This is a genomic window from Thermomonas sp. S9, assembly GCF_024704365.1.
Taxonomy (GTDB): domain Bacteria; phylum Pseudomonadota; class Gammaproteobacteria; order Xanthomonadales; family Xanthomonadaceae; genus Thermomonas.
Window position 1 is genome coordinate 1,799,275 of sequence record NZ_JAJDFY010000001.1, and the last position, 113,694, is coordinate 1,912,968.

Consider the following 113,694-nt stretch of genomic DNA (forward strand, 5'->3'; position numbering starts at 1 on the left):
ATCGCGCGCGAGAAGATCAAACAGCTCGCCCCCGACGTGCTCACCCTGGACGTCGAGATGCCGCGCATGGACGGGTTGACCTTCCTGCAGAACCTGATGCGGCTGCGGCCGATGCCGGTGGTGATGGTGTCCTCGCTGACCGAGGCCGGCGCGCAGGTGACCCTGGATGCGCTGGCGCTGGGCGCGGTGGATTTCGTCACCAAGCCCAAGCTCGACATCCAGCGCGGCCTGACCGGCTACGGCCAGGACCTGCGCGAGAAAGTCAAGCAGGGCCGCGCGCGCGCGGGTGAAAGCGCTGCAACCCAGCGTGACGCCTGCGCCTGCGGGCGTCATCCAGTACCGCACCACCGACCGCCTGATCGCGATCGGCGCCTCCACCGGCGGCACCGAGGCGATCCGCATGCTGCTGGAGACCATGCCCGCCGACGCCCCGGCGATCGTGATCGCCCAGCACATCCCGGCCGCGTTCAGCAAGCCGTTCGCGGAGCGCCTGGACCGCCACAGCAAGATGACCGTGGTGCACGCCGAGGACGACATGCCGCTGCTGGCCGGCCACGCCTACGTGGCGCCGGGCGGGCTGCACCTGCGGGTGCAGCGCAGCGGCGCCCGCTGGCGCTGCCGGCTGGGCGACGACGACCCCATCCGCCGCCACCGCCCCAGCGTGGACGCACTGTTCGAATCGGTGGCCAGCGCCGCCGGCGCCAACGCCAGCGCGGCCCTGCTCACCGGGATGGGCGACGACGGCGCGCGCGGGCTGCTGGCCCTGCGCAAGGCGGGTGCCGCCACCATCGTGCAGGACGAGGCCAGCAGCGTGGTGTGGGGCATGCCCGGCGCCGCCTACACCCTGGGCGCCGCGCAGCAGGTATTGCCGCTGGAGCAGATCACCGCCGCCCTGCTGGCCAGCACCACCCAGGGCCCGGGCTGACCCGGCATCTGGCGGGCGCGCCACATTAAAGACCCGGCCGGCCGCGGCCGTTATCCCTACCGAGACCCAGACGAGATCGACGATGGAACCCCGTGCCCTGCTCCGGATCGCCGCCCCCTGCTGCTGATGGTGCTGCTGCTGGTGGCCGAAGGCCTGGCCTGGCCGTTGCCGCTGCGGATGGCGCTGGTGGTGACCTCCGCGCTGGCCTGGGGCGTGGTGATCTGGCGCAGCCTGCCCAGCAAGGCCGAGGCCAAGATGCTGCGCGATCATGCCCGGTTGCTGGAAGAACTGCGCGGCTTCGTCAGCAACGAGATCAACGGCTCGCACTCCGAGATCGACCGCACCCGCACCCTGATCCGCGACTCGGTGGCCAAGCTCGGTGGCAGCTTCGAGGCGGTCAACCGCAAGTCGCGCGAGCAGAGCAGCGTGGTGGCGCGCCTGGTGGAGCGCACCGGCGACGACAGCGGCTCGATCGACATCACCCGCTTTGCCCAGCAGGCGGCGCAGCAGGTGGAGCAGCTGGTGCAGGCGCTGGAGGAGGCCAGCAGCCAGAGCGGCGTCACCGTGGCCCACATCGACACCATGGCCGGGCACCTGGACGGCATCTTCTCGCTGCTGGAGGACGTGAAGTCGATCGCCGACCAGACCAACCTGCTGGCGCTGAACGCGGCCATCGAAGCCGCCCGCGCCGGCGAGGCCGGGCGCGGCTTCGCGGTGGTGGCCGACGAGGTGCGCAACCTGTCCGAACGCAGCACCGCGTTCAACGAGCAGATCCGGAAGCTGGCGCACAGCTCCAAGGACGCGATCGCCAAGGTGCGCGACACCGTTTCGCAGACCGCCTCGCGCGATCTCGACCGGGTGCGCGCCGCGCGCGCCGAATCGGCGGCCATGCTGGAGCGGGTGGACGGCATCCACCGCAGCCTGGGCAACAGCATCCGCGACATCGCCGACTGCGGCCGCGCGATCGACGCCTCGGTGGCGGAGGCGGTGCGCTCATTGCAGTTCGAGGACATCGCGACCCAAGCCCTGGGTGCGGCCGGCCTGCACCTGCAGCGGTTGGCGCAGATCAACAACGAAGCGATCACCCTGCACGACCTGCTGCAGAGCAGCCACGGCTTCCAGGACGCGGAGATGCAGAAGGCGCTGGCGCGGATCGGCAACCGCATCAACCAGATGCGTGGCGAATGGGAACGCCCGCCGCACAAGCCAGTGCTGCAGGAAAACATGAACGCCGGCAGCGTGGAGCTGTTCTGAACCTGGTTTCCCTCTCACTCCCCCAGGGTGATGCGACGCGATCCCGGCTGCGGCCGGGATTTTTTCGCGGCCGTTTGCAAGGTGGTGCAAGGTTGCGCGCGTGGCGCGGGATTTCCGCACCAACCGGGGGCGGCGATCAAGACTTGCCGATGTTTTCCGCACGCGCCTGCGCGCGCGCCGCGCGCAGGGCGTCGAGCTTCTCCTTGAGCTTGCCTTCGATGCCGCGGCCGGTCGGGTCGTAGTACACCCGTTCGCCCAGCGCGTCCGGGAACCCGGTCTGGTCGAGCGCGATTCCGCCCTCCACGTCGTGGTCGTACTGATAGCCGCGGCCGTGACCCAGCGCCCGCATCAGGCCGGTCGGGGCGTTGCGAAGATGCAGCGGCACCGGCTGGCTTGCCGTGCGCCTGCACGTCGGCGCGGGCCGCCTTCCAGGCCGTGTAGGCGGCGTTCGACTTGGCGGTGCTGGCCAGGTACAGGGTGAGCTGCGCCAGCGCCAGTTCACCTTCCGGCGCGCCCAGGCGGTCGTAGGCCTCCCAGGCGTCGATCGCCATCTGCAGCGCGCGCGGATCGGCCAGGCCGATGTCCTCCACCGCCATCCGGGTCAACCGCCGCGCCAGATAGGCCGGGTCCGCGCCGCCGTCCAGCATGCGCGCCAGCCAGTACAGCGCGGCGTCGGGGTTGGAGCTGCGCACGCATTTGTGCAGCGCCGAGATCTGGTCGTAGAACGCATCGCCCCTTTTGTCGAAGCGGCGGGTGCGGTCGGCCAGCACCTGCTGCAGGGTGGCGGTGTCGATCCGGCCACCCTCGCCCACGGCGATGTCGGCGGCGATCTCCAGCAGGGTCAGCGCACGCCGCACGTCGCCATCGGCGGCCAGCGCGATCTGCGCCAGGGCGTCCGCCGCCACCGCCAGACCCAGCCCGCCCAGCCCGCGCTCGTCGTCGGCCAGCGCGCGCTCCAGCGCGGCGCGGATGTCCTCGGCGGCGACCGCCTCCAGCACGTGCACCCGGCAGCGCGAGAGCAGCGCCGAGTTCAGCTCGAACGAGGGGTTCTCGGTGGTGGCGCCGACGAACACGATGGTGCCGCGCTCGATATGCGGCAGGAAGGCATCCTGCTGCGCCTTGTTGAAGCGGTGCACCTCGTCCACGAACAGCAGCGTGCGCTCACCCGCGTCGAACCGCGCCTGCGCCCGCGCCAGCACCTCGCGCACCTGCGGCAGGCCGGCGAGCACCGCCGAGATCGCCTCGAAATGCGCCTGCGCGTGGCGCGCCAGCAGCAGGGCCAGGGTGGTCTTGCCGCAGCCGGGCGGGCCCCACAGGATCATCGAATGCACGCGCCCGGCGGTGAGCGCGCGCCGCAGCGCGGAACCGTCCGCCAGCAGCCGGCGCTGGCCCACCATCTCGTCCAGCGTGCGCGGGCGCATGCGCTCGGCCAGCGGCCGCAGGGCGTCTCCGCCGTGGCCAGGCAGATCCGGGGACGATGACGGTGGGCGCGCGGCGGGCATGGGATCGATTCTACCCGCCGCGCAGGCAGGCTCAGCCGCCGATCACGTCCACGCCCTTGGGCGGCACGAAGGTGAACGTATCGGCGGCGAACGCCGGGTTGCGCGTCCAGCCGGAGAACGCGATCACGGTGCGCTGGTCGAGCGCATCGGTGTAGTCCAGCCGCACCAGCTGGCCCTGGGCGAAGCCCAGCCGTGCCGACTTGAACGCGGCATCGGCCTGGCGCGGGCGGATCTCCAGCCAGTCCACGCCGTCGCTGCTGCCGGCCTCGCGCACCACGAAGTCGCGCTCCAGCCGCGCCGGGGTCAGCAGCAGCGCCAGCGGGCTGTTGGCTTCCTCCACGCCCTGCGCGCGCTTGCTGACCTGGTTGAGGTCGGGTTCGTACACCCAGACGGTCTTGCCGTCGGCCAGCACCAGCTGCGCGTATGGCCTGGTGTATTCCCAGCGCAGGCGGTCCGGAGTCGCCAGCGCCACCCGCCCGCTGTTGGCCTCCTTCTGGCGCCCACGGGGGTCGAACACCTGCTGGGTGAACTGCCCGTCCAGCCCCTTCAGGCCGCGGGTGAAGGTCTCCAGCGCGTCGCGCGCGCCGGCATGGGCCAGGCTGGCGGCGGCCAGCAGGCCGGTGGCGAGGATGGCTGCGATTGGTTTCATGCGGTCTCTCCTGCGGCGTTGCCGGCAGTGTGTCGGCGCCATCCTGAATGGCGGATGCCGGGCACGCCCCGCGCGTGCCGGGCGGCGTTCAGGGCCGCGGCGGCGGCGGCGCCAGCACGCTGCGGTCGCCGTTGTGCTCGGGGGTGCTGACGATGCCGGCCGCCTCCATCGCCTCGATCAGGCGCGCGGCGCGGTTGTAGCCGATCTTCAGCCGCCGCTGCACGCCCGAGATCGAGGCGCGGCGGGTTTCGGTGACGATCTGCACCGCCTGGTCGTACAGCGGGTCGGCCTCGGGGTCGTCGCTGGCGGCGGCCTCCGGCAGGCCGTTGGCGCCGACGCTGCTGCCGTCGTACAGGGTCTGGGTGTCCTCCAGCACACCGGCGACGTAGTCGGGGCCGCCGGCCTGCTTGAGGAACTCCACCACCCGGTGCACTTCCTCGTCCGAGACGAACGCCCCATGCACGCGCTCGGGCATCGCGGTGCCGGGCGGCAGGTAGAGCATGTCGCCGTGGCCGAGCAGGGTCTCCGCCCCGCTCTGGTCGAGGATGGTGCGCGAGTCGATCTTGCTGCTGACCTGGAACGCGATGCGGGTGGGGATGTTGGCCTTGATCAGGCCGGTGATCACGTCCACCGACGGCCGCTGGGTGGCCAGGATCAGGTGGATGCCGGCGGCGCGCGCCTTCTGCGCCAGGCGCGCGATCAGCTCCTCGACCTTCTTGCCGACGATCATCATCATGTCGGCGAATTCGTCGATGAAGACCACGATGAACGGCAGCGGCTCCAGCGTCGGTGGCGCCTCGGCGGTGTCCGGCGCCGGCTGGAACAGCGGGTCCACCATCGGTTGCCCGGCGTCGATCGCGTCCTTCACTTTCTTGTTGAAGCCGGCCAGGTTGCGCACACCGACCGCGCTCATCAGCTTGTAGCGGCGCTCCATCTCGGCCACGCACCAGCGCAGGCCGTTGGCGGCCTCCTTCATGTCGGTGACCACCGGCGCCAGCAGGTGCGGGATGCCCTGGTAGACCGACAGCTCCAGCATCTTGGGGTCGATCATCAGCATCCGCACGTCCTTGGCGGAGGCCTTGTACAGCAGCGACAGCACCATCGCGTTGACCGCCACCGACTTGCCGGAACCCGTCGTGCCGGCCACCAGCAGGTGCGGCATGCGCGCCAGGTCCGCGACGACCGGCTTGCCGGCGATGTCCTTGCCCAGCGCCAGGGTCAGAGCGCTGCCGGCCTTGTCGTATTCCTTCGAGCGCAGCAGCTCGCTGAGATAGATCATCTCGCGGTGGGTGTTCGGGGTTTCAAGACCAATGACCGACTTGCCCGGAATCACGTCCACCACGCGCACCGACTTCACCGACAGGCCGCGCGCGATGTCCTTGTCCAGCGAGGAAATCTGGCTGACCTTCACGCCCGGCGCCGGCTGCACCTCGAAGCGGGTGATCACCGGGCCCGGATAGGCGCCGACCACCTCGGCCTCGATGCGGAAGTCCTTGAGCTTGAACTCGATCTGGCGCGACAGCGTCTCCAGCGTCTGCGCGTCATAGCCTTTGGGCTGCGGCTTGGGATCGTCCAGCAGCGCCAGCGGCGGATGCCGCCGGCATCGCCGGCTCCGAACAGCGGGATCTGCTGCTCGCGCCGCGCGCGCTCGCTCTTCTCCACCGTCGGCGCCGCCGGCGGCTCGATCTTGACCTTGTCGCGGCGCAGGCGGATCTCGCTGTCGGCCTTGCGCGCGACCTCCCGCTCCTCGCGCAGGGCGCGCGCCTCGCTCCACTCGGCCGCCTGCTGCACGCCCTTGCGCGCACCGCGGTCGAGCAGGCCCGGCAGGGCCAGCACGAACGCACCGATGCGATCCATCACCGCCAGCCACGACAGCCCGGTGGCCAGCGTCACCGACACCAGCAGCAGGCTGACCAGGAACAGATTGGCGCCGACCGGCCCGAACAGCATGTGCAGCGAGTTGCCGGTCAGGCGGCCGAGCACGCCGCCGCTGCCAGCGGCAAGGTCGTTGCCGCCGCCGATCCGCAGCGCCAGCAGGCCGCAGGCCGCGATCAGGAAGCCGACGATACCCAGCAGCCGCAACGCCGGTCCGAGGTCGGCCTGGCCGTCGCCGTCCTCGTCCATCCCGAACAGCGCGATCCAGGCGATGGCGCCGAGCACGAACGGCAGCAGGAAGGCGACGTAGCCGCACAGGAACAGCAGGAAGCTGGCGATCCAGGCCCCGGCCAGCCCGCCCCAGTTGTGCAGCGGCGCCAGTACGCTGGGATCGCGGTCGAAGCCGGGATCCTGCGGCGACCAGCTGACCAGACAGGCCAGCAGATACAGCAGCGCCGGGGCGATGGTGATCAGCGCGAAATCGCGCCACAGCCGGTGCCGGCGCGGGCTGGCGCCCGCGTCGGCCTTGGCCGCGCGCATCGGTTTCCGGCTGGACTTGCCCGCCTCGGACGGAGCGTTCGCCACCTGCGATCAGACCTCAGGAAGTTCCCCCAGGTCCTTGATAGTACGTCAAACCTGCATATCGCGCAGCGCCGGATGCACGAGCTTGCCGGCCTCCACGTTGATGCCCTTGACCAGCGCCGGGTTGTTGCGCCACTCGCTGCCGGAGGCGAGCTTGTTCACCCACGGCAGGATCGCCGCGCAGATCGCCTGCGAGCTGGTCTGCGGCACCGCGCCCGGCATGTTGGTGACGCAGAAGTGGGTGACGCCCTCCTCCACGTAGGTCGGCTCTTTCCAGGTGGTCGGGCGCGAGGTCTCGAAGCAGCCGCCCTGGTCGATGGCGATGTCCACCACCACGCTGCCCGGCTCCATCGCCTGCAGCATGTCGCGGGTCAGCACGTGCGGGGCCTTGGCGCCGGTGATCAGCACCGCGCCGATCACGAGGTCGGCCGCGGCCACCTCGCGCGCCACCACGTCGTGGTAGGGGTACAGCGCGGTGACGTTGTGGCCCAGGCGCATCATCTCGTCCATGCGGTCCTGGCGCATCTCGAACACGGTGACGCTGGCGCCCGAAGCCGCGGCCAGCGCCGCCGACGCGCCGCCGGCCTTGCCAGCGCCGAACACCACCACCTTGCCGCGCTCGGTGGACGGCAGCCCGCCCAGCAGCTTGCCCTTGCCGCCCATCGGCTGGTGCAGCAGGTGGGTGCCCACCTGCACGCCGATCTTGCCGGCGATCACCGACATCGGCGCCAGCAGCGGCAGCTCGCCGTTGGGGAGTTCCACCGTCTCGAACGCCACGCCGGTCAGGCCGATGTCCAGCAGCCTGCGGGTCAGTGCCGGCTCGGCGGCCAGGTGCAGGTAGCAGAACAGCAGGTGGTCGCGGCGCAGGTGCTGCAGGTCGCCTTCGATCGGCTCCTTCACCTTCACGATCAGCTCGCCCTTCTCGTACAGGGCGGCGGCATCCGGGGCGATCTTCACGCCGAGCCGGGTGTACTGCTCGTCGGAAAAGCCCGACTTCAGGCCCGCGCCCTGCTCCAGCCAGACCTCGTGGCCACGCTTGACCAGGTCGCCAGCCGCGGCGGGGACGAGCGCGACGCGCCCTTCGAGGGTCTTGGTTTCCTTGGGTACACCGATACGCATGCGCAACTCGCTCCTGAGCGATGTGGGGGAATACACGACAGCGTTGCAGCCATCGCGCCTTGTGCCGAAGCCGCGCCGCCCTCAAGCTATGGGCCGAGCGCGGATCCGGGTGATCCGCGAATTATAGAGCTTCGACTCGACTGCGATGAATCCGACCCGACACATCCGCCTGCTGATCCTCGGTTCCGGCCCCGCCGGCTGGACCGCCGCCGTCTACGCCGCCCGCGCCAACCTCAAGCCGGTGGTCATCACCGGGCTGCAGATGGGCGGCCAGCTGATGACCACGACCGAAGTGGACAACTGGCCGGGCGATGCCCACGGCCTGCTGGGCCCGGACCTGATGGCGCGCCTGCAGGCGCACGCCGAGCGTTTCGAGACCGAGGTGGTGTTCGACCACATCCACACCGCCGACCTGTCCAGGCGGCCGTTCCGGCTGGTCGGTGACTCCGGCGAATACACCTGCGATGCGCTGATCATCGCCACCGGCGCCACCGCCAAGTACCTGGGGCTGCCTTCGGAGGAGGCCTACAAGGGCCGCGGCGTCTCCGCCTGCGCCACCTGCGACGGCTTCTTCTACAAGGACCAGGACGTGGCGGTGATCGGCGGCGGCAACACCGCCGTGGAAGAGGCGCTGTACCTGTCCAACATCGCGCGCAAGGTCTACCTGGTGCACCGCCGCGACAGCCTGCGCGCCGAGAAGATCATGCAGGACAAGCTGTTCGCCAAGATCGAGGCCGGCAAGATCGAACCCGTCTGGCACCACGTGGTGGACGAGGTCCTCGGCAACGACGCCGGCGTCACCGGCATGCGCCTGAAGTCGGTGCAGGACGGCAGCACCCGCGAGGTCGCCGTGCAGGGCTTCTTCGTCGCCATCGGCCACCACCCCAACACCTCGCTGTTCGAGGGCCAGCTGGAGATGAAGAACGGCTACCTGAAGATCCGCAGCGGGCTGGACGGCATGGCCACCATGACCAGCGTCCCCGGTGTGTTCGCCGCCGGCGACGTGGCCGACCAGGTCTATCGCCAGGCGATCACCTCCGCCGGCTTCGGCTGCATGGCCGCGCTGGACGCGGAGAAGTACCTCGACGAAGGGCTCTGATGGCGGCAGCGCGCCTGCACCGCGCGCTGTCCGAGATCCCCGCCGCGGCCTGGGACGGGCTGCACGACGGGCGCCATCCGTTCATTACGCATGCCTTCCTGCACGGGCTGGAAGCCACCGGCTGCCTGCGCCCCGACTGGGGCTGGACACCCCTGCCATCTGGGGCTGTGGGACGGCGACGCGCTGGTCGCGGCGGCGCCCGGCTACCTGAAGGACAACAGCCACGGCGAGTTCGTGTTCGACCACGCCTGGGCGCAGGCCTATGCCCGCCACGGCCTGCCCTACTACCCGAAATGGCTGTGCGCGGTGCCGTATTCACCGGTCACCGGTCCGCGCCTGCTGGCGCGCGACGCTGCGGCGCGCAGTGCGCTGCTGGAGGCCATGCAGGCGCTGGTGGCGCAGTCCGGCCTGTCTTCGGCCCACGTCAACTTCCATCTCCAGGACGAAGAGCCGGCGTTTGGCGCGGACTGGCTGCTGCGCGAGGACATCCAGTTCCACTGGTGCAACCGCGGCCACTGGCAGGGATTCGAGGACTTCCTCGCCGCGCTCGACCACAAGCACCGCAAGAACATCCGCCAGGAGCGCCGCAAGGTAGCCGAGGCGGGCATCAGCTTCCGCATCGTGCACGGCGACGACGCCGACGAGGACGACCTGGCGGCGATGCACGGCTTCTATCTGCAGACCTTCGCCGACTACGGCAATGCCCCGGCGCTGACGCTGGCGTTCCTGCACCATCTCGCACGGGCGATGCCGCGCCGGCTGGTGCTGGTGCTGGCCGAGCGCGCAGGCCGCACCATCGCCGGCGCGCTGTGCCTGCGCGGTGGCGACACCCTGTACGGCCGCTACTGGGGCGCAACCGAACTGCACCCGGGGCTGCACTTCGAGACCTGCTACTACCAGGGCATCGCCTACTGCCTGCGCGAAGGCCTGACCCGGTTCGAACCTGGCGCTCAGGGCCGGCACAAGCTGGCCCGTGGTTTCCTGCCGACCTCCGTGCGCAGCCGCCATTGGATCGCCGAGCCACGCTTCGCCCGAGCCCTGCGCGACTGGTGCGCGCAGGAGACCGCCAGCGTGCGCCAACACCGGCAGGCACTGCGGGCGCACAGTCCGTTCCGCGCGGAGGAAGGCGCATGAGACTGCCGGTGCCGTGGCTGGCGGCCGATCCCGAAGCCCCGTTCCCGCCGCCGGAACAGGCGCTGGCCGAGCCGGACGGCCTGCTCGCGGCCGGCGGTGACTTGTCGCCGGCGCGCTTTCTCAACGCCTATCGCAGCGGCATCTTCCCGTGGTTTTCCGAAGGCGAGCCGATCCTGTGGTGGAGCCCCGCGCGGCGCGCGGTGCTGCGCACCGACGGCGTGCACCTGTCCGCCCGCCTGCGCCGGCGCCTGCGCAACAGCGGCTGGAGCGTGCGCGCGGACACCGTCTTCGCGGCGGTGGTGGACGGCTGCGCGGCCCCGCGCGACGGCCAGTCCGGCACCTGGATCACGGCCGGGATGCGCACTGCGTATCTGGAACTGCACCGGCTCGGGCACGCCCACAGCATCGAGGTGTTCGATGCCGGCGACCGGCTGATCGGCGGCGTGTTGGGGCTGGCATTCGGGCACGTGTTCTGCGGCGACAGCATGTATTCCGCGGAGTCCGGCGCCTCGTCCCTGGCGTTGGCAATACTGGCGCGGCGGCTGCATGGCTGGGGCTGGCCGCTGATCGATGCCCAGGTGCCCAACCCGCATACCCGCCGGCTGGGGGTGGACGTCTGGCCGCGCGCCGACTACCTCGCCGCACTGGCCCAGCTGCGCGACCTGCCGCTGGCCCCCGGCGACTGGCGCGAACGCTTCGGCATCTGGCCTGCTGCGGCGCTGGGCGAGGCGGCGCGCGATGGCCTGCGCGATTAACGGGATTTTTGCAAGGCCCGGCCCGACGTGGCACAATGCCGGACTTTCGAGCCCCGCTTCCGGGTGCTCGCCCAGCACAGGACACGCCCCGGCAGACACATGGCGAAAGACGACGTCATCGAATTCGAAGGCACGATCTCCGAAACCCTCCCGAACACCATGTTCCGGGTGAAGCTGGAGAACGGCCACGAGATCATCGCCCACATCTCCGGACGCATGCGCAAGAACTACATCCGCATCCTCACCGGCGATCGGGTCAAGGTGGAAATGACGCCCTACGACCTCACCAAGGGCCGCATCACCTATCGCCATCGTTGACGCCGGCCATCGTTGACGCCGGCCACCGCTGATGCCCCGCGTCCGGCCGCACCCCACGCAAACGCCCCGCAAGGGGCGTTTCGCGTTCCGGCGGCATGCGGTACGCCTGCCGCTTGTGCGGCCTCACGCCGTCAAGTAAGAAAGCACAGGCGCCTGCGGACCGGCAGCGCCACCGCCAGGGACACTCCGTGCCACCCATCCGCCCACGCGCCTCGCTGCTCCGCAGGCTGTCCCTGTCGATCTGGGGCATGTTCCTGGCCCTGCTGCTGTCGCTGCTGGCGCTGGGCTACCTGGGGATGCGCCTGGGCGCGGACCGGCTGGTGCCGATCGTGGCGCAGCGCTCGGCGATGCTGCGCGCGGCCAGCGGCGAAGGGCTGTTCCTGCAGGCCGAGCAGAGCGTGGCGCGCCTGCACCGGGAGCTGCTGGAGCGGCTGCGGCATGCCGACCACGACGCCACCCTGGCCCGCTTCCACGCGCTGTTCGAGCGCAGCCAGGACGGGCTGTGGCGGCTGCGGCCGGACCTGGTGGACCCCGAACGCGCGCCCACCCTGTATCTGCACCAGCCAGCCCAGGGGCTGGGCGAATCGGCGCGCATCCGCGCGGTGGTGGCCTTTGATCTGCTGCGCGAGCAGGGCCCGGCGCTGTCGCCGCCGTTCTATTCGGTGTACATGGACTTCGTCGAGGACGGCCTGCTGGTGTACTCGCGCGGGCGCGATCTCGCGGCCGGGGCGGATGCCACCTACACCAATACCGGCTACCCGACCATGCAGGGCTCCGAGCCGCGGCGCAACCCGCAGCGCCGGCTGTTCTGGACCCCGGTGTACCTGGATCGCCAGGCCAATACCTGGATGGTTTCGGTGATCCAGCCGCTGGACTGGCAGGGCCAATGGGTGGGCACCGTCGGCCACGACATTGCCATCCAGAGCCTGCTGGACCACAACGCCGTGCAGAACCAGGGCGGCGCGCTGGAGCTGGTGATGAGCGCCGACGGCGCGCTGATCGCGCATCCGCAGCTGCGCCAGCGGATCGCCGCCGCGCACGGGCAGCTGAGCATCGCCAGCCTCGGCGACCCGCAGCTGGCCCAGGTGCACGCCACCCTCGCCGCCGCCGGGACCGCGCAGGGCGCGCGGCGCTCGCCGGACGGCCGCCTGTGGGTGGGCTGGGCCACCATCCACGGCCCCGGCTGGTACCAGGTGTACGTGCTGCCGCAGGCGGTGATCGACCGCATCCTGGCCTGGGGGCTGCTGGCCCTGTTCGCGTTCGGGGTGCTGGGCCTGCTGCCGGGCATGTGGCTGCTGCGGCGGCGGATCCACCGCCTGGTCGCGCTGCCGCTGCAGCGCCTGACGCGCGCGGTGGACGAACTGGGCCAGGGCCAGCAGCCCAACCCGATCGCCATGCCGGGCGACGACGAGCTGGGCCGGCTGGCCGGCGCGTTCGATGACATGGTGGAGGAAGTGGCGCAGCAGCGGGCTCTGCAGCACGCGCACGCGCAGGCCCTGCAGACCGAGGTGGACGAGCGTCGCGAGTTCATGCAGCGCCTGCAGGAGGAGCGCACCCGCCTGCATACCCTGCTCGGCGCGATGCGCCAGGGCATCGTGTTCGTCAACAGCGAACAGGTGGTGGTGTACTGCAATGCCGCCTTCCTGACGATGTGGGCTTCGCCGGCGAAGCCAGCATCATCGGCCGCTCGACCCGCGAAGGAATCGCCGACATTCTGCCGCTGGTGCGCGATCCGGAGGCGCTGCTGGAGCGCCTGCGCGCCTCGATCGCGGCCCCGCTGGAGCCGGCGCATTTCGAGATCCCGCTGGTGGATGGCCGCACCATCGTGCACGACGCCTACCCGCTGCAGGACGCGCAGGGCCGCCACATCGGCCGGCTGTGGGTACAGGAGGACGTCACCCGCGAGCGCGAGGTCGCGGCGCAGCTGGTGCAGCTGGCCGAGCACGACGTGCTGACCGGGCTCAACAACCGGCATCGCTTCGAGCAGGACCTCGAGGCCTTCTTCCACGCCGCCGAGCGCACGCCCAGCCAGCTGGCGCTGCTGGTGTTCGACCTCGACGAGTTCAAGTACGTCAACGACACCTACGGCCACCGCGCCGGCGATGCCGTGCTGAACCGGATCGCGGTGGAAATACGCATGCTGATCCGCGGCGAGGACACCCTGTACCGCCTGGGCGGCGACGAATTCGTGGTGCTGATGGCGCATGCCAGCGAGCACGAGGCCGCCCAGCTGGCCGAGCGCATCGTCCGCCGCATCGCCCAGGCTCCGCAGGATCTGGGCGAGCAGACCCTGCGCCTGACCTGCAGCCTGGGCATCGCCCATTTCCCCACCCACGCCGGCAACGCCCAGGACCTGGTGGCACACGCCGACATGGCGATGTACCAGGCCAAGCACACCGGCAAGAACCGCTGGAGCGTGTATCGCCCCGACCACGACGCCTCGCGCGCGATGGCGGTGCACCTGGGCTGGAACGACCGCATCGCGCATGCGGCTCGAGCATGACCTGCTGCGCCTGCATTTCCAGGGCATCTACCGCGCCCGCGACGGCCACCTGGAGCACCTCGAGGCGTTGCTGCGGATGGAGGACGCCGCCCAGCCCGGCACCCTGATCCTGCCGGCGGAGTTCATCGGCCATGCGGAGAAGAGCGGCAAGATCCTCGAGATCGACCGCTGGGTGATCCGCCGCTGCATCGGCCTGCTGGCCGCGCATCCGCACCTGCCGGCGCTGGCGGTGAACATCTCCGGGCGCTCGTTCGACGATCCCGACCTGCCCGCCTTCATCGCCGAGGAGCTGCGCCAGCGCCACGTCTCGCCGCGGCGCCTGCTGGTGGAGCTGACCGAGACCGCGGCGGTGTCCGACATGGGCGATGCCGCGCGCTTCATCGCGGCGCTGCGCCGCACCGGCTGCCTGGTCTGCCTGGACGACTTCGGCGCCGGCTTCGCCTCGTTCGCCTACCTCAAGCACCTCAACGCCGACATCCTCAAGATCGACGGCATGTTCATCCGCGACCTGCCGCAGGACGCCGACAACCAGGTGTTCGTGCGCACCATCATCGACGTGGCGCGCGGCATGGGCAAGCAGACCGTGGCCGAGTTCGTGGAGGACGGGCGCACGTTGCTGATGCTGCGCGAGATGGGCGTGGACATGGTCCAGGGCTACCACCTGGACCGCCCCAAGGCCGAGCACCCGGCCCTGCAGCCGCCGCCGTTCGGCGCGCGCCGCTGAGCGCGCCGCGGCGGGCCGGCCGGCGCCTCAGCCGGCGCCGATCCGCGCGCGCAGGTGCGCCAGCGATTCCTCCACCTGGTCGACCAGCACCAGGCACAGCTCGCCCGGCTGCAGCAGCTCCAGCGCGCGATCGATCGCGGCGAACTCGCCGTGGATCTCCTCCACCACCCGCGTGCGCGGCGCGCCCTGCAGGCCTTCGCGCAGCAACCCCAGCACCTCGCCGTCGGTGCGCCCGCGCTGGCAGGCGTCCTGGTACAGGATCACGGTGTCGAAGGCGGCACCGAGGATGCGGGTCTGCTGGCGGATGTCCTCGTCGCGGCGGTCGCCGGCGCCGCTGATCACCACCGTGCGCCGCAGCGCCGGCAGGTTCTCCACCGCCGCCACCAGCGCCGCCATCGCGTCCGGGTTGTGGCCGTAGTCGGCGATCACGGTGGCGCCCTTGAACGGCATCACGTTGAACCGCCCTGGCGCATTCCCGCTATCGGCGTTGAAGCTGGCCAAGCCCTGGCGGATCACGCCCCAGTCCAGCCCCAGCGCCCAGCCGGCGGCGAGCGCGGCCATCGCGTTGTCCACCTGGAAGCCGATCCGGCCGCCGTGGGTCACCGGCACCCCGGCCAGCGGCAGCCGGGTCTCGAACCCGCCTTCCATCGCCACCAGGTCGCCGTCCTGCACGAACACCACCCGCCCGCCCTGGGCGCGGTGCGCGGCCAGCACCGGCTGGTCGCCGTCGGCGGCGAAGAAGATCACCCTGCCCGGGCAGTGCGCGGCCATCGCCGCGACCACCGGGTCGGCCGCGTTGAGCACCGCGAAGCCGGATCGGGCGACGTTGCGCACCACCACCCGCTTCAGCACCGCCAGGTCGTCCACGGTGGTGATGAAGTTCAGGCCCAGGTGGTCGCCCATGCCGATGTTGGTCACCACCGCCACGTCGGCGTGGTCGAACGCCAGCCCCTCGCGCAGCAGCCCGCCGCGCGCGGTCTCGAACACCGCCGCGTCCACCAGCGGGTTCAACAGCACGTTGCGCGCGCTGCGCGGGCCGGAGCAGTCGCCGGAATCGATCTGCACGCCGTTGACGTAGATGCCGTCGGTATTGGTCATGCCCACGCCCAGCCCGCGGGTGCGCAGCAGGTGCGCGATCAGGCGCACGGTGGTGGTCTTGCCGTTGGTGCCGGTGACCGCCACCACCGGGATGCGTCCGTTCTCGCCGGGCGGGAACATGGCGTCGATGATCGCCTTGCCCACGTCGCGCGGCTTGCCGTACGACGGCGCCAGGTGCATGCGCAGGCCCGGCGCGGCGTTGACCTCGACGATCCCGCCGCCCTGTTCCTCCAGCGGGCGCAGCACGGTCTCGCACACCACGTCCACCCCGCAGATGTCCAGCCCGACCATGCGCGCGGCCTCCACCGCGCGCGCCGCCACCTCCGGGTGCACGTCGCCGGTGACATCGGTGGCGGTGCCGCCGGTGGACAGGTTAGCGTTGTTGCGCAGCACCACCCGGCGCCCCTTCTCGGGCACCGAGTCGGCATCCAGCCCCTGCTTTTCCAGCGTGCGCAGGGCGATCTCGTCGAAGCGGATGCGGGTCAGCGAAGTGGCATGGCCCTCGCCACGGCGCGGGTCGGCATTTACCTGCTCGACCAGCGCGCGCACGCTGGACACGCCATCGCCGATCACGTTCGGCGGCTCGCGCCGGGCCGCCGCCACCAGGCGGTCGCCGACCACCAGCAGGCGGTAGTCGCCGCCGGGCAGGTAGCGCTCCACCATCACCTCGTCGCGGAATTCGCGCGCCACATCAAAGGCGCGACGGATGTCGGCCTCGGCGTGCAGGTTCACGGTGACGCCCTTGCCCTGGTTGCCGTCCAGCGGCTTCACCACCACCGGCAGGCCGATCTCCTGCGCGGCCGCCCAGGCCTCGTCGGCGCTGGCCACCGGCCGACCTTCCGGCACCGGCACCCCGGCCGCTCGCAGCAATTTCTTGGTCAGCGCCTTGTCCTGGGCGATGGCTTCCGCGATCGCGCTGGTGCTGTCCATCTCCGCGGCCTGGATGCGCCGCTGGCGACTGCCCCAGCCCAGCTGCACCAGGCTGCCGGCGGTCAGTCGCCGGTACGGGATGCCGCGGTTCACCGCGGCTTCTACGATGGCGCCGGTGCTCGGCCCCAGGCGCGCGTCCTCGTCCAGCGCGCGCAGTTCCGCCAGCGCCCCTTCGAGGTCGAACGGTGCGTCCTCGCGCGCGGCCTGGCACAGCTGCTCGGCCAGCTGCAGCGCGCGCCGGCCCACCGCTTCCTCGCTGTACTCCACCACGATCTGGAACACGCCCGGGTCCACCGTGCGCGCGGTGCGGCTGAAGGTCACCGGGCAGCCGGCCTGCGCCTGCAGGCACAGCGCGGTGAACTCCAGCGCGTGCGCCAGGGTGAGGGTCTCGGACTGGCGGGTGGTGCGCAGGAAGCCGAGCTCCGGGAAGCGCTGGCGCAGGCGTTCCTCGAAGCCGGGGATGCTGTCCAGCGGGCGCTCGCCCTGCGACAGGGTGACGATGGCCTCGATCGCGGTGCGCCGGGTCCACAGGTTGGGGCCGCGCAGGGCCCGGATGCGGGAAATATCCATCACGCGCCCATGGCGTCGGTGGCGCGGGCGGCGGCCGCCCGCTCCTGTTCGAAATGTTCGATGCCGGCCGGGATCAGATCCACCGGCACGTCCAGCGCCCAGGCGGCAGCGACCGCGGCCAGCACCGCCTCCAGCTGGGCCGGCGTGGCCGCCGCCCCGGTCAGCGCGAAGCGCGAGGCGCGCGCCAGCGGCTCCTCGTTGCCGGCGGCCGCCAGCACGATCGCGCCGTTGCGCACGAACACCGCGCGCCCGCCCTGCTCCAGGTGCGGTTCCAGCGGCGCGGCATCGGCATCGCGCGCGAACAGGATCACTTCGCCGTCGCACAGCCCGGCCATCGCGGCCACCGCCGGCTCGCAGGCGTTGAGCACCGCCGCGCCCTGCGCCAGCACCACGTCCACCTGGGTGCGCAGCACCGCGTGCAGGCGTTCGGGCGAATCGATGTAGAACTCCGCCAGCGCAGGATCCGGATCGGCATCGGTGAGCACGCCGACCTGGCAGCGGTCGTACGGCAGGCCCTCGGCCAGGATCGCGCGCGCGCTGGTTTCGATCACCGCGGCCTCGATCTCGCGGTTGATCAGCAGCCGCTGGCCGCCGTCGAAATGCTGGCAGGGGCGCGCCGCCAGCTGGCGCTGGTCGAGGAACAGGCCCTCGCCGCAGGCCAGCCCCACGCTGCGCCCGGACAGCCGCAGCAGATGCCCGACCAGGCGCGCCAGCAACGCCGGCTCACGGCGGCCGAGCACGCCGACGATCGGGATGCGGCCGTCGTCGCCGGCGGCGAACAGATGGTCCACGATCGCCTGCCCGGCCGGGCGCGGCTTGCCGACCGCCGGCTTGAGGTGCATCAGCAGGCTGGGGCCGGCGTTGACCTCGACGATCGCGCCGCGGGTCTCGGACAGCGGCCGCGAGACATCGCGCGTCACCAGGTCGATCCCGGCGATGTCCAGGCCGACCACCCGCGCGGCCTGGATGGCGGCGGCGGCGACTTCAGGATGCACCTCGTCAGTGACGTCGAAGGCCATGTTGCCGTGGCGCAGGATGAGCACCTCCTGCCCGGCCGGCGGCACCGACTCCGGCGCATAGCCCTGACGCTGCAACTCGTGGATGGCGATCGGCTCGCGCTCCAGCAGCAGGGTTTCCAGCGGGAAGCCCTCCTCCTCGCCGCGGCGCGGATCGCTGTTGATCTGCAGATCGATCAGCTCGCGGATGCTCGAACGGCCATCGCCCACCACCCGCGCGGTATCGCCGCGGTTGGCCGCCACCAGCTTGCCGCCGACCACCAGCAGGCGGTGTTCGTCGCCCTCGATGAAGCGCTCCACCATCACCCCGCTGCCCTCGGCCAGCGCACCGGCATACGCGGTTTCCACGTCCTGCCGGGTCTTGAGGTCGGCGAACACGCCGCGCCCGTGGTTGGCATCCAGCGGCTTCACCACCACCGGCAGGCCGATCTCCTGCGCCGCCTCCCAGGCGTCCGCGGCGTCCTCCACCAGCCGCCCTTCCGGCACCGGCACGCCGCAGCTGGCCAGCAGGGTCTTGGTGAGGTCCTTGTCGCGCGAGATGCTTCGGCGATCGCGCTGGTGCGCTCGGTCTCGGCGGTCCAGATCCGGCGCTGGCGGCGGCCGTAGCCCAGCTGCACCAGGTTGCCGTCGGTCAGCCCCAGGTGCGGGATGCCGCGCTCGCCGGCGGCCTCCACGATGGCCGCGGTGCTGGGCCCGAGCAGGCGGCGGTCGGCCAGCTCGCGCAGCGGGGGCAGCCGCGCCGGCAGGTCGAATCCGGTGTCGTTGATCGCGGCCATCAGCAGGTCGCGCGCCAGCAGCAGGCAGGCGCGGCTGACCTGCTCGTCGCGCGAGCGCACGGCTACCTTGTAGAGGCCGCGCGGCCCGGCCTCGCGCGCCTTGCCGAAACCGGTCTGCATGCCGACCTGGGTCTGTAGTTCGAGGGTGATGTGCTCGGAGGATGTGCGCCGGCCAGGTGCCCTCGCGCAGGCGCTGCACGAAGCCGCCCGGCGCGCCCACGCTGCAACGGTGCTCCTGCAGCCCCGGCAGCCAGGCCAGCAGGCGCTCGGTGAGCCCGTCGATGCGGTTGGAGGGATAGTCCTCGAGACCGCCGATGTCCACCCAGGCTTCCAGCACCGGGCGGTAGGTCCAGAGGTTGGGGCCGCGCAGATAGGCGACCCGCAGGATGGTGATGTCGTCGTGCTTCATGTCGGCGCTGCGGGTCGGCAGATGCGTCGCCTCGGGCGCCCTGCCGCTCGCTATACTTTGCTCCCTCTGGATGCCATCCAGAGTAGCGGAGCCGGGCTCTGGCGTCATATTACGGATTCTTTAAAAAACAGCCGCCCCATGCCCGCGCCCGCCGCTCCCGCGCCCATCGCCACGCCCGCTGCCTGCCACGGCCTGCCAGCCCACTGGCAGGAACCCCTGCAGCAGCGACTGCAGCCCGGCGAAACCGCGCTGGCCGCGCTCGCGATCGATCTCGACGACGCCCTGCACTACGGCGACGGCGTGCTGGTGCTGACCGACCGCCGCCTGCTGGCGCGCCTGCCGCATGCCGCACACTGGCAGGACTGGACACTGACGAGCGATCTGCGGCTGCATCACGGCGACCACGCCGGCGTCGGCCAGCTGGAGCTGGTGGATGCCCGCCGCCGCCTGTTCCACTGCCGCTTCACCCTCGACCAGAATCTGGCCGCGCTGCGCCTGCTGTCGCAATTCGAACGCCTGCAGAAACGCACCGGGGATGCCCGTGCGACGCACGAAGACGAAGACTCGCTGTGCCCGATCTGCAAGGCCCCACTGCCGCCGGACGAGGACGACTGCCCGGCCTGCGTACGCGAGCTGCACACCCCGCCCTCCACCTGGACCCTGCTGCGCTTGTGGCGGTTCGCGCGGCCCTACCGCGGCGCGCTGCTGGCCGGCTTCCTGCTCACCCTGGCCTCGACCGGCGCCACCCTGGTGCCGCCGTACCTGACCATGCCGCTGATGGACAAGGTGCTGATCCCGTTCCAGAACGGGCAGCCGATCGACCAGCGCCTGGTGCTGATGCTGCTCGGCGGCATCCTCGGCTCGGCGCTGCTGGCCTGGTTCCTGGGCTGGGCGCGCACCTACATCCTGGCGCTGGTGTCCGAGCGCATCGGCTGCGACCTGCGCACGGTGACCTACGAGCACCTGCTCACGCTGTCGCTGGAGTACTTCGGCGCCAAGCGCACCGGCGACCTGCTGACCCGGATCGGCTCGGAATCCGACCGCATCTGCCTGTACCTGTCGCTGCACCTGCTGGATTTCGCCACCGACGTGCTGATGCTGGCGATGATCGCGGCCATCCTGTTCTCGATCAATCCGATGCTGGCGCTGGTGACACTGCTGCCGCTGCCGCTGATCGCATGGTTGATCCAGCTGGTACGCAACCGCCTGCGCACCGGCTTCGAGAAGATCGACCGCGCCTGGTCGGAGCTGAGCAGCGTGCTGGCCGACACCATCCCCGGCATCCGCGTGGTCAAGGCGTTCGCCCAGGAAGGCCGTGAGACCCGCCGCTTCCGCGAGGCCAACCGCCATTACCTCGCGATCAACGACCGCCTGAACAAGGTGTGGTCGCTGTTCACCCCGACCGTCACTCTGCTCACCGAGCTGGGGCTGATCGTGGTGTGGGCGTTCGGCATCTGGCAGGTGTCGCGGCACCAGATCACGGTGGGCGTGCTGACCGCGTTCCTGGCCTACATCGGCCGCTTCTACACCCGCCTGGACTCGATGAGCCGGATCGTGTCGGTGACCCAGAAGGCGGCGGCCGGCGCCAAGCGCATCTTCGACATCCTCGACCATGTCTCCAGCGTGCCGGAACCGGCGCGCCCGGTGCCGCTGCCGGCCGCGCGCGGCGCGCTCACGCTGCGCGACGTCGGCTTCCGCTACGGCAACCGCGGGGTGATCCGCGGCCTCGACCTGGAGATCCGCCCGGGCGAGATGATCGGCCTGGTCGGCCACAGCGGCTCCGGCAAGACCACCCTGGTCAACCTGATCTGCCGCTTCTACGACGTCACCCAGGGCGCGATCCTGGTGGATGGCATCGACATCCGCTCGGTCGCGCTGGCCGACTACCGCCGCCACATCGGCCTGGTGCTGCAGGAGCCCTTCCTGTTCTTCGGCACCATCGCCGAGAACATCGCCTACGGCCGCCCCGACGCCAGCCGCGAGGAGATCGTGGCCGCGGCCCGCGCCGCGCACGCGCACGAGTTCATCCTGCGCCTGCCGCACGGCTACGACTCGCTGGTGGGCGAGCGCGGACAGGGCCTGTCGGGCGGCGAACGCCAGCGCATCTCGATCGCGCGCGCTGCTGATCGACCCGCGCTTTTTGATCCTGGACGAGGCCACCTCGTCGGTGGACACCGAGACCGAGAAGGAAATCCAGCGCGCGCTGGACAACCTGGTGCAGGGCCGCACCACCCTCGCCATCGCCCATCGCCTGTCCACCCTGCGCAAGGCCGACCGGCTGGTGGTGATGGAGCGCGGGCGGATCGTGGAAGTGGGCCCGCACGACGAGCTGATGGCGCGCCAGGGCGCGTACTGGCGGCTGTACCAGGCGCAGCTGCGCAACGTGGACCAGGAAGAGGCGCTGGCCGAACTGCCGCTGGAAGGAGTGCCGCATGAGCGCTGAGTACCGGCTCGAACGCAATGCCTTCGGGCGGCTGGTGCTGACCGCCGCCGATGGCCGCGTGCACGAGGGCGTGGTGGCGGTGCGCGCCTTCCCGCTGAGCGCGCCCGACACCGGGATCGCGCTGGTCGGCGGCGACGGCCACGAGCTGGCCTGGATCCCGCACCTGGACGCGCTGGACCCGGCGCGGCGCGCGCTGGTGGAGGCCGAACTCGGCCAACGCGAATTCGTGCCGGTGATCCGGCGCCTGCGCGAGGTGTCCACCTTCGCCACCCCCAGCCAGTGGACGGTCACCACCGACCGCGGCGATACCCGCTTCATCCTCAAGAGCGAGGACGACATCCGCCGACTGGGCGCGCACGCCCTGCTGGTGGCCGACAGCCACGGCGTGCACTACCTGATCCCGGACCTGCTGGCGCTAGACCGCCACAGCCGCCGCCTGCTCGACCGCTTCCTGTAGCGCACCGCCGCTTCCTTTCTGCTTCTTGCGCTAAACCTCCAGCCCCAGCGCCGCGACGACCTGGTCGGCCAGCGCCACCGGGTCCATGCCGCTGGTGCGCAGGTGCAGTTCCGGATGCTCCGGAGGTTCGTAGGGCGAATCGATGCCGGTGAAGTTGCGCAGTTCGCCGCGCCGGGCCTTCGCGTACAGGCCCTTCACGTCGCGCCGTTCGGCTTCTTCCAGCGGCGTATCCACGAATACTTCGAGAAACTCGCCCGGCTCGAACAGCCGGCGCGCCAGCTCGCGTTCGGCGCGGAACGGGCTGATGAAGCTGACCAGCACGATCAGCCCGGCGTCGGTCATCAGCCGGGCCACTTCGGCCACCCGGCGGATGTTCTCCACCCGGTCCTCCGGGGTGAAGCCGAGGTCCTTGTTCAGGCCATGGCGAACGTTGTCGCCATCCAGCACGTAGGCATGCCGACCCAGCGCCAGCAGCCTGCGGTCCACCAGGTTGGCGATGGTGGACTTGCCGGCGCCGGACAGGCCGGTGAACCACACGCAGCGCGGCGGCTGGTGCTTGATCCGGGCGCGCGCGGCCCTGTCCACGTCCAGATGCTGCCAGTGGATGTTGGCGGCGCGGCGCAGGGCGAAGTCGAGGGTGCCGGCGGCCACCGTGGCATTGCTGTGACGGTCGATCAGGATGAAGCCACCGAGGGTACGGTCCTCGGCATACGGCGCGAACGCCACCGGCTGGTCGAGGTGCAGGTTGCACACCGCGACCTCGTTCAGCTCCAGGTGCTTGGCCGCCAGCGCGTCCTGGGTGTTCACGTCGATCTTGTGCTTGATCTCGGTGACCGAGGCGCCGACCGTGCGTGTGCCGAGCTTGAGCAGGTAGGGCCGGCCCGGCAGCAGCGGCGCATCGCCCATCCACAGCAGGTGCGCCGCGAACTGGTCGGCCACCTCGGCCGGTGCGGCGGCGGCAGCGATCACGTCGCCACGGCTGGCATCGACTTCATCCGCCAGCGTCAGCGTCACCGACTGCCCGGCCACCGCCTGCGCCAGATCGCCATCGGCGGTGACGATCCGCGCCACCCGCGAACGCCGCCCGGACGGCAGCACCACCACCTCGTCGCCCGGTGCCACCCGCCCGCAAGCCACGGTGCCGGCAAAGCCGCGGAAATCCTGATTCGGGCGGCACACCCACTGCACCGGCATGCGCAGCGGCGCATCGCGGCGTTCGCGCACGATCGGCGCCGTCTCCAGCAGCTCCAGCAGCGGCATGCCCGCGTACCACGGCATCGCCGGCGAGCGCGCGGTCATGTTGTCACCGCGCAGGGCCGACAACGGCACGGCGTCCACCCGCGCGATGCCCAGCTGCGCGGCCAGCGCGCGGTAGGCCTCCTCGATTTGCGCAAATACCGCCGGGCCATAGCCGACCAGGTCCATCTTGTTGACCGCCAGCACCACGTGGCGGATTCCGGAGCAGCGACACGATGTAGCTGTGGCGGCGGGTCTGGGTGAGCAGGCCCTTGCGCGCATCCACCAGTACCACCGCGAGATCCGCGGTGGAGGCGCCGGTGGCCATGTTGCGGGTGTACTGTTCATGCCCCGGGCAGTCGGCGACGATGAACTTGCGGCACGCGGTGTCGAAGAAGCGGTAGGCCACGTCGATGGTGATGCCCTGCTCGCGCTCGGCGGCCAGCCCGTCCACCAGCAGGGCGAAGTCGATCTCGCCGTTCTGGGTGCCGTGGCGGCGGCTGTCGGCCTCCAGCGCGTGCAGCTGGTCGTCCAACAGGCGGCGGGTATCGTGCAGCAGGCGGCCGATCAGGGTGCTCTTGCCATCGTCCACGCTGCCGCAGGTGATGAAGCGCAGCAGCTGCTTGTGCTCGTGCTGGCGCAGGTAGTCGGCCACCTGCGCCTCGGCGTCCTGCATGTGCATCAGAAGTAGCCCTCCTGCTTCTTCTTCTCCATCGAATCGGCCGGGTCGTGGTCGATCACCCGGCCCTGGCGCTCGGAGGTGCGTGCGGCCAGCACCTCGGCCACCACCTGCGCGGGGGTCTCGGCCTCGGACTCCACCCCGCCGGTCAGCGGATAGCAGCCCAGGGTGCGGAAGCGCACCTTCTTCTGCTGCGGGGTTTCTCCCGGATGCAGCGGCAGGCGTTCATCATCGACCATGATCAGCACACCGTCGCGCTCGACCACCGGGCGCACCCGCGCGAAGTACAGCGGCGGCAGCGCGATCCCCTCGCGCAGGATGTAGAGCCACACGTCCAGCTCGGTCCAGTTCGAGAGCGGGAACGCGCGCACCGACTCGCCCCTGTGGATGCGGGTGTTGTACAGGCTCCACAGCTCCGGGCGCTGGTTTTTCGGCTCCCAGCGGTGCTGGGCGGTGCGGAAGCTGAAGATGCGCTCCTTGGCGCGCGACTTCTCCTCGTCGCGGCGGGCGCCGCCGATCGCGCAGTCGTAGCCGCCCTGCTCCAGCGCCTGGCGCAGCGCGCGCGTGCGCATGATTTCGGTATACACGCTGGCGCCGTGCGTGAACGGGTTGATGCCCTGGCGCACGCCTTCTTCGTTGATGTGAACGCGCAGCTCCACGTCGCCGTGGGCGGCCACCTGCGCGCGGAAGGCATAGGTCTCGCGGAACTCGAAGGTGCTGTCGATGTGCAGCAGCGGGATCGGCGGGCGCGCCGGGTAAAACGCCTTGCGCAGCAGATGCAGCAGCACGGTGCTGTCCTTGCCGATCGAATACAGCAGCACCGGGGTGCGGAACTCGGCGGCGACCTCGCGCAGGATGTGGATGCTCTCGGCTTCGAGCCGGTCGAGGTGGGAAAGGTGGGTATCCAAGGCCAAAGAACCAGGACGTATCGGCAGGCCGGCAAGCGTATCAGGTCGCCTTGCTCTCCCGCAGGCGCAGGACATGGGGCGGCGGGCTGAAGGCATCGCTGCGCGCGTACGGCCAGAAATCGCGGAACACCGCATGCCCCGGCACCCGCCCGCCCAGCAGCTCGCCTGGCGCAAGAAAACGGTACAGCGCCGCCAGCGAACGCACCTCGATCGGCGACACCCGGCGCAGGATGTGCTCGGGGCCGAGCTGGGACGGATGCGACAGGCCCGCCGCGCCCAGCAGGTCGCGCAGCGCCGAGACGGTGTTGCGGTGGAACTCGTACACCCGGGTCGCCTTGTCCGGCACGTCCAGGTGCTTCCAGCGCGCCGGGTCCTGGGTGGCGATCCCGGTCGGGCAGCGGTTGGTATGGCAGCTCAACGACTGGATGCAGCCCAGCGCGAACATGAAGCCGCGCGCCGCGTTGCACCAGTCGGCGCCCATCGCCAGGGTGCGCGCGATGTCGAACGCACTGACGATCTTGCCGGCGGCGCCGATGCGGATGCGCTCGCGCAGGTTGAGCCCGACCAGGGTGTTGTGCACCAGCATCAGGCCCTCGTGCATCGGCACCCCGACGTGATCGATGAACTCGGCCGGGGCCGCGCCGGTGCCGCCCTCGGCCCCATCCACCACGATGAAATCCGGCAGCAGGCCGGGCCGGGATTCGGCCTGTTCGGCCATCGCCTTGGCGATCGCAAACCATTCCCACGGATGCCCGATTGCGAGCTTGAAGCCGGTCGGCTTGCCGCCCGAAAGCTCGCGCAGGCGGGCCACGAACTGCAGCAGCTCCAGCGGGGTGGAGAACGCCGAATGGCGCGCCGGCGAAACGCAGTCGCGGCCCATCGGCACCCCGCGGGTGGCGGCGATCTCGGCGGTCAGCTTGGCCGCCGGCAGCACCCCGCCGTGGCCGGGCTTGGCACCCTGCGAGAGCTTGATCTCGACCATCTTCACCTGCGGATCGCGCGCCTGCGTGGCGAAGCGTTCCTCGCTGAAGCTGCCGTCCTCGTTGCGGCAGCCGAAGTAGCCGGAACCCAGCTCCCACACCAGATCACCGCCGCCTTCGCGGTGGTAGGGCGAGATCGAGCCCTCGCCGGTGTCGTGGTAGAAGCCGCCGCGCGCGGCGCCGGCGTTGAGCGCGCGGATCGCCGCTGCCGACAGCGCGCCGAAGCTCATCGCCGAGATGTTGAACACACTGGCCGAATACGGCTGCGCGCAGCCAGCGCCGATCAGCACGCGGAAGTCGGGATCCATCACCTCCACCGGCGCCAGCGAGTGGTTGATCCATTCGTAGTCGATCCCGTACACGTCCTGCAGGCTGCCGAACGGGCGCACGTCGCTGACATGCTTGGCGCGCTGGTACACCAGCGCGCGCTGCTCGCGCGAGAACGGCGCCTGCTCGGTATCCGACTGGATGAAGTACTGGCGCATCTCCGGGCCGATGGTCTCGAGGCCATAGCGCAGATGCGCCAGCAGCGGATAGTTGCGGCGCAGGGTGCTCTTGCGCTGCAGCAGGTCCCAGGTACCCAGTGCGGACGGCAGGCCGAAGACGGCCACGCCCCACCAGGCGTGCGGATGCCAGGCCGACAGCACGAGAAAGAGTGCGGCCAGCAGCAGGCTGGCGACGTACACGGCATAGCGGACCACGGCGGCTCCCTGCGAAGTGGTGCCCGGAGTCGGGATCGAACCGACATGGCCTTGCGGCCGAGGGATTTTAAGTCCCTTGCGTCTACCAGTTTCGCCATCCGGGCGGCGGGGGAAGCTTAGCGCGAAGGTGGCGATGACCGTAATGCACGGAGCGACTGCGGCGGGTCGCCGAACTGGTGACAATCGACGGCACGGATGCCGCCGATTAGCCTACATGGACGTACTTGCGGCGTGTCCCCGGCTCGGCGGCCCGCCGCGGTCGCATGCGCTCGACTTCCTCGAACAAAAAAGCCCCGCTTCCGCGGGGCTTTCGATTGGAGGCCGGGGTCGGAATTGAACCGGCGTACGCGGATTTGCAGTCCGCTGCATAACCACTCTGCCACCCGGCCGGATGACGGTCGCATCTTACCGAAACGACGAAGCCCCGCGAACGGGGCTTCGTCGAGATTTGGAGCGGGAAACGAGACTCGAACTCGCGACCCCGACCTTGGCAAGGTCGTGCTCTACCAACTGAGCTATTCCCGCGTTGAGCCCGCCATTCTACGGGCTTTTTTCAGGGCGTCAACAGGGTCTCACGGATTTTTTCCATCTTCGGTCCGCGGCTCGTCCGCCAGCAGGGTCGGCCAGGCCGCGCGCAGGTATTCGAAGCCAGACCACAGGGTCAGCAGCGCCGCCGCCGCCAGCAGCCACTCGCCGATCAGGAACACCGGGATCCCGAACACCGGCGCACGGTACAGCAGGAACGCCAGCGCCACCATCTGCACGATGGTCTTGATCTTGCCCACCAGCGCCACCGCCACCTTGGCGCGCTGGCCCAGTTCGGCCATCCATTCGCGCAGGGCCGACACCGCGATCTCGCGACCGATGATGACGCTGGCCCACAGCGCCATCCACACCGTGTGGTGGTGCTGCACGGTGATCACCAGCGCGGTGGACACCATCAGCTTGTCCGCCACCGGGTCGAGAAATGCGCCGAAGCGCGAGAACATCCGGTAGCGGCGCGCGATCCAGCCGTCCAGCCAGTCGGTGAGCGAGGCCGCGACGAACACCGCGGTGGCGGCCAGGTTCGACCAGCGGACATCGAGGTAGTACACCACCACCAGTACCGGGATCAGGGCGATGCGGGCCAGGGTCAGCTCAGGTCGGGACGGTCAGCGTCATCCGCGCATTCTACTGGTCGCCCTCGCCCGGCGCCGCCTGCGCCAGCCCGTGCAGGGCATCCCACAGCCGCTGCGCCAGCGCGCGGTTGACGCCTTCGACCCTGGCGATCTCGTCCACCGGCGCGGCCTTGAGCCCCTGCAGCCCGCCGAAATGCTTGAGCAGCGCGGCGCGCCGGCGCGGCCCGATCCCGGGAATGTCCTCCAGCCGGCTGCTGCTGCGCGCCTTCTGGCGCTTGCCGCGATGGCCGGTGATCGCGAACCGGTGCGCCTCGTCGCGCACCTGCTGGATCAACTGCAGCGCCGGAGAGGCTGCACCCGGCTGCACTTCGCGGCCATCGGGCAGCAGCAGGGTCTCGGCCCCCGGCCTGCGCTCCGGGCCCTTGGCCACGCCGACCAGCACGACCCCGGTGATGCCGGCATCGGTCAGCACCTCGCGCGCCTGCGCCACCTGCCCCGCGCCGCCGTCGATCAGCAGCACCTCCGGCAGTACGGCGTCGGGCGCACCCTCGGCGGCCGGCCGGAAACGCCGCTGCAGCGCCTGGTGCATGGCCGCGTAGTCGTCGCCCGGCGCGATCCCGGTGATGTTGTAGCGCCGGTACTGCGTGCGCACCGGGCCCTGCGCGTCGAACACCACGCAGGAGGCCACGGTGGCCTCGCCCAGGGTGTGACTGATGTCGAAGCATTCGATCCGCGCCGGCGCCTCGGCCATCCCCAGCAGTTCGCGCAAGGCCTGAAGCCGCGCCTGCTGCGCGCCGCTGCTGGCCAGCTCGGCGGCCAGGGTCAGCTGGGCATTGCGGCGCACCAGCTCCAGATGCGCCGCGCGTTCGCCGCGCACGCCGGTGCGCAGCGCGACCTTGCGCCCGGCGTGTTCGGAAAGCGCCTGCTCGATCAGCGCGTGCTCGGGGATGTCGCCGTCCAGCACGATCTCCGCCGGCGGCGGCTGTTCGGCGTAGTACTGCGAGACGAACGCGCCCAGCACCTCGCCCGCGCTGTCCTCGCCATTGGTCCTGGGGAAGAACGCGCGGGTGCCGAGGTTGCGGCCGCCGCGGAACGCCAGCAACAGCACGCAGGCCGCCCCGCCCTGCATGGCAACGCCCAGCACGTCGAGGTCGGCGCTGCGGCCGTCCATGGTGTGGCGGGCCTGCAGCTTGCGGATGGTCGCGATCAAATCGCGCAGGCGCGCAGCCTGCTCGAACTCCAGGGCGTCGCTGGCCGCCTGCATCGCCGCCGCCAGCTCCGCATCCAGCTGCTGGCTCTTGCCTTCCAGGAACAGCCCGGCGCGGCGCACCGCATCGGCGTACTCGGCCTCCTCCACCCGCCCCACGCAGGGCGCGCTGCAGCGGCCGATCTGGTACTGCAGACAGGGCCGGCTGCGGTTGCGGAACACGCTGTCCTCGCAACTGCGCAGGCGGAACAGCTTGTGCATCAGGTCCAGCGTCTCGCGCACCGCAGCCGCGCTCGGGTACGGCCCGAAGTAGCGCCCGGGGACCGCGCGTGGGCCGCGGTGGAAGGCCAGTCGCGGCCACTCCTCGCGGGTCAGCAGCACGAACGGGTAGCTCTTGTCGTCGCGCAGCATCACGTTGTAGCGCGGCTGCAGCGACTTGATCAGCTGGTTTTCCAGCAGCAGGGCATCGGCTTCGCTGTGGGTGACGGTGGTCTCGATGCGCGCCACCTGGGCCAGCATCGCCATGATCCGCGCCGGCTTCGGCGCGGCGTTGAAATAGCTGCCGACGCGGTTGCGCAGCGCGCGGGCCTTGCCGACATACAGCACGTTCCCGGCGGCATCCAGCATGCGATAGACGCCGGGCGCCAGCGGCAGCGACGCCGCGAATGCGCGGCCGTCGAACTCCGGGGCGGGTGGCGTGCGCCGGGCCATCGGCTCAAAACCGCCCCTGGCGCACCCGCTCCACGATGCCCTGCGCCGCCGCCTCGATCAGTCGAAAGGCGTGCTCGAAATCGCGCGCAGTGCCGTAGTACGGGTCGGGAACGTCTTTGTTCCCCAATCCGGCCCACTCCAACAGCAGCTCCACCTGCGCATGCGAGGTGCGCGGCTTGCGGATGCGCGCCTCGTGCAGGATGGTGCGGTCGGCGCACAGGATCAGATCGAAGGCATCGAAATCCTCCAGCGCCAGGCGCCGCGCGCGCAGCATCGAAATGTCGACCCCATGCCCGGCCGCGCAGGCGATCGCGCGCGGGTCCGGCGCCTGGCCCAGGTGCGAATCGCCGGTGCCGGCGGAATCCACATGCACCCGTCCATCCAGCCCCGCGGCCTGCAGGCGCGCGCGCAGCACGCCCTCGGCGGTCGGCGAGCGGCAGATGTTGCCCAGGCACAGCATCAGGATCGAAAACGGTCTAGCCATGCGTGCTCCCTGCGCATTGCTCCATGTAGATGCGTTCCGCGCGCGCCAGATCCTCTGGCGTATCCACGCCCGGCGGGAACGGCGACGGCGCCAGCTCCACCGCGATCCGCCAGCCGGCCTCCAGCGCGCGCAGCTGCTCCAGCACCTCCACCTGCTCCAGCCGCCCCGGCGGCAACGCCGCGAACGCGCGCAGCGCAGACACCCGGTAGCCGTAAATGCCGATGTGGCGCAGCCATTGGCCTTCCGGCATCGCGCTGCGGTCGCGCGCGAACGCAGCGCGCGGCCACGGCACCGGGGCGCGGCTGAAGTACAGCGCATCGCCGCTGGCGGCGCGCACCACCTTGACCGCGTTGGGATCGAGCAGGGTCTCGACCGCGTCGATCGGCGTCGCCAATGTGGCGATCCCGGCGCCGCTGCCGACCACCGCGCGCGCCACGCAGGCGATGCCATCGGCCGGGGCGAAGGGCTCGTCGCCCTGCAGGTTGACCACGATCGCGTCCGCATCCCAGCCGGCGATGGCCGCGCATTCGGCCAGACGGTCGGTGCCGGAGGTGTGCGCGGGCGAGGTCATCGCCACCTGCACGCCACTGCCTTCCAGCGCCGCGGCGACGCGGGCATCGTCGGTGGCCACCCACACCGCACGTGCGCCAGCGGCCAGCGCGCGGCGGGCCACGTGCAGCACCATCGGGATGCCACCGATCGTGCGCAGCGGCTTGCCCGGCAAGCGCGAGGCGGCATGGCGGGCGGGAATGGCGACGATGAAATCCGGCGTGCTCATGGGGTCATTATCGCCGCTCGCCTGCGCAGCGGACGACCGCTCCGCCAGGATGCCGGCACTCATGCCCCGCGCGCCGGCAACCGCGCCAGCAGCGCCTGCCAGAAGGCCTCCGGCAACTGCGCGCGCACCGGCACCGCGTACCAGTCCGGGCGCGCGAAGGCGGCGCACTTCACCGCGTCCTTCTCGGTCATCAGCACCGGCAACGGGCTGCCGAACGTGAAATCCTCCGGCGCATAGGCGTGATGATCGGGGAATGCGTGCGGCACCACCGCGATCCCGGCCGCGCGCAGCATGGCGAAGAAGCGCTCCGGGTCGGCGATCCCGGCGACCGCGTGCACCCGTTGCCCGGCCAGCGCGCTCAGCGGCAGGCGGCGCCCCCGGCCAACGGCCGCAGCTCGCCCGGCGCCAGCCGCATCGGCCACTCGCCGCCGCCCGCCGTGTCCGCCTCCGCCCCTGCCGGCGCGCCGAGGTTGAGCACGCGCAGATCGCAATCGGCGGCGCGTTCCAGCGGCTCGCGCAGCGGCCCGGCGGGCAGCAGGCGGCCGTTGCCATAGCGGCGGCGCGCGTCCTGCACCTCGATTTCCACGTCGCGCGCCAGCCGGTAGTGCTGCAACCCGTCGTCGCACACCACGATGTCGCACCCCGCTGCCGCCAGCGCGCGCGCGGCGGCCACGCGGTCGCGATCCACCCGCACCGGTACGCCGGTGGCCTGCGCGATCAGCAGCGGCTCGTCACCGCACTCTGCCGGCGACATATCCGGGGTGACCCAGCGCGGCGTGCGCGCGTGCTGGCGGCCATATCCGCGGCTGGCGACCCCGGGCGTCCAGCCCGCAGCGCGCAGGTACTCCACCAGCGCCAGCACCAGCGGGGTCTTGCCGCTGCCGCCGGCGACCAGATTGCCCACCACGATCACCGGTACACCCGGATGCCGGCGCCCCAGCTCAGCCGCGCCGATAACCCAGGCGCCGCAATGCCACCACCGCGGCATACGCCACCGCCAGCAGGCGCGCCCAGACTGGTGGCGGGCTGCCGTCGAACCACCAAGCGGGCGTGCGCGGCATGCGCCGCGGGCTCAAGCGCCGGTCTCCCGGAACTGCATGGCGTGCAGGTGCGCATACACGCCGCCGCGCGCCAGCAGCTCGGCATGGGTGCCCTGCTCCACCAGCCGGCCTTCATCCAGCACCAGGATCTGGTCGGCGTGCTCGACGGTGGACAGCCGGTGCGCGATCACCAGGGTGGTGCGGTCCGGGATCAGATGCGCCAGCGCTTCCTGCACCAGCCGCTCGGAGGCGTTGTCGAGCGCCGCGGTGGCCTCGTCCAGGATCAGGATCGGCGCATCCTTGAGCAGCGCGCGCGATCGCCAGACGCTGGCGCTGGCCGCCGGAGAGCTTGCCCCCTTGACGCCGATGTGGGTATCCGCCCCCTCGGACATCTGCGCCACGAATTCCAGCGCGTTGGCGCCGCGCAGCACCCGCTCCACGTCCCCCGGCGAGGCCTGCTGCAGTTCGCCATAGGCCACGTTCTCGGCCACGCTGCCGTCGAACAGCATGACCTGCTGGCCGACCATCGCCAGCTGCCGGCGCAGGTCGGCCAGGCGGTATTCGGACAGCGGATGCCCATCCAGCAGGATCTGGCCGCCGCCGGGTTCATAGAAGCGCGGGATCAGCTTGACCAGGCTGGACTTGCCGCTGCCGGAGCGGCCGACGATGGCGGTGACCGTGCCGGGGCGCGCCACGAAGCTGATGCCCTGCAGCGCCGAGTGCGGCTGGCCGGGATACTGCAGGGTCACGTCGCGGAACTCGATCAGGCCCCGCGCGCGCTGCAGCGGACGGGTGCCGGTGTCCGTCTCGTCCTCGGCATCCAGCACGTGGAACAGGCGCTCGGCCGAGGCCACCCCGCGCTGGAGCATGCCCTGCACGTTGGTGAGCTGCTTCAGGGCCGGAATGATCGCCAGCATCGAGATCATCAGCTGCACGAAACCGCCTGCGGTCAGGCGCCCGGCCAGCGCCTCGTGGCCGGCGAAGAACAGCAGCAGGGCCAGCCCCACCGCACCGGTCAGCTGCACCACCGCCGAGGAGATGCTGCGGGTGGCCTCCACCTTCAGGCTCAGGCGCAGGTTGTCGTCGGCCAGCCGCGAATAGCGCGCCATTTCCATTTCACGCGCGCCGTACACCTTCACGTCCTGCTGGTTGGACAGCGCCTGGTCGGCGGCCAGCATCATCTGCGCCGAGGTTTCCTGCACCTTGTGCCCGTAGCGGCGGTAGCGGCGGCCCACTTTGTCCATCATCCACGCGATCAGCGGCCCCAGCAGCAACACCGCCAACGTCACCCGCCAGCTGGCGTACAGCATCACCGCCAGCATCGCCACCACCTGCAGCGACTGCTGCAGCATGACCTTGCCGGAATCCACCACCGCCTGCGCCACCTGGTCGCTGTCGGAGCCCAGCCGCACCAGCATCGACGGCACCGGCTCGCCGTCGAAGCGTAGCCCCGGCAGGCGCAGGTACTTGTCCATCGCGCGCACGCGCATGTCGCGCGCCACCCCGCGCGCCGCCTTGGCCATGTACAGGTCGGTGAGGTAGCCGGCCATGCCGCGCACCACGAAGATGCCGACGATCGCCAGCGGCAGCAGGATGCCGAACTCGCGGTTGCGGGCGACGAAGGTCTCGTCGACCATCGGCTTGGTCAGCATGCCGAATGCCCCGGCCGCGGCCCCCTCCACCAGCAGCCCCAGCAGCGCCAGCAGCAGCACCCCGCGGTAGGGCCCGACCAGTCCCAGCAGCCGTCGGTAGATCGCCCAGGCCGAAGGCGGCAGGCTCATCGGGCGCTCCCGCGCGCAGCGCCGGTCTCCGGCGCGGTGGCATTGGCGACCGTACGGAACCCGAGCTGGCCCAGCGCCTCGTAGGCGGTCACCACGGCCTGCCAGGGCGTACGCGCATCGGCGCGAAGCAGCACCACCCGCGCGCGGTCCTCGCCGGCCACCTCGCGCAGCGCCTGCTTGAGGGATTCCACGTCGGTACGGAGCACCTCGCGATCCCCCCACGAAATAGCGGCCCTGCGCGTTGATCAGGATGCTCAGGGGCTGCATGCGGGTGTCCGCCGGCTGGCCATCGGCGCGCGGCAGCTGCAGCTTGAGCACCGAACGCGCGTCGAAGGTGGTGGTCACCACGAAGAAAATCAGCAGGCACAGCATCACGTCGATCAGCGGGATCAGGTTGATCTCGGGGATGTCGTCGCTGCGGTGGTCGGCGATCCGCATTCCCGCCTCAACCCTTTTTCCTGCCGGCGGAGCCAGCTGCGGCGGTGTCCAGCACGTCCGAAAGCTGCATCGCCTCGTGCTCCATGTCCACGATATAGCCGGCGATACGGCCGCGGAAATAGCGGTGGAAAGCCAGTGCCGGGACGGCCACCACCATGCCGGTGGCGGTGCATATCAGCGCCTTGCCGATGCCGCCGGCCAGCTGGTTGGCGTCGCCGATGCCGTGGTCGAGGATGCCGAGGAACATCTGGATCATGCCCACCACCGTACCGAACAGGCCCAGCAGCGGCCCGGCGGCGGCGATCGTGCCGAGTGCGTTCAGGTAGCGCTCCATCCGGTGCACCAGATGGCGGCCCACGTCCTCGACCCGCTCGCGCATCACCTCGCGCCCGCGCCCGCGCACGTCCAGCTGCGCCGCCAGCAGCGCACCCAGTGGCGAGGTCGCGCGCAGCGACTCCACATGCGCCGGCTCCAGCGGCTTGCCGCGGCCCACCCATTCGCGCACTTCCTCGCCCAGCCCCGGCGGCAGCACGCGCTCGCGGCGCAGGCTCCAGAAGCGCTCGAGGATGATGGCCAGCGCGGCCACGGCCAGCAGCAGCAGCGGGATCATCGGCCAGCCACCGGCCTTGATCAGTTCCAGCACAGGTCGATCCTTTCGGCCCTCATGGCCGCGAAAACTCCGGCGCGTAGCATAGCCCGCTTCACCTGCCCGCGCCGGCGCACCGCATCCCACGGCCGCTGCTGTGCGCTGCGCTGTTCGCGCAGCTGCAGACCCGTCGCCGTCAGCCAGACCCGGATCGCGCCCGAGCGCGCGCTGTCCAGCACCTCGGCGCCCGCCCCGCACCAGCGCCGCACCACCGCCGCACGCGGATGGCCGAAGCGGTTGTCGGCCCCGGAGGACACCAGCGCCAGGCGCGCGCCGGTGGCCGCCACGAACTCCGGCGCGGAGGAGCCGGCGCTGCCGTGGTGCGCCACCACCACCACATCGCTGCGCAGGGCGGCGGGCTGTTCGGCCAGCAACTTGCGCTCGACGTAATGGCCCACATCGCCCGCCAGCAGCGCGCTGCCGTGGGTGCTTTCGATCCGCAGCACACAGGCCGCCTCATTGCCCAGGTATGGGAACCCCGGCCCCGGATGCAGCACGCGGAAGCGCACACCGTCCCACTGCCATTGCTGGCCCTCCAGACAGGGCGCATCGCCGCGCACCGGGCTGCCCTCGGGCGCCAGCACCCGCGGCAGCGGAAACGCCGCCGCCACCGCCTCGCGCCCGCCGGCATGGTCGTTGTCGCCGTGGCTGATGATCGCCAGGTCGAGGCGGCGCACGCCCAGCGCGTGCAGGGCCGGCACCACCGCGCGCTCGCCGGCATCGAACCCGTCCGCCTGCGCCGGTCCCATGTCGTACAGCAGCGCGTGCCCGGCGGTGCGCACCAGCACCGACAGGCCCTGGCCGACGTCGATCACGGTCAGCTCCACTTCGCCCGGCCGCGGCAGCTCGCGCGGTGGGTACAGCAGCGGCGCTCACAGCAGCAGCCCTGCTCAGCGCCCGGGCAACCCGCGCGGCAGCAGCGCCACAGCGCGCCGAGCAGGGCCAGCGGCAAGGCATACCAGCGCGCCTGCGGCAACCAGACCAGCGCCAGCGGGCTATCCGCGATCGCCGTCAGCAGCGGCCAGGCCAGGTCGAAGCAGGCGGCCGCCGCCTGCCAGCACCAGGCGCCCCCGCCCGCATGCAGGGTCTCGGCCAGCACCCCCAGCAGGCTCAGCGGCACCACCACCAGGCTCCACCACGGCACCGCCACCAGGTTGGCCAGCGGTCCCGCCAGGGATGCCTGCCCGAACAGCACCACGCACAGTGGCAGCAGCCCCAGGCTGGCCACCCCCTGCGCTTTGAGGAAGCCGCCGAGCAGGCCGCGCCAGCCGCGGCCATCGCCTTCCGGCAGACACCACAGCAGCTCAGGCCACGCCGGCGAAACTGAGCCAGAAGCCGGCCCCGAGCACCGCCAGCGGATCCAGCGCCAGCAGCACCCAGATCCCCAGCGCCAGGGTATCGGCCATGCCCAGCCGGCGCCGCTTCAGCGCGCCAGCACCAGCGCCGCGATCATCACCGCGGTGCGCAGGGTGGGCACCGCCATCCCGGTCAGCGCGGCGTAGCCGAACGCCCCGGCGATGGCGCCCGTACCTGCGGCGAACGGGCGCGGCCAGCGCCGGCACAGGCCCGGGAACAGTTCCACCATAGCCCCGCGACCGCGAGCGCGCCGGCCCCCGCCACCAGCCCGACATGGAAGCCGGAAATCGCGATCAGATGGGTCAGCCCGGCCGCGCGCAGGCGCGCCCAGTCGCGGGGATCGAGCGCGCGGGTATCGCCCAGCGCCAGCGCCTGCACGTAGCGCGAGGAAGCCCGCGGCACCGCCGCGGCGATACGCCCGCTCATGTCCTCGCGCCAGGCCTCGATCCCGGCCGGGACCGCCAGTTGCCGCGCCGTCGCCGGCTTCTGCAGGGTGCCGTTGGCGGCGATGCGGGCGGCCAGCGCGTACCTCTCGGCATCGCTGCCGCCGGGATTGCGCAGCCCGCGCGGGGCGCGCAGCCGCGCCTGCAGCTGCCAGCGACTGCCGGCCCGCAGCTGCCGTCGAGCCTGCGGGTCTTCCTCATACCAGGCCAGGCGCAGCAGTGCGCCGCGCACCGGCGCGGGCATGTGCCTGTCATCGTCCACCCGGAACAGAAAGCGCGTCCGCCGCGGCTCGTGTACCGGCAGCTCCAGCACCTGCCCCTGCAGGCGGAACACCTGCCCCTGCAGCGAAGCCGGCAGCTGCGCCGCCAGGACCGCGCCAGCCTGTAGCCCCGCATAGGCCAGGCCGAGCAGGAAGCTGCCGGCCAGGCGCGCGATGCCGCCGCGCAGGAACACGCCAAGCCCCACGAGGCCGGCCGCGGCCAGCAGCGGCCAGGGCGGCAGCACAGGCAGCAGCAGGCAGGCCGCGACCCCGGCCAGCAGCGCCGCCGCGCTGGCCGGCCCGAACGGGGCCACCACCGGCACCGCCGCGACCGCCGGCCGCAGGCGGCGCAGAAATGCGCGCAAGGGGGAAGCGGCCGAAACCGCGATCGGGATCGCCATCGCGGCAGTCTCGGCCGCGGCCATCGGCGTGTCGCTCGGCGGATGACGCGCGCCGGGGTCGGGGTTTCACCCGGCGCGCCCGCAGGCGGCGCTCATACCGCGGCGTTCACACCGCAGCGCTCACACCTCGGAATGCGCCAGCGGGCGCAGGCCCCCGGCGTGCAGCTCCAGCACCCGGTCCAGCCGCCGCGCCAGGCCACGGTCGTGGGTCACCAGCACCAGGCTGGTGCATTGCGCACGGTTGAGTTCCAGCATCTGCGCGAACACCTGCGCGGCAGTCTTCTCGTCGAGGTTGCCGGTGGGCTCGTCGCCAAGCACGCAGGCCGGCTGGTTGACCAGCGCACGCGCGACCGCGGTGCGCTGGCGCTCGCCGCCGGACAGCTCGCCCGGCTTGTGCTGCAAGCGGTGGCCGAGGCCGACCGCCTCCAGCATCGCGCAGGCACGCTGGCGCGCCGCCTCCGGCAGTTCTCCCGCCAGCAGCACCGGCATCATCACGTTCTCCAGCGCCGTGAACTCCGGCAGCAGGTGGTGGAACTGGTAGACGAAGCCCAGCGCACGGTTGCGCAGGCGGCCGCGCGCGGCATCCGACAGCGCGCTCATCTTCTGCCCGGTCACGTACACCTCGCCGGCCGTGGGCACGTCCAGCCCGCCCAGCAGGTGCAGCAGGGTGCTCTTGCCGGCCCCGGACGCGCCGAGGATGGCCACCGTCTCGCCGGCATGCACGCAAAAATCGAGACCGTCGAACACTGGGGTATAGAGCCTGCCTTCGGCGTAGGTCTTGCCGAGGTTTTCGGCGCGGATCACCGCCTGCATCGCTTCACTCATAGCGCAGCGCCTCCGCCGGGGCCGTGCGCGCCGCGCGCCAGGCCGGGTACAGGGTGGCGATGAAGGCCATCGCCAGCGCCACCAGCACGATGATGGTCACATCCTGGGTCTGCATATCGGTCGGCAACCCGGTGATGTAGTACACGTCCTCCGGCAGCAGCTGCACGCCGAACAGCGCCTCGATCGCCTGCAGGATGCGGTTGAGGTTGAAGGTGAGCAGGATGCCGCCGATCACGCCGGCCACGGTGCCGATGATCCCGATCAGGCTGCCCTGCACCATGAACACCCGCATCACCTGCCCCGGGGTCAGGCCGAGGGTGCGCAGGATGGCGATGTCGGCCTGCTTGTCGGTCACCAGCATCACCTGCGAGGACACCAGGTTGAACGCGCCCATCGCCACGATCAGCGACAGCAGGATGCCCATCACCGTCTTTTCCATCTTCAGCGCGCGGAACAGGTTGGCGTTGTCCTGGGTCCAGTCGCTGACCCGGTACGGCCCTTTCAGCTTCAGCGCCAGCGCGCGCGCGACGTCGAAAGCCTGGTCCATGTCGTGCAGCTTCAGGCGCACCCCGGTGACGCCCTCACCCATCCGCAGCACGCGCTGCAGATCATTCAGGTTGACCACCGCCAGGCCCTTGTCGAACTCGTTGTAGCCGGCTTCGAAGATGCCGCTGACCCGGAACCGCTTCATGGTCTGCACCCCGCCCACCGGGGTACTGCGGAAATCGGCCAGGGTGACGATCACGTCGTCGCCCACCGACACCCCAGCCACAGCGCCAGCTCCTTGCCCAGCACGATATTGAAGCTGCCGGGCGTGAGCTGCGCCAGCGAGCCTTGCACCATCTTAGCCGGCAGCACCGAGACCGCGCCTTCGCGCGCCGGGTCCACCCCGCGCAGCATCGCCGGCTGGTTGCTGGCGCCGGAGATCAGCGCTTCTTTCTCGATATACGGCGCGGCCCCGGCCACCCGCGGATCGGCCAGCGCCACCTGCACCGCATGCCGCCAGCCCTGCAGCGGCTGGCCGTAGCCGCTGACGGTGGCGTGCGCGGCCATGCCCAGCATGCGGTCGCGGATCTCCTTCTGGAAGCCGCTCATCACTGCCAGCGTGGTGATCAGCGCGGTGACGCCCAGCGCGATGCCGAGGATCGAGGCCAGCGAGATGAACGAGATGAAGCCGTTGCGGCGCTTGGCGCGCAGATAGCGCAGGCCGATGGCGACGGGAAGGGGTTTGAACATCACGGTCCCTGGCAGAAAGGCGCCTATCCTGCCACCGATCCCGCATTCGCGGCAGGCGCCAGCCGCCGGATCGCCAGCTGCAGTTCACGCCGCCGCGCGGCGTCGAGCCGATCCGGCCAGAACAGCCGCCATGTCCAGCGCCCATCCATCCGCTGCCAGCCGACGAAGGCCAGCGGCCCGCGAACCCGTAATCGCAGCGCGCGCAGCGGCTGGCCGTCGCAGCGCATGCGGTCGGACTCGGGCACGACCTCCACCACACAGGCCGGCATCTCCCGGTAGCGGCGCAACTGCGCGCGGGCCGCCACGCCCAGCAGGAGTGCACCGGGCCAGGCCAGCGCGGCGGGCAGGTCGCAGGCCAGCACGCAGAACACGCCCAAGACCGCCAGGCCGAGCAATGCGGCCTGACCCAGGCGGGAGGGCCGCCACTCAAACCGGCAACTGGCGGATGTGCTGGATGAGCGCGGCGAGGTCGGCATCCGGAGGCGTCTCATGGCCGAGGAACCAGCGCCAGAGTGTGTCGTCCTCGCTGTCCAGCAGCCGCAGGAACACCGCGCGCGTGTGGGTCGGACTTTTGCCGCCACTGGCGCTCCAGCCAGCGTTCCAGCAGCTGATCCAGCTCGCGCATCCCGCGCCGGCAGCGCCAGCGCAGTTTGTGCAGCTCGGCCTCGTCATCCGCGGCCTGGCTCATCGCGCCCGTCATTTTCACTCCTCGCTACAGGCACCTCAGGCCTGCACCTCACCCCGCCGGATGCGATGGTGGATCAGCAGCGCCAGCGAGGTGCTGATCGCCCCGGACAGCAGATAGGCGCCGAGGAAGGCCAGCCCGAAGCTGGCGCACAGCTCACAGCGCCACCAGCGGCGCGAACGCGGCGCCGATCAGCCACGCGAAATCCGTGCTGAACGCGGCCCCCGTGTAGCGGTAGCGCGCGCCGAAGTTGCGGGTCACCGCGCCGGAAGACTGGCCGTAGGACAGCCCCAGCAGCAAAAAGCCGATCAGGATGAACGCATCCTGCGCCAGTTCGCCGCCGCCCAGCAGGGTCGGCGCAAAGCCGCTGAACATCGCGATCGCCAGCGCCAGCCCGCCCAGGGTGGGAATCCGCCCGAAGCGGTCGGCGATCACGCCCGAGGCCAGCACCCCGCCGATGGCGATGAAACCGCCCAGCACCTGCACCCACAGCAGATCGACGATCGACTGCCGGGAGAACAGCAGCACCCACGACAGCGGGAAGATGGTGACGATGTGGAACAGCGCATAGCTGGCCAGCGGGGCGAAGGCGCCGATCACCACGTGGCGGCCCTTGACCTCGATCAGCTCGCGCAGCGGCACCGGCTCGAGGTCGCTCTGGTCCATCTCCTGCTCGTATTCGCGCGTCACCACCAGGCGCAGGCGTGCGAACAGCGCCACCACGTTGATGGCGAAGGCGGCATAGAACGGATAGCGCCAGCCCCAGTCATAGAAATCGGCAGGCGCGAGGCTGGCGATCAGGTAGGCGAACAGCGCGCCGGCCACGATGAACCCCACCGGCGCTCCCAGTTGACCCAGCATGGCGTACCAGCCGCGCCTGTGCTTGGGCGCATTGATCGCCAGCAGCGAGGGCAGCCCGTCCCAGGAGCCGCCCATCGCCATGCCCTGCAGCATCCGCAGCAGCGCCAGCAGGACGATGGCCGTACTGCCCAGGGTGGCATACCCCGGCAGGAAGGCGATCCCGGCGGTGGCCACGCCCAGCATGAACAGCGCCACCGTCAGCTTGGTGCCACGATCCCAGCGGCGCTGGATTTGCATCGACAGCAGCGTGCCCAGCGGGCGCACCACGAACGCCAGCGCGAAGATGGCGAAGGAGTACAGCGCACCGGTCAGGGGATCGACGAACGGGAAGAACACCTTCGGGAACACCAGCGCCGAGGCGATGCCGTAGACGAAGAAATCGAAGTTCTCGGAGGCGCGGCCGATCACCACCCCGACCGCGATCTCGCCCGGCGCCACGTCGTGGCCGGCCTGGCGGCCATGATCGTGGTGGGTGGCAGCGGGGAACTGGACGGACATGCAGCAATCCTGAATGCGGGCGTGCGCCGGGCACGGAACGAGGCTATCAAACCATAGTCGAAGCATTTTGTCGTTGCGATAGGACAAAACGTCCAATCGTTTTCGCTCGCGGGCGGGGTTAAAGTACGCGCCGACTCCCCCAAGTCGATTCACGAACCATGCCCAAGCTCCTACGTGCCGCGTGGCTGCTACCCGCGCTGCTGGCTGTTTCTGGCTGCGCACGCACCGTCGTGCTCGACCCCTCTGGCGACATCGCCCGCCAGCAAGGCAATCTGATCCTGACCGCTACCGCGCTGATGCTGATCGTGATCGTGCCGGTGATCGCGCTCACCCTGTTCTTCGCCTGGCGCTACCGCGCCTCCAACGGCAAAGCCAAATACACCCCGGACTGGGACCACTCCACCCAGCTGGAACTGGTGATCTGGGGCGGCCCGCTGCTGATCATCCTGGCGCTGGGCGCGATCACCTGGATCACCACCCACACCCTCGACCCCTACCGCCCGCTGGACCGCATCGCGCCCGGCAAGCCGGTGCCCGCGCACGTCACGCCGCTCGAGGTGCAGGTGGTGTCGCTGGACTGGAAGTGGCTGTTCATCTATCCCGAACAGGGCGTGGCCGCGGTCAATGAGCTGGCCCTGCCGGTGGACCGCCCGGTGCGCTTCAAGCTGACCTCGTCGAACGTGATGAACGCGTTCTACATCCCCGAGCTGGCCGGCATGATCTACACCATGCCCAGCATGCAGACCGAGCTGAATGCGGTCGCCAACAAGCCCGGCAAGTTCGTCGGCTTCTCGTCCAACTACAGCGGCGCCGGGTTCTCGTGGATGCGTTTTGCGGTGCACGCCACCGACCCGGCGGGTTTCGACGCCTGGGTGGCCAAGGCCCGCGCCAGCGGCAGCGGACTGGATCGCGCCACCTATCTGCAGCTGGAAAAGCCGAGCGAGCGCGAGCCCGTTCGCCTGTTCGCCAACGTCGATCCCGGCCTGTACGACGCCATTTTGAACCGCTGCGTGGACCCGAACCGGATGTGCATGCACGAGATGATGGCGATCGACGCCGCCGGTGGCCGGCGCGCCGCCGACAGCGGCGTGGCCGTCCTGCGCGAGCGCAGCCGCGGCGACCTGCGCGGCCGCCCCTACGTACCGGGCGCCACCTGCACCACGGGCACGGTCAAGCCCGCCGCGTGGACGCTGGCCCTGCGCGCCCCCTGATCCATCGTATCCAGAAAGACCATCATGATCCCCACCCCCTCCCCCGACCCGTACGCCAGCGCCTCCCCCTGGCTGGGCAAGCTCAGCCTGGCGGCGATTCCGTATCACGAGCCGATCCTGATCGCGACCTTCATCGGCGCCGCGCTGGCCGGCCTGACCGTGCTCGGCCTGGTCACCAAATACCGCCTGTGGGGCACCTTCTGGCGTGACTGGGCCACCAGCATCGACCACAAGAAGATCGGCATCATGTACATGGTGCTGGGCCTGGTGATGCTGCTGCGCGGCTTCGCCGACGCGCTGATGATGCGCGCCCAGCAGGCGATCGCCTTCGGCGACACCCTCGGCTACCTGCCGCCGCACCACTACGACCAGATCTTCACCGCGCACGGCGTGATCATGATCTTCTTCGTGGCCATGCCGTTCATCACCGGACTGATGAACTACGTGGTGCCGCTGCAGATTGGCGCGCGCGACGTGGCGTTCCCGTTTCTCAACAACTTCAGCTTCTGGATGACCACCGCGGGCGCGATGCTGGTGATGATCTCGCTGTTCGTCGGCGAGTTCTCCAAGGCCGGCTGGCTGGCGATGGCGCCGCTGTCGGGGATCGACTACAGCCCAGACGTCGGGGTGGACTACTACATCTGGGCGCTGCAGATCGCCGGCGTGGGCACCACGCTGTCGGGCATCAACCTGATCGTGACCATCATCAAGATGCGCGCGCCAGGCATGGGCATGATGAAGATGCCAGTGTTCACCTGGACCGCGCTGTGCTCGAACATCCTGATCGTGGCCAGCTTCCCGGTGCTGACCGCGGTGCTGGCGATGCTCACGCTGGACCGCTACCTGGGCACCAACTTCTTCACCAACGACCTCGGCGGCAACCCGATGTTGTACGTGAACCTGATCTGGATCTGGGGCCACCCGGAGGTGTACATCCTGATCCTGCCGCTGTTCGGCGTGTTCTCGGAGGTGGTGTCCACCTTCACCGGCAAGCGCCTGTTCGGCTACAGCTCGATGGTGTACGCCACGGTGTGCATCACCATCCTGTCCTACCTGGTGTGGCTGCACCACTTCTTCACCATGGGCTCGGGCGCCAGCGTGAACTCGTTCTTCGGGATCACCACCATGATCATCTCGATCCCGACCGGCGCGAAGATGTTCAACTGGCTGTTCACCATGTACCGCGGCCGCATCCGCTTCGAGGTGCCGATGCTGTGGACGATCGGCTTCATGGTGACCTTCACCGTGGGCGGCATGACCGGCGTGCTGCTGGCGGTACCGCCGGCCGACTTCGTGCTGCACAACTCGCTGTTCCTGGTCGCGCACTTCCACAACGTGATCATCGGCGGCGTGGTGTTCGGCGTATTCGCCGGCATGACCTACTGGTTCCCGAAGGCGTTTGGCTACACGCTCGATCCGTTCTGGGGCAAGGTCTCGTTCTGGTTCTGGCTGGCCGGCTACTGGTTCGCATTCACTCCGCTGTACGTGCTGGGCCTGATGGGCGTCACCCGCCGCATGAGCCACTTCGACGACCCCAGCCTGCAGCCGTGGTTCATCGTGGCCGCGTTCGGCGCGCTGCTGATCGCGGTCGGGATCGGCGCGTTCCTGGTCAACCTGTTCGTCAGCTTCCGCAAGCGCGAGCAGCTGCGTGACGTCAGCGGCGACCCGTGGAACGGCCGCACCCTGGAATGGTCCACCTCCTCGCCGCCGCCGGCCTACAACTTCGCTTTCACCCCGGTGGTGCGCGACAACGACGCCTGGGCCGACATGAAGCAGCACGGCTACAAGCGCCCGGAAGCCGGCTTCCTGCCGATCCACATGCCCAAGAACACCGCCGCCGGCGTGGTGCTGGCCGCCATCAGCCTGGTGCTGGGTTTCGCCCTGGTCTGGCACATCTGGTGGCTGGCGATCGCCTCGTTCGTGGCCCTGGTCGGCGCCGCCATCGTGCATACCTTCAACTACCAGCGCGACTTCCACATCCCGGCCGCCGAAGTGGCCGCGGCCGAGGCTGCGCGCACCCAGCAACTGGCCAATGTCCATGTCTGACGCGATCACTTTACCCGCCAGTGGCCGTCCGGCCGACCCCACCGCGGCCTTTCTCGACCTGAAGGGCCAGCACCATCCGGAGAACGGCTCGCTGCTGGGCTTCTGGATCTACCTGATGAGCGATCTGCTCATCTTCGCCTGCCTGTTCGCCACCTACGGCGTGCTCGGCCGCAGCTATGCCGCCGGCCCGTCCGGCGCCGAGCTGTTCGACCTCAAACTGGTGGCGGTCAACACCGCGCTGCTGCTGCTCTCCTCGATCACCTACGGCTTCGCGATGATCGCGATGCAGGCCGGCAGCAAGCGCGGCGTGCTCGGCTGGCTGGCGGTCACCGGCCTGCTCGGCGCGGCCTTCGTGAGCCTGGAGCTCTACGAGTTCCTGCACCTGATCCACGAAGGCGCGGGCCCGCAGCGCAGCGCGTTCCTGACCTCGTTCTTCGCGCTGGTCGGCACCCATGGCCTGCACGTCAGCTTCGGCATCGTCTGGCTGCTGACCATGCTGGTGCAGGTGGGTCGCTTCGGCCTGACCACCGCCAACCGCCGGCGCCTGTTCTGCCTGTCGATGTTCTGGCACTTCCTGGACCTGGTCTGGATCGGCGTGTTCACCTTCGTTTACCTGATGGGCGTGCTGCAATGAGCCAACATCCGCATTCCTCCCACACGCACGAGCACCACGACGGGCACGGGCACGACGGCGGCCACGACGACCACGGCGCCCCGCACGTGCACGTCAGCCTGCGCGGCTATGTCACTGGCTTTCTGCTGTCGGTGATTCTGACTGCGATCCCGTTCTGGCTGGTGATGAGCAAGGTCATTCCCAGCGCGACCCTCACCAGCATCGTGCTGGTGGCGTTCGCGGTCGTGCAGATCCTGGTACACATGGTGTATTTCCTGCACCTGGATGCCCGTTCCGAAGGCGGCTGGAACCTGCTGTCGGTGATCTTCACCGTGATCCTGCTGGTGATCCTGCTGGCCGGCACCCTGTGGGTGATGCACCACATGAACGCCAACATGATGCCGATGAGCGCGCACGACGCGCAGATGGTGGACTGAGCCGGGGCCGCCGATGCAGGCCAGCCGCCGCGGTCGCCTCGCCCTGCTGGTGCTGCTGGCCTGCTGCTGCGCCGGCTTCATCGCGCTCGGGATCTGGCAGGTGCAGCGGCTGCACTGGAAACGCGCCCTGATCGCGCGGGTGGAGGCCCGCGTGCACGCCGCGCCGGAGCCACCGCCGGCGCGCAGCGACTGGCCGCGCATCGGCGTCGAGCGCGACGAGTACCGCCGCCTGGAGCTGCGCGGCACCTACCTGCGCGGGCGGGAGACCCAGACCCAGGCGCTGACCGAGCTCGGCGCCGGCCACTGGGTACTGAGCCCGCTGCAGCTGACGGACGGCAGCATCGTGCTGGTCAACCGCGGTTTCGTACTGGACGGCGCGCGCCCCGCGCTGCCGCCGCCTGGCGAGGTGCGCGTGCGCGGCCTGCTGCGCATGAGCGAACCCGGCGGCGGCTTCCTGCGCGACAACCGCCCCGGCCAGGACCGCTGGTACTCGCGCGACGTGGCCGCGATCGCGCAGGCGCGCGGCCTGCGCGACGTGGCGCCCTACTTCGTCGATGCCGAGGCCGACGCCGGTGCCGGCAGCGGCTGGCCGCGCGCCGGCATGACGGTGATCCATTTCCGCAACCAGCACCTGCAGTACGCGCTGACCTGGTTCGTGCTGGCGGCGATGGCCCTGTGGGGCGTGCTGCGCCTGCTGTCGGAGCAGCGGCGGATGCGGCACCATGGCGACGATGCCGATGGCGACGACGCCCACCGCTGAGCCCCGCACCGCCCGCGCCGGCACCCGCCGGGCGGACTGGCGCAGCACTGCGCGTGGCAAGAACATGCAGCAGCTGCAGCAGCTGCGCTGGATCGCGATCGGCGGCCAGCTGCTGGCGATCGTGGTGGTGCACTTCGGCATGGGCATCCACCTGCCGCTGGCGCCGATGCTGCTGGTGCTGGCCGGGCTGTGCCTGTTCAACCTCGCCGGGCCGCTGTACTGGCAGCGCCTGCACCACGTGCGCCAGCGCCACCTGCTGCTGGCGTTGCTGGTGGACGTGGCGGCGCTGACCGCGCTGCTGCACCTGGCCGGCGGGATCGCCAATCCATTCGTATTCCTCTACCTCCTGCAGGTGGTGCTGGCGGCCGTCCTACTGCGCCCGCGCGCGCGCTGGCTGCTGGTGGCGGTGACCAGCGGCTGCCTGCTGTGGCTGGCGCTGGCCCCCAGCCCGGTGCGGCTGCCGGCAAATCCCGATGCCGGGCTAGGCGACCGCTATGTGCAGGGCCTGCTGCTGTGCTTCGTGCTGGTGGCCGCACTGCTGGTGGTGTTCATGGGCCGGATCGGAGAGATCCTGCGCGCCCGCGACGCGCGCCTGGCCGCCCTGCGCCAGCGCGCGATCGAGGAGGAGCACATCGTGCGCATGGGCCTGCTGGCCACCGGCGCCGCGCACGAGCTGGGCACGCCGCTGGCAACGCTGGCGGTGATCCTGGGCGACTGGCAACACCTGCCGCACTTCACCTCCGACCCCGAACTGCTGAGCGACGTGGTGGAAATGCAGGCGCAGGTGCTGCGCTGCAAGGCGATCGTGCGTGGCATCCTGCAATCGGCGGGCGAACCGCGCGGCGAGGCGCCGCACGCCGCCGACCTGCGCGACTTCATCGAGGAGCTGGCGCAGCAATGGCGGCGGCGCGCGATGGACGCGCTGGCGCTGGACAATCGGCTGCAGCCGGGGATCGCGATCATCGCTGACCTCGGCCTGCAGCAGATGCTGTTCAACGTGCTGGACAACGCGCAGGAAGCCTCGCCTGGCAAGGCCGCGCTGGAGGCGCGGCTGCAGGGCGGGACGCTGGTGCTGGTGGTGGACGACGCCGGCCCCGGGTTCGATGCCGGCATGCTGGAGCACCTCGGCACGCCATACCGCTCCAGCAAGGGCGCTCCCGGCCGCGGGCTGGGCCTGTTCCTGTCGGTGAACGTGGCGCGTACCCTGGGCGGCCGCATCCGCGCGCACAACCGCGCCGGGGGGCGGCGCGCGGGTGGTGGTGGAAATCCCACTGCAGGCCCTGGCCCCCTACGGGAGCGCATCGCAATGACCGAACCCGCACGTCGACTGCTGCTGGTGGAGGACGACACCGCCTTCGCGCGCACGCTGGCGCGCTCGTTCGAGCGCCGCGGCTATGCCGTGGACACCGTGCCCGGGCAGGAGGAACTGCAGGCCCTGCTGGCCACCGGCAGCACGCACACGCACGCGGTGGTGGACCTCAAGCTGGCCGGCGGCAGCTCCGGCCTGGCCTGCGTGAAGATGCTGCACGACCATGCCCCGGGCATGGTGATCGTGGTCCTGACCGGCTACGCCAGCATCGCGACCGCGGTGGAGGCGATCAAGCTCGGCGCCCGCCACTACCTGGCCAAGCCGTCCAATACCGACGACATCGAGGCCGCGTTCGAGCGCGCCGGGGGCGATGCCGACGTCGCCCTCGGCCAGCGCCAGAGCTCGATCAAGACGCTGGAGTGGGAGCACATCCACGAGGCGCTGGCCGCGGCCGACTTCAATATCTCCGAAGCCGCGCGCCAGCTCGGCATGCATCGCCGCACGCTGGCGCGCAAGCTGGAGAAGCGGCGGGTCAAGTGAGGCCGCGTGCCGATGAACGCGAAGGCCGCCGCCCCGGAGGGCGACGGCCTTGGATTGACATCGTGCAGGCTGGTCAGGCCTTGCGCGCGAGCATCAGCTTCTTGATTTCGGCGATCGCCTTGGCCGGGTTCAGGCCCTTCGGGCAGGTTCGCGCGCAGTTCATGATGGTGTGGCAGCGGTAGAGCTTGAACGGGTCTTCCAGTTCGTCCAGGCGCGCCCCGGTGTCCTCGTCGCGGCTGTCCACGATCCAGCGGTAGGCCTGCAGCAGGATCGCCGGGCCGAGGTAGCGCTCGCCGTTCCACCAGTAGCTGGGGCAGGAGGTGCTGCAGCAGGCGCACAGGATGCATTCGTACAGGCCGTCCAGCTTGGCGCGGTCTTCCTTGCTCTGCAGGCGCTCGCGGTCCGGCGGCGGCGGGGTCTGCGTGCGCAGCCACGGGCGGATGCTGGCGTGCTGCGCGTAGAAATGGGTCAGGTCCGGCACCAGGTCCTTCACCACCTGCATGTGCGGCAGTGGGTAGATGCTGATTTCCTTGCCCTTCACGTCCTCGACCGCGCAGATGCAGGCCAGGGTGTTGGTGCCGCCGATGTTCATCGCGCAGGACCCGCAGATGCCCTCGCGGCAGGAGCGGCGGAAGGTCAGGGTCGGGTCGATCTCGTTCTTGATCTTGATCAGCGCGTCCAGGACCATCGGGCCGCACGCCGCCATGTCCACCTCGTAGGTGTCGGTGCGCGGATTGAGGCCGTCGTCCGGGTTCCAGCGGTAGATCTTGAAGGTGCGCGGCTGCTTGGCGCCCTTCGCCGGGAAGTGCTTGCCCGGCTGGATCCTGGAGTTTTTCGGGAGGGTGAATTCGGCCATGGGGTCAGGGTTCCCGGATCAGTAAACGCGCTTCTTCGGCGGCACCACTTCGACGTCGCCGGTAAGCGTGTACATATGCACCGGGCGGTAGTCGATGCGGGTATTGCCCGCCTCGTCGGCCCAGCAGACGGTGTGCTTCTGCCAGTTGGCATCGTCGCGCTCGGGGAAGTCCTCGCGGGCATGGGCGCCGCGCGATTCCTTGCGGTTCTCGGCCGACACGATGGTGACCAGCGCCTGGCCCAGCAGGTTCTGCAGTTCCAGGGTCTCGATCAGGTCGGAGTTCCACACCAGCGAGCGGTCGGACACCTTCACGTCGGTGAAACTGGCGTGGATGTCGCGAATGCTCTTCACACCGTCGGCCAGGGTCTCACCGGTGCGGAACACCGCGGCGTCCTTCTGCATCGCGCGCTGCATGTTCAGGCGGATCTGCGCGGTCGGGGTGCCGCCGTGGGCGTTGCGCAGCCTGTCCAGGTTGGACAGGGACTTGTCACAGGCGTCCGCGGCCAGCGGCTTGTGCGGCGCGCCGGGCTTGATCGTCTCGGCGCAGCGGTTGGCGACCGCGCGGCCGAACACCACCAGATCCAGCAGCGAGTTGGAGCCCAGGCGGTTGGCGCCGTGCACCGACACGCAGGCCGCCTCGCCGATCGCGTACAGGCCCGGCACCACGGCGTCAGGGTCGCCATTCTTCAGCTGCACTACTTCGCCATGGTAGTTGGTGGGGATGCCGCCCATGTTGTAGTGCACGGTCGGGATCACCGGAATCGGCTGCTTGGTGACATCCACGCCTGCGAAGATGCGGGCGCTCTCGGCGATGCCCGGCAGCTTCTCGTGAATGTCTTTGGGATCGAGGTGGGTGAGATCCAGATGGATGTGGTCTTTGAGCGGACCAACGCCCCGACCTTCGCGGATTTCGATGGTCATCGAGCGCGACACCACGTCGCGGCTGGCCAGGTCCTTCGCGTTCGGCGCGTAGCGCTCCATGAAGCGCTCGCCGTTGGCATTGCGCAGGATGCCACCCTCGCCGCGCACGCCCTCGGTGATCAGGCAGCCGGCGCCATAGATGCCGGTCGGATGGAACTGCACGAACTCCATGTCCTGCAATCCCAGCCCGGCGCGCAGCGCCATGCCGCCGCCGTCGCCGGTGCAGGTGTGTGCCGAGGTGGCGCTGAAATAGGCGCGGCCGTAGCCACCGGTCGCCAGCACCACGCCCTGGGCGCGGAACAGGTGCAACGTGCCCTCGGCCATGTCCAGCGCGAGCACGCCGCGGCAGGCGCCCTCCTCGTCCATGATCAGGTCGAGCGCGAAGTATTCGATGAAGAACTGCGCCTGGTGCGCCAGCGCCTGCTGGTACAGCGTGTGCAGGATGGCATGGCCGGTGCGGTCGGCGGCGGCGCAGGTACGCTGCGCGACGCCCTTGCCGTAGTGGGTGGTCATACCGCCGAACGGGCGCTGGTAGATCTTGCCGTCCTCGGTGCGACTGAACGGCACGCCCTGATGCTCGAGCTCGATCACCGCCGGAATCGCCTCGCGGCACATGTACTCGATGGCGTCCTGGTCACCCAGCCAGTCCGAGCCCTTGATGGTGTCGTAGAAGTGGAAACGCCAGTCGTCCTCGCCCATGTTGCCCAGCGCGGCCGAGATGCCGCCCTGCGCCGCCACGGTGTGGCTGCGGGTGGGGAAGACCTTGCTGATGCAGGCGGTCTGCACCCCCTTCTGGGCCAGACCGAAGGTGGCACGCAGGCCGGCGCCGCCGGCACCGACCACCACCATGTCGAACTTGTGTTCCTGGATCTTGTAGGCAGGCATCTTCAGGTCAGCTCCCAAGCGCGATGCGCAGCACCGCGAGCACGCCGGCGATGGCCGCCAGCGCGCAGACGAAAAGGATGGCCAGCTGCGCCAGGGTGGCGGTCAGCGGGGCGTGCACGTAGTCCTCGACGATCACCTGCAGGCCCAGGCGCGCATGCCAGAACATGCCCAGCAGGAACGCCACCAGCACCGCGGCATTCACCGGATCGGCCACCAGCGCATGCACGACCATGTAGTCGGCGCTGCGCAGGGTCAGCAACATGCCCAGCAACCACAGCCCGGCCAGGCCGGTGGCGATCGCGGTGACGCGCTGCCAGATGAAGTGGCCGGTGCCGTCCTTCGCCGCGCCCAGCCCGCGGGCGCGCTTCAGCGGCGCCTGCATGTCCTTGCCGCGCGCGTTCATGCCTGCCCCCAGTGCGACAGCACCACCACCCAGCCCAGCGCCGCCAGCACCACGCTGCCGATGATGGAGATCCAGCTGTTGCGCACGAAATCAGGGATCGCAAACCCCAGGCCGCCGTCCTGCAGCAGGTGGCGGATGCCGTTGATGAGGTGGTAGGCCAGCGCCCAGCTGAAGCCGGCCATCAGCACCCGCCCCAGTGGCGAACCCAGGCACTCGGCGAACGCGGTCCAGCGCTGCGCGCCGCCGGCCAGCGCCATCAGGCCGTACACGAAGGCCAGCGCGCCGATCGCCGGGATCACGCCGGTGGCGCGGTGGAGGATGGAAGACGCCATCTGCGCCTGCCAGCGGTAAATGTAGATCTGGAGGTGCGGGGAGAGCGGGCGCTCGCGGAGGCGCGGTTCGGAATCGGAAGCAGCCATGCTGGTGCGTTCTCCGGGCTGGGCGGCCAAGGCCGCGTGACGAAAGGATCAGAAATCGATGCAGCGGCCGTTCTTTTCCCAATCCCCGTAGCGCGTGGGGTCCGGGCCACCGCGGCCGCCGGTTTCCGCGGCCTCCATACGGGCGGGAGGCGCGACCGGATCATGCGGGATGGTGGGTGCCGGGCCGGACGCGGCGTGCGCAGACTCCGGCGTGGCTGGGGATTGGCCTATGATCGACGTATTCACGATTCCGCAAGTCTACGCCCGCAAGCCGATGCACGACAAGCCGCAAGCCGCACCAGTCCGCGAATTCCGCCTGCCTTCCGCGCGCGTGCTGGCGCTGGCCGGGCGCGACGCGCTGGCATTCGCGCAGGCGCAGTTCATGAACGACCTCACCCTGCTCACCGATGGACAGTGGCAATGGAACGGCTGGCTGACTGCAAAAGGCCGGGTGATCGCGCTGTTCGCCCTGCTGCGGCTGGACGTGCAGACCCTGTGGCTGCTGCTGCCGGACGCCGATCCCGCCGCGCTGGCGGACGCGCTGCGGCGCTACGTGTTCCGCAGCAAGGTGGTGCTGTCGATCCCGGACATCCCCGCCGCGGGGTGCTTTGACGCCCTGGCGCCGGCCGTGGGCAACCGCTTCGCGCGGCTGGACGATGCGCGCATCGCGCTGGACATGGGCGGTGCCAGCGGGGCGCGCACGCTGCTCCTCGGCCCCTGCGACGCGGCGGAGGATGCGGACGCCCTCGCCCGCTGGGATGCCGCCGACCTCGCCTACGGCCTGCCGCACCTGCCGCCTTCGCAGGCCGAGCAATGGACGCCGCAGCAGCTGTCGCTGGAACGGCTGCGCGCCTTCAGCGTGCGCAAGGGCTGCTATCCAGGGCAGGAAATCGTGGCGCGCACCCACTTCCTCGGCCAGGCCAAGCGCGGGCTGGCGCTGCTGGACGGCTCTGCGCCGCTGGCGGTCGGCAGCGAAGTGCGGCAGAACGGACAGCCCATCGGCGTCATCGTTTCCAGCGCGGGAAGCACGGCTCTGGCGATTCTTCCGCGCGAGCGCACCCCGGCCCGCTGCATACGCAGGAAGGAGAACCGTTGCGGGAACGGCCACTGTCAGATGGGCTGGCGCGCTGACGGCGCGGATGAGCGCCTTGTCACAGATCGCGGCGGGCCATCGCGGGCATGGCCGCGATTTCCACCGAGGCACGGTATAACGCTGCGGATGGAACGCTATCGGTCCCGTCGGGCGACGCCAGCCAATGTCCGCGGGGACGCGGCATGAGTGCAGGCGCGGCCCGACGGATCGTGGCCATCCTCGGCCTGTATCTGCTCCTGGCTGCATTCGCTCCGATCGCCGCGGCGGCTCCCGCAGCGGACGCGGCCGCCCCGCCCGCGCGGATCCGGGTCGCCGCCGACAACAGCTACCCGCCGTACTTCTTCGTCGAGGAGGACGGCTCGGTACAGGGCTATGAAGCCGACCTCTGGCGCCTGTTCGAGCGCCATACCGGCATCCGCGTGGAGCTTCTACCGATGCCCTGGGAGGACACCCAGCGCGCGGTGCTGGAGGGCCGTGCGGATGTGCTGGACATGCTGTTCCGCACCCCGCAGCGGGAGCAGCGCTTCGCGTTCTCGGATCCTTATGCCACGGTGCCGGTCGGCATCTACGTCAGCCGCCGCATCCCCGGCGTGCACGACGCGGCCTCGCTCAAGGGCCTGCCGGTGGGCGTGGAGCGCGGCGATGCCTGCGCCGATCGCCTGCGCCAGCTGGGCGTGCAGCGCCTGCGCGAATACCCCGGCTACCGCGACATGATCCGCGCCGCCATCGCCGGCGACCTCGGCATCTTCTGCTCCGAGGAATACCCGGCCAATTACTACCTGTACCAATCCGGCCACGGGGAGACGTTCCGGCGCGCCTTTGTCCTCTACGAGGGCGCCTTCCACCGCGCCGTGCGCAAGGGCGATACCGCGCTGCTGCGCGCGATCGAACAGGGGATGGCGAAGATCACCCCTGCCGAACGCGTCGCGCTGAAGAAGAAGTGGCTGGCGCCGCCCGACCCGCTGCAACGCTGGCTGCACTGGGCCGGGCTGGGGGTGGTGATCGCGCTGGCGGTGGTGGCGCTGCTGGCGCTGTGGATCTGGGCGCTGGGCCGCAGCGTGCGCCACCGCACCCGGGAACTGGTGGCCGGGCAGGCCAAGCTGCGCGCGATCTTCAACGCCAGCCCGGATGCGGTGTGGATGAAGGATCGCGACGGCCTCTACCGCGACTGCAACGAACGCACGCTGCAACTGATGGGCAAGCCGCGGGATGAAGTCGTCGGCAGGCGCCATGCCGATCTCTACCCGGATATCGACGTGAGACCGGTGGAAGACACCGATGCCCAGGTGCTGCGTGACGGCCAGCGCGTCACCTACACCCTGTCGGTGCCGGAAGCGGCCGGCGGGCAGCGCCACTTCGAGGTCATCAAGGTCCCGCTGCACGACGCCGACGGCGGGGTTGAAGGCCTGCTGGGTGTGGCCCGCGACATCACCGACCGGGTGGAGAGCGATGCACGCCTGCGGCTGTGGGCGCAGGCGTTCGAGCGCGCGGCGTTCGGGGTGGCGGTGTTCGATGCCCGCAACGCCACCATCCTGATGGCCAACCCCACGTTCGCGCGCGAACGCGGCTACAGCGCCGAGGAAATGGCCGGGATGCCGCTGGACGCGCTGTACCCGCCGGAACTGGTGGAGGAGCGCAGGAAGGCGCACGCGGCCATCAACCGCGCCCCGCACTCGCTGGTCGAGACCGAGCACGTCACCCGCGACGGCCGCCGCTTCCCGGTGCTGCTGGACTGCTCGGTGACCCACGACGCCGCTGGCCAGGCCCAGCACGTGGTGGTGTACGCGCAGGACATCAGCCAGCGCAAGCAGGCCGACAGCGAGCTGCGGCTGGCCGCAGTGGCGTTCGAGACCCTGGAGGCGATGGTCGTGCTGGATGCCGATGGCGTGATCCAGCGGGTGAATGCCGCCTTCACCATCCTCACCGGGTTCGAGGTGGCCGACGTGGTCGGACGCAGCCCGGCGATGCTGCTGAACCATCGCCCCGGGGCGGACGATTTCGAGCGGCTGTGGCCGCAGATCCAGCGCGAATCGTTCTGGCTGGGCGAGCAGTGGGTGGCGGTCAAGCAGGGCCAGCCGCGGATCGTGCGGCTGGAGGTGTCCGCGGTGCCGGACGAGGCCGGGCACGTGGCGCATTACGTGTGCGCGATGACCGACCTGACCAGCGAGCGCGAGGCGCTGGCGCGGGCCGAGCACCTGGCCCTGTTCGACCCCCTGACCGACCTGCCCAACCGCAGCTTCCTGGCCGACCGCCTGCAGCACATGCTGGGAGACCCGGCGCTGACCGCCGGCGCCCTGCTGCTGCTCGACCTCGACCATTTCAAGCGCGTCAACGACCTGCGCGGGCATTCCACCGGCAACCAGCTGCTGACCTTCATCGCCCAGCGCCTGCGCCACCTGCTGGGCGAGGCCGACGTGCTGGGCCGTTTCAGCGGCGGCACCTTCGCGATCCTGCTGCCATGCACGTCGGATGCGCCGGAAGCCTGCGACACCTACGTCCCGCAGTTCGCCGAACGCGTGCGCCAGGCGCTGCGCGAACCGTTCTGGCTGGGCAGCCCGGTGCCGATCGCGGTCACGGTCAGCATCGGCTGGACCGAGCTGCACCCGGGCACCGGCCACGCCGACACCGCGATCAAGGAAGCCGAGCTGGCGATGTACGCGGCCAAGGCGGCCGGGCGCGACCGCGTCACCCGCTTCGATCCGGCGATGGTGCAGAAACTGGAGCGCCAGGAAGCGCTGGCCAACGACCTGCTGCGCGCGGTCGGCGGCGACATCGGCGGGCTCGACCTGCACTACCACCTGCAGATCGACCGCGACGGCCGCGCGGTCGGCGCCGAGGCGCTGCTGCGCTTCACCCAGCCGGACGGCACCCGGGTCGGCCCGGACACCTTCATCCCGCTGGCCGAGGAAAACGGGCTGATCCTGCCGCTGGGCGACTGGGTGCTGCAACGCGCCTGCCAGCGGCTCGCGGCCTGGGCCACCCAGCCGCACACGCGCGGGCTGGCGCTGGCGATCAACGTCAGCGCGCGCCAGTTCGTGCAGCCGGGGTTCGTGGAGGACGTGGAACGCGCGCTCGCCCGCAGCGGCGCCGACCCGTCGCTGCTCAAGCTGGAGATCACCGAATCCACCCTGCTCGGCGACCTCGGAGGGAGTGGCCGCCAAGCTGGCCCGGCTGCGCGCGCTGGGCATCCATATCTCGCTGGACGATTTCGGCACCGGCTATTCCTCGCTGGCCTACCTGTCACGGCTGCCGCTGGACCAGCTCAAGATCGACCGCACCTTCGTCAGTCGCCTGCCCGAGGACGGCAACGACGCCACGGTGGCGCAGACCATCATCGGCATGGCCCGCGGGCTGTCGCTGGAGGTGATCGCCGAGGGCGTGGAGACCGCGGCCCAGCGCGACTTCCTGGTCGCGCACGGATGCGACGGCTTCCAGGGCTACCTGTTCGCGCGGCCGCTGCCGCTGGCCGACTTCGAACGCCTGCTGCAGGAGCATTACGCCCCGCACTGAGCGCGCCGACGCCGCCGCGAGCGGCTATCGTTGGCGGGGCAATCGTCGGCGGGCCGCTGCGCCCGGGGGAAGCATGGCATCGCTGCAGGCGGACGTGGTGGTGGTGGGCGGCGGACTGGCCGGGATCGTGACCGCGCTGGAAGCGCTGCGCGCCGGGCAGCGGGTGGTGCTGCTGGACCGCGACACGCCACGGCGCTTCGGCGGGCTGGCGCGCTGGGCGTTCGGCGGGATGGCGCTGGTGGACACGCCGCTGCAGCGCCGGCGCCGGATCCAGGATTCCCCCGAACGCGCGTTCGCCGACTGGATGCGCTTCGGCGAGCTCGATCCGCAGGACCGGCACGCCGTGGCCTGGGCCCGGCACTACGTCGAACGCTCATGCCCCGACGTGCACGACTGGCTGCGCGCGCACGGCCTTGGGTTCATGCCGGCGGTGAACTGGGTGGAACGCGGGCGTGCCGGCGAGGGCAACTCGGTGCCGCGCTACCACATCGTCTGGGGCACCGCGCACGCGCTCGCCCTGCGCATGATCGCCGCACTGCGCGAGGCCGGCAGTGGGGGCCGGCTGGTGCTGCTGCACCGCCACCGCGTGCTGGCGCTGGAGCAGGCCGGCGGGCGCATGGCCGGGGTGCGGGCGGTGGACGAGGCCAGCGGCGCGGCGGTGCAGGTCGCGGGCGCGGCGGTGGTGATCGCCAGCGGCGGACTCAACGGCGACCCAGCCGAGCTGCGCCGCAACTGGCCGCCGGATCGGCCGCTGCCGGCGCACTTCCTCAACGGCGCGCATCCGTTCGCGGATGGCGCCCTGCAGCACGCCGCGGCCGCGCTGGGCGCACGCATCGTGCGCGCCGGCGAGATGTGGAACTACGCCGCCGGCATCCCGCATCCATTCCCGCACTTTCCCGGCCACGGGCTGTCGCTGATCCCGTGCAAGTCGGCGCTGTGGCTGGACGCCAGCGGCCGCCGGATCGGCCCGGAGCCGCTGGTGACCGGGTTCGATACCCACTGAGCTGTGCCAGCAGGTCGCTGCGCAGGCAGAGCCGTGGACCTGGCACCTGCTCAACCGCCGCATTGCGCTCAAGGAGTTCGCGATCTCCGGCGCCGAGCACAATCCGCGCATCCGCGACCGCCAGTTCCTGCGCTTCCTGCTGGACACCCTGCTGGGCAATCACCGCCTGGTGCAGCAGATGCAGCGCGAGAGCGCGCATTTCCTGGTGGCCGACACCCTGCCAGCGCTGGCGGAGAAAATGAACGCGCTGACCTGCTCGCACGACATCGACCCGGCGGTGCTGCAGACCAGCGTCGATGCCTTCGACGCCCACTTCGCGCCGGGAAGGGATCCGGCGGCCGACCTGCAGGTGCAGCGCATCCTGCATGCCCGCCAGTGGGGGCCGGACCGCCTGCGCACCTGCGTGCCTGCCCCGCTGCAGCAGCGCGGTGCCGGGCCGTTCATCGCCATCCACACCCAGCTGATCACCCGCAAGAGCCTGGGCGGGCTGCGCACCGACCTGCACAGCCGGGTGCTGGATGCCACCGATGCGCCGATCCCCGGCCTGTACTGCGTGGGCGAGGCCGCCGGCTTCGGCGGCGGCGGCGCCTGCGGCAAGCGCTCGCTGGAAGGCACCTTCCTGCCGGGCTGCATCCTCACCGCGCGCGCCGCGGCCCGCGCCATCGCCAGCGGATACTGACACCGGACACAGACATGAGGCTCCCCGCATGAACGGCGCCCGCGCCCTGATCAAGACCCTGGCCGATGCCGGCATCGAGGTCTGCTTCACCAATCCCGGCACCAGCGAGATGCACTTCGTGGCTGCGCTGGATGCCGAGCCGCGCCTGCGCGCCGTGCTCACCCTGTTCGAGGGCGTGGCCACCGGCGCCGCCGACGGCTATGCGCGGATGGCCGGCAAGCCTGCCGCCACGTTGCTGCATCTGGGCTGCGGCCTCGGCAACGGCCTCGCCAACCTGCACAACGCGCGCAAGGGCAAGGTGCCGGTGCTCAACATCGTCGGCGACCATGCCACCTTCCACGTCCCGTTCGATGCCCAGCTGCAGTCCGACATCGAGACCGTCGCGCGCAACGTCTCGCCCGGTTTCGTGCGCACCAGCGGCAGCACCGCGGCGCTGTGCCAGGATGCGGTGGAGGCGATCGCCGCCGCGCGCGGCCTGCCCGGCCAGGTGGCGACCCTGATCCTGCCGGCCGACGTGTCCTGGGGCGAAGGCGGCACGCCCTGCCCACCGCCGCCGCCGCCCGCGCCGCAAGTGGCGGACGATGCCACCATCGACGCGATCGCCCACGCCATCCGCAGCGGCGGCAAGGCCGCGCTCCTGCTCGGCGGCCAGGCCCTGCGCGAACCGGCGCTGCTGGCGGCCGCAAAGATCGCCGCGCACTGCGGCATCAAGCTCTTCTGCGAGGTGTTCCCGACCCGGCTGGAACGCGGCGCCGGGCTGCCCGCACCCGAGCGCATCGCCTACCTGGCGGAACTGGCCAGCGTGCAGCTGGCCGGTATCGACCATCTGGTACTGGTGGATGCCAAGGCGCCGGTGTCGTTCTTCGCCTATCCCGGCAAGTCCAGCGACCTGGTGCCCGCCGACTGCACCGTGCACGTGCTGGCGAGTCCGGCGCAGGATGCCGCCGCAAGCCTGGACAGGCTCGCCGCCGCGCTGGGCGCAACGCAGGCCACGCCGGCGCTGCCGCCGCCCATGCGCCCCGCGCGGCCGCGCGGCCGCCTGACCGCGACCAAGGTGTGCAAGGCCGTCGGCCATCTGCTGCCGGAGCGCGCCATCCTGATCGACGAGGCCATCACCTCCGGCCTGCTGCTGGGCGCGATGACCGCCGGCGCCCCGCGCCACGACCTGCTGACCCTCACCGGTGGCGCGATCGGCCAGGCGCTGCCGAACGCGGTCGGCGCGGCCATCGCCTGCCCCGACCGCCCGGTGCTGGCGCTGGTCGGCGACGGCAGCGCGATGTACACCTGCCAGGCGCTGTGGACGATGGCGCGCGAGCGCCTGAACGTCACCGCGATCGTCTTCAACAACGCCAGCTATTCGGTGCTGAACGTGGAACTGGAACGGGTCGGCGCCGATGCCGCGCCCGGCCCCAAGGCGCGCGCGCAGCTCGACCTGCACGACCCGGTGCTGGACTTCTGCCGGCTGGCGCAGGGCATGGGCGTGCACGCCGCCCGCGCCGACACCGCCGAGGCGTTCTGCAAGGCCCTGAAATACGCGCTGGCGAATCCCGGCCCGCACCTGATCGAAGCCGTGGTGCCGGAGGCACTCGGCGGCGCCAGGCGCCGGCTGCTGCCGTGGCTGCTGCGCGCCCTGCCCAGCCTGCCGCCCGCGCTGCGACGGGCCCTGAAGCGCAAGATCGCGCCTTGAACGGCGAGCGGCGCGTGATGCGCCTGAGATTCCCGTTCGTGAGGCGCCGGCATCTCGCATTCACGGGGCATGTGCCCCCGTTCGTAACCAGCCCGAGGCTCCCGTTCGTGGTGAGCCTGTCGAACCATGAACGGGAGCCGGCACCCGCCAGACATCCCCCGCAACGCCGCGGCGTGCGCGTCCTGATGCCTGCATCGCCCGAACCACCCGGAATCAGGCCCGCAGTCCGTAGGACTGCGCATAACGACAAAAAGCGCGGCACATCCCTGTGCCGCTGGTGATGCCGCGTCCTGCGCCACCACCTCAACCCCGCAGGGAAAGCACTCACCCCAACCGTCCAGGCTGGGGTCAGTCCTCGCCGAGCCGGGTCATCCTCGCCAGCAAGGCCGCCCCGTGGCCTTCCAGGGACAGCCGGGTTGGCAGTTCCCTGCCTTCCAGCAGCACGCTGTCGCCCGCCGCCAGCGCGCCGGCCGTACCGTCGCCGGCCACCTGCGCAGCCCCTCCAGCAGGTGCAGCAGCCAGGTTTCGCGCGTGCTGGCGAACAGCACCATCGCGCCGGCCAGCGGTCGATGCCAGAGCTGGACATCGACCTGCCCGCGCTTCCAGATCAGGCCGAAATCCCGGCACGGACCGCCCAGCAATTCGGCACGCACGGGCCGATCCCCGGAAAACCGCAGCATCCCGTGCGGTGGGCGCAGTTCCTGGGTGCGGCCATCCTCGAAATGCATGCGCAGGCCATCGCCCTGCAGCAGGACCAGCAGCCGCTCCATCCCCGGGAACCCGGAGAATGGGGCGTCCTGGTCGATCTCCGCCAGCGACAGCCGCCAGTCCCAATCCTCACGTTCCGGCATCCGCAGCACTTCCGAGGTCCAGCCGGCCCCGTTTTTCCAGCGCATGCGGCGGTAATCGGTCGCGCGCAGGATGCGCACGCCGCACGGCGGGGCGTCCTGCCCCGTCGTCACGGCACCGCCGCAGGCGCAATCGGCACTCACCGCCGCACCACCTGCGCCGGCCTGGCCGCGGGGTTGGCCGCCGGCTTGGCGCTGGCCCGCTGGGCCGCCGGCGCCAGCGGACGCGCGCCGCCGACCGAAATCCGGTCGCGATTCTTTTCGACCGTCTTCAGCCCGATGCCCTTGACCAGCGCCAGCTGCTCGGGGCTGCGGAAGGCGCCGTTGGCCTTGCGGTAATCGACGATCGCCTGGGCCTTGGCGGGGCCGATGTTGACCAGCACCCGTTCCAGGGTGGCGGCGTCGGCGGTATTGATGTTGACGGTCTCGCTGGCGAGCGCGCTACCGGCCAGCGCGAAGAACAGGACCAGCGAGGACAGCAGGGTGGACAGTGATTTCATGACGGTACTCCTGAGTGGATGAGTGGGCTTCCTTGCCGGAGCGCTTGCCGCGTTCCGGTGTGCGCAGATTGCGCCGCGGGACAGGGGCGAGCCTATCGGGCGGCATCCCGGCGCGCGTCGGAGGTTTTCCGGACTTCGATGTAGGAAAAATCTGATCCACAACCGCCGCTCACGCCGGCTTGCGCCCCCGGGGCGTACAATCCGGGCATTGCCTTCATTGCCACTGGAATCCCCATGCAGACCCCCGCTTCGATGCCAACGGCGCACGTGAGTTCATCGCCCGCAAATGGGATGCCGAAATCGTCCCGCAGCTGGTCGAATACATCCGCATCCCCAACAAATCGCCGATGTTCGACGCCGATTGGGTGAAGAACGGCCATATGGACCGCGCCGTGGCGCTGCTGGAGAGCTGGGCGCGGGCGCAGGCGATCCCGGGAATGCAGGTCGAGGTGGTGCGCCTGGAAGGCCGTACCCCGCTGATCTTCATCGACATCCCGGCCGCCAACGGCGGGCGCAATGATGATTGCGTGCTGCTCTACGGCCACCTCGACAAGCAGCCGGAAATGACCGGCTGGGATGCCGGCAAGGGCCCGTGGATCCCGGTGCTGGAAGGCGACCGCCTGTACGGCCGCGGCGGTGCCGACGATGGCTATGCGATCTACGGTTCGCTGACCGCGATCATGGCGCTGCAGGCGCAGGGCGCGGCGCACGCGCGCTGTGTGGTGCTGATCGAGGCCTGCGAGGAATCCGGCAGCTACGACCTGCCCTATTACGTGGATCACCTGGCCGACCGCATCGGCAGGCCCTCGCTGGTGGTCTGCCTGGATTCCGGCTGCGGCAACTACGAGCAACTGTGGTGCACCACCTCGCTGCGCGGGCTGGCCGGCGGCAACCTCACCGTGAAGGTGCTGTCGGAAGGCGTGCACTCCGGTGATGCCTCCGGGATCGTGCCCTCCAGCTTCCGCATCATCCGCGACCTGCTGTCGCGGATCGAGGACGAGGACACCGGCCGCATCCTGCTCGACGGCCTGCACGTGGAGATTCCAGCCGAGCGCCGCGCACAGGCGCAGAAGGTCGCCGAGGTGCTGGGCAGCGCGGTGTACGACAAGTTCCCGCTGCTGTCCGGCATGGTGCCGATGAGCGACGATTTGACCGAGCTGGTGCTCAACCGCACCTGGCGCCCGGCGCTGTCGATCACCGGCGTGGACGGGATCCCGCCGCTGGACTCCGCGGGCAACGTGCTGCGCCCCTGCACCGCGCTCAAGCTCAGCCTGCGCCTGCCGCCCACGCTCGACGGCAGGCGCGCCGGCGAGCTGCTGCAGGAGGCGCTGCTGCGCGACCCGCCCTACGGCGCGCACGTCAGCCTGACCCTGGAGAAGGCCAGCAGCGGCTGGAATGCCCCCCGATGGCGCCGTGGCTGGAGCAGGCGATCGAGCAGGCCAGCCAGGACTTCTTCGGCAAGCCGGCGATGTACATGGGCGAAGGCGGCACCATCCCGTTCATGGGCATGCTCGGCGAGAAGTTCCCGGGCGCGCAGTTCATGATCACCGGCGTGCTGGGCCCGCATTCCAACGCGCATGGCCCGAACGAGTTCCTGCACATCCCGATGGGCAAGGCGGTCACCGCCTGCGTGGCGCGGGTGGTCTGCGAGCATCACGCCGCCAGCCTGCGCGGCGAGACCATCGGTGTGGCGGCCGCCGCCGGCAATGCCTACGCCGGCACCCGCCGCGCCTGCTGCTGACTCCGACACGCCGCGCCCGCCGCGGCATCCTTCTACAATCGGGCCGGCAGGCGACGCCTCGCCTGCGCCTGCCCGTGTCTGCCCATGCCCGTCGATTCCACTGCCACTGCCGCCGCCAAGCCCGCCGAACACACCCCGCTGATGAAGCAGTACTTCGCCGCCAAGGCGGCGCATCCGGACGTGCTGCTGTTCTTCCGGATGGGCGATTTCTACGAGCTGTTCTATGACGACGCGCGCAAGGCGGCGCGGCTGCTGGACATCACCCTGACCCAGCGCGGGCAGTCGGCCGGCCAGCCGATTCCGATGGCCGGGGTGCCGGTGCACGCCTATGAAAGCTATCTGGCGCGACTGGTGGCGCTGGGCGAATCGGTCGCCATCTGCGAGCAGATCGGCGATCCGGCGCTGGCCAAGGGCCTGGTGGAACGCAAGGTGGTGCGCATCGTCACCCCGGGTACCGTCACCGACGAGGCGCTGCTGGACGACCGCCGCGACACCCTGCTGCTGGCCATCGCCCGCGGTCGCCAGGGCTATGGCCTGGCCTGGGCGGACCTGGCCAGCGGCCGCCTGCGCGCCAGCGAGGTCGCCGGCGAAGACACGCTGGAAGCGGAGCTGGCGCGGCTGCAGCCTGCCGAGCTGCTGATTGCCGATGAAGATGGCTGGCCGGAGTGGATACTCGAATCCCGCGGCCTGCGCCGGCGCGCGCCGTGGCTGTTCGATCCGGACAGCGGCCGCCGCCAACTGCTGCAGTTCTTCGGCGTGCACGACCTCACCGGCTTCGGCCTGGACGACCGCCCACTGGTGGTCGCCGCCGCAGCCGCGCTGCTCGGCTATGTCGAGGAAACCCAGAAGCAGCGCCTGCCCCATCTGCGCAGCATTGCGCTGGAGTCCGGCGACGAGGCGATCGCGATGAACGCCGCCACCCGCCGCCATCTGGAACTGGATTCGCGAACCGATGGCGATACCCGCGCCACCCTGCTCGGCGTGCTGGACAGCACCGTGACCCCGATGGCGGGGCGCCTGCTGCGGCGCTGGCTGCACCGCCCGCTGCGCGACCATCAGATGCTGCGCGAACGCCATCACGCTGTGCAGGCCTTGCTGGAGACCGGCACGCATGCCGCCCTGCGCGAGGCGTTCCGCGGCCTGGGCGACATGGAACGCATCCTGTCGCGGGTGGCCCTGCGCAGCGCGCGCCCGCGCGATCTGTCCACCCTGCGCGACGGCCTGGCGCTGCTGCCGGCGATGCGCGCACTGCTGGCGCCGCTGGATTCGCCGCGACTGCAAACACTCGGCATGGAGCTCGGTGACCATACCGACAGCGCCGCCTACCTACAGGCCGCGATCGTTCCGCAGCCGCCACTGCTGGCCCGCGATGGCGGCGTGATCGCGGATGGCTTCGATACCGAACTGGACGCGCTGCGCCGGCTGTCCACCCATGCCGACCAGTTCCTGGTGGAACTGGAAGCGCGCGAGCGCGCGGCCACCGGCATCGCCACCCTCAAGGTCGGCTACAACCGGGTGCACGGGTATTACATCGAGATCAGCAAAGGCCAGAGCGACAAGGCGCCGGTGCACTACACCCGGCGCCAGACCCTGACCGGCGCCGAGCGCTACATCACCGAGGAGCTGAAAAGCTTCGAGGACAAGGTGCTGTCCGCGCGCGAACGCGCGCTGGCACGCGAAAAACTGCTGTATGAAGGCGTGCTGGATCGCCTCAACGAGACGCTCGAACCGCTGCGCCACTGCGCTCAGGCCCTGGCCGAGCTCGACGTGCTGGCATGCTTTGCCGAGCGTGCGCAGACGCTGGATTGGGCTTGCCCCGAGCTGCGTCAGACGCCCGGGATCGTGATCGAGCGCGGCCGTCATCCGGTGGTCGAGGCGCTACGCGAGGAACCCTTCGAGCCCAACGATCTTATCTTCGATGACGCAACGCGGATGTACGTCATCACCGGCCCGAACATGGGCGGCAAAAGCACTTTCATGCGCCAGAACGCACTGATCGTGCTGCTGGCCTGCATCGGCAGTTTCGTGCCGGCCACGCGCGCGCAGATCGGCCCGATCGACCGCATCCTCACCCGCATCGGCGCCGGCGACGACCTCGCCCGCGGGCAGTCCACCTTCATGGTGGAGATGAGCGAGACCGCCTACATCCTGCACCACGCCAGCGCGCAGTCGCTGGTGCTGATGGACGAGATCGGCCGCGGCACTTCCACCTACGACGGCCTGGCGCTGGCCGACGCGGTGGCGCGCCAGCTGGCGTCGGTGAACCGCAGCTACACCCTGTTTGCCACCCACTATTTCGAACTGACGGCGCTGGCCGAACCCGGCAGCGGCATCGCCAACCTGCACCTGGACGCAGTGGAACACGGCGATGCACTGGTGTTCATGCACGCGGTGCGCCCCGGCCCGGCCAACCGCAGCTTCGGGTTGCAGGTCGCGGCACTGGCCGGGCTGCCGCGGGCCGCGCTGCAGCAGGCGCGCGCGCGCCTGGCGGAACTGGAGGCGCTGGCGCGCGAGGCGCCGGTGCCGGCGATGAGCGCACAGGCGCTGGACGCACCGCAGCAGTTCGGGCTGTTCCCGGCTTCCTCCGCCGTGCTGGAAGCGCTGGCCGCACTGGATCCTGACGAGCTCAGCCCCAAGCAGGCGCTGGAAGCGCTGTACCGCCTCAAGGCGCTGGCGTGACCGCGCGCGACGGCACGCACGCGCCGCATGTCGCGATGCCATCGCAAATAAGCCTTGCGTGATCCGGCACCGATCATTACAATGCGCAACTCTGCTGCGGGGTGGAGCAGTCTGGCAGCTCGTCGGGCTCATAACCCGAAGGTCGCAGGTTCAAATCCTGCCCCCGCTACCACATTTCAGCACGAACGAAACGGCGATCCGGGCAACCGCATCGCCGTTTTCGTGTGTGCTTTCGCGGCGCTTTCCACAGCGCCGCCTGCGTCCCGGCGTCTGCCTGCAGCCACGAATGGCGCTCGCTCGGCATCCCGCCAAAACGCACGGGGCGCACCGAAGTGCGCCCCGCGGTCGATCGCAGGAAGGCCCGCCGCGCGCTCAGGCGAACGCGGCCTGGCACCAGGCCATCAGCGGGTTCCAGAACACGCCCAGTGCCAGCAGTACCAGCGCGTTCACGCCGAACGCCACGCGCAGCACGCGGTCGTCGCGCGGGCGCATGGGCTCGCCCGCCGGCTCGTCGAAGTACATGACCTTGATGACGCGCAGGTAGTAGAACGCGCCGATCACCGCGAACACCACGCCGGTGATCGCCAGCCACAGCATGCCGCCGTCCAGCGCCGCGCGCAGCACCGCCAGCTTGGCCCAGAAGCCGAGGAACGGCGGGATGCCGGCCAGCGATGCCATCACGCACAGCACCATGCCGGCGCTCCACGGATCGCGCGCGTTCAGGCCCTTGAAGTCGTCGATGGCATCCGCCTCGAACCCGCGCCGCGACAGCAGCACGATCGCGCCGAACGCGGCGGTCGCCATCAGCGCGTAGCTGATCGCATAGAACATCGCCGCCGCGTAGCCACCGGCGCCGCCGCCGGCCAGGCCGAGGAACAGGAAGCCGACGTGCGAGATGGTCGAATACGCCAGCATGCGCTTCAGATTCGTCTGCATCAGCGCGATCACATTGCCGACCAGCAGCGACAGCGCGGCCAGCACCGCCAGCATGGATTGCCAGTCCTCCGCCAAGGGCGCGGCGCCGACGCCCAGCAGGCGCACCACCATCGCGAATGCGGCCAGCTTGGGCGCGGAACCGATGAACAGGGTCACCGGGGTGGGCGCGCCGTGATACACGTCCGGCAGCCACATGTGGAATGGCGCCGCGCCGAACTTGAAGGCGATGCCCGCCAGCATGAACACCACCCCGGCCAGCAACAGGGTCGGCTGCGCGACGGACGGCGCCGCCCCGCGGATACTGGCCAGGTCCAGGCTGCCGGTGGCGCCGTACACCAGCGACATGCCGTACAGCAGCAGGCCCGAGGCCAGCGCGCCCAGCACGAAATACTTCATCGCCGCTTCCGAGGCCAGGCGGCTGTCGCGATCGATCGCGACCAGCGCATACGAGCTCAGCGCCAGCAGCTCCAGCCCCAGGTACACCATCACCAGGCTGCCGGCCGAGATCAGCAGCAGCATGCCGAGCACGGCGAACAGCACCAGCACCGAGACCTCGCCCTTGTACAGCCCGCGCTCGCGCAGGTAGGGCCAGAAGAACAGCAGCGCGGCCGCGGAAATCACGCAGGTGGCGACCTTCAGCACGTCGGCCATGGTGTCGCGCACGAACATCCCGCCGAGCACGCTGGTGTCGCCGCCGGCACCGACGCCGCCCAGCACCAGCGCCGCCACCACCAGCAGGGTGGCGACCGAGAGCACGTGGGTGAGCACGCGCTGGCCGTCCTTCAGGAACAGGTCCAGCATCAGCAGGAAGAACGCGGCGCCCACCAGCACCAGCTCGGGAATCAGAGGCAGCAGCTCGGTGGCGGCCGGCATGGCGAGAGTGGCCTGCATCGTCGTCATGTCCTTAGAGTTTGGTCGCGGCGAGCTGGCCCGCCAGTTGCGCGATGGAGGGCTCCATCAGGTCAGTCAGCGGCTTGGGATCGATGCCCAGCGCCAGGGTGAAGGCGGCGAACACGCCCAGCACGATCCATTCGCGCATGTTGATGTCCTTCAGTTCGGCGACGTGCGCGTTGCCCACGTCGCCCCAGATGATGCGCTTGGTGAGCCACAGCGAGTAGCCGGCGCCGATGATCAGGGTCAGCGCCGCGGCCAGGGCGATCAGCGGGCTGTGCTGGAACGCGGCCAGGATCACCACGAACTCGCCGACGAAGCCGCTGGTGCCTGGCAGGCCGGAGTTGGCCATCGCGAACAACACCCAGAACAGCGCGAACCAGGGCATCACCTTGGCCACGCCGCCGTAGTCCTTGATCATGCGGGTGTGCATGCGGTCGTACAGCACGCCGACGCAGGAGAACATCGCGCCGGAGATGAAACCGTGCGAGACCATCTGCACCATCGCGCCCTGCAGGCCCAGGCGGGCCACGTCGGCGGACTGCGCATCGCGCACCAGCGAGAATGCGATGAAGGTGCCGAGGGTCACGAAGCCCATGTGCGCGACCGACGAATAGGCGATCAGCTTCTTCATGTCGGCCTGCACCAGCGCCACCAGGCCGACGTACACGATCGCGATCAGGCTGAAGGCGATCATCAGCCAGGCAAATTCGTGGCCGGCGTCGGGCACGATCGGCAGGGTGAAGCGCAGAAAGCCATAGCCGCCGATCTTCAGCATGATCGCCGCCAGCACCACCGAGCCGCCGGTCGGCGCCTCCACATGGGCATCCGGCAGCCAGGTATGGACCGGGAACATCGGCACCTTGATCGCGAACGCGCCGAAGAAGGCGAAGAACAGCCAGGTCTGCTCGCGCATGGTCAGCGGCAGCGCGGCCATGTCCGCGATCTGCCAGCTGCCACCCTTCAGGTACAGGTAGATCAGCCCGACCAGCATGAACACCGAGCCGAGGAAGGTGTACAGGAAGAACTTCAGCGCGGCGTAAATGCGGCGCGGGCCGCCCCACACGCCGATCACGATGAACATCGGGATCAGCATGGCCTCGAAGAACACGTAGAACAGCAGGGAGTCGAGCGCGCTGAACACGCCGATCATCGCGCCTTCCAGCAGCATCAGGCTGGCGAAGTACTGCGCCACCCGCTTTTCCACCGAGCCCCAGGCGCCGATCAGCACCAGCACGCCGACCAGGGTGGTCAGCCCGATCAGCGGCACCGACAGGCCGTCTGCGCCGAGGTGGTACTGGATGCCGTAAGCCGGGATCCACGGCCGCTGCTCGACGAACTGCATCGCCGCGCTGCCGTAGTCGAAACCGGTGAACAGCGGAATGCTGAGCACGAACGTCAGCACCGCGAAGCCGAGCGCGGCCCAGCGCGCCAGCTGCGGGCGCTGGTTGCCGGCCAGCAGGGTCAACACGCCGCCGAGGATCGGCAGCCAGATCAGGAGGCTGAGCAGGGGCCAGTGGGTCACGCTTGCGGTATCCATCTCGTCGTCGGTTCCGGCCTTACTGCCAGTAGTAGCGGGCCATCGCCAGCAGGGCGACCAGTCCCAGGATCATGGCGAAGGCATAGTGGTAGAGGTAGCCGGTCTGCACCCGGCGGACCATCGCGGCGAGCGTGCCCACCAGGCGCGCGCTTCCGTTCACGATGCCGTCGATCAGGCCGGCGTCGATCGCGCTGGAAGCCTTGCCGAGCTTGAGACTGCCGCCGGCCAGGCCGCCGATCCACAGGTCATCCATGTAGAACTTGCGCTGCAGCACGCGGATCGGCAGCGCCAGGCTGCGGGTGAGGCCGCTGCGCAGCTGCGGCTTGATGAGGTACAGCAGGGTGGCCAGCAGGAAGCCCGTCAGGGCCAGCCAGAACGCCGGCGCCAGGAAGCCGTGCAGCGCGAACGCAACCGGGCCGTGGAACTCCTCGGCCAGCCTGGCCATCACGTCGTTCTGCTCCAGCACCTGGATCGCGCCGGCGAAGTACGGCGCCTGCTTCACGTGGCCCAGCACGTCGGTGCCGAACAGCATCGGGCCCACCGTGAAGAAGCCGATTACCGCAGACGGAACCGCCAGCAGCACCAGTGGCAGGGTCACCACCCACGGGCTCTCGTGCGGTTCCACCGGGCCGTGGTGGTGGGCCGGCTCGCTGTGGGCTTCCTGGTCGTGCGCACCGTGCGCACCATGCGAGGCGTGCGCGTGGCGGAAGCGCTCCTCGCCGAAGAAGGTCAGGTACAGCAGGCGGAAGCTGTAGAAGCTGGTCACGAAGGCGCCCAGCAGCACCGCCCAGTTGGCGTACTGCGCGATCCAGCCAGCGTGGGTCTGCGCATGTTCGGCGGCCGCCTCGATGATGGTGTCCTTCGAGTAGAAGCCGCTGAAGAACGGAGTGCCGACCAGCGCCAGGGTGCCGATCCACATGGTCAGGTGGGTGATCGGCATGTACTTGCGCAGGCCGCCCATCTTGGTCATGTCCTGCTCGTGGTGCATGCCGATGATGACCGAGCCGGCGCCGAGGAACAGCAGCGCCTTGAAGAAGGCGTGGGTCATCAGGTGGTACACCGCCGCCGAGTAGGCGGACACGCCCAGCGCCACCGTCATGTAGCCCAGCTGCGACAGGGTGGAATAGGCCACGACGCGCTTGATGTCGTTCTGCACCATGCCGATCAGGCCGGTCCAGAACGCGGTGGTGGCGCCGATGAACAGCACGAAGTTCAGCGCCGTCTCCGACAGTTCGAACAGCGGCGACATGCGCGCCACCATGAAGATGCCGGCGGTCACCATGGTCGCGGCGTGGATCAACGCCGAAATCGGGGTCGGGCCTTCCATCGAATCCGGCAGCCACACGTGCAGCGGCACCTGCGCCGACTTGCCCATCGCGCCGATGAACAGGCAGATGCAGATGATGGTCGCGATCGACCAGGCGTGGCCCGGCAGGATCTCGACGGTGGCGCCGCGGATCACGTCGACATTGGCGAAGGCGGTGCCGTAGTCCAGGGTGCCCAGCCACAGCAGCACGCCGGCGATGCCCAGCAGGAAGCCGAAATCGCCCACGCGGTTGACCAGGAACGCCTTGAGGTTGGCGAACACCGCGGTCGGGCGCTTGTACCAGAAGCCGATCAGCAGGTAGGACACCAGGCCCACCGCCTCCCAGCCGAAGAACAGCTGCATGAAGTTGTTGCTCATCACCAGCATCAGCATGCTGAAGGTGAACAGCGAGATGTAGCTGAAGAAGCGCTGGTAGCCGTCGTCGTCGGCCATGTAGCCGATGGTGTAGATATGGACCAGCAGCGACACGAAGGTGACGACCACCATCATCATCGCGGTCAGCTTGTCCACCAGGAAGCCGACGTTCACCGAGATGTCGCCCACCTGCATCCAGGTGTAGATGTTCTCGTTGAACACCGGCGCGCCGTGCAGCAGCTGCCACGACACGTGCACCGACAGCGCGCAGCTGGCGGCCACGCCCAGGATGGTCACGGTGTGCGCGCCGGCGCGGCCGATCTGGCGGCCGAACAGGCCGGCGATGAGGCTGCCCAGCAGCGGCAGCAGCACCACCAGCACGAGCTGGGTCTTGGAGATCAGGAGTGCCGAATCCATCAGGTCAGCCCTTCAAGCTATCGATGTCCGCCACGTCGATGGTGCGGCGGTTGCGGAACAGGGTCACCAGGATCGCCAGGCCGATCGCGGCCTCGGCGGCGGCGACGGTGAGGATGAAGAACACGAACACCTGGCCGGCGGCGTCGCCCAGCGCACGCGAGAACGCGACGAAGTTGATGTTCACCGAGAGCAGCATCAGCTCCAGCGACACCAGCAGCATGATCACGTTCTTGCGATTGAGGAACAGGCCGGCGACGCTGATGCAGAACAGCACCGCGCCCAGCGCGAGGTAATGCCCCAGGGTCAGGGCGGAGACCAGGTTTGCCATCACGCGCCCTCCCCGGCCTGGCCATCGTGCGCGGGTTTTTCCGCCGCCATCTTCACCAGCCGCACGCGGTCGGCGGCGCGCACGCGCACCTGCTCGGACGGGTTCTGGTGGCGCGTCCCCTCACGCCGACGCAGGGTCAGCATGACGGCGGCCACCACCGCCACGGTCAGGATCACCGCCGCCACTTCGAACGGCAGCATGAAATCGGTGAACAGGGCATGCGCCAGCCAGTTGGTGTTGGGGATGCCGGAGGCGACCGCGGCGTTGTCGGCCAGCGGCGCCTGCGCGGCGCTGCGCACGCCGATCAGGGCCAGCATTTCCAGCAGCATCGCCACCGCCACCAGCAACCCGATCGGCAGGTAGCGCACGTAGCCCTGGCGGATCGGCGCCTTGTCCATGTCCAGCATCATCACCACGAACAGGAACAGCACCATCACCGCGCCCACGTAGACCAGCACCAGCGCGATGCCGAGGAACTCGGCGCCGCCGACGATCCAGGTGCAGGCCACCGAGAAGAAGGTCAGCACCAGATACAGCACGGCGTGCACCGGGTTGCGCGCGGCGATGGTGGCCAGCGCGGCGATCGCGGCGACCGCCGCGAAGCCGAGGAAGGCAAGAGTCGGAAAATCGAAATCCATGGGGTCCTGCCTCAACGGTAGGGAGCATCGGCCGCACGGCGCTCGGCGATCTCCGCCTCCAGGCGGTCGCCGATGGCCAGCAGCTTGGGCTTGGTCAGGATGTTCTGGCCGCGCTGGTCGAAGTGGTACTCGTGCACGTGGGTCTCCACGATCGAGTCGGTCGGGCACGACTCCTCGCAGAACCCGCAGAAGATGCACTTAAACAGGTCGATCTCGTAGCGGGTGGTGCGGCGGCTGCCGTCGTCCGCGCGCGGGCCGGCCTCGATGGTGATCGCCAGCGCCGGGCAGACCGCCTCGCACAGCTTGCACGCGATGCAGCGCTCCTCGCCGTTCGGATAACGGCGCAGGGCATGCACGCCGCGGAAGCGCGGCGACTGCGGGGTCTTCTCCATCGGGTACATCAGCGTGTACTTCGGACGGAACAGATACTTGAGCGTCAGCCATAGGCCGCCGAGCAGCTCCAGCAGCAGCAGGCTCTTGAAGTAGGACATCACCCTGTTCATGCCGCCGCTCCCATTGCATGGCCGCCGATCACGCCGAAATACACCAGCATCGCGGTCACGAAGATCCAGGCGATGGTGATCGGGATGAATACCTTCCAGCCCAGCCGCATGATCTGGTCGTAGCGATAGCGCGGGAACGCGGCGCGGAACCAGATGAAGCAGGTGGCGAAGAAGAACACCTTGGCCAGCAGCCACCACCAGCCATCCGCCGACAACAGCGGGATGCCCCAGCCGTGGAACGGGCTGAGCCAGCCGCCGAGGAAGAAGATCGAGGTCAGGAAGCTGACCAGCAGCATGTTGGCGTATTCGGCCAGGAAGAACAGCGCGAACTGCGAGCCGGAGTACTCCACCATGTGGCCGGCCACGATCTCGGACTCGCCTTCCACCACGTCGAACGGCGCGCGGTTGGTCTCGGCCACGCCGGAGACGAAATACACCACGAACAGCGGCAGCAACGGAATGAAGAACCAGCTCAGGAAGCCGCGCCCGGCTTGCGCCATCACGATCTCGGTCAGGTTCAGGCTGCCGGCGGCGATCAGTACGCCGACCAGGGCGAAGCCCATCGCGATCTCGTAGCTGATCATCTGCGCCGAGGCGCGCATGGCGCCGAGGAAGGCGTATTTCGAGTTCGAGGCCCAGCCGGCGAGGATCACGCCGTAGATGCCCAGCGAGGTCATTGCCAGCAGGTACAGCAGGCCGGCGTTGACGTTGGCCAGCACCACCTGGGCATCGAACGGCACCACTGCCCACGCCGCGAACGCCGGCACCAGCGCCAGCAGCGGCGCCAGGCGGTACAGCACCGGATGCGCCACGCTCGGCTGCACCACTTCCTTGAACAGCAGCTTGAACACGTCGGCGAACGCCTGCAGCACACCCCAGCCGACGTACATCGGGCCGTGGCGCACGTGCATCCAGCCGATGACCTTGCGTTCCCAGACCACGTAGAAGGCCACGGTGACGATCACCGGCACGGCGATCGCCAGCACCTTCAACACGATCCAGGCCAGCAGGCCGAGGGTGCCGAACGACAGCAGGGCCGCGTGCAGCGGCTCGATGGCGTATTGCATCAGCGGATTGTTGGACAGCAGGGTGTGGGTCATGGTGCTCATGCGCGCGCCACCTCCAGGGTGGCCGCGGCCAGCAGCGGCGCAGTGGCGCCGTGGCCAGTCTCCAGCCACACGCAGCCCGGGGCCACGCGCGCATCCAGCAGCACCTGCAAGGTGGCGGTGCCGGTGGCAGTGGAGAACTTCGCCATCGCACCTTGCGCCAGACCGAGCGCGGCGGCATCCGCCGGGTTCAGGCTGGCGTGCGGGCCGGCATTGAGCGGATGCGCCTGCAGCGCATGGCTGCGGCGGACCACCGCATCCACCCGATAGATCGCCTGCGAGGCGGCCACCTGCAGGCCGCTGCCGGCGGCCGGCGCGGCGCTGCCCGCGGCAACCTGCACGGCCACCGGGGCCAGCCCGGCGCGCAGACCGTCGAGGTCGGTGAACTCGAAGCCCGGCAGCGCCAACGCGCCGCCGAGCGCGCGCAGCACGCGCCAGCCTGGGCGGGCCTGGCCCGGCAGCTTCGCCGCGGCCACCGCCTGCTGGTCGCGGCCATCGAGGTTGGTCAGGGTGGCGTCGATTTCCGGCAGCGCGCCGACCGGCAGGATCACGTCGGCCACCGCGCGGGTCGAGGTGCAGGCGAACTGGCTGAACGCCACCACCCGCGCGCCGCCCAGCGCCTTCAGCGCGGCCTGCTGATCGGCAAAATCCAGGCCCGGCTCGATCCCGTACAGCACGTAGGCCTTGCGCGGCTGGCGCAGCATCGCCTGCGCGTCCAGCCCGGCCGGCAGCACGCCGTGGCGGGCCAGACCGAGGGCATTGGCGCCCTGCGGGATGCGGCACAGCTTCGCGTTCCTGGCCGCGGCGAACGCGGCGGCCGCCTGGCGGATCGCGGCGGCATGCGGGCCGTTCTCGGCCACGCCGCCCACGATCACCGCAATCCGCACGGCATCGCCCAGATCCACGCCGGCCAAGGCCGCGGCCAGCTGCGCCGGCGGCACGATGTGCTTGGACGCGATGCCGAAGGTGAAGTCGAAGTCCACCGGATTGACCACGTGGACCTTTGCCCCGCGCTTGGCCGCCTTGCGCACGCGCTGGTGCAGCAGCGGCACTTCATGCCGCAGGTTGGAGCCGACGATGACGATGGCATCGGCCTGCTCGATCTCGGCCACCGGCATGGCAAACGGCTCGGCCGTGGCGCCATCGGAGAGGTCAAGCTGGCCGATGCGGTGGTCGAGGTGGCGGCTGCCGAGACCGCCGGCCAGGCGCGCGCCAGCAGCGTGCCCTCCTCGTTCGAGGTCGCCGGGTGCGCCAGCACGCCGAGGGCGTCGCCGGCGGACTCGCGCAGGATCCTCACGGCCATGTCCAGCGCCTCGTCCCACGAGGCCTCGCGGAAGCCGTCGCCGTCGCGGATCAGCGGGACCGTGGCGCGGTCGTCGGCGGTCAGCCCCTCGTGCGCGTAGCGGTCGCGGTCGGACAGCCAGCACTCGTTCACCGCCTCGTTGTCGCGCGGCACGCTGCGCAGCAGCTCGCCGCGGCGCACGTGGTGGAACAGGTTGCTGCCCAGGGCGTCGTGATAGCCGAGCGAAGGCCGCGCGATCAGCTCCCACGGGCGCGCCTTGAAGCGGTACACCTTGTTGGTGAGCGCGCCGACCGGGCACACGTCAATCACGTTGCCCGACAGCTCGGTCATCAGCGGCTGGCCGTCGTAGGTGCCGATCTGCAGGTTCTCGCCGCGCTGCATGCCGCCCAGCTCGTAGGTACCGGCGATCTCCGCGGTGAAGCGCACGCAGCGCGTGCACTGGATGCAGCGGGTCATCTCGGTGGCGACCAGCGGACCCAGGTCCTCGTCCGGCACCACCCGCTTGCGCTCGACGAAACGGCTGACCGAGCGGCCGTAGCCCAGCGACAGGTCCTGCAGCTCGCATTCGCCACCCTGGTCGCAGATCGGGCAGTCCAGCGGGTGGTTGATCAGCAGGAACTCCATCACGTTGCGCTGGGCCTTCAGCGCCTTGTCGTTGCGGGTGAACACCTTCATCCCGTCCATCACCGGGGTGGCGCAGGCCGGTGACGGCTTGGGCGCAGGGCGCCCGCCGATTTCGGTGTCCACCAGGCACATGCGGCAGTTGGCCGCGATCGGCAGCTTCTCGTGGTAGCAGAAGCGCGGGATCGGGATGCCCGCCTTGTCGGCGGCCTGGATGATCATCGACCCCTTCGGCACCGCCATTTCGACACCATCGATGCTGATGGTGACGTGGTCGGGCGGCAGGTTCGGATTGACGGGTTGTGCGCTCACGCCACCACCTTCTCAGCCGTGGCCAGCGTGCCGGCGCGTTCGTCGTCGACGTAGAAGCGCTTGTGCACGATGGCGTATTCGAATTCATGCCAGAAATGGCGCAGGAAACCCTGCACCGGCCACGCCGCGGCTTCGCCGAAGGCGCAGATGGTGTGGCCCTCGATCTGCCCGGCGGCCGCGCGCAGCATGACCAGATCGTCCATCGTCGCCTCGAAGTTCACGATCCGCGTCAGCATCCGGTACATCCAGCCGGTGCCCTCACGGCACGGGGTGCACTGGCCGCAGCTCTCGGCCTTGTAGAAGCGGGCGATGCGCTGGCAGGCGCGCACCATGCAGGTGGTGTCGTCCATCACCACGACCGCGCCCGAGCCGAGGCCGGAGCCGGCTTTCTGGATGCTGTCGTAATCCATGGTCAGGCCCATCATCACCTCGCCGGGCAGCACCGGCATCGACGAGCCGCCCGGGATCACCGCCTTCAGCGTGCGGCCCGGGCGCATGCCGCCGGCCATGGCCAGCAGTTCCGCGAACGGGGTGCCGAGGCGGATCTCGAAGTTGCCGGGGTTGGCCACGTGGCCGGACACCGAGAAGATCTTGCAGCCGCCGTTGTTCGGCTTGCCCAGGCCCATGAACCACTCCGGCCCGTTGCGGATGATCGTCGGCACCGAGGCGTAGGTTTCGGTGTTGTTGATGGTGGTCGGCTTGCCGTACAGGCCGAAGTTGGCCGGGAACGGCGGCTTGTAGCGCGGCTGGCCTTTCTTGCCCTCCAGCGATTCCATCAGCGCGGTTTCCTCGCCGCAGATGTAGGCGCCGGCACCAAGCGCGTTATAGATGTCGATGTCGACGCCGCTGCCGAGGATGTTTTTCCCCAGCCAGCCGTGCCTGTAGGCCTCGGCCAGCGCCTCCTCGATATGCTCGAACGGCTCGTGGTGGAACTCGCCGCGCAGGTAGTTGTAGGCCACGGTGCTGCCGGTGGCATAGCAGGCGATCGCCATGCCCTCGATCACCGCGTGCGGGTTGTAGCGCAGGATGTCGCGGTCCTTGCAGGTGCCCGGCTCGGATTCGTCCGAGTTGCACAGGATGTATTTCTGGCCCGGCCCCTTGGGCATGAAGCTCCACTTCAGGCCGGTCGGGAACCCCGCGCCGCCGCGGCCGCGCAGGCCGGAGGCCTTGACCATTTCGATGATGTCGGCCGGCGGGATCTTCTCGGTCAGCACCTTGCGCAGCGCCTGGTAGCCGCCGGTCTTGAGGTAGTTCTCGTACGACCAGGGCTTGTCGAAGTGCAGCGTGGTGTACACCGCCTGGTATTCCTTCGGCGCGGGGCCGACGGGACCATAGCCTTCCGAATAGTGCGAATGTCCGCCCATTACTTCAGCCCGTCCAGCAGCTCGTCCACCTTCTCGACGGTGAGCTTCTCGTGGTAATGCCCGTTGATCACGACCACCGGCGCGCCGCAGCAGGCGGCCACGCACTCTTCCTCGCGCTTGAGGTAGATGCGGCCATCGGCGGTGGATTCGCCGAGCTGGCAGCCGAGCTTCTTCTCCGCATGCGCCACCAGGCCTTCGGCGCCGTTGAGCCAGCAGCTGATGTTGGTGCAGAAGGCCACGTTGTTGCGGCCGACCTTCTTCGTCTCGAACATCGAATAGAAGGTCGCCACCTCGTAGGCCCACACCGGCGGCAGGTCCAGGTACTTGGCCACCGCCGCCATCAGCTCGTCGGTCAGCCAACCGCCGTTCTGCTCCTGTGCCGCGTGCAGGCCCTGCAGCAGCGCCGAGCGCTTGCGGTCCGGCGGGAACTTGGCCAGCCAGTGGTCGATATGCGCCCGCGTCGCGTCCGACAGCACAACCATCGGATCGACGTGGCGGCAGGCCTCGAAATTGCCCGTCGCTCTCATCGGTCAACCTCACCAAACACAATGTCGTAGGTGCCGATCATGGCCACCACGTCGGCCAGCATGTGGCCCTTCACGATCTCGTCCATCGAGGACAGGTGGGCGAAGCCCGGCGCGCGCAGGTGCACGCGGAACGGCTTGTTGGCGCCGTCGCTGACCAGGTAGCAGCCGAACTCGCCCTTCGGCGCTTCCACCGCGGCGTAGGTCTCGCCGGCAGGCACGCAATAGCCCTCGGTGAACAGCTTGAAGTGGTGGATCAGCGCTTCCATGCTCTGCTTCATGTCATCGCGCGACGGCGGCGCCACCTTGTAGTTGTCCAGCATCACCGGGCCCGGGTTGGCCTTCAGCCACTTCACGCACTGGGCGATGATGCGGTTGGCCTGACGCATCTCCGCAATGCGCACCAGATAGCGGTCGTAGCAGTCGCCGTTGACGCCCACCGGGATGTCGAAATCGACCTCGGCGTACTTGGCGTAGGGCTGTTTCTTGCGCAGGTCCCAGGCGATCCCGGAACCGCGCAGCATCGGGCCGCTCATGCCCCAGGCCTTGGCCTGCTCGGGCGTCACCACGCCGATCCCGACGGTGCGCTGCTTCCAGATGCGGTTGTCGGTCAGCAGGGTCTCGTACTCATCGATCCGCTTGGGGAAGTCCTGGGTGAAATGCTCCAGGTAGTCCAGCAGCGAGCCTTCGCGCCACGCGTTGAAGCGCTTGAGCTTGGCGCCCTTGCGCCAGGGCGACTCCCTGTACTGCGGCATCCGGTCCGGCAGGTCGCGGTACACGCCGCCGGGACGGTAATAGGCCGCGTGCATGCGCGCGCCGCTGACCGCCTCGTAGCAGTCCATCAGTTCCTCGCGCTCGCGGAAGGCGTACAGGAACACCGCCATCGCGCCGAGGTCGAGCGCGTTCGAGCCCACCCACATCAGGTGGTTCAGGATGCGGGTGATCTCGTCGAACATGGTGCGGATCCACTGCGCCCGCTCCGGCGCCTCGATCCCCAGCAGCGTCTCGATCGCGCGCACGTAGGCGTGCTCGTTGCACATCATCGAGACATAGTCGAGCCGGTCCATGTAGCCGATCGACTGGTTGAACGGCTTGCTCTCGGCGAGCTTTTCGGTAGCGCGGTGGAGCAGGCCGATGTGCGGGTCGGCGCGGCGCACCACCTCGCCATCCATCTCCAGGATCAGGCGCAGCACGCCGTGTGCGGCCGGGTGCTGCGGGCCGAAGTTCAGGGTGTAGTTGCGGATCTCCTGCTGCGCCTCCGCCAGGCTGCTGGCGAAGGTGTCGCTGCCGGGGTTCGAATGCAGGTTCATCGGCGCGCCTCCCGGCTCAGGATGCGGCCCTCGCGTTCGCCCTCGGCGGTGGCCAGACCAGCGTCGTCGCGGATCACGCGGGCCACGCCCACGCGCGGCTCCACGCTGGTGACGGGTTCATACACCACGCGCTGCTTCTCCTCGTCGTAGCGCACTTCCACGTTGCCGACCAGCGGGAAGTCCTTGCGGAACGGATGCCCCACGAAGCCGTAGTCGGTGAGGATCCGGCGCAGGTCCGGATGCCCCTCGAAGATGATCCCGAACAGGTCGAACGCCTCGCGCTCGAACCAGTTGGCGCCCGACCACACCGGCGTGACGGAGGCCACCACGGGCAGACCATCGTCGGGCGCGAAACACCGCACCCGCAGGCGCCGGTTGCGCGCGATCGACAGCAGATGCAGGACCACGGCGAAACGGCGCGGGCCGACCGCGTCCGGGGCCTCGGCCAGCGGCTGCGCGACCTGGTGCGAGGGGCGCTCGCCCCAGGCGAAGCGGCCGGGGCCCTGCCCCTCCACGCCGCGGCTGAAGCCCTCGGAGGACACGTCGGTGTCCCACTCGTCGCTGCCGTAGCCGAGGTAATCGACCCCGCACAGGTCGATGAAGGTGTCGAAGCCGAACGCATCGCGCAGCGCGGTGCAGGCACCCAGCCAGTCGGCGGCCGGGACTTCCAGCGTCACCTCGCCGCGCGGCTGCGCGACCTGCACGGCGGCCTCGCCGAAGCGGGCGGCCAGTTCCTGGGCCAGGGCGATCATGCGCGCGCGCCCTCGGGCCTGGGCGTCCGCGAGAACGGGTTCTGTTCCATGCGGCGGATCTTCTTCTGCAGTTGCAGGATGCCGTACACCAGCGCCTCGGCGGTCGGCGGGCAACCGGGGACGTACACGTCCACCGGCACCACGCGGTCGCAGCCGCGCACGACGGAATACGAGTAGTGGTAGTAGCCGCCGCCGTTGGCGCAGCTGCCCATCGAGATGACCCACTTCGGGTCGGGCATCTGGTCGTAGACCTTGCGCAGCGCCGGGGCCATCTTGTTGACCAGGGTGCCGGCCACGATCATCACGTCGGACTGGCGCGGCGACGGGCGGAACACCACGCCGTAGCGGTCGAGGTCCAGGCGCGCCGCGCCGGCGTGCATCATCTCCACCGCGCAGCAGGCCAGGCCGAAGGTCATCGGCCACATCGAGCCGGTGCGCGCCCAGTTCCACAGCGCGTCCATGCTGGTGGTGACGAAGCCGTTCTGCAGCAGCGGATTGTCGCCTTCGGGCCGCAGGATGTCGTCCAGCCGCCCTTCCGGCAGCGGGTTGCTGGCAGCTTCCAGTACTGATCGGACGATATTGCTCATTCCCACTCCAGCGCGCCGCGCTTCCACACGTACACGAAGCCGATCACCAGCAGCGTGAGGAACACGCCCATCTCGATCAGGCCGAACACCCCCAGCTCGCGGAACACCACGGCCCAGGGGGAAGACGAAGGCGATTTCCAGGTCGAACACGATGAACAGGATCGCGACCAGGTAGTAGCGCACGTCGAACGGCATGCGCGCATTCTCGAAGGCGCCAAAGCCGCACTCGTAGGGCGACAGCTTTTCCCCGAGGGCCGCTTGGGGCCGAGCACGTTGCCGACGATGATCAGGGCGATGCCGATCCCGGTGGCGACGATCAAAAACAGCAGGGTGGGCAGGTATTCGGCCAGCACGCTCGCCTCTTCTGGTTGTTCGTGGGCTTGCCGGCCGCATCGGCCGCTCGCTAACAGCCGCGCATTCTAACCGGCCACGCGCGGCCGCGGCCAGACCTGACGCGCGCGATCCGGGCGTTTTGCGCACGCAATCCGCGCTTCGCGCGCACTTGCCGAGAACCGTTCTCAACACGTCGATCGAAATACCCGGATCGAACCCCTGCACGGGCGGCCGTTTCCTGTGTCGCTTCCCCGCCTTCCGCATCGCGCGCCGCACCCGCCGCGGCTGCGCGGCGTAGACTGTGCGATCCATTTACTCCCGGCGATCCCGCCCAGAGGCACCATGAGCGGCGACACCGCACCCGCCCTGTTCTCCGATCTCGGCCTGCCCGAGCCCCTGCTGGCTGCGCTGCGCGACGTCGGCTACGAAACCCCCCTCGCCGATCCAGGCTGCCACCATCCCGCCACTGCTGGAAGGCCGCGACCTGCTGGGCCAGGCGCAGACCGGCACCGGCAAGACCGCCGCCTTCGCCCTGCCCGCGCTGGCGCGACTGGAGGCGGCCCCGGGCAAGCCGCAGGTGCTGGTGCTCGCGCCGACCCGCGAGCTGGCGATCCAGGTCGCGGAGGCCTTCCAGAAGTACGCCCACCACGTGCCCGGGTTCCAGATCCTGCCGATCTACGGCGGACAGGGCTACGGCCCGCAGTTGCACGCGCTGCGCCGCGGTGTGCATGTGGTGGTAGGCACCCCGGGCCGGGTGATCGACCATCTCGAGCGCGGCACCCTGGATCTGTCCGGGCTGCGCATGCTGGTGCTGGACGAAGCGGATGAAATGCTGCGCATGGGCTTCATCGACGACGTCGAGGCGGTGCTGAAGAAGACCCCGGACACCCGCCAGGTGGCGCTGTTCTCCGCGACCATGCCGGCGCCGATCAAGCGCATCGCCCAGACCTATCTGCGCGCGCCGGTGGAGATCGCGATCAAGGCGCAGACCACCACCGCGGCCAGCATCCGCCAGCGCTACTGGATGGTGAGCGGCACCAACAAGCTGGACGCGCTGACCCGGATCCTGGAGGCCGAGCCGTTCGAGGCCATGATCATCTTCGCGCGCACCAAACTGGGCACCGAGGAGCTGGCCGAGAAGCTGTCCGCGCGCGGCTTCGCAGCGGCGGCGATCAACGGCGACGTGGAGCAGAAGACCCGCGAGCGCACCATCCAGCGCCTGAAGGACGGCGACATCGACGTACTGGTGGCCACCGACGTGGCCGCGCGCGGGCTGGACGTGGAGCGCATCAGCCACGTGCTGAACTACGACATCCCGTACGACACCGAGAGCTACGTGCACCGCATCGGCCGCACCGGCCGCGCCGGCCGCAGCGGCGAGGCGATCCCTGTTCGTGGCCCCGCGCGAGCGCGGCATGCTCGGTGCGATCGAGCGCGCCACCCGCCAGAAGATCGAGCCGATGGCCCTACCCAGCGTGGACGCGGTGAACGAGCGCCGGGTCGCCAAGTTCCTCGACCGCATCGATGGCGCGCTGGCCGGCGACGACCTGTCGGTGTTCCGCGACCTGGTGGAACGCTACGAGCGCGAAAAGAACGTGCCGGCGGTGGAGATCGCCGCAGGGCTGGCCAAGCTGGTGCAAGGCAAGACCCCGCTGCTGCTGCCCAGGCCGGCGGTGCCGGAAACGGCCTCCATCGCACGCGAGGAGCGCCCGCCGCGGGCCGAACGTCCAGCCCGCGAGCCGCGCGAGCGCGGCCCGCGCGCAGCGCTGCCGGCCGACGTCGGGATGCAGACCTACCGCATCGAGGTGGGCTACCGGCACGGCGCCCAGCCCGGCCATATCGTCGGCGCCATCGCCAACGAGGCCGATCTGGAGAGCCGCTACATCGGCCGCATCGACATCCGCGACGACTACACCCTGGTGGACCTGCCGGAAGGGATGCCCGACGAACTGTTGCAGCACATGCAGACGGTACGCGTGGCCAGCCGCCCGCTGCGGATGCGCCCGGCCACCGCCGCCGACATCGACGCCCCCAAGCGCAAGCGCGCCTTCGGTCCGCCGCGCGGCGCCCGCCCGGGCCCGGGTGGCCCGCGCACGCCCGGCGGCTTCAAGCCGCGCGGGCCACGCTGACCCACGCGGCACGCGCCTCCGCCGCGATTCCCGCGCAGGCCGCCATCGCGCTGGTCTGCGCGGGCGCGCGCTGCGGCGACAATGATGTCCCCGCCCTTGCCGTGGCCCCACACGGGATGACCGCCCCGCCCTCCACGTCCAGCGATGCCCTGGTCATCGGCGCCGGTGCCGCCGGCCTGATGTGCGCGCTGACCGCCGGCCAGCGCGGCCTGCGCGTGCGGGTGCTCGACCATGCCAACAAGATCGGCAAGAAGATCCTGATGTCCGGCGGCGGGCGCTGCAATTTCACCAACACCGGCACCACGCCCGCGAACTACCTCTCGGCCAACCCGCACTTCTGCAAGTCGGCGCTGGCGCGCTACACGCCCTGGCATTTCATCGAGCGGGTGGAGCGGCACGGCATCGCCTACCACGAGAAGGAACTCGGCCAGCTGTTCTGCGACGAGTCCTCCAGGCAGATCGTGGCCATGCTGCTGGCCGAATGCGCGGCCGCCGGGGTGGAGATCCGCACCCACTGCGCGATCGAACGGGTGGAGCACACCGACGCCGGCCGCTTCCGCCTGCACACCGCGCAGGGCCGCTTCGAGGCGCCGGCGCTGGTGGTGGCCAGCGGCGGGCTGTCGATCCCCAGCATGGGCGCCAGCGGCTTCGGCTACGAACTGGCCCGGCAGTTCGGCCACGCGGTGCTGCCCACGCGCGCCGGGCTGGTGCCGCTGACGCTGAGCGGCAAGCACGCCGAGCGCCTGCACGACCTCGCCGGGGTGGCGCTGCCGGTGGAGGCGCGCTGCAACGGCATGGCCTTCCGCGACTTCCTGCTGGTGACCCACCGCGGCATCAGCGGCCCGGCGATCCTGCAGATCTCCAACTACTGGCAACCCGGCGACGACCTGCGGCTGGACCTGCTGCCCGGGCAGGACGCGGATGCGCTGCTGCGCGCGTGGCAGCAGTCGCGGCGCAACGCCGACCTGAAGACGCTGTTGGCCGAGGTGCTGCCCAAACGCTTCGCGCAGCGCCTGTGCGAGCACTGGCTCGCCAGCAAACCGCTGCGCCAGTACACCCCGCGCGAACGGGGCGGCATCGCCGCCCTGCTGCGCGACTGGCCGCTGGTGGCCAGCGGCACCGAGGGCTACCGCACCGCCGAGGTGACCCTGGGCGGGGTGGACACCAACGGCCTCTCGTCCAGCACGATGATGTCCCGGCACGTGCCTGGGCTGTATTTCATCGGCGAAGTGGTGGATGTCACCGGCTGGCGGGCGGCTACAACTTCCAGTGGGCCTGGGCCAGCGGCCACGCCGCCGGCGACGCGCTGGGCGGCTGAGCCGGCGCGTCAGAACGGCTGCAGCGGCAGGCCCAGGTAGGGATGCACCAGCCACCACACCGCGAACACCGCCAGCGCCCACAGCAGCAGCTTGAACAGCACGCCGGCGACCTTCAACGCCAGCCACACGCCCAGCACCAGCAGGACCGCCCCGACCCAGGTCATGCGGCCTCCATGGCATCGGCCAGCGGTCGCAGCTGCGGATCCAGCGCGATGCGCTCGTCGAACACGAAGCAGCGGCCGCTGTAGCCGGCCCCGCCGACGCGCTCGAAATAGCCGAGGATGCCATCATCCAGCTGCAGCACGTTGCCCATCCCGTCCGCGCGCATCCACAGCGCCGCCTTCTCGCAGCGGATGCCGCCGGTGCACACGCTGACCACGGTGGCATCGCGCAGCGCCTCGCGGTGCGGGGCCAGCGCCGCCGGCAGGTCGCTGAAACGGTCGATCGCCAGGGTCAGCGCACCCTCGAAGGTGCCGTGCGCGATCTCCTGCCGGTTGCGGGTGTCCAGCACCACCAGGCGGCGCCCCGCATCGTCGTGTCCCTGCGCGATCCAGCGCGCCAGCGTCGGCGCATCCACCGCCGGCGCGCGCATGCCGGTCGCCAGCGGCGAGGCGGCCTCGCGGCGGAAGGTGATGATCTCGGCCTTGCGCTTGACCTTCAGCCGCGCGAACCGGCTGCGCCCGGCTCCAGCTCTCCTTGGCATGCAGGGCGGCAAAGCGCGGGTCGGCGCGCAGCCACGCCAGGAACTCGCGCAACGGTGCCTCCACGCCAGCGAGGAACAGGTTCAGGCCTTCCGGGGTGACCAACATCGTGCCGCGCAGCGCCGCGGCCTCGGCGCGCTCACGCAGGCGCGCGGCCAGCGCATCGGCATCGTCGATGGCCACGAACAGGTAGGCGGCGATGTTGAGGATCATGCGGGGTGGCCCGGTGCGCTCGGCGGCAAAGCGCGCATTCTAGTCGCCCGCAGGCTGCCGACACGGCATCCTGTGCGGATGCGAACGTTCGATGGTTCCCCCGGCTGGCCGTGATCGGCGGCGGCCCCGCCGGCCTGATGGCGGCCGAAACCGCGCGCGCAGCCGGTGTCGAGGTGCACCTATTCGAGGCCAAGGGTTCGGTGGGGCGCAAGTTCCTGATCGCGGGCAAGGGCGGCCTGAACCTCACCCATTCCGAGCCGCGACCGGGTTTCGACGCCCGCTACCGCGAGCGTGCGGCGGAGGTCGCACGCTGGCTGGACGGCTTCGACGCCGCGGCCCTGCGCGCCTGGGCCGCCGGGCTGGGGGTGGAGACCTACGTCGGCAGTTCGGGCCGGGTGTTCCCACGCGACCACAAGGCGGCGCCGCTGCTGCGCAGCTGGGTACGCCGGCTGAAGGACGCGGGCGTGCAGATGCATGTGCGCCACCGGTGGCTGGGCTGGGAGGCGGACGGCGCGCTGCGCTTCTCCACGCCCGCGGGCGAACGCCGCGTGCAGGCGCAGGCGGTCGTGCTCGCCCTCGGCGGCGGCAGCTGGCCGCAGCTGGGCTCCGACGGTGGCTGGATCGACATCCTGCGCGCGCGCGGCGTCGCCATCGCGCCGCTGCGTCCGGCCAACTGCGGCTTCGACATCGGCTGGAGCCAACATCTGGCCACCCGCTTCGCCGGCGCGCCGCTGAAGCCGGTGGTCGCGCACTGGCACGATGCCGAAGGCCGCGCGCAGGCGCTGCAAGGCGAATGCGTGCTCACCGCGACCGGGATCGAGGGCAGCCTGGTGTATGCGATCGGCGCCGACCTGCGCGCTGCCATCGCCCGCGACGGTAGCGCGCTGCTGCGCCTGGACCTGGTGCCGGGCCGCGATCAGGCCCGCCTGGCGGCCGACCTGGGCAAACCGCGCAAGGGCCGCAGCCTGGGCGAACACCTGCGCCGCCAGTCCGGGCTGGACGCCGCCAAATGCGCGCTGCTGTTCGAAGTGCTGGACCCGCCGTCGGCGCAGGACGGGCCGCCGGACATGGCGCGGATCGCGGCCTGCCTGAAACGGCTGCCGCTGCGCCTGCGCGCCCCGCGCCCGCTGGCCGAGGCGATCTCCAGCGCCGGCGGCGTGCGGCTGGAGGCGCTGGACGCGGGGCTGATGCTGCAGCCGCTGCCGGGCGTGTTCTGCGCCGGCGAGATGCTGGACTGGGAAGCCCCGACCGGCGGCTACCTGCTCACCGCCTGCTTCGCCAGTGGCCGCCTCGCCGGCGAGGGCGCGGCGCGCTACCTGCAGGCGCGCGCCTGAGCCATCCCGGCACGGTCGCCTTCAGCGCTTTTCCGTAGCCGCGCTGCCCGTTGCCGCTTTCGCCGCCGCCTTGGCCGCCTCCGCCGCGGCCCGCGCGCGCTCGGCCTGGTCCTGCTGGAACTCGGCCATGTACGGCAGGTCGCGCAGCACCTTCGAATGCGGATCCAGGGTGTAGCTCTCGTCCGCCGCGATCGCCACCGCGCCCTGCCCGCCGGCCATCGGCACCTCCACCACGCGGCGGCCGATGCGCACCTGCACCGGCATCGGGAACGGCCGGTCGCCCTCCACCTGCCAGCGCAGGTGCAGCGTGCCGCCGTCGCGCTCGGCCAGCAGCGCCGGCAGCTTGACCGTGCGCAGGTAGGCATCGAAGAACCAGCGGTAGTCCTTCCCGGTGACGCGACTCACGATCGCGACGAAATCGTCGGTCGAGGCCTGGCGCGGCCGGAACTGCCCGGGTCTGGGATCGTCCGTGCCGTACACCAGCTCGCGGATGCTGTGGAAGAAGGCGTCGTCGCCGATCAGTCCGCGCAGGGTGTGCAGCATCAGCGCGCCCTTGTAGTACACGTCGTTGCCCGGGCCGCGGCTGGCATCCGAGACGTCCTTCTCCAGCATCGGGCGGCCGGCCACCACCGGGTGTTTCAGCATCAGCACCGAGCGCATCTTCATCAGCGCGGCAAAGTACTCCATGTCGCCGCGCAGCCACTGCAAATACAGCGGCTGCATGTAGGTGGCGAACCCCTCGTGCAGCCAGAAGTCGTCCCAGTCGGTATTGGTCAGCTGGTTGCCGAACCACTCGTGCGCGAACTCGTGCTGCAGTAGCCAGTCGTAGCCGGTCTCGGCCTTGCGGTAGTCGTTGCCGTAGGCATTGATGGTCTGGTGCTCCATGCCCAGGTGCGGGGTCTCCACCACCCCCCATCTTCTCGTCGCCGAACGGGTACGGGCCGATCCTCTCCTCGAAGAACTCCAGCATCGGCGCGAACTGCGCGAACAGCTCTTCGGCCTGGGCGCGGCGGCCCTTGAGGTACCAGAAGCGCAGCGGGATGGTGTTGCCGTAGCGGGATTTGTAGTCGGCCTGCAGCAGCGCGTACGGGCCGATGTTGAGCGCGATCGCGTAGGTGGCCGGCTGGCGCGCGCTCCAGTGGTAGGTGCGCCAGCCGTCCTGCTCGTCCATCCCGGTCTGCACGCCGTTGCTGGCCGCCACCAGCGGCGCCGGCACCGTGATGTGCTGCACCACCCGCTCCGGCTTGGCCAGCGGGTGGTCGATGCACGGCCACAGGAGGTCGCAGCCCTCGCCCTGCACCGCGGTGGCCACCCACGGCTCGCCGCTCGGCGCGGTGGCCCAGACGATGCCGCCGTCCCACGGCGCCTTCTTCGCCTCGTGCGGGTGCCCGGCATAGCGGATGTGCAGCACTGGCCGCGCTCCGGCCGGCAGCGGCGCCTCCAACGCGATGCGCATGCGTCCTTCGGGATTGCTCCAGCGCACCGGGCGGCCGTCCACCTCCACCGCGGATACGGCGTAATTGCGGTCCAGGTCCACCACCAGCGCCTGCAGCGGGCGCGCCAGGCGCAGGGTGAGGTGCGCGTCCGCGTCCAGCCACTTGCGCGCGGGATCGACCTTGAACGCGAGGTCCGCCAGTTCGATCGTGGTCGCCAGCTGCTCCGGCGTGCGCGGCAGGCCGGTGGCGGCGGTGGTGGCGGTCAGCGGCGGCTGCTCGGCGCGCAGGGCGACGGCGGGAACGCACAGGGCGAAGGCAAGCAGGCAGCGACGGACAGGCATGGCGGCGGGCATCGGAGGGACTTCCACCACCTTGGCACGATCGCCGGCACCCCGTCACTGTCGTTGGTCATGCGCCGCGGCTGAAGCCCGGCTTCACGCATTCTGAACGCGCACTGGCGGCCCTTTGCGGGACGCGGAAATCTCAGCCACGATTCATCCCGAAAACCGCCTACTGCCGGCAAGGGCGCGAATGGGTCGCGCCCGGGGAGACACCCGCCATGAACCGCATTCCCGCTTTCCGTCCGCTGGCCCTGGCCGTGCTGGGCTCCGCGCTGGCACTGGGCGCATTGATGCCGGCCGCCGCCCAGGACAACGGCGACCGCCAAGAAGGACGCTGGCAGCGCCAGGCCGAACGCGCACGCCCCAGCCCGCCGCCCGCGCCGGAAAACCGGCCGCCGGCCCCCGCCCCGGCCATGCGTGGGAACGACTTCCCGCGTCCGGCGCAGGTCGAGCCGCCGGCGGCACGCATCGAGCGCCCGCCGTTCAACCCCGGCCAGGCGGCCCCCGAGATGCGGCTGCCGCGCGGCCAGGATGCGCAGCGCCAGGAGAACTGGGGCGAGCTGGCCCGCCAGCAGATGCAGCGCCAGCAGCAGGATGCCCAGCGCGAGCAGCAGCGCCAGCGCTTCGACGAGCAGCGCATGGCGGACCAGCAGCGGCTCGACCAGCAGCGCATCGAGATGCAGCGCGAGCAGCAACGCCAGCGTTTCGAGGACCAGCGCGTCGCCGACCAGCAGCGGCTGGACATGCAGCGCGAGCAGCAACGCCAGCGCTTCGAGGACCAGCGCGTCGCCGACCAGCAGCGGCTGGACATGCAGCGCGAGCAACAGCGCCAGCGCTTCGAGGACCAGCGCATGGCCGACCCGCAGCGGCGCAACGACGGCAACCGCCCGGCGGAAGCCCCGCGCAGCCCGCAAGACTGGGCGATCCAGCAGGGCCTGGAGCGCGAGGCGCAGGCGCGCCGCAACGAGCAGGGCCCGCCCGGGCGCCCCGGCTGGCCCGGCAACCGCGGCGATGACCGCCCCGGCCGCATCCCGGATGCCGAGCGCCAGCGCAGGATCGAGGAGCAGCGCCGGCAACAGGCGGAGTGGCAGCGCGACGAGGCGCGCCGCCGCGCCGACTACGACCGCCAGCGCGACCGGCTGGAGCGCGAGCGCCGCAACGCCCAGTACCGCTACCAGCAGGATTACTGGCGGCGCTGGATGGCGGCGCAGGCGCGCTGGAATGCGTACCGCTTCGACTACTACAACGACCCGTTCTTCTACACGCCCTACGGCTACCGCTACGGCTTCGACGGCCGCTGGTACAGCACCAACAGCTACGGCGCGGAAGTCCTGCGCCAGGCGGTGCGCGACGGTTATCGCGAAGGCTGGTACGCCGGCCAGGCCGACCGCTACGACCACTGGCGGTTCGACTACCGCGGCAACTACGCGTGGATCGACGGCAGCTACGGCTACCCCGGCTACTACGTCAGCTTCGATGCCTACCGCTACTACTTCCGCCAGGGGTTTGAGCGCGGCTACCGCGACGGCTATTACGGCCGCTACGAATACGGCCGCTACGAAAACGGCAGCGCGACCATCCTGCCGGCGGTGCTGGGGATGATCCTGGCCTTCAGCATCATCAACTGAGGTGCGCCCGTTCCGCCCTTGCAGCGCCCGGCCTGGTGCCGGGCGTTGTCTTTCGGGGCACGGCCAAGCCGTTCAGCGCAGCTGGCTGTCCTTGCTGCCGCGGCGGTTGTAGCCGGCGAACGCGGCCTCCTCGGCATCCCGCGCCTGCTGGCAAGCCACGCACAGGCGCACGCCGGGGATGGCCTTGCGCCGCGCCTCGGGGATCACCGCCTCGCATTCCTCGCAGTGCGTCAGCCCCGGCCCGCTGGGGAGCCGGCTGCGCGCCCGCGCGATGCCGTCCTTCACGGTCGCATCGATCTGCTCCTGCACCGCCCCGTCGCCCGCCCAACCGGTGGCCATGCCCCACCTCCCGCCGCCTGCCATCGCAATCCCGCCGCGACGATACACCCGGCGCCGCCCGCGGACTGCCCGGGAGCTGAACGTCGGCATGACCGTCCGTCGGAAATAGAAATATTTTTCTAGACAAATTTTTCTATCAAGGGCAGCATCCCTCCAACCCAGATGGAATGCCCACGCCTCGCCATGCCCAAGCCCCGCCTGCCGAAGCCGACCCCCGCCGAACTCGAGGTGCTGCGCACGCTCTGGCAACTCGGCCCCAGCACCGCCCGCCAGGTCCATGAAGCGCAGCAGCGCGAGCGCCCGGAGCTGTCGTACGCGAACGTGCTGCGCCTGCTCCAGATCATGCACGGCAAGGGTCTGCTGAGCCGCGACGAACGCCAGCGCGCGCACGTCTATGCGCCGGTGCAGGCGCAGGGCTCGCTGCAGAACCGGCTGCTGGACGACCTCATCCACAAGGCGTTTTCCGGCTCCGGCAAGGCGCTGGTGATGGCGGCGCTGCGCGGCAACCGGGTCAGCGACGAGGAACGTGCCGAAATCCAGCGCTTCCTGGAGGAGAACCGCGATGCGTGATGCCTTCTTCCTGCTGGCGCCGGCACTGGGGGCCACCCTGCTCCACTTCCTGTGGCAGGGGACCTTGCTTGCGCTGCTCGCCTCCGGCGCGCTGGCCCTGCTGCGCGACGCCCGCGCGCAGACCCGCTACGCCATCGCCTGCCTGGCCCTGTTCGCGGCACTGCTATCGCCGCTGCTCACCCTGGGCTGGTTGCTGGCCAGCCCGTCGCTTGCCGCATCCGCCGCCGGTGCCGACCTGCCGACGACGGCGCCCGCCGCGCTCTCCGGCTGGCCATTGCTGCCCGAGGTCACGGCCTCCGGTGCCGCCGTCCGCTGGCCTTGGCTGGTGGTTGGCTGGGCGACGGGGGCCGGGCTGCTCGCGCTGCGGATGGCGGGCGGGCTGCTCTGGATCGGGCGCCTGCGCCGCCGCGCATGGGCGGACGACAACGGCGTCCTGCAAGCCATGGCCGATCCCCTGGCGCTACGCATCGGGCTGCGGAACCCAGTCCTCGTGCGCTTGAGCCGGGACATCGCCTCGCCGGTCGTGGCCGGCTGGTGGCGGCCGATGGTGCTGGTGCCCGCCGCACTGGCCCTGCGCATGCCAGCGTCGCTGCTCGAGGCACTGATCGCACACGAACTGGCGCACGTACGTCGCCACGATTACTTGGTCAACCTGCTGCAGGGCGTGGTCGAGACCCTGCTGTTCTACCACCCGGTCGTTTGGTGGCTGTCGCGTCGGATCCGCGAGGAGCGCGAGCTCATCGCCGACGACCTGGCCGCCAACGCGCTGGGGATCGCCGCCGGCTGGCGCTGGCCCTGGCGGAACTCGACCGCTCGTTCGCTGCATCCACGCCCACGCTCCCACGCTTCGCACCGGCCGCCCGAGGAGGCCAGCTCATGGCACGCATCCAGCATCTGATCCGCCCCCGCCGTTCCGGCATTGCCCGCAGCCAGCTGCTGTCGCTGGCCAGCTTGCCGTTGCTGGGTCTGGCCCTGGCCGGCATCGCGGCCTATGTGCAGGCCACGCCTGCCCAGACCGCACCCGCGCAAGCCTCCGCCGGCCTGCCCCCATCGCCTCCGCCGGCACCGCCTGCGGTGCTGGCGGACCCCACACCGCCTGCACCGCCGGCCGAGCCCGCACCGCCCGCCCCCCCTGGCCCCGCCTGCGGTGCCCCCACCGCCGCTCCCGCCTCTGCCCCCGCCGCCGCTCCCGCCTCTGCCCCCGCCGCCGCTCCACATGTCCACTCGCAGCCCCGACGGCAACGGCTACAGCCTGGTCCGCCACGGCACGACCCGCACGATGGCCACGTGGAGCCGCGAAGATCAGGCCGCGCTCGAAGCCGCACGCGCGCGCATCGACGGCGACTTCCTGCTGGTCCGGCGTGGCAAGCAGCATCTGGTGCTGCGCGATCCCGGCCTGCTCGATCAGGTGGAAGCGGCCTGGGCACCCCTGAATGCACTGGACGGGCAGATGCAGGCCCTGCAGGTGCAGATGGCCCCGCACCAGCAGCGGCTCCAGGCATTGCAGCTGGAGATGGATCGCGCGCAGCCGCCCGCCATGCCGGCGGGGCTGGATGCGGAGACGTCGCGGTTGGCGGCACTGGCTTCGCGCCAGGCGGAACTCGCCGCGCGCCAGGCCCAGATCGCCCAGCGCATGCGCAAGGCCGATGACGGCGAACGCGCCGATCTCGAGCGCCAGCGCAGCGCCCTTGCGGCGGAATCGGATGCATTGTCCGCCCAGCTGCGCGAGCAGTCGGCCCGGGTGGAGGCGCAGACCCGCCGTATCCGCGTGCAGAGCGAGCAATTGCGCGAGGTGGGCGCGCGCATGGAGGCCGCCAGCGCGCCCATGCAGGCGATCGGAAAGGACATGGAAGCGCTTGGCCACCGGATCGAGCAGGCCGCACAGGCCGCCGACGGCAAGACCCGCAAGCTGATCGACGATGCCGTCGCACGCGGGCTGGCACAGCCCCTGCTGCGTTGAGGAGCGATGCCGCCGTCTCACTCCAGCGGCGGCCATTCTTCGGGTTCAAGAGTGTCGCGATACGCGTGCCAGGTGGCGTAGGCCAGCCACGGCATCGCCACCGCCAGTCCGAGGAAGGCGGTGGCAAACGCCAGCAGAGTGATCGCCGCCAGCAGCGCGGCCCACAGCAGCATCACCGGCTTGTTGCGCAGGACCGCGTTCGCGCTGGAAACGCAGGCGGTGACCATGTCCACGTCGCGTTCGGCCACCATCGGCAGGGAGAACACGGACATCCCGAACGTGAAGGCGGCGAGGCGGGTTCCGGCGACGGCGGGGAAGACGCGTTATGCATGTCCCGACGCTAGCAAAGCCGGCCCGGCCGCGCATGCTGCGGCCGCACAGCCGGCCGCGCCTGCATCCATCCTGCGCCTCCTGGGCGTAAGCTGGGTTGTCCCCACCCTGCCTGGAGCGTCCCACGCGCCGTCTTGCCCTCGCCTGCCTGCTCGCCGCCGCCGCCCTTCCCTCCGTCGCGCTGGCCGCGCTCAAGCCCGGCACGCCCGCGCCGATGTTCAGCGCGCCGGCGTTCCTCGCCGCGCAGCCCTTCACCTTCGACCTCAAGGCCGCGCTGGCCAAGGGCCCGGTGGTGGTCTATTTCTTCCCGGCCGCCTTCACCCCGGGGTGCAACGTCGAAGCCGCGGCGTTCTCGCAGGCGATCGACAAGTTCAAGGCGCACGGCGCCAGCGTGATCGGCCTCACCGCCGGCAACATCGGCCAGCTGGCGGAATTCTCCAAGGACACCGAGAAGTGCGCCGGCAAGTTCCCGGTCGCCGCCGACGAGGGCGCGAAGATCGCCAAGACCTTCGACGCCACGATGATGCTGAAGCCGGACCTGTCCAGCCGCACGTCCTACCTCATCGGGCAGGACGGCCGCATCCTCGCCGAGTACGACGCGATGAACCCCAACCAGCACGTCAAGCAGATGCTGGACGCGCTGCAGGCCGCACATGCCGGTGCCGGCGGCAAGGGCACGGCCAGCAAGACCCCGGCCGCTCCGGCCGCGAAGCCATCCCCCAAGTCATCTGCCAAGGGCGGCTGACGCGTGCCGAGCCGCGTGGCCGCGGCCCCGAGCCAATCGCGCCTGCCGACGCTCAGCGCCGGCAGGTATTGATGCCGATCAACCTGTACAGCGGGCAGAAATTGAACAGCCCGGTGGCCAGCGGAACGACCCCGATCCAGGCCCAGACCGGCCCGCCGAGCACGGCCCAGGCGATCAGCGCCAGGCCGATCAGGATCCGCAGCCACTTGTCGATGCTCCCCACGTTCGCCTGCATGACGCTGCTCTCCATTTGAGGTTGCGGCCACGAGTATGCGCCGATCGCCTGCCGCTTGCAGCGGCAGGCGATCCGCGGGCCGCCGGCATCACCAGATCCGCACGCGCTGCTCCGGCGGCAGGTACATCGCATCGCCCGGCTTGACGTCGAACGCGCGGTACCACGCGTCCAGGTTCCGCAGCGGGCCGTTGGCGCGGAACATCACCGGCGAGTGCGGGTCGGTCTTGATCAGGCGCAGCAGCGCCTCGTCGCGGTACTTGCCCTTCCAGACCTGGGCCCAGGCCAGGTAGAAGCGCTGGTCGCCGGTCAGGCCGTCGATCACCGGTGCCGGCTTGCCCTTCAGGCTGAGCTGGTAGGCGGTGTAGGCCATGGACAGGCCGCCGAGGTCGCCGATGTTCTCGCCCAGGGTCAGCCCGCCGTTCACACACTGGCCCGGCAGCGGGCAATAAGCGTCGTATTGCCTGGCCAGCGCCTGGGTGCGCGCCTCGAAGCGGGCGCGGTCTTCGTCGGTCCACCAGTTGCGCTGAATGCCGTCGGCATCCGACTTGCTGCCCTGGTCGTCGAAGCCGTGGCCCATCTCGTGGCCGATCACCGCGCCGATGCCGCCGTAGTTCACCGCCGGATCGGCGTTCACGTCGAAGAACGGCGGCTGCAGGATGGCGGCCGGGAACACGATCTCGTTGAACGCCGAGTTGTAGTAGGCGTTCACCGTCTGCGGGGTCATGCCCCACTCCTCGCGGTCGGTCTTCTGCCCGACCCGGCGGTTCTGGTCGGCGCGGTTGAACTTGCGCAGCGCCACCGCATTGCCCAGCAGGTCACCCGGCTTGATGGCGACGCTGGAATAGTCCTTCCACTTCGACGGGTAGCCGATCTTGGGACGGAAGGTGGACAGCTTGCGCAGGGCCTCGGCCTTGGTCGCCGGGCCCATCCAGTCCAGCTGCTCGATGTTCTGGCGCAGCGCCGCGCGCAGGTTCTCCACCAGCTCATCCATCGCCGCCTTCGACTCCGGCTTGAAGTAGCGCGCGACGTACAGCTCGCCGAGGGCGTCACCCAGCCCGTTGCGCGCGCCGACCATCGCCAGCGCCCGCTTCCAGTCCTCGCGCTGCGCCTTCTGTCCGCCCAGCACCTTGCCGTTGAACTCGAACGCGGCCTGGTCGATCTCGCTGCTCAGCAGATCGGCGTTGCCGTCCACCGCATGGAAGGTCAGGTAATCGCGCCAGGTGGCCAGCGGGGTGGCGTCGATCAGATCGATCACCGGCTGCAGCACGTCCGGCGTGGTGACGTTGAGATCGGCCGGCTGCGGCATCTGCTGCGCGCGCAGCTGCGCGGCCCAGTCGTAGCCGGGGTACTTCTGCTGCAGTTCGGCGAAGGTCAGGACGTTGTAGGTCTTGTCGCGATCGCGCAGCTTCACCCGGTCCCACTGCGGCCTGGCCAGCGCGGTCTCCAGCGCCAGCACCGCCTCGGCGCGCGCCCTGGCCTCAGGCCCGGTGATGCCGGCAAAGCCCAGCATGCGCTGGATGTGGGCCGCGTAGGCCTCGCGGATCTTGGCGAAGCGCGGGTCGGGGTTGAGATAGTAGTCGCGGTCCGGCAGGCCCAGGCCACCGACCCCGAGGTTGACCTGGTAGCGGTCGGGGTTCTTGCGGTCGATGCCGACGTAGAAGCGGAACGGCGCATCGCTCCCATCGAGATCGGCATTGCCGAACGCTGCGACCAGCGCCTGCTTGCCGTCGATCGCGGCGATCCTGTCCAGCACCGGCTGCAGCGGCCTGATCCCGGCGGCGTCGCGGGTGGCGCGGTCGGTGAAGCTCAGGTAGTAGTCGCGCAGCTTCTGCGCATTGCTGCCCGGGGCGAGGTCCTTGCGCGCCAGCAGCCCGTCCATGATCGCGCGGGTCTGCTCCTCGGCGCGGTCGCGCAGCTGGTTGAACGAGCCGTAATTGGTCTCGTAATCCTTGAGCTGGTAGGTGTCGATCCAGTGGCCGCTGGCATAACGGTTGAAGTCGTCGCCTGGTTTCATCGACAGATCGCGCGCGGACAGGTCCACGCCGAAATCGCCGATCTGGGCTTTGCCGGCCGGGGTGGCGGCGATCGCAGTGGCTGCGGCCAAGGCGCCGGCGATGCCGAGGACGAGCAGGGAACGCTTCATGGATCGATACCTGTAATCATGTGAGGAATGTCCGAGGGTAGCGGCTGGCGCCCGCGGGCGCCCGTGACTTTGGTTGGCCACGCGACGGCCCGCCCGGGCGGGCCTTCCGGCACTGGGCGCGGCCGTGCGCAGCCCGTATCGTGGTGGTTTCGATCGACTGGGGAGCTTTCCGGATGCGCCATCGCCTGCTGGCCGTGACCTTGACCACCCTGCTCGCCGGCTGCGGCGGGCCACAAACGCCGCCGCCCCCGGCGGCCGGCACGGCCACTGCCCCGGCCAGCGATGCCAATGCCGCCTTCACCGCCCTGTCACGGCAGGCGGTGGACGCCTGGATGCGGCTGTCGCCGGTGGCGGCCACCCAGACCGGCGACCACCGCTTCGATGCCGAGCTGGACGATCTCAGCGCCGCCGGCCGCCAGCACCGACTGGACACCAGCAAGGCGCTGCTGGCGAAACTCGATGCCATCGATGCCGGCAGGCTGTCGCGCGAGCACCAGGTGGATGCCGCGCTGCTGCGCAACCAGCTGCAGTCGGACATCTGGACGACCGAAGTCCTGCAGGACTGGGCCTGGGATCCGCAGCTGTACGGCGGGCTGGCCGGCGGCGCCATCTACGGCCTGATGGCGCGCGATTTCGCGCCGCTGCCGGACCGTATCAAGGCCGCCACCGCGCGCATGGAGAAGCTGCCGGCGCTGCTGGCGCAGGCGCGCGCCAACCTCGACCCGGCGCGGGTGCCGAAGATCCACGCGCAGACGGTGGCGCGCCAGAACGCCGGGATCCTGTCGATCGTCGACACCTTCATCACCCCGCACCTGGACGCACTGCCACCCGCCGACGCCGCGCGCACCCGCACCGCGATTGCCACGCTCAAGCAGGCGGTGGCCGAACACCAGGCCTGGCTGGACAAGACCCTGGTGCCGAACGCGAAGGGCGACTTCCGCATCGGCGCGGAGAAGTACGACCAGAAGCTGAAGTTCGCGCTGTCCTCCTCGCTCTCGCGCGCCGAGATCAAGCAGCGCGCCGAGGCCGAGATGCAGCGCGTGCGCGCGCAGATGTACGCCATCGCCCGCCGCGTGCTGGCCGGCAAGGCCGGCGCGCCGGCGCTGCCGGAGCAGCCGACCGACGCGCAGCAGCAGGCGGCGATCGAGGCGGCGCTCGCGCTGGCCTACGCCGACCACCCGGCGCGCGATGCGGTGGTGGAGGCTGCCAGGGCGGCGCTGGAATCGGCCACCGCGTTCGTGCGCAAGAAGAACCTGGTGACCCTGCCGGACGCGCCGGTGGACGTGATCCTGATGCCGGAGTTCCAGCGCGGCGTGGCGGTGGCTTACTGCGACTCGCCGGGCCCACTCGACAAGGGCCAGAAAACGTTCTACGCGATCTCGCCGATCCCGGACGACTGGAGCCAGGCGCAGGCCGATTCGTTCCTGCGCGAATACAACAGCCGCATGATCCAGCTGCTGTCGATCCACGAGGGCATCCCGGGCCACTACCTGGAGGGCTGGCACTCGGCCAAGTACCCGTCGGTGCTGCGCGGCGTGCTGCGCTCCGGGGTGTTCGCGGAAGGCTGGGCGGTCTATACCGAGCGCATGATGCAGGAGCAGGGCTACCTGGACGGCGACCCGCTGTTCCACCTGGTGCAGCTGAAGTTCTACCTGCGCACCATTGCCAACGCGCTGCTCGACCAGGGCGTGCACGTGGACGGCTGGAGCCGCGCGCAGGCCATGCGCCTGATGACCCACGACGCCTTCCAGCAGGAAAGCGAGGCCGCCGGCAAGTGGGTGCGCGCCCAGCTCACCTCGGCGCAGCTGCCCACCTACTTCGTCGGCGTGCAGGAGCACCTGGACCTGCGCGAGGCGATGCGGCGCAGGCTGGGCGAGCGCTTCGACCTCAAGGCCTACCACGACCAGGTGCTGTCCTACGGCGCGCCGCCGGTGCGCTACGTGCGCGAGTTGATGCTGGACGAGCCGATCCGCTGAGGACGGTCCGCGCCGGCGGGCTTCAGGCTGCCGCCAGCGCGAACTCCAGCGCCGCGCGCACGGCGACCGCCTGGGCCTCGTTGCATTGCGCCGGGTTGGCGCGCGGGCTGTCGGGATAGACCTCGGTGGTGGTGACGTACGGTGCGTCGGTGATCCCGGCGCACAGGCCCAGCGCGCGGTAGTCGTACTCGATCACGCCCGGCGCCACCACCGGCGAACCAATGATGGTCCCGTCGGGGTCCGCCGGCGCGATGTGCGTCACCTCCGCCACCGCGGCAAGGATCGCCTGCTGGAACGCTGACGCCGGCCGCGCGCTGTCGGCGCACAGGTAGAAGCCGTCGGGAATCGTGCCGGGTTCGTACGGCTTGCCATCGCGCGCGGCCAGCGCCGGGCGGAATTCGCTCTCGTCGCTGTCGGTGGTCTCGTGCAGGTCGATGTGCATCGCGACCCGCCCGCGCAGCGGTTGAATGAACGCCCATAGCGCCGCCGACTCGGCGCAGAGGCTGCCGGCCACGAAGTTGCGGTTGGGGTCCAGCGCCCGCGGGTTCCAGCGGTGGATGCGCTCGTAGGCCCAGGGGCTGACGCAGGGCGCGACCAGCAGATTGGCGCCGCCGGCGTACGCCGCCGCGTCGCGCGCCGCGAACAGCAGCGCGCCGTGCACGCCGCTGGTCTCGTAGCCATGCACGCCGCCGGTGACCAGCGCGACCGGCAGCGCGTCATCCCAGTCGCGGCTGCGCAGCGCCAGCAGCGGATAGCGGCCATCCTCGCCCCAGTCCAGTTCGCCGTACTGCACGACATCGAAGGCCCCACGCAGCGCCTCGATCCGCGCCAGCACATCGTCGGCATAGCTGCGCTTCTTCGACTGCAATGCGCGCCACTGGACTTTTTCGGCCTCGCCCCAGGGCTGACCGGGGGTACCGATGGAGGACGGTTCGATGGCCATGGGCTGGCTCCTGACGCGCGGATTGCCCACAGTCTAGGCCATGCCCCGCCGATCGCCGCTGTCAGCCGCTGCAGTCACCACAGCAAACGGAAGGCAACTGCGACACCTCGCTGGGCGGGAACCCCGCCTGCACCAGTATTTCGGTGAGCTGGGCGGCGGAAATCCACGCCTTCACCCGCAAGCGGCTTCCTCCGGCATCGCAATCCACCAGTGCGGCGGGATCTTTCTGCCAGAGCAACGCCTGGATCGCGGGGAGCGCCGCCGTCCCCGCACCTGCCAACCTGACTTCGAACTCCATCCTCTGCTCCTGCCACGCCCAATCGGCGTTCGCGCAGGCTATGCCGCAACCACTCCGCGCGCCCTGACCGCGGTCAAGCCGGAGCGGCGGCGGAGTCCTTACAGCATCCGCTTGAGGGTATCGTCGCGGCGCACCCAGTGATGATAGAGCGCGGCCAGCACATGCAGGCCGATCACCCAGTAGAAGATGTCACCGATGGTGCCGTGGATATCCTCCAGCGTATGCGCCAGCGGCTTGTTCTCCGGCAGCAGCGCCGGCAGCGCGACCCCGGTGAACGGGATCATGATCGCCTTGCCGTCGCTCCATGCGGTGGCCATGCCCAGCAGCGGCATCACGATGAAGAAGGCGTACAGGGCCAGATGCATCAGCCTGGAGGTGGTCGCGGTGAACCCGTCCAACGCCGGGGTCACCGGCGGCGCGCCATGCCGGCGGCGGGTGAGGATCCGCCAGAACGCCAGCAGGAAGATGGTGATGCCGGCCCAGAAATGGCCCTGCATCATCGCAGTGCGCCCGCCGCTGCCGCGCGGGAACAGCCCGCGCTGTTCGATCAGCACATAGGCCAGCACCACCAGCAGCGCCATCCACCAATGCAGGTGCCGCTGGAGCGTGGTGTAGCGCGGACGGGGCTGGGCGGACATGGCGCTCTCCTGAGGAAAAGGTGGCGCTACGCTAGCGCATCCCGAATCTCACTGTCATCATGCATGGGTTTGAATGTCCGCAGACCCCCTTCGATACGATCTTGTCGTGGTCGGCGCCAGTTTCGCCGGTGCCGCCTGCGCAATCGCGGCCGCCCGGCGCGGTCTGCGTGTCTGTGTGCTCGAACGCAAGCGGGATCCGGGCGAAAAGCTGCATACCACCGGCATCATCGTGAAGGAGGCCGCCGAGCAAACCCTGCTGAACCAGTTGCCGGCCAGCGCGACCCGCCGGATCGAGGCCGTGCAGCTGTACTCGCCGCGGCTCAAGCAAGTCCGCCTGACCGCGCCGGGCTATTACTTCCTGACCACCAACACCCCGCAGGTCATGCGCTGGCTAGCCGGGCAACTGCGCGCGCACGGGGTGGAACTCCGACTCGGCCAGCCTTTCCGGAACGCGACGCGCCACGATGACGGCTGGGAAGTGGAAGGCGTCGGCCGCACCCGCTATCTGGTCGGCGCCGATGGCGCGCGCTCGCAGGTGGCGCGCTGCTGCGGGCTGGGACAGGCCCGGCAATTCCTGTATGGCGTGGAGTATGAGTTTCCCGGCGTGCAGCTGGCCGATCCCGATGCCCTGCACTGCTTCATCAGCAAGCGCTTCGCGCCGGGCTATATCGGCTGGCTCGCGCAGAACCCGACCGGACTCCAGGCCGGGCTTGCATTGCGTCACGACCCTCGCAACAGCCGAGTGCCGGATCTGGATGCATTCCTGCTGCGCGTCGGCCTGGCCGGTGGCCTGCCACGGCAACTCAAACCGGGGCAGGTGCGCGCGGGGTTGATCCCCTGCTCCGGACCCGTGCGCGGAATCGCGCGGGATCGCGCGATACTGACGGGGGACGCCGCGGGGATCGTCTCGCCGGTGACCGCCGGCGGCATCCATTCGGCCTGGGCGCACGGCTGGAGCGTAGGGGATGCGATCGCCGCGCATCTTTGCGATGCCGGGCCACCCGCAGAGTCGGCTGCAATCGCGGCGGCTCCGCGCTTCCGGGCCAAACGCCTGCTGCGCTGGGCGTTCGACCATTTCCAGATGGATTGGCCGTTCGATCTGCTCCTGCATTCCGCACCGCTGCGCTGGGCCGCCGGGCAGGTGTACTTCCACCAGCGCAGACGCGATCAGACGATTGACTGATTGGCCGGTAGCGATACCTCCAACAGTGCATCGAAATCGGCATCTTTCTCCTGCCACAGCGCGTTCATCCACTGCTGGAAGCGCGCGCGGAAGGTGCGGTCGTGCTGGTAGTCGCCCTGCGCGAGCCCGGCCGGGATCGGATGCTGGCGCAGGCGCACGCGGACCTCGGGGATGCGGCCGGCCATCAGGTCCAGCAGCGAGGGGACGCCGGCCGGATAGGCGATGGTGACATCCAGGATCGCATGCAGCCCCTGCCCCATCGCGTCCAGCACGAAGGCCACCCCGCCCGACTTCGGCTTGAGCAGGTGCCGATAGGGCGAGCCCTGGCGCGCGTGCTTGGCGACGGTGAAGCGGGTGCCCTCGGCGAAGTTCATGATCGCCACCGGGATCGCGCGGAATTTCTCGCAGGCGCGCCGGGTGGCGGCGATGTCGCGCCCGGCCAGCGCCGGGTTGCGCGCGATCTGCTTGGGCGTGTAGCGGCCCATGAACGGGAAATCCAGCGCCCACCACGCCAGCCCCAGCAGCGGCACCCAGAACAGCTGGCGCTTGAGGAAGAAGCGCAGCAGCGGGATGCGCCGGTTGAACAGCTTCTGCAGCACCAGGATGTCCACCCAGCTCTGGTGGTTGGCCAGCACCAGGTAGTGGCCGTCGCGCCGCAAGGCCAGATCCCCGTCCACCTGCAGGCGGGTATCGGTGAACAGATCCCACAGCCGGTTGTTGAACCCGATCCAGCGTTCCGCGATGCCGGTCAGCAGTGGATTGCAGGCGACTTTCAGCCGCTCGAAGGGCAGCGCCAGCTTCAGCAGCGCCACCCCCCAGCAGCGGCAGCACGTGCAGCACGGTGCTGAGCGTGATCAGCAGGAACACCAGGGCAAGGCGAAGCAGGGACATCGGGCCAGGTCGGCAGGGAAGGTCCGCCATTGTCGCGGAAAAGCCGGCGCGCTTTCAGGCCGCCGCTATCATCCGCACATGCCACGCATCGCCACGCCCCTGCTCACCCGCCCGCTGGGCGAGGCCCTGCTCGCCGCCCGCGACGCCGGGCATGCCACGTGGCAAGGTTCGCTGGACCTCGACCGCCGCCGCGAGACCATCGCGCTGGCCGCCGACCACTGGACCTGGCGCGGCACGGACTATCCCTATCCCGGCAAGCTCAAGGACCGCACCCTGTACTGGTGGGACGGCGACGCCTTCGCCCCGGTGTCGCGCTATGCCGGGAAACTGATCAAGCTGGTGCCGACCGCATGGGGCGTGCCGACCTTCGAGATCGACGGCATCAAGATGCTGCCGACGGCGAAGGAATCGCCGCTGATGGATGCGCGCCGCAAGGTGGCGCTGGTGCAGCCGACGGGCAAGACCGTGCTGGACACCTGCGGCGGTTTGGGCTATTTCGCCGCCTGCTGCCTCGACGCGGGCGTGGCGGCGATCCAGTCGTTCGAGAAGAACGCGGACGTGCTGTGGCTACGCAGGCTCAACCCATGGTCGCCGGACCCGGACGAAAACGGTGGCCGCCTGCGGCTGACCCATGCCGACGTCTCGCGGGCGATCACCACCCTGCCGGATGCCGCGTTCGACGCCGCCCTGCACGACCCGCCGCGCTTCGGCATCGCCGGCGAGCTGTATGCGCTGGCGTTCTACCAGCAGCTGGCGCGGGTACTGCGCCGCGGCGGCCGGCTGTTCCACTACACCGGCAGCCCCAACAAACTGACCTCCGGCCGCGACGTGCCGCGGGAAGTGGCGCGCCGGCTGCAAGCCGCCGGCTTCAAGGCCGAGCTGGCACTGGACGGGGGTGCTGGCGACGAAGCGCTGAGCCCGACGCCGCCATGTACGCCGGGAAGCGCCCGCGCTGAGCGCGCTCAGCGCACGTTCGCGATGCTGTTCTTGGCGGTGTCGTGCCTGGCCTTCAGCACGCCGTCCTGGACCTGGAACGCGAGTTCGATCCGCACCTGCGGCGGGGCGGACGTGCGCACCTGGGTCTTGAGGGTGTCCTTCAGCCCGCTGGTGGCCTTCTCCACCACCTTGTCGGCCGCCTTGCCCTTCCCGGCCGCGCCCGGTTCCGCTGCGCCCTTTTCCACCACGAGGGTCAGCAGGTACTCGCCATCGACCAGCGGTTCGGTGACATCGATCTGCCCGGGACCGGCCGCGCGACTGGGCAACGGCGCTGCCACTGGAGCCACCCGGCCGGTCGCCGCATAGCCGGCGGAGGCCGCACCACCGCCAGCGTGGCCGGACAGGGTGGACACCGAGGACACCGCCGCCGATACGATCGCACCGCCGGGCAGCGCATTGCCCACCGCGGCCGCCCCCGCCTCGGCCGGGGCCAGCTTCAGGGCCTGCAAATCCGCGCGCACGCCATGGCCGCCCGGGAAGGTCACCACGCACTGGCGACCATCGCAGGCCGCCTCGATCTGCAGGCTGGCACCCTGGGCCACCGCACTCCCCGCCGCGTGCAGGCCGCTGCTGACTCTCTCGCCGAAGGTGGCGCCCTGGGTCTGCTTGGGCACGGTGACGTTCATCGAAATGCGGTTGGGCATTCCACCGTCGATTTTCGCAGCGATTGCAACCCCGGACACCAGCACCAGCCCCCACGCCGCCGCCTGCATGATCGTGCGCATATGCCACCTCATCGTTGTCCCCGGATGCGGTCGATCCTACGCCTTGTCCGACCTGTGCGAATGGCGCCCGCGCCCACATTCGCGTAGGATTCAGCTTGACAAACACGCGCCCCGCGTGCAGGCCAGCCCCGGTGCCGCCTGCCCGCACTCTTCCGCGCTTGCGCGCCACGGTCGCCCCGTCTTGCGACCACCCCTGCACTCCCGCTCCTCTCTCCCGCTTCCCCGGCCGGCATCCCGGCCATCGCGATACCGCCGGGCACGCGCCCGACGACCCACCCGGCACCCACGCGTGCCCGCCACAGGAGGCTCCATGCCGCGTACCAAGCCCACCCCGCCGCCGGAACCGGCGACCGGCAAGCGCACCAGTCCACTGTTCCAGGCCCGCAAGCCGGCGGAGCGCAATGCCACGCTGACCCGCGAACGGATCGCCGAGCACATGGACGCCTTCCGCAAGGCCGGCGGCACCATCGAGGTCCTCGGCACCACCCGCGCGCTGCAGCGCATCGGCCTGCCCGAGGACGCCGCGCCCAGCGCGCCACCGGCAGCGCCCGCAGGCCGCACCCGCAAACCTTCCCGCTGACCCCAGGAGCCGCCCTTGCCCAAGCCCAACTACGCATTCGAAAAGCGCCAGCGCGAACTGGCGAAGAAGAAGAAACAGGACGAAAAGGACGCCCGCAAGCGCGAAGCGCGTGCCGCGGCTTCGCCCGACACGGCGACCGATACCGCAGAGACCGGCGCCTCCCTGCCCGACGGGCCTTCCGCACCCGGCCCGCGCGTGCATCTGCGCAAGCCGGACATCTGATTCGCAGGGCATCTGGCCCGCAGGCCGGCGCACAGGCGAACGTCAGCGCGCCTGGCGGAACAGGGCCGCCGCCAGCGCCCAGGGCAGTGCGAAACAGGCGGTCAGCACCACCTCGACCGGCGCGAACCGCCCCATGCCCATCGCAATGCCCGCCGCCGCCAGCTGGATCAGCGCGGTCGCCGCCATGGCCCGGGCCAGGCCCGGTGCACGCAGCCGCGCCCACGCGCTGCCCAGCACCGCCACCGCGAGCACCGCGACGAACAAGGCATTGGCGGGATCACCCGCACGCCCGAGCATGCCCACCGCGAGGTTCACCCACGCCGTCAGCAGCGCGGTGGCGACCGCCAGCGCGAAGCCGGCGCGATACGCCAGCGCGCGGCCCCGGCGCAGGCCCAGTTCCAGTGCGCCGCAGGCCGCCGCCAGCAGCACGCCCATCGCCACGAAGTCCAGCGCCGTCCATGCCACCCCGGCCTGCGGGTAGAACCGCATCGCCAGCGCCGGCAGCAACAGCACCCCCCGCCGCCCCGGCCCACAGCCACGGATGCAGGCCAATCCCGCCTCGCCCGCCAAAGCCCTGCAGCGTCGATCCCCGCATCACCCACCCCTTGCGCGCACCATGCGCGATCCGGCCGCCACATTAACGCGTCTCCGGCCGCCCCGCGCGTGACCTTCGCCACGCGCTTCCCGCGACCGTGCGGAGCAAGGTGCGGCTTGTTGCACCCACGGATGCCGATGATGACCCGCGTGCTGATTGCGCTTGCACTGTCGATGCTGCTGTCCACCGCAGGCCGCGCTGCGGAGCGCTCACCCGTCGGAATGACGTCCATCGCCATCACCGATGCCAGCCGCACCGATCCCGTCGCCGGCGGCCCGCGCCGCTGGCGCGTCGATCTCTACTACCCCGCGATCGCCGGCACCGGCTGGCGGCGCGCCTACGCCGACGATCCTGCCCTGCTCGCACGGATGGTGGAGACCGGGTATTACGACATCCCGGCCGAGGACATCCATGCATGGGCGACGCGTCCCGCGCCGGCCCGTCGTGATGCCCGCGCCGTCGAAGCCGCGCTGCCGCTGGTGACGCTGTCACCGGGCTCCGGCGTGGCGGCCTTCCACTATGCGGAACTGGCCAGCGCGATCGCCCGCCGCGGATATGCCGTGGCGGTAGTCGATGCGCCCTACCTCGGGCTGTCGCGGCTGGCGGACGGCCGGATCGTGTCCGGTGCCGACGATCCGCTACAGCAGGCTGACGAGCCGCGCGCCTGGCAGCCGCGCGTCATCGCCTGGGCGCAGGACATCGGCAAGACGCTGGACGCTCTGCCCGCCTCACGGGGCGTGCGCGCCGTCGGCCTGACGCTGGACATGGCGCGGATTGCCGCGGTCGGCCACTCGCTGGGCGGCACGGTCGCGGTGGAAGTCTGCTCGCGCGAGCCGCGGGTTTCCGCCTGCGCGGATTTCGAAGGCGTGGTCGAGGGCACCACGGCCTACGCCGAAGGCCTCGTGCGCCCGACGCTGCTGGCCCTGAGCCGGTCGGCCAAGCCGGAGCGTCCACTGACCGCTCCCGATCTGGGCAAGCCGCCATTCGACTTCCTTGCCCGCGGCGGACTGGACAGCAACTGGGCGGTCGCCATCAGCGGCGGCAGCCACATGAGTTTCTCGGATGCGCCACAGGTGATGCCCGGCACGTTGACCCGCTTCGGCGGCACGCTGATGGATGCAGGCCGCTCGCAGCAGGTCTACGCCGGGATCGTCGATGCGCTGGGCCGCGCCTTTTTCCCGGGCGGCGGCGGCAATGCGGTTCTGGCGGCGTACTTCGAAGGCGTTCCGGAAATACGAGCCACCCATGCCGCGCCAGGTGCCGGAGCTGCTCGCGCGGCTGGTCGAGCATGGCCTGCCGGCGATCAAGACCGAGAACCTGTACCGCTTCGACGGCCAGCCCGGGTACTCGGTCGCGCAGGGCGAATGAACCCGGCCGGATGCATCCCGCCGGTGGCACCATAGCGGGCATGGAATCCCCCTGCCCGCCCCCGATCCCGGCAGCGATGCCGATGCCGGGATCACCGCCGCCGCCGCCCTGCTCGCCCAGGGCCGGCTGGTCGGCCTGCCCACCGAAACCGTCTATGGCCTGGCCGCCGATGCCCGCAATCCCGAGGCCGTGCGCGCCATCTTCGCGCTCAAGCAGCGCCCCGCGGACCATCCGCTGATCGTGCACATCGGCAGCGTGGAGGAGCTGCACGACTGGGCGGCCGAGGTACCCCCGCCGCGCTGGCGCTGGCGCGCGCGTTCTGGCCCGGCCCGCTGACCCTGGTGCTGCCGGCCCGGCCCGACGTGCCGCGCGTGGTCACCGGCGGGCTGGACACCGTGGCCCTGCGAATGCCGGCGCACCCGCTGGCGCTGGCCTTGCTGCGCCGGCTCGGGCGCGGGCTCGCCGCGCCCTCGGCCAACCGCCACCTGCACGTCAGCCCCACCACCGCCGCGCACGTGCGCGCCGAGTTCGGGGACGCCCTGCCGCTGGTGCTGGACGGCGGGCCGTGCGCGGTCGGGATCGAATCGACCATCGTGGATGTCAGCACCGACACCCCGCGCATCCTGCGGCCCGGGCGGATCAGCGCGGCCGAGATCGCGGACTGCCTGCAACGGGACGTGGACCTGCGCCCGGCCGCCGGCACCCGCAGCCCCGGGCTGATGAAGCGCCACTACAGCCCGCGCGCGCAGGTGCTGTGCGCGCCCGCCGCCACCCTGCAGGCGCAGGTGGAGGCCTGCCTGGCGCATGGCCTGCGCACCGCGCTGTTGTCGTCCTTGCCGCCGGCCATCGCGCACCCGGCCTTGATCTGGCTGGATGCGGGCGACACCGTGGATACCCGCATGCAACGGCTGTATGCACTGCTGCGCGAGGCCGATGCCCGCGGCGCCGAGGTGATCGTGGCCGAACTGCCGCCGGGAGATGCCGCCGAAGCCCTGCGCGACCGCCTGCTGCGCGCCGCCGGACAGGGCAGTGTTCCCACGCACTAAAACGGCCAACCGCATGCACGCCCCGCCACTGGACGCGCTGGCCGGACGCACCGCCGTACTGGCCACCATGCACCACAAGGAACGGGTGATCGCCCCGCTGCTGGGCCGCTTCCTCGGCCTGCAGGTGCAGGTGCCGCCGGGGTTTGACAGCGACCGCTTCGGCACCTTCAGCCGCGATGTGGCGCGCACCGGCAGCGCGCTGGAGGCGGCGCGCGCCAAGATCGCCGCCGGCTTCGCGCACCTGCCGGAAGCGCGCGTGGGGCTGGCCAGCGAGGGCAGCTTCGGCCCGCACCCCGAGCTGCCGTTCGTCAGCATGGGCCTGGAACTGGTGCTGTTGATCGATCGCGACAGCGGGCTGGAGCTGGCCGGCTGGCACGGCGCCCCCGCCCCGTATGCGGCCGGCGAGCGCATCAGCAGCCTTGCCGGGTTGCGCGAATTCGCCGCACGCGCCGGCTTCCCCGCGCAGGGGCTGGTGGTGATGGGCGTGGCCGACGGCCAGCCGGCACCCACGCGGGCACTGTTCAAGCAGTTGGACACCCGCGACGCGCTGGAAGCCCAAGTAGCCGCGCTGCTGGCCGAACACGGCGAGGCCTGGGTGGAAACCGACCTGCGCGCGCACCGCTGCCCGCGCCGGATGCGCCGGATCGCACGCGCCAGCCTCGCCCTGGTGCGCGCATGGCGCAGCCGTTGCCCGGCCTGCGGCCAGCCCGGCTTCGTCCCCGGCGAGGCGGTGCGTGGACTGCCCTGCGCCTGGTGCCTGGCCCCGACCGTGCAGGCACGCGGCCATCGCCAGTTGTGCCGCCACTGCGGCCACGAAACGCTGCGCCCGGTGCGGCGGATGCTGGCCGACCCCGCCCACTGCGACCGCTGCAACCCCTGATCGCAATGTGCCGCCTGCGTTGGGCGGCCCTGCAAGAAATCTGCGCCAGCGCCGGCACGACGCTGGCCGCCCGCCGGCGCGTTTGCCGTTTCCTGCCTGCGTCATCCGTGCGGGGTGACATCTGTGACCTCTCGCGGGTCGCCCGCAGGCGGTATTCTTCGACCGGCCATCCGGTCTTTGCATTGGAGTACGACACCCATGGGTCTGATTCAGGCGGTGAAAGGCGCGGTCGGCGGCATGCTCGGCGACCAGTGGAAGGACTTCCTCACCATCCCCGACGGTCTTCCCCCGACTGCCGCGCTGTTCGCCGCGGTGCCGCGCGGCAGCAATGCCGGGCGCGGCAGCAACGTGCATGGCTCCAGCAACATCATCAGCAACGGCTCCAAGATCGTGGTGCCGGAGGGCTACGGCCTGCTGCTGATGCAGGACGGCAAGATCACCGCGCTGGTGGCCGAGCCGGGCGGCTACGAATGGCGCTCGGACGATCTGCAGTCGAAGTCGATTTTCGCCGGCGACGGCCTGCTCGACCCGCTGGTGATGCAGAGCTGGGAGCGCTTCAAGTTCGGCGGCATTCCGGGCACGCAGCAGCTGGCGTTCTTCGTCTCGCTGAAGGAGCTGCCCGACAACCGCTTCGGCACCCAGTCCGAGATCTACTGGGACGACGGCTTCCTCAACACCCAGGTGGGCGCCATCACCCGCGGCTCCTACACCCTGAAGATCGTCGATCCGATCCTGTTCGTGAAGAACTTCGTGCCGGCCAGCTACCTGCAGCCGGGCCGGGTGTTCGACTTCACCGACCTCGACAACGCCGCCGCCGCGCAGCTGTTCAACGAGGTGGTGGGCTCGCTGGCGCCGGCCTTCAGCCGCTATACCAACGACCCGGCCAAGGGCAACCGCATCACCCGCATCCAGCAGGATTCGGTGGGCTTCGCGCAGAGCCTGGCCGAGGCAGTGGAGGCCGGCTACCAGTGGAAGTCCGAGCGCGGGCTGATGATCGTCAAGACCGCGATCGTCTCGATCGAATACGACGCCAACACCCGCGAGCTGCTCAAGACCGTGCAGCGCGCGGATGCGCTGTCTGGCGCGCGCGGCAATTCCAACCTGCAGGCCAGCGTGGCGCAGGGCATCCAGGCGGCCGGCGAGAACGGCGGCGCGGCCGGGATCGTCGGGATCGGCATGGCCTCGGGCATGCTGGGCGGCATCGGCGGCCTGCAGCAGCCGGCGGCGCCGGCCGGCGACGACCCGGTGGCGAAGCTGAAGAAGGCCAAGGAAATGCTCGACCTCGGGCTGATCACCCAGGCCGATTACGACGCGCTCAAGGCCAAGGCGCTGGGCCTGTAACCCTCCGTCTTCGCCGCACCCGCCATGCCGACCATCCCACCGCCGCCCGCGCCCACCGGCCCGGGCTCGCCGCGCGACGTGCCGCCCGCGCCGGGTAGCCAGCCGCTGGACCCCGACACCCTGCCCGGCCCGGTCCGCGACGAACTGCTGGCGCCCGACCCGGTCGCCATCGACACCGCCGCCGAGGAGCTCAAGGACGGCCTCAACCGCTGCCCCAGGTGCGGGGCCAGCGACATCCGCCAGAAGCCCGGCAGCGACCTGCTGATCTGCCTGTACTGCCGGCACGAATGGCAGGGGCAGCGGGTGGAGGAAGCGTTCGGGCTGGGCGAAGGCATCGACCAGCTGCACGGCACCGTGATCGCCTCCGGCGCGCGCGACATCGACGCCGGCAGCAGCGATCTGGTCAGCTTCAAGTGCGCCGGCTGCGGTGCCGAGGTCACGGTGAACACCGAGGCCGGCATGACCGCGCGCTGCCACTGGTGCCGGCACGTGTTCGGCGTGAACGAGCAGATCGAAAACGGCGCGGTGCCGGACGCGGTGCTGCCCTTCCATATCAAGAAAGACGATGCCGTGGCGCGTATCCGCCAGTTCGTGGACAAGCGCCGGCTGTTCGCGCTGAAGGCATTCAAGGAGCAGTTCACGCCCGAGAACGTCACCGGCGTGTACCTGCCCTACATGATCGTGGATGCCAATGCCGAGGCCGAGGTGGCAGGTTTTGGCGAGATCGAGACCCGCCGCTATACCCGCGGCAGCGGCAACGACAAGAAGACCTACTACGACGCCGACGTGTACGCGGTGGAGCGCCAGGTGGCGTTCACGGTGGATGATCTGCCGCTGGAATCCTCGCGCAGCCGCGGCAATCTCGACACCCGCGTCAATACCAACAACATCATCAATACGATCCTGCCGTTCGACACCAAGAACGCGGTGAAGTGGAACGCCTCTTATCTGTCCGGCTTCAGCTCGGAGAAGCGCGACCTCGACGTGGCGCAGCTGATGCCGGTGCTGGAAGACCATCTGCTGTCGATCGCGCGCGCGCAGGTGGAAGGTTCGGTGCGCCGCTTCGATCGCGGCGTGCGCTGGGAGGAAGAGGCGATCGACGTGCACGGCAGCCGCTGGGTGGCGATGTACCTGCCGGTCTGGCTGTACTCCTACCACCAGCCCGGCCCGAACGGCGGGATGCTGCACTACATTGCGGTCAACGGCCGCACCGGCGAGACCATGGGCAGCATCCCGATCCAGCACTGGAAACTGCTGCTGGCGGCGCTCACGGTAGGCACCGTGCTGGAGACCCTGGCCATCTGGATCGTGGGGCATCTGTGAATGAGCGATGACAGTGCACTCTGGCTGCTGCTGGGCCCGGCCGGCGCCGCCGGCTTCTACTGGGCGATGTACCGCTACTACCGCAATACCGACAAATCGCACGCGTTCGAGCGCGAAACCCGCATCGAGGCGCAGCCGGTCACCGGCGCCGAGCACGACCGCAAGGTCGATGAAGTCAAGGGCACCCGCGAGACCCGCATCCGCGGCGACAACGTGCGCGACTACCGCCAGCGCGTGCGCCGACGACGCTGAACCCTTCGCATCGGCAGCGGCATCCGCGCCAGGTGTCTGTCGTGCTGCGCGCGCGTGATTTCGAGGCCAGGCGCGACCAGGCCCGCGCCCACACGCATCAGCCGCGCTGCGCGGGCCGCACCAGCAGCGGAATGGCGGCCAGGGTCAGCAGCGCCAGCAACGCGCCGGCAGCGAATGTCGCCGGCGGTCCGCGCCAGTCCCACAGCGCGCCGGCCAGGGCGCTGGCCAGCAGCAGCCCGGCTCCGGAGAGCAGGTTGAACGCGCCAAAGGCGGTGCCGCGGTAGTCCGCTGGCGCCACGTCGGTGATCAGGCTGGCCAGCACGCCCTGGGTCAGCCCCATGTGCAGGCCCCACAGGGCGATACCGGCGAACAACAGCCCGTGCCCCGCCTCCACCGCCAGCGCGGCATCCGCCAGCGCCAGCACGCTGAGCCCCAGCGCCAGCAGCCAGTGCCGTGGCAGGCGATCCGACAACCACCCGGCCGGATAGGCGCTGAGCGCATACACCAGGCTCATCACCACCAGCACCAGCGGCACCAAGGTCAGACCCAGTCCGCCCCGCGCCGCGCGCAGCACGAGGAATGCCTCGCTGAAGCGCGCCAGCGCCAGCAGCAGCCCCAGCACGGCCAGGCGCCAGAAGGGCGCGCCCAACCGGGCCAACCCGGCGCGGGTCAGCGGCAGCCGCGCCGGTGCGCGTGCCGCCGGTGCCGGTTCGCGCACTTTCAGCAGCAGCACCATCGCGATCACGCCTGGCAGCGCAGCGAACCACAGCACGCGCCGGATGTCGTCGGCCAGCAGGGCCATCAGCGCCACCGCCAGCAGCGGCCCGAGCACCGCGCCGACGGTATCCAGCGCCTGCCGCAGGCCGAAGCTCGCACCGCGTAGCGCCGGCGGCGCGAGGTCGGCGATCAGCGCATCGCGCGGCGCACCGCGGATGCCCTTGCCGAAACGGTCCAGCAGCCGCGCCGTGGTCACCGTGGCCACCGTATCCGCCAGCGGAAACAGCGGCTTGACCGCCGCCGCCAGCCCATAGCCCAGTAGCACCAGCGGCTTGCGCCGGCCCAGCGCGTCGCTGGCGTAGCCGGAGAACACCTTGGTCACCAGCACCAGCGACTCGGCCGCGCCTTCGATCAGCCCGATCGTCAGCGCGCTCGCGCCCAGACTGCCGGCCAGCAGCACCGGCAGCAGGCTGTGCACCATCTCCGAACCGACATCGGTGAACAGGCTGACCAGCCCCAGCAGCCAGATCGCGCGCGGGATGCGCCCGCCCTGGCCAGCCGCGGAACGCATGCGCCCACTCATGCCGGCGACGCTTTCAGCGCCAGGATCAGCGGGCAGCGCACGTGCTGGCCATGCGCGGCGCCGCAGCGCCGCACCAGGTCTTCCAGCGCCGCTTCGATCCGCCGCAGGTCGGCCAGGCGGGCACGCACGTCGGCCAGTTTGTGCGCGGCCTGCGCCTGCGCTTCCTCGCAATGCAGGCCATCCTCCAGCGTCAGCAGCCCGGCGATCTCGCCCAGACTGAAGCCCAGCCGCTGCGCCGACTTCACGAACCGCACCCGTGCCACGTCCGCCTCGCCATAGCGGCGGATGCTGCCATACGGCCGCGCAGGTTCCGGCAACAGGCCCTTGCGCTGGTAGAAGCGGATCGTCTCGACATTGACGCCGGCGGCCTTGGCGAGCGCACCGATGGTCAAGGCGTTTGCGGGCGATGACATGGTGCTTGACTCCGTACTGAAGTACGGGAGCAAGCTTGCCTCACCCTCCCGCAAATATCAATGCCCTGCCCCATGTCCACTCCCCGAACAAGCCGCCGCGCACCGCCCTGCTGGCCGGCGGACTCGCCGCCATCCTCGCCTCGACCTGCTGCCTCGGCCCGCTGGTGCTGATCACGCTGGGCGTCTCCGGCGCCTGGATCGGCAATTTGGCCGTGCTGGAGCCGTATCGCCCGCTCTTCATCGGCATCGCCCTGCTGGCGATGCTGTTTGCCTACCGCCGCATCTTCCGCCCGGTGCAGGCCTGCGCGCCCGGCGCGGCGTGCGCCGTGCCGCAGGTGCGCAGCACCTACAGGCGCATTTTCTGGATCGTGGCCGCGCTGGTCGTGATCGCGCTTGGTTTTCCCTACGTCATGCCGCTGTTCTACTGAAATCCCAAGGAGTCCACCATGAAGAAGCTGCTTGCTGTCCTCTTGCTTGCCTCTGCCGCGCTGCCCGCCCTCGCCGCGACCCGCAGCGTCACCCTCGACGTTCCCGGCATGACCTGCCCGGCCTGCCCGATCACCGTCAAGAAAGCGCTGTCCAGGGTCGATGGCGTGAGCAGGATC

92 protein-coding genes, 4 tRNA genes and 18 pseudogenes (2 of these 114 cut by a window edge) are annotated in these 113,694 nt (G+C 70.2%); 48 read left to right on the forward strand and 66 right to left on the reverse strand.

The features are described from left to right. Both LJB71_RS08955 and LJB71_RS08960 read left to right on the forward strand, forming a co-directional pair. Positions 1 to 925 (forward strand): annotated as a pseudogene (locus LJB71_RS08955) (chemotaxis response regulator protein-glutamate methylesterase); it begins 141 nt to the left of the window's first position. Positions 926 to 1,051: 126 nt separating this feature from the next. Further along, positions 1,052 to 2,179: a methyl-accepting chemotaxis protein gene (locus LJB71_RS08960; RefSeq protein ID WP_259303915.1), complete on the forward strand. Its 1,128-nt coding sequence runs from the start codon at positions 1,052 to 1,054 to the stop codon at positions 2,177 to 2,179. A gap of 136 nt (positions 2,180 to 2,315) precedes the next feature. On the opposite strand, the pseudogene LJB71_RS08965 reads toward LJB71_RS08960, so the two are convergent. The 4 genes and pseudogenes from LJB71_RS08965 to ald all read right to left on the reverse strand — a co-directional run bounded on the left by LJB71_RS08965 (position 2,316) and on the right by ald (position 7,906). Then, positions 2,316 to 3,681 (reverse strand): annotated as a pseudogene (locus tag LJB71_RS08965) (replication-associated recombination protein A). A 31-nt stretch (positions 3,682 to 3,712) separates the two neighbouring features. Continuing rightward, positions 3,713 to 4,330 carry an outer membrane lipoprotein chaperone LolA gene (gene lolA, locus LJB71_RS08970; RefSeq protein WP_259303916.1) on the reverse strand — a complete coding sequence of 206 codons (618 nt, stop codon included), beginning with the start codon at positions 4,328 to 4,330 and terminating at the stop codon, positions 3,713 to 3,715. 88 nt (positions 4,331 to 4,418) lie between these two features. Next, positions 4,419 to 6,745, reverse strand: a pseudogene (locus LJB71_RS08975) (DNA translocase FtsK 4TM domain-containing protein). A 90-nt stretch (positions 6,746 to 6,835) separates the two neighbouring features. Further along, positions 6,836 to 7,906 carry an alanine dehydrogenase gene (gene ald / locus LJB71_RS08980; protein WP_259303917.1) on the reverse strand — a complete coding sequence of 357 codons (1,071 nt, stop codon included), beginning with the start codon at positions 7,904 to 7,906 and terminating at the stop codon, positions 6,836 to 6,838. Between the two features lie 145 nt (positions 7,907 to 8,051). On the opposite strand from ald, the gene trxB reads away from it, so the two are divergent. The 7 genes and pseudogenes from trxB (at position 8,052) to LJB71_RS09015 (ending at position 14,439) form a co-directional block, all read left to right on the forward strand. Continuing rightward, positions 8,052 to 9,005, forward strand: coding sequence for a thioredoxin-disulfide reductase (trxB, locus tag LJB71_RS08985; RefSeq protein WP_259303918.1), 954 nt, complete (start codon positions 8,052 to 8,054; stop codon positions 9,003 to 9,005). Further along, a pseudogene (locus LJB71_RS08990) lies at positions 9,002 to 10,139 on the forward strand (GNAT family N-acetyltransferase). Before trxB ends, LJB71_RS08990 begins: the two are co-directional and overlap by 4 nt. Next, positions 10,136 to 10,894, forward strand: coding sequence for a leucyl/phenylalanyl-tRNA--protein transferase (aat, locus tag LJB71_RS08995; protein ID WP_259303920.1), 759 nt, complete (start codon positions 10,136 to 10,138; stop codon positions 10,892 to 10,894). Before LJB71_RS08990 ends, aat begins: the two are co-directional and overlap by 4 nt. Positions 10,895 to 10,993: 99 nt before the next feature. Next, positions 10,994 to 11,212, forward strand: a complete 219-nt coding sequence (gene infA / locus LJB71_RS09000) for a translation initiation factor IF-1 (protein ID WP_028839405.1) — start codon at positions 10,994 to 10,996, stop codon at positions 11,210 to 11,212. A 188-nt stretch (positions 11,213 to 11,400) separates the two neighbouring features. Then, positions 11,401 to 13,167 carry a HAMP domain-containing protein gene (locus tag LJB71_RS09005; RefSeq protein ID WP_259303921.1) on the forward strand — a complete coding sequence of 589 codons (1,767 nt, stop codon included), beginning with the start codon at positions 11,401 to 11,403 and terminating at the stop codon, positions 13,165 to 13,167. Then, positions 13,161 to 13,715 (forward strand): GGDEF domain-containing protein, encoded by a 555-nt coding sequence (locus tag LJB71_RS09010; protein WP_259304776.1) that lies wholly within the window; start codon positions 13,161 to 13,163, stop codon positions 13,713 to 13,715. Before LJB71_RS09005 ends, LJB71_RS09010 begins: the two co-directional genes overlap by 7 nt. Continuing rightward, positions 13,699 to 14,439 carry an EAL domain-containing protein gene (locus LJB71_RS09015; RefSeq protein WP_259303922.1) on the forward strand — a complete coding sequence of 247 codons (741 nt, stop codon included), beginning with the start codon at positions 13,699 to 13,701 and terminating at the stop codon, positions 14,437 to 14,439. Before LJB71_RS09010 ends, LJB71_RS09015 begins: the two co-directional genes overlap by 17 nt. Before the next feature lie 27 nt (positions 14,440 to 14,466). Here the strand turns inward: LJB71_RS09015 and cphA are convergent, their stop codons facing one another. From cphA to LJB71_RS09030, 3 genes are read right to left on the reverse strand one after another with little or no spacing between them, the layout of a single operon-like run. After that, the gene (cphA, locus tag LJB71_RS09020; protein ID WP_259303923.1) at positions 14,467 to 17,037 is read right to left on the reverse strand and encodes a cyanophycin synthetase; all 2,571 of its coding nucleotides are present in this window, start codon (positions 17,035 to 17,037) and stop codon (positions 14,467 to 14,469) included. Continuing rightward, a complete protein-coding gene (locus LJB71_RS09025) occupies positions 17,037 to 18,545 on the reverse strand; it encodes a hypothetical protein (protein ID WP_259303924.1) in 1,509 nt (502 codons plus the stop codon). The genes cphA and LJB71_RS09025 overlap by 1 nt, the downstream gene beginning before the upstream one ends. Continuing rightward, positions 18,461 to 19,201: a hypothetical protein gene (locus tag LJB71_RS09030; RefSeq protein ID WP_310649440.1), complete on the reverse strand. Its 741-nt coding sequence runs from the start codon at positions 19,199 to 19,201 to the stop codon at positions 18,461 to 18,463. Before LJB71_RS09030 ends, LJB71_RS09025 begins: the two co-directional genes overlap by 85 nt. A gap of 175 nt (positions 19,202 to 19,376) precedes the next feature. On the opposite strand from LJB71_RS09030, the gene LJB71_RS09035 reads away from it, so the two are divergent. After that, positions 19,377 to 21,674 carry an ABC transporter transmembrane domain-containing protein gene (locus LJB71_RS09035; RefSeq protein ID WP_259303925.1) on the forward strand — a complete coding sequence of 766 codons (2,298 nt, stop codon included), beginning with the start codon at positions 19,377 to 19,379 and terminating at the stop codon, positions 21,672 to 21,674. Further along, on the forward strand, positions 21,671 to 22,138 hold the full coding sequence (locus LJB71_RS09040) for a DUF1854 domain-containing protein (RefSeq protein ID WP_259303926.1): 468 nt from the start codon (positions 21,671 to 21,673) through the stop codon (positions 22,136 to 22,138). The genes LJB71_RS09035 and LJB71_RS09040 overlap by 4 nt, the downstream gene beginning before the upstream one ends. Positions 22,139 to 22,168: 30 nt before the next feature. Here the strand turns inward: LJB71_RS09040 and cysN are convergent. From cysN to LJB71_RS09155, 24 genes and pseudogenes are all read right to left on the reverse strand, one after another. Then, positions 22,169 to 24,056 (reverse strand): annotated as a pseudogene (gene cysN / locus LJB71_RS09045) (sulfate adenylyltransferase subunit CysN). Continuing rightward, positions 24,056 to 24,961 carry a sulfate adenylyltransferase subunit CysD gene (gene cysD, locus LJB71_RS09050; protein WP_259303927.1) on the reverse strand — a complete coding sequence of 302 codons (906 nt, stop codon included), beginning with the start codon at positions 24,959 to 24,961 and terminating at the stop codon, positions 24,056 to 24,058. The pseudogene cysN and the gene cysD overlap by 1 nt, the downstream one beginning before the upstream one ends. Before the next feature lie 40 nt (positions 24,962 to 25,001). Continuing rightward, positions 25,002 to 26,642: an FMN-binding glutamate synthase family protein gene (locus tag LJB71_RS09055; protein WP_259303928.1), complete on the reverse strand. Its 1,641-nt coding sequence runs from the start codon at positions 26,640 to 26,642 to the stop codon at positions 25,002 to 25,004. Between the two features lie 17 nt (positions 26,643 to 26,659). Continuing rightward, a tRNA-Leu gene (locus LJB71_RS09060) sits at positions 26,660 to 26,746 on the reverse strand. Positions 26,747 to 26,957: 211 nt separating this feature from the next. After that, positions 26,958 to 27,031 (reverse strand) — tRNA-Cys (locus LJB71_RS09065). Positions 27,032 to 27,091: 60 nt separating this feature from the next. Next, positions 27,092 to 27,167 (reverse strand) — tRNA-Gly (locus LJB71_RS09070). Between the two features lie 47 nt (positions 27,168 to 27,214). Further along, a pseudogene (gene pgsA / locus LJB71_RS09075) lies at positions 27,215 to 27,803 on the reverse strand (CDP-diacylglycerol--glycerol-3-phosphate 3-phosphatidyltransferase). Between the two features lie 9 nt (positions 27,804 to 27,812). Beyond that, positions 27,813 to 29,678: an excinuclease ABC subunit UvrC gene (uvrC, locus tag LJB71_RS09080; protein WP_259303930.1), complete on the reverse strand. Its 1,866-nt coding sequence runs from the start codon at positions 29,676 to 29,678 to the stop codon at positions 27,813 to 27,815. 4 nt (positions 29,679 to 29,682) lie between these two features. Continuing rightward, complete coding sequence (locus LJB71_RS09085; protein WP_259303931.1) at positions 29,683 to 30,162, reverse strand: low molecular weight protein-tyrosine-phosphatase; 480 nt, start codon at positions 30,160 to 30,162, stop codon at positions 29,683 to 29,685. Continuing rightward, a complete protein-coding gene (gene kdsB / locus LJB71_RS09090) occupies positions 30,155 to 30,940 on the reverse strand; it encodes a 3-deoxy-manno-octulosonate cytidylyltransferase (protein ID WP_259303933.1) in 786 nt (261 codons plus the stop codon). The genes LJB71_RS09085 and kdsB overlap by 8 nt, the downstream gene beginning before the upstream one ends. 59 nt (positions 30,941 to 30,999) lie before the next feature. Continuing rightward, positions 31,000 to 32,001, reverse strand: a pseudogene (lpxK, locus tag LJB71_RS09095) (tetraacyldisaccharide 4'-kinase). A gap of 11 nt (positions 32,002 to 32,012) precedes the next feature. Further along, positions 32,013 to 33,761: a lipid A export permease/ATP-binding protein MsbA gene (gene msbA, locus LJB71_RS09100; protein WP_259303934.1), complete on the reverse strand. Its 1,749-nt coding sequence runs from the start codon at positions 33,759 to 33,761 to the stop codon at positions 32,013 to 32,015. Next, positions 33,758 to 34,199: pseudogene (locus LJB71_RS09105) on the reverse strand (biopolymer transporter ExbD). The gene msbA and the pseudogene LJB71_RS09105 overlap by 4 nt, the downstream one beginning before the upstream one ends. A gap of 7 nt (positions 34,200 to 34,206) precedes the next feature. Next, positions 34,207 to 34,842: a MotA/TolQ/ExbB proton channel family protein gene (locus tag LJB71_RS09110; protein WP_310649411.1), complete on the reverse strand. Its 636-nt coding sequence runs from the start codon at positions 34,840 to 34,842 to the stop codon at positions 34,207 to 34,209. Continuing rightward, positions 34,830 to 35,660, reverse strand: coding sequence for a ComEC/Rec2 family competence protein (locus LJB71_RS09115; RefSeq protein ID WP_259303935.1), 831 nt, complete (start codon positions 35,658 to 35,660; stop codon positions 34,830 to 34,832). Before LJB71_RS09115 ends, LJB71_RS09110 begins: the two co-directional genes overlap by 13 nt. 2 nt (positions 35,661 to 35,662) lie before the next feature. Further along, complete coding sequence (locus tag LJB71_RS09120; protein WP_259303936.1) at positions 35,663 to 36,073, reverse strand: ComEC/Rec2 family competence protein; 411 nt, start codon at positions 36,071 to 36,073, stop codon at positions 35,663 to 35,665. 76 nt (positions 36,074 to 36,149) lie between these two features. Beyond that, positions 36,150 to 36,251 (reverse strand): ComEC/Rec2 family competence protein, encoded by a 102-nt coding sequence (locus LJB71_RS14580; protein WP_310649412.1) that lies wholly within the window; start codon positions 36,249 to 36,251, stop codon positions 36,150 to 36,152. A gap of 17 nt (positions 36,252 to 36,268) precedes the next feature. Continuing rightward, complete coding sequence (locus LJB71_RS14585; protein ID WP_310649441.1) at positions 36,269 to 36,364, reverse strand: hypothetical protein; 96 nt, start codon at positions 36,362 to 36,364, stop codon at positions 36,269 to 36,271. Continuing rightward, positions 36,334 to 37,305 carry a ComEC family competence protein gene (locus LJB71_RS09130; protein WP_259303937.1) on the reverse strand — a complete coding sequence of 324 codons (972 nt, stop codon included), beginning with the start codon at positions 37,303 to 37,305 and terminating at the stop codon, positions 36,334 to 36,336. Before LJB71_RS09130 ends, LJB71_RS14585 begins: the two co-directional genes overlap by 31 nt. Positions 37,306 to 37,425: 120 nt before the next feature. Continuing rightward, positions 37,426 to 38,130, reverse strand: coding sequence for a lipoprotein-releasing ABC transporter ATP-binding protein LolD (lolD, locus tag LJB71_RS09135; RefSeq protein ID WP_259303938.1), 705 nt, complete (start codon positions 38,128 to 38,130; stop codon positions 37,426 to 37,428). Beyond that, positions 38,123 to 39,366 (reverse strand): annotated as a pseudogene (locus tag LJB71_RS09140) (lipoprotein-releasing ABC transporter permease subunit). The gene lolD and the pseudogene LJB71_RS09140 overlap by 8 nt, the downstream one beginning before the upstream one ends. A 23-nt stretch (positions 39,367 to 39,389) precedes the next feature. Further along, positions 39,390 to 39,761, reverse strand: a complete 372-nt coding sequence (locus LJB71_RS09145) for a hypothetical protein (RefSeq protein ID WP_259303939.1) — start codon at positions 39,759 to 39,761, stop codon at positions 39,390 to 39,392. Positions 39,762 to 39,792: 31 nt separating this feature from the next. Further along, a pseudogene (locus tag LJB71_RS09150) lies at positions 39,793 to 40,054 on the reverse strand (succinate dehydrogenase assembly factor 2). A gap of 153 nt (positions 40,055 to 40,207) precedes the next feature. After that, positions 40,208 to 41,410: an MFS transporter gene (locus tag LJB71_RS09155; protein ID WP_259303941.1), complete on the reverse strand. Its 1,203-nt coding sequence runs from the start codon at positions 41,408 to 41,410 to the stop codon at positions 40,208 to 40,210. A gap of 158 nt (positions 41,411 to 41,568) precedes the next feature. On the opposite strand from LJB71_RS09155, the gene cyoA reads away from it, so the two are divergent. From cyoA to LJB71_RS09185, 6 genes are read left to right on the forward strand one after another with little or no spacing between them, the layout of a single operon-like run. Then, positions 41,569 to 42,621 carry a ubiquinol oxidase subunit II gene (gene cyoA, locus LJB71_RS09160; protein ID WP_259303942.1) on the forward strand — a complete coding sequence of 351 codons (1,053 nt, stop codon included), beginning with the start codon at positions 41,569 to 41,571 and terminating at the stop codon, positions 42,619 to 42,621. Between the two features lie 24 nt (positions 42,622 to 42,645). Beyond that, positions 42,646 to 44,667 carry a cytochrome o ubiquinol oxidase subunit I gene (gene cyoB, locus LJB71_RS09165; protein ID WP_259303943.1) on the forward strand — a complete coding sequence of 674 codons (2,022 nt, stop codon included), beginning with the start codon at positions 42,646 to 42,648 and terminating at the stop codon, positions 44,665 to 44,667. Beyond that, the gene (gene cyoC / locus LJB71_RS09170) at positions 44,660 to 45,301 is read left to right on the forward strand and encodes a cytochrome o ubiquinol oxidase subunit III (RefSeq protein WP_259303944.1); all 642 of its coding nucleotides are present in this window, start codon (positions 44,660 to 44,662) and stop codon (positions 45,299 to 45,301) included. The genes cyoB and cyoC overlap by 8 nt, the downstream gene beginning before the upstream one ends. Continuing rightward, positions 45,298 to 45,717: a cytochrome o ubiquinol oxidase subunit IV gene (gene cyoD, locus LJB71_RS09175; protein ID WP_259303945.1), complete on the forward strand. Its 420-nt coding sequence runs from the start codon at positions 45,298 to 45,300 to the stop codon at positions 45,715 to 45,717. The genes cyoC and cyoD overlap by 4 nt, the downstream gene beginning before the upstream one ends. Before the next feature lie 13 nt (positions 45,718 to 45,730). Next, a complete protein-coding gene (locus tag LJB71_RS09180) occupies positions 45,731 to 46,477 on the forward strand; it encodes an SURF1 family protein (protein WP_259303946.1) in 747 nt (248 codons plus the stop codon). Further along, positions 46,455 to 48,326, forward strand: a complete 1,872-nt coding sequence (locus tag LJB71_RS09185) for a response regulator (RefSeq protein WP_259303947.1) — start codon at positions 46,455 to 46,457, stop codon at positions 48,324 to 48,326. Before LJB71_RS09180 ends, LJB71_RS09185 begins: the two co-directional genes overlap by 23 nt. A gap of 73 nt (positions 48,327 to 48,399) precedes the next feature. Here LJB71_RS09185 and LJB71_RS09190 read toward each other — a convergent pair whose 3' ends face one another. From LJB71_RS09190 to LJB71_RS09210, 5 genes are read right to left on the reverse strand one after another with little or no spacing between them, the layout of a single operon-like run. Continuing rightward, complete coding sequence (locus LJB71_RS09190; protein ID WP_259303948.1) at positions 48,400 to 49,182, reverse strand: succinate dehydrogenase iron-sulfur subunit; 783 nt, start codon at positions 49,180 to 49,182, stop codon at positions 48,400 to 48,402. Positions 49,183 to 49,200: 18 nt separating this feature from the next. After that, positions 49,201 to 50,988 carry a succinate dehydrogenase flavoprotein subunit gene (sdhA, locus tag LJB71_RS09195; RefSeq protein WP_259303949.1) on the reverse strand — a complete coding sequence of 596 codons (1,788 nt, stop codon included), beginning with the start codon at positions 50,986 to 50,988 and terminating at the stop codon, positions 49,201 to 49,203. A 7-nt stretch (positions 50,989 to 50,995) separates the two neighbouring features. Then, the gene (sdhD, locus tag LJB71_RS09200; protein WP_259303950.1) at positions 50,996 to 51,391 is read right to left on the reverse strand and encodes a succinate dehydrogenase, hydrophobic membrane anchor protein; all 396 of its coding nucleotides are present in this window, start codon (positions 51,389 to 51,391) and stop codon (positions 50,996 to 50,998) included. Continuing rightward, complete coding sequence (gene sdhC, locus LJB71_RS09205) at positions 51,388 to 51,810, reverse strand: succinate dehydrogenase, cytochrome b556 subunit (RefSeq protein WP_259303951.1); 423 nt, start codon at positions 51,808 to 51,810, stop codon at positions 51,388 to 51,390. Before sdhC ends, sdhD begins: the two co-directional genes overlap by 4 nt. A gap of 48 nt (positions 51,811 to 51,858) precedes the next feature. Then, entirely contained in the window at positions 51,859 to 51,981 is a 123-nt protein-coding gene (locus LJB71_RS09210; RefSeq protein ID WP_259304778.1) for a DUF1674 domain-containing protein, read from the reverse strand. Positions 51,982 to 52,039: 58 nt separating this feature from the next. Between LJB71_RS09210 and LJB71_RS09215 the strand changes: the two genes are divergently transcribed. The 5 genes from LJB71_RS09215 to LJB71_RS09235 all read left to right on the forward strand — a co-directional run bounded on the left by LJB71_RS09215 (position 52,040) and on the right by LJB71_RS09235 (position 59,782). Further along, a complete protein-coding gene (locus tag LJB71_RS09215) occupies positions 52,040 to 53,089 on the forward strand; it encodes a folate-binding protein (RefSeq protein WP_259303952.1) in 1,050 nt (349 codons plus the stop codon). Continuing rightward, the gene (locus LJB71_RS09220; RefSeq protein WP_259303953.1) at positions 53,086 to 56,544 is read left to right on the forward strand and encodes a PAS domain S-box protein; all 3,459 of its coding nucleotides are present in this window, start codon (positions 53,086 to 53,088) and stop codon (positions 56,542 to 56,544) included. Before LJB71_RS09215 ends, LJB71_RS09220 begins: the two co-directional genes overlap by 4 nt. Further along, the gene (locus LJB71_RS09225; RefSeq protein ID WP_259303954.1) at positions 56,487 to 57,416 is read left to right on the forward strand and encodes an FAD-dependent oxidoreductase; all 930 of its coding nucleotides are present in this window, start codon (positions 56,487 to 56,489) and stop codon (positions 57,414 to 57,416) included. Before LJB71_RS09220 ends, LJB71_RS09225 begins: the two co-directional genes overlap by 58 nt. Positions 57,417 to 57,594: 178 nt before the next feature. Further along, positions 57,595 to 58,095, forward strand: coding sequence for an FAD-binding protein (locus tag LJB71_RS09230; RefSeq protein ID WP_345779464.1), 501 nt, complete (start codon positions 57,595 to 57,597; stop codon positions 58,093 to 58,095). A 28-nt stretch (positions 58,096 to 58,123) separates the two neighbouring features. Then, positions 58,124 to 59,782 (forward strand): acetolactate synthase large subunit, encoded by a 1,659-nt coding sequence (locus LJB71_RS09235; protein ID WP_259303956.1) that lies wholly within the window; start codon positions 58,124 to 58,126, stop codon positions 59,780 to 59,782. Between the two features lie 368 nt (positions 59,783 to 60,150). On the opposite strand, the gene LJB71_RS09240 is transcribed toward LJB71_RS09235, so the two are convergent. Next, complete coding sequence (locus tag LJB71_RS09240; RefSeq protein ID WP_259303957.1) at positions 60,151 to 60,774, reverse strand: HutD family protein; 624 nt, start codon at positions 60,772 to 60,774, stop codon at positions 60,151 to 60,153. Then, a complete protein-coding gene (locus LJB71_RS09245; protein WP_259303958.1) occupies positions 60,771 to 61,130 on the reverse strand; it encodes a ComEA family DNA-binding protein in 360 nt (119 codons plus the stop codon). The genes LJB71_RS09240 and LJB71_RS09245 overlap by 4 nt, the downstream gene beginning before the upstream one ends. 275 nt (positions 61,131 to 61,405) lie before the next feature. Between LJB71_RS09245 and LJB71_RS09250 the strand changes: the two are divergent. The 3 genes and pseudogenes from LJB71_RS09250 to LJB71_RS09260 all read left to right on the forward strand — a co-directional run bounded on the left by LJB71_RS09250 (position 61,406) and on the right by LJB71_RS09260 (position 65,722). Continuing rightward, positions 61,406 to 62,871: pseudogene (locus tag LJB71_RS09250) on the forward strand (M20 family metallopeptidase). A gap of 84 nt (positions 62,872 to 62,955) precedes the next feature. Beyond that, positions 62,956 to 65,550 carry a DNA mismatch repair protein MutS gene (gene mutS / locus LJB71_RS09255; RefSeq protein WP_259303959.1) on the forward strand — a complete coding sequence of 865 codons (2,595 nt, stop codon included), beginning with the start codon at positions 62,956 to 62,958 and terminating at the stop codon, positions 65,548 to 65,550. Between the two features lie 95 nt (positions 65,551 to 65,645). After that, positions 65,646 to 65,722: transfer RNA gene (locus LJB71_RS09260), tRNA-Met, on the forward strand. A gap of 200 nt (positions 65,723 to 65,922) precedes the next feature. Here LJB71_RS09260 and nuoN read toward each other — a convergent pair. The 14 genes and pseudogenes from nuoN to LJB71_RS09330 form a co-directional block, all read right to left on the reverse strand. After that, positions 65,923 to 67,386 carry an NADH-quinone oxidoreductase subunit NuoN gene (nuoN, locus tag LJB71_RS09265; RefSeq protein WP_259303960.1) on the reverse strand — a complete coding sequence of 488 codons (1,464 nt, stop codon included), beginning with the start codon at positions 67,384 to 67,386 and terminating at the stop codon, positions 65,923 to 65,925. Between the two features lie 4 nt (positions 67,387 to 67,390). Further along, positions 67,391 to 68,902, reverse strand: coding sequence for an NADH-quinone oxidoreductase subunit M (locus LJB71_RS09270; RefSeq protein ID WP_259303961.1), 1,512 nt, complete (start codon positions 68,900 to 68,902; stop codon positions 67,391 to 67,393). A gap of 34 nt (positions 68,903 to 68,936) precedes the next feature. After that, positions 68,937 to 71,015, reverse strand: a complete 2,079-nt coding sequence (gene nuoL / locus LJB71_RS09275) for an NADH-quinone oxidoreductase subunit L (RefSeq protein WP_259303962.1) — start codon at positions 71,013 to 71,015, stop codon at positions 68,937 to 68,939. Positions 71,016 to 71,019: 4 nt separating this feature from the next. After that, complete coding sequence (gene nuoK, locus LJB71_RS09280) at positions 71,020 to 71,343, reverse strand: NADH-quinone oxidoreductase subunit NuoK (RefSeq protein WP_259303963.1); 324 nt, start codon at positions 71,341 to 71,343, stop codon at positions 71,020 to 71,022. After that, positions 71,343 to 71,981, reverse strand: a complete 639-nt coding sequence (locus LJB71_RS09285) for an NADH-quinone oxidoreductase subunit J (protein ID WP_259303964.1) — start codon at positions 71,979 to 71,981, stop codon at positions 71,343 to 71,345. Before LJB71_RS09285 ends, nuoK begins: the two co-directional genes overlap by 1 nt. An 11-nt stretch (positions 71,982 to 71,992) precedes the next feature. Then, positions 71,993 to 72,484, reverse strand: coding sequence for an NADH-quinone oxidoreductase subunit NuoI (gene nuoI / locus LJB71_RS09290; RefSeq protein ID WP_259303965.1), 492 nt, complete (start codon positions 72,482 to 72,484; stop codon positions 71,993 to 71,995). Further along, positions 72,481 to 73,551 carry an NADH-quinone oxidoreductase subunit NuoH gene (nuoH, locus tag LJB71_RS09295; protein ID WP_259304779.1) on the reverse strand — a complete coding sequence of 357 codons (1,071 nt, stop codon included), beginning with the start codon at positions 73,549 to 73,551 and terminating at the stop codon, positions 72,481 to 72,483. Before nuoH ends, nuoI begins: the two co-directional genes overlap by 4 nt. A gap of 38 nt (positions 73,552 to 73,589) precedes the next feature. Beyond that, a pseudogene (gene nuoG, locus LJB71_RS09300) lies at positions 73,590 to 75,826 on the reverse strand (NADH-quinone oxidoreductase subunit NuoG). Then, positions 75,823 to 77,190 (reverse strand): NADH-quinone oxidoreductase subunit NuoF, encoded by a 1,368-nt coding sequence (gene nuoF / locus LJB71_RS09305; protein WP_259303966.1) that lies wholly within the window; start codon positions 77,188 to 77,190, stop codon positions 75,823 to 75,825. Before nuoF ends, nuoG begins: the two are co-directional and overlap by 4 nt. After that, on the reverse strand, positions 77,190 to 77,717 hold the full coding sequence (nuoE, locus tag LJB71_RS09310) for an NADH-quinone oxidoreductase subunit NuoE (protein WP_259303967.1): 528 nt from the start codon (positions 77,715 to 77,717) through the stop codon (positions 77,190 to 77,192). Before nuoE ends, nuoF begins: the two co-directional genes overlap by 1 nt. Beyond that, positions 77,714 to 79,024: an NADH-quinone oxidoreductase subunit D gene (locus LJB71_RS09315; RefSeq protein WP_259303968.1), complete on the reverse strand. Its 1,311-nt coding sequence runs from the start codon at positions 79,022 to 79,024 to the stop codon at positions 77,714 to 77,716. Before LJB71_RS09315 ends, nuoE begins: the two co-directional genes overlap by 4 nt. Further along, positions 79,021 to 79,776, reverse strand: a complete 756-nt coding sequence (locus LJB71_RS09320; RefSeq protein WP_259303969.1) for an NADH-quinone oxidoreductase subunit C — start codon at positions 79,774 to 79,776, stop codon at positions 79,021 to 79,023. The genes LJB71_RS09315 and LJB71_RS09320 overlap by 4 nt, the downstream gene beginning before the upstream one ends. Next, complete coding sequence (locus LJB71_RS09325; protein WP_259303970.1) at positions 79,773 to 80,363, reverse strand: NADH-quinone oxidoreductase subunit B; 591 nt, start codon at positions 80,361 to 80,363, stop codon at positions 79,773 to 79,775. The genes LJB71_RS09320 and LJB71_RS09325 overlap by 4 nt, the downstream gene beginning before the upstream one ends. After that, a pseudogene (locus LJB71_RS09330) lies at positions 80,360 to 80,716 on the reverse strand (NADH-quinone oxidoreductase subunit A). The gene LJB71_RS09325 and the pseudogene LJB71_RS09330 overlap by 4 nt, the downstream one beginning before the upstream one ends. 322 nt (positions 80,717 to 81,038) lie before the next feature. Here LJB71_RS09330 and LJB71_RS09335 point away from each other — a divergent pair. Further along, positions 81,039 to 82,825 (forward strand): annotated as a pseudogene (locus LJB71_RS09335) (DEAD/DEAH box helicase). Between the two features lie 116 nt (positions 82,826 to 82,941). Beyond that, a pseudogene (locus LJB71_RS09340) lies at positions 82,942 to 84,143 on the forward strand (NAD(P)/FAD-dependent oxidoreductase). Positions 84,144 to 84,152: 9 nt separating this feature from the next. On the opposite strand, the gene LJB71_RS09345 reads toward LJB71_RS09340, so the two are convergent. Together LJB71_RS09345 and LJB71_RS09350 are read right to left on the reverse strand one after the other, a co-directional pair. Beyond that, positions 84,153 to 84,308, reverse strand: coding sequence for a hypothetical protein (locus LJB71_RS09345; RefSeq protein WP_259303971.1), 156 nt, complete (start codon positions 84,306 to 84,308; stop codon positions 84,153 to 84,155). Beyond that, positions 84,305 to 85,058: pseudogene (locus LJB71_RS09350) on the reverse strand (sulfurtransferase). The gene LJB71_RS09345 and the pseudogene LJB71_RS09350 overlap by 4 nt, the downstream one beginning before the upstream one ends. Before the next feature lie 137 nt (positions 85,059 to 85,195). Between LJB71_RS09350 and LJB71_RS09355 the strand changes: the two are divergent. Beyond that, the gene (locus LJB71_RS09355; RefSeq protein ID WP_259304780.1) at positions 85,196 to 86,392 is read left to right on the forward strand and encodes a TIGR03862 family flavoprotein; all 1,197 of its coding nucleotides are present in this window, start codon (positions 85,196 to 85,198) and stop codon (positions 86,390 to 86,392) included. Between the two features lie 21 nt (positions 86,393 to 86,413). Here LJB71_RS09355 and LJB71_RS09360 read toward each other — a convergent pair whose 3' ends face one another. After that, positions 86,414 to 87,298 (reverse strand): M1 family aminopeptidase, encoded by an 885-nt coding sequence (locus LJB71_RS09360; RefSeq protein WP_259303972.1) that lies wholly within the window; start codon positions 87,296 to 87,298, stop codon positions 86,414 to 86,416. A gap of 472 nt (positions 87,299 to 87,770) precedes the next feature. On the opposite strand from LJB71_RS09360, the gene LJB71_RS09365 reads away from it, so the two are divergent. Continuing rightward, positions 87,771 to 88,253, forward strand: a complete 483-nt coding sequence (locus LJB71_RS09365; RefSeq protein WP_259303973.1) for a hypothetical protein — start codon at positions 87,771 to 87,773, stop codon at positions 88,251 to 88,253. A 134-nt stretch (positions 88,254 to 88,387) separates the two neighbouring features. Next, the gene (locus LJB71_RS09370) at positions 88,388 to 89,797 is read left to right on the forward strand and encodes a hypothetical protein (RefSeq protein WP_259303974.1); all 1,410 of its coding nucleotides are present in this window, start codon (positions 88,388 to 88,390) and stop codon (positions 89,795 to 89,797) included. A gap of 72 nt (positions 89,798 to 89,869) precedes the next feature. On the opposite strand, the gene LJB71_RS09375 is transcribed toward LJB71_RS09370, so the two are convergent. Further along, positions 89,870 to 90,136: a DksA/TraR family C4-type zinc finger protein gene (locus LJB71_RS09375; protein WP_114960493.1), complete on the reverse strand. Its 267-nt coding sequence runs from the start codon at positions 90,134 to 90,136 to the stop codon at positions 89,870 to 89,872. Positions 90,137 to 90,319: 183 nt separating this feature from the next. Here LJB71_RS09375 and LJB71_RS09380 point away from each other — a divergent pair, with 183 nt between their 5' ends. The 3 genes from LJB71_RS09380 (at position 90,320) to LJB71_RS09390 (ending at position 92,666) form a co-directional block, all read left to right on the forward strand. After that, on the forward strand, positions 90,320 to 90,706 hold the full coding sequence (locus LJB71_RS09380; protein WP_114960492.1) for a BlaI/MecI/CopY family transcriptional regulator: 387 nt from the start codon (positions 90,320 to 90,322) through the stop codon (positions 90,704 to 90,706). Continuing rightward, complete coding sequence (locus tag LJB71_RS09385; protein WP_259303975.1) at positions 90,699 to 91,604, forward strand: M56 family metallopeptidase; 906 nt, start codon at positions 90,699 to 90,701, stop codon at positions 91,602 to 91,604. Before LJB71_RS09380 ends, LJB71_RS09385 begins: the two co-directional genes overlap by 8 nt. Positions 91,605 to 91,922: 318 nt before the next feature. Next, positions 91,923 to 92,666 (forward strand): hypothetical protein, encoded by a 744-nt coding sequence (locus LJB71_RS09390; protein WP_259303976.1) that lies wholly within the window; start codon positions 91,923 to 91,925, stop codon positions 92,664 to 92,666. A gap of 17 nt (positions 92,667 to 92,683) precedes the next feature. On the opposite strand, the gene LJB71_RS09395 is transcribed toward LJB71_RS09390, so the two are convergent. Then, positions 92,684 to 92,938 (reverse strand): hypothetical protein, encoded by a 255-nt coding sequence (locus tag LJB71_RS09395; protein WP_259303977.1) that lies wholly within the window; start codon positions 92,936 to 92,938, stop codon positions 92,684 to 92,686. Between the two features lie 155 nt (positions 92,939 to 93,093). On the opposite strand from LJB71_RS09395, the gene LJB71_RS09400 reads away from it, so the two are divergent. Continuing rightward, the gene (locus tag LJB71_RS09400; protein WP_259303978.1) at positions 93,094 to 93,741 is read left to right on the forward strand and encodes a peroxiredoxin; all 648 of its coding nucleotides are present in this window, start codon (positions 93,094 to 93,096) and stop codon (positions 93,739 to 93,741) included. Between the two features lie 52 nt (positions 93,742 to 93,793). Here LJB71_RS09400 and LJB71_RS09405 read toward each other — a convergent pair whose 3' ends face one another. Further along, positions 93,794 to 93,976, reverse strand: coding sequence for a DUF2892 domain-containing protein (locus LJB71_RS09405; RefSeq protein WP_259303979.1), 183 nt, complete (start codon positions 93,974 to 93,976; stop codon positions 93,794 to 93,796). Positions 93,977 to 94,064: 88 nt separating this feature from the next. Beyond that, entirely contained in the window at positions 94,065 to 96,119 is a 2,055-nt protein-coding gene (locus LJB71_RS09410; RefSeq protein WP_259303980.1) for a M13 family metallopeptidase, read from the reverse strand. A 173-nt stretch (positions 96,120 to 96,292) separates the two neighbouring features. Here LJB71_RS09410 and LJB71_RS09415 point away from each other — a divergent pair, with 173 nt between their 5' ends. Beyond that, on the forward strand, positions 96,293 to 98,095 hold the full coding sequence (locus LJB71_RS09415) for a DUF885 domain-containing protein (RefSeq protein ID WP_259303981.1): 1,803 nt from the start codon (positions 96,293 to 96,295) through the stop codon (positions 98,093 to 98,095). A 22-nt stretch (positions 98,096 to 98,117) separates the two neighbouring features. On the opposite strand, the gene LJB71_RS09420 is transcribed toward LJB71_RS09415, so the two are convergent. The 3 genes from LJB71_RS09420 to LJB71_RS09430 all read right to left on the reverse strand — a co-directional run bounded on the left by LJB71_RS09420 (position 98,118) and on the right by LJB71_RS09430 (position 99,974). Continuing rightward, positions 98,118 to 99,038: a M14 family metallocarboxypeptidase gene (locus LJB71_RS09420; protein ID WP_259303982.1), complete on the reverse strand. Its 921-nt coding sequence runs from the start codon at positions 99,036 to 99,038 to the stop codon at positions 98,118 to 98,120. A gap of 61 nt (positions 99,039 to 99,099) precedes the next feature. Further along, positions 99,100 to 99,336 (reverse strand): hypothetical protein, encoded by a 237-nt coding sequence (locus LJB71_RS09425; protein ID WP_259303983.1) that lies wholly within the window; start codon positions 99,334 to 99,336, stop codon positions 99,100 to 99,102. A gap of 98 nt (positions 99,337 to 99,434) precedes the next feature. Continuing rightward, a complete protein-coding gene (locus LJB71_RS09430) occupies positions 99,435 to 99,974 on the reverse strand; it encodes a cytochrome b (protein ID WP_259303984.1) in 540 nt (179 codons plus the stop codon). 73 nt (positions 99,975 to 100,047) lie between these two features. Here LJB71_RS09430 and LJB71_RS09435 point away from each other — a divergent pair, with 73 nt between their 5' ends. Then, positions 100,048 to 101,157: an FAD-dependent oxidoreductase gene (locus LJB71_RS09435; RefSeq protein WP_259303985.1), complete on the forward strand. Its 1,110-nt coding sequence runs from the start codon at positions 100,048 to 100,050 to the stop codon at positions 101,155 to 101,157. Here LJB71_RS09435 and LJB71_RS09440 read toward each other — a convergent pair. Beyond that, complete coding sequence (locus LJB71_RS09440) at positions 101,142 to 101,969, reverse strand: acyltransferase (RefSeq protein ID WP_310649413.1); 828 nt, start codon at positions 101,967 to 101,969, stop codon at positions 101,142 to 101,144. The two genes, LJB71_RS09435 and LJB71_RS09440, sit on opposite strands and share 16 nt — an antisense overlap. A 157-nt stretch (positions 101,970 to 102,126) precedes the next feature. On the opposite strand from LJB71_RS09440, the pseudogene LJB71_RS09445 reads away from it, so the two are divergent. The 3 genes and pseudogenes from LJB71_RS09445 to LJB71_RS09455 form a co-directional block, all read left to right on the forward strand. Further along, positions 102,127 to 102,942, forward strand: a pseudogene (locus LJB71_RS09445) (SAM-dependent methyltransferase); the annotation flags it as partial. A gap of 1,137 nt (positions 102,943 to 104,079) precedes the next feature. Next, positions 104,080 to 104,349, forward strand: a complete 270-nt coding sequence (locus LJB71_RS09450; RefSeq protein WP_259303986.1) for a hypothetical protein — start codon at positions 104,080 to 104,082, stop codon at positions 104,347 to 104,349. Positions 104,350 to 104,364: 15 nt separating this feature from the next. Continuing rightward, positions 104,365 to 104,571, forward strand: a complete 207-nt coding sequence (locus LJB71_RS09455; protein WP_259303987.1) for a hypothetical protein — start codon at positions 104,365 to 104,367, stop codon at positions 104,569 to 104,571. 42 nt (positions 104,572 to 104,613) lie between these two features. On the opposite strand, the gene LJB71_RS09460 is transcribed toward LJB71_RS09455, so the two are convergent. After that, positions 104,614 to 105,084 carry a hypothetical protein gene (locus LJB71_RS09460; protein ID WP_259303988.1) on the reverse strand — a complete coding sequence of 157 codons (471 nt, stop codon included), beginning with the start codon at positions 105,082 to 105,084 and terminating at the stop codon, positions 104,614 to 104,616. 222 nt (positions 105,085 to 105,306) lie between these two features. On the opposite strand from LJB71_RS09460, the gene LJB71_RS09465 reads away from it, so the two are divergent. From LJB71_RS09465 to LJB71_RS09495, 7 genes and pseudogenes are all read left to right on the forward strand, one after another. Continuing rightward, positions 105,307 to 106,569, forward strand: a complete 1,263-nt coding sequence (locus LJB71_RS09465) for a dienelactone hydrolase family protein (protein ID WP_259303989.1) — start codon at positions 105,307 to 105,309, stop codon at positions 106,567 to 106,569. A gap of 124 nt (positions 106,570 to 106,693) precedes the next feature. Further along, a pseudogene (locus tag LJB71_RS09470) lies at positions 106,694 to 107,109 on the forward strand (L-threonylcarbamoyladenylate synthase); the annotation flags it as partial. Between the two features lie 102 nt (positions 107,110 to 107,211). Continuing rightward, positions 107,212 to 107,580 carry a Sua5 family C-terminal domain-containing protein gene (locus LJB71_RS09475; protein ID WP_259304781.1) on the forward strand — a complete coding sequence of 123 codons (369 nt, stop codon included), beginning with the start codon at positions 107,212 to 107,214 and terminating at the stop codon, positions 107,578 to 107,580. Positions 107,581 to 107,593: 13 nt separating this feature from the next. Further along, positions 107,594 to 108,460 (forward strand): DUF6671 family protein, encoded by an 867-nt coding sequence (locus LJB71_RS09480; RefSeq protein WP_259303990.1) that lies wholly within the window; start codon positions 107,594 to 107,596, stop codon positions 108,458 to 108,460. A gap of 198 nt (positions 108,461 to 108,658) precedes the next feature. Further along, the gene (locus tag LJB71_RS09485) at positions 108,659 to 109,801 is read left to right on the forward strand and encodes an SPFH domain-containing protein (RefSeq protein WP_259303991.1); all 1,143 of its coding nucleotides are present in this window, start codon (positions 108,659 to 108,661) and stop codon (positions 109,799 to 109,801) included. 24 nt (positions 109,802 to 109,825) lie between these two features. Then, complete coding sequence (locus tag LJB71_RS09490; RefSeq protein WP_259303992.1) at positions 109,826 to 111,124, forward strand: TFIIB-type zinc ribbon-containing protein; 1,299 nt, start codon at positions 109,826 to 109,828, stop codon at positions 111,122 to 111,124. Continuing rightward, a complete protein-coding gene (locus tag LJB71_RS09495; RefSeq protein ID WP_259303993.1) occupies positions 111,125 to 111,376 on the forward strand; it encodes a hypothetical protein in 252 nt (83 codons plus the stop codon). Between the two features lie 97 nt (positions 111,377 to 111,473). Here the strand turns inward: LJB71_RS09495 and LJB71_RS09500 are convergent, their stop codons facing one another. Both LJB71_RS09500 and merR read right to left on the reverse strand, forming a co-directional pair. Next, positions 111,474 to 112,664, reverse strand: coding sequence for an MFS transporter (locus LJB71_RS09500; protein ID WP_259303994.1), 1,191 nt, complete (start codon positions 112,662 to 112,664; stop codon positions 111,474 to 111,476). A gap of 8 nt (positions 112,665 to 112,672) precedes the next feature. Further along, the gene (gene merR / locus LJB71_RS09505) at positions 112,673 to 113,089 is read right to left on the reverse strand and encodes an Hg(II)-responsive transcriptional regulator (RefSeq protein ID WP_259303995.1); all 417 of its coding nucleotides are present in this window, start codon (positions 113,087 to 113,089) and stop codon (positions 112,673 to 112,675) included. Between the two features lie 65 nt (positions 113,090 to 113,154). Here merR and merT point away from each other — a divergent pair, with 65 nt between their 5' ends. After that, positions 113,155 to 113,517 carry a mercuric ion transporter MerT gene (gene merT / locus LJB71_RS09510; protein ID WP_259304782.1) on the forward strand — a complete coding sequence of 121 codons (363 nt, stop codon included), beginning with the start codon at positions 113,155 to 113,157 and terminating at the stop codon, positions 113,515 to 113,517. Positions 113,518 to 113,535: 18 nt separating this feature from the next. Continuing rightward, a protein-coding gene (merP, locus tag LJB71_RS09515; RefSeq protein ID WP_259303996.1) for a mercury resistance system periplasmic binding protein MerP crosses the window boundary here: on the forward strand, positions 113,536 to 113,694 show its 5' portion. The gene runs 117 nt beyond the window's last position; 159 of the gene's 276 nt are visible here — the first part of the coding sequence; the start codon lies at positions 113,536 to 113,538; its stop codon lies beyond the right edge, outside the window.

Bases quoted from the DNA above. Each gene is read 5' to 3' on its own strand.
- nuoN (WP_259303960.1), bottom strand. From the start codon at position 67,386: ATGACGACGATGCAGGCCACTCTCGCCATGCCGGCCGCCACCGAGCTG.
- LJB71_RS09385 (WP_259303975.1), top strand. From the start codon at position 90,699: ATGCGTGATGCCTTCTTCCTGCTGGCGCCGGCACTGGGGGCCACCCTG.
- LJB71_RS09130 (WP_259303937.1), bottom strand. From the start codon at position 37,305: ATGGCGATCCCGATCGCGGTTTCGGCCGCTTCCCCCTTGCGCGCATTT.
- LJB71_RS09430 (WP_259303984.1), bottom strand. From the start codon at position 99,974: ATGTCCGCCCAGCCCCGTCCGCGCTACACCACGCTCCAGCGGCACCTG.
- nuoL (WP_259303962.1), bottom strand. From the start codon at position 71,015: ATGGATTCGGCACTCCTGATCTCCAAGACCCAGCTCGTGCTGGTGGTG.
- LJB71_RS09015 (WP_259303922.1), top strand. From the start codon at position 13,699: ATGCGGCTCGAGCATGACCTGCTGCGCCTGCATTTCCAGGGCATCTAC.
- lolA (WP_259303916.1), bottom strand. From the start codon at position 4,330: ATGAAACCAATCGCAGCCATCCTCGCCACCGGCCTGCTGGCCGCCGCC.
- LJB71_RS09380 (WP_114960492.1), top strand. From the start codon at position 90,320: ATGCCCAAGCCCCGCCTGCCGAAGCCGACCCCCGCCGAACTCGAGGTG.
- LJB71_RS09395 (WP_259303977.1), bottom strand. From the start codon at position 92,938: ATGTCCGTGTTCTCCCTGCCGATGGTGGCCGAACGCGACGTGGACATG.
- nuoF (WP_259303966.1), bottom strand. From the start codon at position 77,190: ATGGGCGGACATTCGCACTATTCGGAAGGCTATGGTCCCGTCGGCCCC.
- LJB71_RS09370 (WP_259303974.1), top strand. From the start codon at position 88,388: ATGAACCGCATTCCCGCTTTCCGTCCGCTGGCCCTGGCCGTGCTGGGC.
- nuoI (WP_259303965.1), bottom strand. From the start codon at position 72,484: ATGAACAGGGTGATGTCCTACTTCAAGAGCCTGCTGCTGCTGGAGCTG.
- LJB71_RS09235 (WP_259303956.1), top strand. From the start codon at position 58,124: ATGAACGGCGCCCGCGCCCTGATCAAGACCCTGGCCGATGCCGGCATC.
- LJB71_RS09490 (WP_259303992.1), top strand. From the start codon at position 109,826: ATGCCGACCATCCCACCGCCGCCCGCGCCCACCGGCCCGGGCTCGCCG.
- LJB71_RS09405 (WP_259303979.1), bottom strand. From the start codon at position 93,976: ATGCAGGCGAACGTGGGGAGCATCGACAAGTGGCTGCGGATCCTGATC.
- LJB71_RS09220 (WP_259303953.1), top strand. From the start codon at position 53,086: ATGAGTGCAGGCGCGGCCCGACGGATCGTGGCCATCCTCGGCCTGTAT.
- cyoC (WP_259303944.1), top strand. From the start codon at position 44,660: ATGTCTGACGCGATCACTTTACCCGCCAGTGGCCGTCCGGCCGACCCC.
- LJB71_RS09415 (WP_259303981.1), top strand. From the start codon at position 96,293: ATGCGCCATCGCCTGCTGGCCGTGACCTTGACCACCCTGCTCGCCGGC.
- LJB71_RS09040 (WP_259303926.1), top strand. From the start codon at position 21,671: ATGAGCGCTGAGTACCGGCTCGAACGCAATGCCTTCGGGCGGCTGGTG.
- LJB71_RS09375 (WP_114960493.1), bottom strand. From the start codon at position 90,136: ATGGCCACCGGTTGGGCGGGCGACGGGGCGGTGCAGGAGCAGATCGAT.
- merR (WP_259303995.1), bottom strand. From the start codon at position 113,089: ATGTCATCGCCCGCAAACGCCTTGACCATCGGTGCGCTCGCCAAGGCC.
- LJB71_RS14580 (WP_310649412.1), bottom strand. From the start codon at position 36,251: ATGGCCGATACCCTGGCGCTGGGGATCTGGGTGCTGCTGGCGCTGGAT.
- LJB71_RS09185 (WP_259303947.1), top strand. From the start codon at position 46,455: ATGGCGACGACGCCCACCGCTGAGCCCCGCACCGCCCGCGCCGGCACC.
- LJB71_RS09225 (WP_259303954.1), top strand. From the start codon at position 56,487: ATGGCATCGCTGCAGGCGGACGTGGTGGTGGTGGGCGGCGGACTGGCC.
- kdsB (WP_259303933.1), bottom strand. From the start codon at position 30,940: ATGAGCACGCCGGATTTCATCGTCGCCATTCCCGCCCGCCATGCCGCC.
- LJB71_RS09420 (WP_259303982.1), bottom strand. From the start codon at position 99,038: ATGGCCATCGAACCGTCCTCCATCGGTACCCCCGGTCAGCCCTGGGGC.
- LJB71_RS09085 (WP_259303931.1), bottom strand. From the start codon at position 30,162: ATGGCTAGACCGTTTTCGATCCTGATGCTGTGCCTGGGCAACATCTGC.
- LJB71_RS08960 (WP_259303915.1), top strand. From the start codon at position 1,052: ATGGTGCTGCTGCTGGTGGCCGAAGGCCTGGCCTGGCCGTTGCCGCTG.
- mutS (WP_259303959.1), top strand. From the start codon at position 62,956: ATGCCCGTCGATTCCACTGCCACTGCCGCCGCCAAGCCCGCCGAACAC.
- LJB71_RS09435 (WP_259303985.1), top strand. From the start codon at position 100,048: ATGTCCGCAGACCCCCTTCGATACGATCTTGTCGTGGTCGGCGCCAGT.
- LJB71_RS09500 (WP_259303994.1), bottom strand. From the start codon at position 112,664: ATGCGTTCCGCGGCTGGCCAGGGCGGGCGCATCCCGCGCGCGATCTGG.
- ald (WP_259303917.1), bottom strand. From the start codon at position 7,906: ATGCGTATCGGTGTACCCAAGGAAACCAAGACCCTCGAAGGGCGCGTC.
- LJB71_RS09155 (WP_259303941.1), bottom strand. From the start codon at position 41,410: ATGTCCGTCCAGTTCCCCGCTGCCACCCACCACGATCATGGCCGCCAG.
- LJB71_RS09485 (WP_259303991.1), top strand. From the start codon at position 108,659: ATGGGTCTGATTCAGGCGGTGAAAGGCGCGGTCGGCGGCATGCTCGGC.
- LJB71_RS09465 (WP_259303989.1), top strand. From the start codon at position 105,307: ATGACCCGCGTGCTGATTGCGCTTGCACTGTCGATGCTGCTGTCCACC.
- LJB71_RS09215 (WP_259303952.1), top strand. From the start codon at position 52,040: ATGATCGACGTATTCACGATTCCGCAAGTCTACGCCCGCAAGCCGATG.
- LJB71_RS09495 (WP_259303993.1), top strand. From the start codon at position 111,125: ATGAGCGATGACAGTGCACTCTGGCTGCTGCTGGGCCCGGCCGGCGCC.
- aat (WP_259303920.1), top strand. From the start codon at position 10,136: ATGAGACTGCCGGTGCCGTGGCTGGCGGCCGATCCCGAAGCCCCGTTC.
- LJB71_RS09285 (WP_259303964.1), bottom strand. From the start codon at position 71,981: ATGGATTTCGATTTTCCGACTCTTGCCTTCCTCGGCTTCGCGGCGGTC.
- cphA (WP_259303923.1), bottom strand. From the start codon at position 17,037: ATGGATATTTCCCGCATCCGGGCCCTGCGCGGCCCCAACCTGTGGACC.
- LJB71_RS09345 (WP_259303971.1), bottom strand. From the start codon at position 84,308: ATGACCTGGGTCGGGGCGGTCCTGCTGGTGCTGGGCGTGTGGCTGGCG.
- nuoH (WP_259304779.1), bottom strand. From the start codon at position 73,551: ATGCAATACGCCATCGAGCCGCTGCACGCGGCCCTGCTGTCGTTCGGC.
- LJB71_RS09245 (WP_259303958.1), bottom strand. From the start codon at position 61,130: ATGAAATCACTGTCCACCCTGCTGTCCTCGCTGGTCCTGTTCTTCGCG.
- trxB (WP_259303918.1), top strand. From the start codon at position 8,052: ATGAATCCGACCCGACACATCCGCCTGCTGATCCTCGGTTCCGGCCCC.
- sdhC (WP_259303951.1), bottom strand. From the start codon at position 51,810: ATGGCTGCTTCCGATTCCGAACCGCGCCTCCGCGAGCGCCCGCTCTCC.
- LJB71_RS09410 (WP_259303980.1), bottom strand. From the start codon at position 96,119: ATGAAGCGTTCCCTGCTCGTCCTCGGCATCGCCGGCGCCTTGGCCGCA.
- LJB71_RS09320 (WP_259303969.1), bottom strand. From the start codon at position 79,776: ATGATCGCCCTGGCCCAGGAACTGGCCGCCCGCTTCGGCGAGGCCGCC.
- infA (WP_028839405.1), top strand. From the start codon at position 10,994: ATGGCGAAAGACGACGTCATCGAATTCGAAGGCACGATCTCCGAAACC.
- LJB71_RS09390 (WP_259303976.1), top strand. From the start codon at position 91,923: ATGTCCACTCGCAGCCCCGACGGCAACGGCTACAGCCTGGTCCGCCAC.
- cyoB (WP_259303943.1), top strand. From the start codon at position 42,646: ATGATCCCCACCCCCTCCCCCGACCCGTACGCCAGCGCCTCCCCCTGG.
- LJB71_RS09035 (WP_259303925.1), top strand. From the start codon at position 19,377: ATGCCCGCGCCCGCCGCTCCCGCGCCCATCGCCACGCCCGCTGCCTGC.
- uvrC (WP_259303930.1), bottom strand. From the start codon at position 29,678: ATGGCCCGGCGCACGCCACCCGCCCCGGAGTTCGACGGCCGCGCATTC.
- LJB71_RS09425 (WP_259303983.1), bottom strand. From the start codon at position 99,336: ATGGAGTTCGAAGTCAGGTTGGCAGGTGCGGGGACGGCGGCGCTCCCC.
- nuoE (WP_259303967.1), bottom strand. From the start codon at position 77,717: ATGAGAGCGACGGGCAATTTCGAGGCCTGCCGCCACGTCGATCCGATG.
- sdhD (WP_259303950.1), bottom strand. From the start codon at position 51,391: ATGAACGCGCGCGGCAAGGACATGCAGGCGCCGCTGAAGCGCGCCCGC.
- LJB71_RS09190 (WP_259303948.1), bottom strand. From the start codon at position 49,182: ATGGCCGAATTCACCCTCCCGAAAAACTCCAGGATCCAGCCGGGCAAG.
- LJB71_RS09480 (WP_259303990.1), top strand. From the start codon at position 107,594: ATGCACGCCCCGCCACTGGACGCGCTGGCCGGACGCACCGCCGTACTG.
- LJB71_RS09325 (WP_259303970.1), bottom strand. From the start codon at position 80,363: ATGAGCAATATCGTCCGATCAGTACTGGAAGCTGCCAGCAACCCGCTG.
- LJB71_RS09450 (WP_259303986.1), top strand. From the start codon at position 104,080: ATGCCGCGTACCAAGCCCACCCCGCCGCCGGAACCGGCGACCGGCAAG.
- LJB71_RS09230 (WP_345779464.1), top strand. From the start codon at position 57,595: ATGCAGCGCGAGAGCGCGCATTTCCTGGTGGCCGACACCCTGCCAGCG.
- LJB71_RS09180 (WP_259303946.1), top strand. From the start codon at position 45,731: ATGCAGGCCAGCCGCCGCGGTCGCCTCGCCCTGCTGGTGCTGCTGGCC.
- sdhA (WP_259303949.1), bottom strand. From the start codon at position 50,988: ATGCCTGCCTACAAGATCCAGGAACACAAGTTCGACATGGTGGTGGTC.
- msbA (WP_259303934.1), bottom strand. From the start codon at position 33,761: ATGAGCCTGCCGCCTTCGGCCTGGGCGATCTACCGACGGCTGCTGGGA.
- LJB71_RS09315 (WP_259303968.1), bottom strand. From the start codon at position 79,024: ATGAACCTGCATTCGAACCCCGGCAGCGACACCTTCGCCAGCAGCCTG.
- cyoD (WP_259303945.1), top strand. From the start codon at position 45,298: ATGAGCCAACATCCGCATTCCTCCCACACGCACGAGCACCACGACGGG.
- LJB71_RS09355 (WP_259304780.1), top strand. From the start codon at position 85,196: ATGGCGGCCGAAACCGCGCGCGCAGCCGGTGTCGAGGTGCACCTATTC.
- cyoA (WP_259303942.1), top strand. From the start codon at position 41,569: ATGCCCAAGCTCCTACGTGCCGCGTGGCTGCTACCCGCGCTGCTGGCT.
- lolD (WP_259303938.1), bottom strand. From the start codon at position 38,130: ATGAGTGAAGCGATGCAGGCGGTGATCCGCGCCGAAAACCTCGGCAAG.
- nuoK (WP_259303963.1), bottom strand. From the start codon at position 71,343: ATGGCAAACCTGGTCTCCGCCCTGACCCTGGGGCATTACCTCGCGCTG.